The sequence below is a fragment of the Cedecea davisae DSM 4568 genome, assembly GCF_000412335.2.
Lineage (GTDB): Bacteria > Pseudomonadota > Gammaproteobacteria > Enterobacterales > Enterobacteriaceae > Cedecea > Cedecea davisae.
Map to the genome: position 1 here is coordinate 2,069,704 of NZ_KE161030.1, position 114,666 is coordinate 2,184,369.

Below are 114,666 nucleotides of genomic sequence, written 5' to 3' on the forward strand. Positions count from 1 at the left end.
GCCTATGTTTCCGGCCACGCTTTCAAATGGCGTTATCTGGCGCAGCAGATCCAGCGTTGCCTCTAATTGACTCATAGCCGGATCCTCGGGTTCAGCACCACGTACAGTAAATCAATCACTAAATTCATCATCACAAATACCAGCGCGGCGAGCAGGACAATAGCCTGTACCAGCGGGAAATCGCGGTTCTGGATGGCTTGCACCGCCAGGCGGCCAATACCCGGCCAGGCGAAGATAATTTCGGTGACCAGCGCGCCGCCGAGCAGCGAGGCAAAATACATGCCCTGCACGGTCACCACCGGGATAAGCGCATTGCGTAAGCCATGGCGGATAAGAATGCGCCATGAACTCAGGCCCTTGGCCTGCGCGGTGCGGATATAATCCTGGGCCAGAACGTCTATCAGGCTGGCGCGCACCAGGCGGGCGATGGCGCTCATATAGTAGGCCCCAAGGCTAATGGCGGGCATTATCAAGTGGCTGAAGCTGCCGTAGCCGCTGGAGGGCAGCCAGCGCAGATGCAGGCTGAAATAGAGGATCATCAGCAGGCCGAGCCAGAAGACCGGTACCGCCTGGCCGCTGAAGGCCAACAGGCGGGCAAGTAAGTCCCAAAAGCTGTTGCGCCATACCGCGCTTATTACCCCAAGCAGCAGGCCGATAAGCGTGCTCCAGGCAAGGGCGGAAACGGCAAGCAGCAATGTGGCGGGAACGCGCTGGGCAATAAGGTCGGTAACCGGTTGTTCATAGCGCAGAGACAGGCCGAGGTCGCCGTGTAGCAGGCTATTCAGATAATGGCCGTACTGCCAAAGCAGCGGGCGGTCGAAGCCCATAGCATGGCGGAAGGTTTCAATTTCTTCATTTGACGAACCCGGAGGCATCATTACCGCGGCTGGGTCGCCCGTCAGGTGCAGGCTGTAAAAAATCAGCAGCGACACGCCAAACATCACCAGCACGGCCTGAGCGAAGCGAGAAAGAATATAGCGCAGCATCAGTCGAGCCTCGTGTGGGTTTTACGCAGCAGGCTGTCGCCGAGCAAATTGCAGCCGACAACCAGTGCGGCAATAATCAGCCCCGGCCACAGCACCAGCCATTCGGCCAGCAGCATATACGAACGGCCTTCGCCAATCAGGTTGCCGAGCGTTGGCGTGGGCGGCTGAATCCCCATGCCGAGGAAGCCGATTGAGGCCTCCAGCACGATGAGGCGCGGGATATCCAGCGTCAGCAGCACTATCAGCGGCGTGGCCAGGTTAGGCAGGATATGGCGCAGCAGGATGCGCGGCGTGGAGAAGCCCATCGCCCTGACCGCCTCAATGTATTCAAGTTCGCGGATCTCGAGGGTTTTAGCGCGGGCCACGCGGGCATAAATCGCCCAACTGGTGACGCCCATAATCAGAATGATGTTTTCCAGCGAGGTGCCAAATAACGCCATCACCAGCAGGATGAGCAGAATAAACGGCACCGCCAGCTGAATATCCATCAGGCGCATGATGACGGCATCAAGCCAGCCGCCAACGTAGCCCGCCAGCATGCCAAGCAGAGTGCCAATAACGGCGGCAATAGCCGCCGCCAGTAACACTACCGTCAGGGAAAGGCGGGTACCCGCCAATATTCTTGACAGCAAATCGCGCCCGAGTTGATCGGTGCCAAGCCAGTGCATACCGCTTGCCGTTTCGCTACCCGGCGGCAGGAAAATATCCGCCAGGTTATTGGTGAGCGGGTCGGGCAGCGGTAGCCACGGGGCCACCAGCGCCAGCAAAATCACTATGCCTAACAATAAGCCCCCCAGCGCCCCGTCGCCCGAAATCAGGCGGCGAGGGCGGCGGGCAAGGGCGCGTTGGGGGAAAATCATTTCAGCCTCAGGTCGTACAGCGGAATACGCGCATCGGCACGCCCGGTAAAGGTGAGATTATCGCTGTTGGCATACAGCGAATCTTCGCGATACAGCGGGATAAGCGGCTGCTCTTTGGCGACGACTTTCTGGATATCTTGCAGAATAAGCTCGCGTTTTTTTGCATCAACCGTGGAGCGGCTGGCGTTCAGCAGTTTATCCAGTTCCGGGTTGCTCACCGTGGAGTACGGTTCGCCGGAGTGCAGAATGGGATACAGCGCGGCGTCGGCGTCCAGGGTCTGGGTTGAACCCCAGGCCAGCATGTACATTTCCGCCTGCTTACCGGAAGCCACCTGCTGGGTGTAAACCGACCATTCAGGCACCTCAAGCTGCGCCTTCACGCCGATAGCGGCCAGGTCCTGAACGATGGCCTGAGCCACTTCTGCGCTGGCAATATAGCGACGTGGCGCCTGGAATTTCAACGTAAACCCATTCGGATAACCGGCTTCTTTCAGCAGCTCTTTAGCCTTAGCTACGTCCTGCTGCGTGGCCGGAACATTGAGATAGCCGAAATCTTTAGCGCCCGCCATGGTGCCGGTCGGAGTGCCAAAACCGTGCAAGAGCTGGCTGGTGTAAGCCTGGCGGTTTAATGCCAGCGAAAGCGCCTGGCGTACGCGTGCATCACTTAAAGGTTTCTCACTATTCTTGAGGCCGAGGTAAATGGTTAACCCACCACCTTTTACCTGCTCAAGATGAACACCTGGTTTGTTTTTTAGGGCAGAAACAAGGTCCGCAGGGACACTATCAACCAGCTGAACTTCCCCGGTTAGCAAGGAAGTAATGCGAGCGGTCGCTTCAGGAATAGGCCGCCATGTCACCCGATCAATTACTGGTTTCCCGCGCCAGTAATGTGGGTTAGACTGCATAACTACACGCTCATCTGGTATAAATTCTGTTAATGTATATGCGCCACTACCAATAGGTTTGCGTGCAAACTCTGCGGCACCGACTTTACTTACATAGGCCGGTGGCACGATATAGGTTGGATAGCGGCTCATACGAGTGGGTAGAAGAGGATCCGGGCCGTCGGTATGGATACGAACCTGGTATTCGCCGGTGACCTCTACGGATTTGATGGTGCGAATATAGGAGATGGTCGGCGCATGGTTGGCCGGATCAAGAATACGATCGATTGAAAATTTTACCGCAGCTGCGTTGACCGGCTCACCGTTAGTAAAACTGACGCCAGGACGCAAATCGAACTGCCAGGTTGTGTCATCCAGAGCTTTCCAGGATGTCGCAAGTCCTGGCTGGAGTTGCATGTTTTTATCACGCAGCACCAGAGTGTCGAAAATATTATCCACCAGAGTGGCGGCCTCTTTCAGGAAGCCGGGATCCATTGCGGTGGCGGAAGCAGGTTGAGCAATGACTAATTCACTGGCGTAGCTGAAGGGGGTTACCAGACTTATTAATACAGCCAGAGCTGCAAGTTTACGACCGGATGCTTTCATTTTTGGTCTATCCCTATACGTTACCGTCTAAATTATTGATGAGTATCGAATGTTTTTTCAGGCTTAATCGCATGGCAGTATAAATTAAGTAGCAAGAGTACATGATATATCCTATATACTCCATGGACGACAAGCCAGTTATTAAACTGCAAATACAAAGTAGTTATTTTGCTATAGGAAATAAACATGCTTGACTTAGAAAAAGCGCAAAGAATGAGTTTAACCATGCAGGTTGAAGCAAGGTTAAAGGGTGCATTAATCGTGGGAACGCTAAAACCCGGAGCCAGATTAGTCACCAAAGAGATTGCGGAGCAGCTTGGAACCAGCATTACGCCGGTGCGTGAGGCTCTGCTTCGACTTGTCTCTTCGGGGGCGCTGGATGCGACCCCGGCTCAGGCTTTTTTGGTCCCTGAAATTTCGCTTGGCCGTTATCATGAAATAACCGTCATCCGGAAGAACCTGGAAGGAATGGCGGTAGAACAGGCTGCACGGCATATGGATCAAAGCAAACTTGCCCGCTTACAGCAGCTGTGCGATGCATTTCTTCAGGCAAAACAGGAAAGCGTTGAAGCCGCCCTACAGGCAAACAGAGAGTTCCGTTTCCAGCTCTTTGACTATGCGGATATGCCGACTCTGACCGTCTTAATTGAACAGTTGTGGGTGCGTATTGGCCCTTGTTTCAATTATCTCTACCCGCAGTCGGAAGTAATGAGCCAGGGTCATCATAATTATGATGACTTGCTCGAGGCTTTAGCTGAGAAAGATGAAGCCCGCAGCGTGAAGGCAATTCATAAAGCAATTGATGATGGCGCGGATATTTTACGTCGCCAGTATTTTGGCTAAATAACACACAGCGTTATTTTATTCAGGCCCGATAAATAAATGGCCTTTTGTTGCACTGAATTTTTCCAGCTAACGCAAACAAAAGGCCATTTCTTATATTACTGGCAATATTTATTGCCAGTATTTAACTTCAGCTCAGCGCCTGCGCCAGGTCGGCCTGCAAATCATCGGCATCTTCAATACCCACAGATAAACGAATCAGCTGCGGCACGATACCATTGGCTAAACGTTGCTCAAGAGGAATGGACGCGTGCGTCATGGTGAAAGGCTGGCTGACCAGGCTTTCCACGCCGCCGAGGCTTTCGGCCAGGGTAAACCACTTAAGTTTCTTAATCACCTCTGCCGCACGCTGCTCGCCGCCGTGAACCACAATAGAGATCATGCCGCCAGGCTGGGACATTTGCCGGCGCGCCAGGCTGTGCTGCGGGTGGCTTTCCAGCCACGGAAAATAAACTTTTTCCACCGCCGGGTGCGCTTCCAGCCATTTAGCCAGCTGTAGGGCATTGGTGCTATGGCGTTCCATGCGCAGCGCCAGGGTACGTATACCGCGCAGAGTAAGGAAGCTGCTGAACGGATCAAGCACGCCGCCAACCGCATTCTGCAAATAGCCCAGCTGCTGAGCGAGATCCTCGTTATTCCCCACTACCGCCAGCCCGGCAACAACGTCAGAATGACCGTTCAGGTATTTGGTTGCCGAATGCACCACGATATCAAACCCGCTTTCCAGCGGGCGCTGCAATGCAGGAGAGGCAAAAGTATTATCGGCCACGCTAATCAGGCGGTGGCGTTTGGCAATATCCGCAATGGCCGCGAGATCGGCCAGCTTAAGCAGCGGGTTGGTCGGGGTTTCGACCCAGATCATGCGAGTTTCCGGGCGAATGGCCGCCTCTAACGCTTCGAGATCGTCCGGTTTTACCCAGCTAACCTGGAGAGAAGCGCTGCGCTTGCGCACGTTTTCAATCAGTCGCCATGTTCCGCCATAAACGTCATCAACGGCGATAATGTGGCTGCCGCTGTCCAGAATTTCGAGCACAGTGGAGATAGCCGCCAGGCCGGAAGCAAAGGCATACCCCTGTTTGCCGCCTTCCAGCTCGGCAATCGCGGTTTCCAGCGCCTGGCGCGTTGGGTTGCCGCTGCGTGAATATTCAAAGCCGGTGTGCTGGCCGGGGGCGGGCTGCTCGAAGGTGGATGTGGCGTAGATCGGTGGCATTACCGCGCCGTGTGCATCCTCAAAAGTTCCGCTGTGTACGCTTTGGGTGGCAAACTTAGTCATCATATTTCCTTTGTATTCATGCCAGGTTTTGCTGGCTGAGCCATTGATCGTTAAACATTTTCGACAGGTATTTATTGCCGCTGTCGCAGGCGAAAGTGACCACGCGCTTCGGTGAGGTTTGCGCCTGACAGTAACGAAGGGCGGCGGCGAGCAGGGTGCCGGTCGAAGAGCCAGCCAGTACCCCTTCGTGAGTCAGAAGGTTGCGTGCGGTGGCAAAGGCTTCGCGGTCGCTGATGCGGTAGGCATGCCGCACGCTCTTAAAGTCCGCCAGTTCGGGAACAAAATCTTCGCCTATGCCCTCAACCAGCCAGCTTCCCACTTCGCCGTAGCTACCGTGTTCAACTACGTCGGCAAGGATCGAACCGCACGGATCGGCGAGGACAAACTCGGTATCTGGCGAATGCTGGTGGAAAAATTGCTGTAGCCCGCCAAGCGTACCGCCGGAGCCAACGCCTACCACAATGGCGTCGATTTTTCCTTCGGCCTGCTGCCAAAGTTCAGGTCCCGTACCCCGGGCATGTGCCAGCGGGTTTGCCGGGTTGGAAAACTGGTCGATGTAGAAGCTACCGGGAATATCAGCCGCCAGCCTGAGGGCGTAGTCCTGGTAGTAGTCCGGGTGGCCTTTGGTGACGTCGGAGCGGGTCAGGCGTACATCAACGCCCAGCGCCTGAAGATGGAAAATCTTCTCCTGGCTCATTTTGTCTGGCACCACCAGAATCAGCGGGTAGCCTTTTTGCGTGGCGATCAGCGCCAGGCCCAGCCCTGTATTACCGGCTGTTGCTTCGATTATTGTGCCGCCTGGCCGCAATTTGCCGCTGCGTTCAGCCTGCTCAATCATCGATAGCGCAACGCGGTCTTTAATTGAGCCGCCGGGATTTTGGTTTTCCAGCTTCAGCAGCAGCTCGCAGCAGCCGGTATCAAGGTGGTTCAGCCGCAGCAGCGGAGTGTGGCCTATCAGGTCAAGTACAGAGTCGGCAATCATGGTTCTCTCGCAACATGAAAAGTGTTCATGTATGGAATGATAGGGCGGCCAATTGCCCCATCTAAAGAACATAAACCCGATGTTTAGAACTGAAAGTAATATAATCTGCTGGTTTGGCGGTAGGGAGGGAAAGCCGTTTGGATGTCCAGAATGGGGGATGGCTAAAAGATACGTTTTTTGCAGGATCCGGCTCGTTTTATAGACAAAAAAGCCAGCCTGTTATGCGCGGGCTGGCTTAGTATTTGCGAAATTGTACTAACGGGAAAGCATCGGAATAACTAGTTGCTGCGGCGGTCCCGGATCCACTCCTGAACCTCTACAACGAACTCATCCGGCGCTTTGCGATACATGCGGCGGGCAAGATCCAAAACGGTGTGCTGGGCCAGCGCTTCTTCCATACGCTGCTGGGCAATGTTCATGACGGCGCGCACGCCGCAAATACCTTCGCAGGCCCATTTGGGCGCAGGTTCGTCGAAAATGGCGAGCCGCTGGCGAATTTCTTTGCAGTCGAAAATGCTCTTTTCACCGTCGATGGCTTCGACAATATCCAGCACGCTAATCTGGTCCGCAGGCCGGGCGAGGCTAAAACCTCCGCCTTTACCTTCGCTGCTGACTACCAGGCCACCTTTAGAAAGCCGGGTAAAAATTTTGCCAAGATAGTCGTACGGCACGCCCTGCAGCTCGGCAATTTCACGCACGCTCATTTCGCGGCCTTCGCCTTTGCTGTCCACCATGCATATCAGACTGTGAATGCCGTACTCCACGCCCGAACTGTAAAACGCCATGCTGCCTCCGACTGATTTAATCCAGGTAATGTAGGGATTTTACGCCCGGGATGCAATCCGCAGGCGTGAAGTGTCGGTATATAAAATTAACTACGAAAGATCTTGTCGTAGTTAACTGCGACAAGTATAGTCGCAGTCGTTGGCCATCGAGGGCCTTTATTGGAGTAGAGCAATGCAACAGAAGATCCTGATTCTTGGCGCCGGTTTTGCCGGTATGTGGGCGGCCCTGAGCGCAGCGCGCCTGGCGGCAATGCACCAGCGTGAAGATATTGAGATTACCGTGCTTGCACCCCAGCCGGAGCTGCGGGTTCGCCCACGTTTTTATGAAACCCAGGTTGCCTCGCTGGTTGCTCCGTTGCAGCCGCTGTTTGACGTGACCGGCGTGACGTTCGTTAAAGGAGAAGCCCAGCGTATAGACAGCGAAAATCATTGTGTGTGGTACCGTGATGAGCAGGGGAATAGCACTCCGCGCCAGTACGACCGCCTGGTACTGGCTACCGGCAGCAACCTCAAACGCGACCTGATTAGCGGGGCGGCGGAACACGCTTTCGATCTCGATCAACTGGAGAGCGCGCTGCGCCTTGAGCAACATATTTCCGCTCTGGCACAGCGGCCGGACAGCGAAGCGCGTAATACGGTTGTCGTTTGCGGCGGCGGTTTCACCGGCATTGAAATGGCAACTGAACTGCCGGCCAGGCTGCACAGCATCCTTGGAGCCGATGCCGCAGTCCGCGTCATTGTGGTCGAGCGGGGCGATAAGATTGGCGGCCGCTACAGCAGCGAATTGCGTGAAGTTATCGCCACCGCCAGCGAGGAGTTGGGCGTAGAATGGCGTCTTAGCGCTGAAGTGCGTGAAGTGGATGCCGAAGGTCTTGTCCTCGCCGACGGGGAGCGAATTCAGTCGAGCACGGTTATTTTAACCGCTGGCGTACAGGCAAGCCCGCTGACGGAGCAGATTAAAGCCCCGCGCGATAAGCAAGGGCGGCTGCATGTAGACGAATTTCTTAAAGTCGAAGGGCAGCCGGGAATCTTTGCAACCGGCGATGTAGCCAGGGCGGCAACCGATGATAAAGGTAACCTGGCGCTGATGACCTGCCAGCACGCAATAATGCTTGGCCGCTTCGTCGGTTACAACGTGGCGGCAGACTTGCTCAACGTTGCGCCTCTGCCTTATCGCCAGATTAATTACGTCACCTGTCTCGATCTTGGCAACTGGGGAGCGGTGTTCACCGAAGGCTGGGAGCAGGAAGTGAAGCACGTCCGCGAAGAGGCCAAGAAAATTAAGCTCTCAATCACCCAAGAGCTGATTTACCCTCCGGTAGCCGACAGAAAAATTGCGTTTGAAACGGCTGACCCGTTGGCACCTTTCGTTTAAGCGACAGCGCTGGGGTAGCCTGCAAAATCGGGCTGCCCTAAATTAAACGCTAATCCTGAGAGAAAGGGTGGTCAGATGGGCGGTTATCGTCCGTTTGCCGGGGTTTTGGGGTGCTAGTATCAGTAAATAACTTCTTACTATTACTAAAAAAACCTCATGGAAAATAACTTTCTAAAACAGATTCAGCAGTTCCTGATGGATTTTGAAAGCGCGCCCCTGAACCCTGATTTACCTCGTTACCTGGCTGATTATCTTTTCTCGCATCAGCAATTACTGGATGATGCCGAAACAACGCTGACGCTAATAAATACCCTAGGCGACTGGCTGGACGGAATAGAATTGCAGCCGAACCAGCTTTACCTCGCACTATACCTGTACTGGATTAGCGCAATGACCCGTAACGGTATCGAGGTCTTTTATTTTGGCGATTTGAATCATCTGCAATTCCTGGGCGCTCGTTTCAGCACGCCGGTGATTAATAATCTTTACTTCCTCAGTGCGGCAGAGACCAACAGGCAGGAAATTGACGATTTTTACGCGAAGATTGCCGGTAGCGTAGCGCCATTTGTCATTTACGATCCCCAGGGGCTCAAGCTGGCCCTGGCCGTTGAACACTCCCAGGCTATTGCCTGTCTCTCCTTTTTTGACCTGTTGATTGATAATTTTATTCCGGCAAGCCCCGATGCCGGGAGCCTCACGCATTTGCTGGCGAAACCCTATTGTGATTTGGCTAATCCGCAGGTAAAAACGGCGATTATCGGTAATTCTTATAGCTTCTATGGCTTCCCTGAAACGCTCCTTGAGCACAGCGTTAATATCTCTACCCACAGCCTTGGCCTTAAGCAGGCGCAGCAGCTGACCCGCCATATTCTTGACCGCTTTCCCCATATTGAGAATTTTGTGTACTGCCTCGGCTTTTTTGACCTCTACTGCGATTTATTAAAAAGCAAAGATGACTTCAATCAGCAGATAATCCATGTCTGGAGCCAGCTGAACAGCCATTATCAGATAAAGGAAGTCAGCGAGTCGGCAATGGACGGCTGCCTGGTATTCAGCCGCCTGGCGATGCCGTCTCCCGCTCAGGGAGTGAAAATAGACGGGTTAGAGGATTTAAGCGCGCGCGACCAGGTGTGCGACAACTCCCGGGCGATATTTGCCAGCACCGATTATCTGCCTGTTGAGCAGCAACAGCAGGCTGCTCAGCAGCGGGGTGTTTCACATTCGAAATCGATTCGCCATCATTTAACGCTGAATGAGAATGAGCTCCGGGTAACAGCATTGGCGACTGAGCTGAAGCAGCGCGGAAAGCAGGTAGTCTGGCTGACGCCGCCTTTCCCTCCGGCCTACGTGGAGCATCTTGATGAGGAGATGAAGTCCACCCATCGGCGCTGCTTTGCCGGGCTGGAGAGTGCGGGTTCGCGTTTTATCGATCTTTCAGAAAACCAGGCGTTCCGGCCCGAGGATTTCCGGGACGGCGATCATCTGAACTTTACCGGTGCCAGCAGGATGGCGGCAGAGTTGCGCAGATTAAGAGTGGTTATCTGATAAACAAATAAGGAAGGGGAAGCCCCTTCCTTAGTCTTTCCGGTTTCAGGTTCCGGCGGTCAGGCAGGCTGGCTCGCCCGCTTCAACATCTGATAAAGCTCGTCTTTAAGCCTCAGTTTTTCTTTCTTCATTTGCACGACTTCATCGTTATATCCCGTCCCTTGCGGACCCTCCCTGCGCATAATTTCGCTATCGAGACGGTTGTGCTTGTCAAACAGGCTGAGAAAGCGGGGGTTTTCGGATTTCAGGTGGGAAATCAATTCACGGTACTCAGGAAACATGTCAGGCCTCCCTGGTCGGATGGTAGGTGAATGGAATGAAACTGGCAGATGCCAGAGTTCAGTGTAGAAGCAGAAGGCCCGCAAAGGAAAGGTTAAAAAAGCATCGAATTGTCAATTTGCGATCCAGGTTGTTCCAGCGTGTAATGACATGCATTCTCATTCATCAGCGAAAAATAATGCCGTAAAAAGCTAAAGACGGGGTCATTTTTGTGCTCTAAGATATGTCTATGATATATCTTAACCCTCAAGAGAATAACCTATGACGATACAAAATAGCGGCAAAAAAGTGCCTGTTAGGGTGCGAAATGAACTCAAATTCCGTGAGTTGACGGTAAAAAGCAAAGACTTTATCGCTAATACCTTCTTCCGTATTGTGTTCAGCGGCCCGCAGCTGGCCGACTTTTCCTCCCGGGGCTTTGATGACCATATCAAAGTGTTTTTCCCGGCGGTGGACAGCGCTTTTACTCCACCTCAAATCACCGACGAAGGTATCGTCTGGGGCGACGGGCCGCGTCCACAATCCCGCGACTATACGCCGCTGGACTTTGATGCGGTACGCCAGGAGCTGACGATAGATTTCTATCTGCATGAAGACGGTGTTGCCAGCAACTGGGCTAGGGACGCGAAGCCGGGCGACAAGCTCACTATTGGCGGGCCGCGCGGTTCGCTGGTTATCCCAACCGATTATCGCTGGCAGTTGTACATCTGCGACGAAAGTGGGCTTCCGGCGGTGCGCCGCCGACTGCAATCCCTCCCGGCTGACGCGCGGCCGCTGGTGCTGGTCAACTGCCACAAAGCAGAAAGCCTCAGCTATCTTGAAGCGTTCACCTCCGCACAGGTACAGGCTCTAAAGCATGATGAAATCGTTGAGCTACTGAAAGAGCTTGAGATCCCCGCTGAAGATTATTTCATCTGGATAGTGGGCGAAGGCCAGCAGGCTAAACAGCTGGGCGACTATCTGCTGGACGTTCGCGGCCTGGATGTAGACCTGGTGCGCACCGTCGCTTACTGGCACGGTAAATAAGGAGCGGGCTATGCGAATTCATCATTTAATGCAGCAAAAATGCGAACGTCATGAACGCCACGGGGGAAGGGGCGGCCACGGCCGTCATGAGCAAAGCAACCCGGAAGGTCGCGCCCGTCATCGCCGTGAGCGCCTGTTTGACGCCAACGATATTCGTCTGCTGATCCTGCATTTACTTTCCGGTGGCCCGGCGCACGGCTATGAGCTAATCAAATCCATTGAAGGACTGGCAAAGGGAGAATATGTTCCCAGCCCCGGCATCATCTACCCGAACCTGACGCTGATGGAAGAGATGGGGCTGATTGTTGCCGGCGAAGGGCAAAGTGGCAAAAAAGCATTTGTGTTAACAGATGAAGGGAAAACGTCTCTGGCAGAGCAGTCTCAGGAGCTTGAGGCGGTCACGGGGCGGCTGGCCTCGCTGGGCGTGCTTGGCGATAACCGCCGTCTGCCCGAAGTGCAGCGCGCCATTCATAACTTTAAAATGGCGCTGAATACAAAGTTGGGAAGTGCAGGCTTGTCGCAGGAAACGCTGTACAAGATAGTCGATACCCTTGACCAGGCGGCGAAAGATATAGAACGCAGTTGAGTCCAAAAGCCATTAACTGAAAGTAATACCGGTGCTGATATGCGATAAGCTATTTTTACATGGGAAAAGGCTTAATCATGCCGGTATCTGCATCGCAGCACAGAGTTTCGACCGGAGCTTACCAGAAAAAACTTCACGATAATTTCAGGGTAAATTCCACACTAAAGACTCAGGGCACAAACCCGGACCGCACCGGCATTCCGGATGAAATACGCAATGTAGGAAGCAGCATCAACAGAGTAGTCAATTCCTGCGAAGAGCTGAGCAGACCATCATACCAGGGTACAGCGTCGCGGCAGGGCATAGCCGCACCGCTGTTGTTGCTGTTGAGTCAGGTAAGGCTTGATGCTATCCCGTTTTCAGCTGACCCACTAAGATTTCCGGCAGCAAATGCATCGCCGGTGCCGCTGGCTGAAACAAAATCAACCATGGCAGCAGATATCTTCCGGAATTTGAAAAGCGATGGCTATATTGTTACAGGCGATCGGAAGCAGAGCGAATTAATTTCCAGCCTGGTAAAGTATTGGGTCTCTGACGGGCAACTGACCGCAGATGAAAGCGGAGATGCTGAACTGTGGCTTAGGTCGGAAGCCGCCGGCATGCCGATGGTTGTTGCCCGCCTTGATAATGATAGTTCGGGCACTACCCGCACGAGACGGGCTCTGGTCGAAGAGTCTGACCCTGGAACTGGAGAACATATAAAAGAACACTGCGCATTTGAAGAAGACATACTTAATGCAAGGGGGGAGAACCAGGGAAAGCTGCTTTTATTCGAGGCCCAAAGGGCCGAAAATCCGTTTCGCATGATATATGATGATACTGATGGAGGCCCCTCTCCGGAAGCCCGTGGCGCTGCAAATGGCCTTAACATAGTTGCCGGCATTCTTACGCTGGGAATTATGCCCTTATTCGGGGGACTTATAGCAAACGCCAAACGACGGGAATATTATCAGAACAAAGGGGATGAAATTTGTGCAGAACGATTCAGAAGATTATTTATTGCGGAAGTGGCAACATCTCTTGATGTGGACGGGCTGACATATACGCAGCGGGGAGGTACCGGAAAAGTGAAACCATCAGAACTTTTCCATGCTTTGCCGGAACAAGAGAGGGCCGCTTTTTATACCCGTAACCCACGCTCCGATATCAGAAAGGAAATTCTGCTGGAGCTGAAACAGGGAAATGGAGCAATAAATGATAATGGACGCAAGGTTTATCTCAAACCAACTGATAAAACAAATGAATTCACCACATATCACCCTGATGCGGTAAACACGGAATTACTCGAGAGACGAGTTATTGTTGATGAAAGTAATATGTCATGGCGTTATGCGGATAGTTTTGACTCATCGGCTCTCAATGTCGAAATAAGTGAGGGAAAACAACAGGTAAGACTCCATGGTGAAAACTATGAACTTCATCAGGATGCTGTCGGCAAATATGAAATCGTTGTAAATAAAAAATCAGGGGTGAAAGAATTTATTCCGGTTTATATGGAACCATTATCACGGACATGGCACCTCAGCACGCACAATGAACACTCTGTATTCAGCAACAAACAAATTAACACCATTACAGAAATAAAAGTAAAAAAAGAAAAGGGATTCTATTATACCCGCAGAGAAAACAATAATCAGAGCTACTACGGGAAAGGTAATATATATGTACAGGAACAAATAGGTGACTACAATCGCTATCCCTGGGGGCGTTATGTTGAAATGAACGGGGAACTGGTTCCAGTTAAAGAAATGATAACACCGGGACATGGTTCCCATTATGAAGTGTACGACCGGTCGTTTCCTGAGAAAAAAGGCCATCGGATTGAGTGGGATGGTGAACGCTGGTTATTTGAGCGAAAAACATCTGCTCATGTATCTGAAGATTTAGAGAAAATAATTGATCCCGAAATTGTTGTTGCGAAAGCGGACGTGGGAAAAATTTCGGCCCCTGACCATCAGGGGTTAAGATATGATGCTGATGAAAATAGATATATTAAAATTGATAATAACTTTGTTAATGTTTATAAATATGAGCAGTTATATTGCATCAGAAAAAATAATGGTGATAATTTATTTATTGATTTTAAAAGCGATGAGTTCTTTTTGCATGGGAATAAGGTTACAGATAGATTTGATGCCAGAAAGCTAGCGAATATAGATATATCCGCACTTGGCGTTCACTCTGTTCCAAATCATAAGAATATTTACATTACAGATAATGGTAGTCTTTATATAAAGCTGAATGGTGAACATTATCCAGTCGAATTTATGGGTAAGGATAGACGGGTGGTTCTTATTGGATCACCAAATGAAATTCGCTTTTCCTGCATATATGGGGATGAGGATGGTAGTGTAAAAAATATCGATGAATACCTTGATCAGTCCATTTTGACATATAATGGAGATGCCGGGTTGTATATTGGCACCGATATGGCAACAGAAAAATCACAGATTATGAAATATGATAAAAACAAAAACAACCTGGTTAAAACTCATGCTATTTCGATCCGTGATATAAACAAACAACTAAATAAAATAGAGTTCAAAAACTTTGATCTGTACATTCCTAAAAAAACGTCCCGCGATGTATATCTTGCAGCACATGCTGCACAGGATATTAATCTTGCCAGTCAAATACCTGATAACCTCGAATTAAAATTCTATACAGAGAAAGGGAGGCCTCTTCATGGCTATGTTGATGACTTGCAAGATTTAGTGAATGGAAAATTTAATGCGGTAGAAACAAAAAAAGGAGGTGAATACATTGAGGCTTACGCTATAATTTTTGATCATGATTCACAAATTAATTACGCCAGGTTAGCAGTTGAATCAAATAAAAGTATAATAAAGGTTAAAGATCATGGTGAGGTGACATTGAAAAATTTACTCCGCGATATATCTTCCCTGTCTGATGAAGATAAAACGCTTCATCTGTATATGTGCCGATCTTTTTAAAGCTTCCGCTGACGCTTCTTTTAATGCCAGCGTTAAGCTACTAACCGCATAGATGACGTGTCAAAGTCCCTCGGCAGGTGAACGTGATTTCTCAAAACGAATGTCCGACTCGCCAGATATTGAGACGGGCATCCATCATAAAATCCTGTTCTATATCGCCCCTCCGGGTTTAGCCGAAGGGGAGATGATTACTGGAAGCTATAGCTCAGGTTAACGCCCACGCCATAATTACGGCCCGGAGCCGGTTCAAAATAGCGGCCGTTTCCTTCGTTTACAATCACCGAACCAACATAATCCCGATCAAACAGATTATCTACCCGGCCCCAGACGTCCAGCAGCCAGTTTTGCTTCACATGTAATTTGTAGCCGGTATTCAGCGAGGTGGTAGTATAAGTTGGCGCTTTTGCATCGTTCTGGTCGTCGGCCTGAATATCGCTCATATAGCGCACATCTGCTCCGGCGTACCAGCCTTCTTCCGGGGCGTATTCCAGAGAGGCATAGCCCATATTGCGTGCGATGCCCGGCATGCGATTGCCGTTACAGTCACTCGCCCCGCAGGCGTTACTGCGGTACGTCGCATCAAGGTAAGTCCACGCCATCTTCATGCGCCAGTCATAGCCAAACTGTTGGTCAAGCGACAGCTCAAGCCCGCGCCTGCGAGTTTCTCCGGCATTTTTGTAGGTTGTGCGACCGCCGCTGCTTTGATCGACAACGATCTCGTTATCGGTATCGGTCTGGAACAGGGCCGCGGTGAAGAGGCCGTTGCCTATGCGATTTTTACTGCCAACTTCAAAGGTGTTACTGGTGGATGGTTTGAGGCCAAAGTTAAGTCCGGATTCGCCGTTATCGCGGTAGGAGAGTTCATTGATTGTCGGCGTTTCAAAGCCGCGCCCCGCTGAGGTGTAAACATTCCACCCGTCGTTTATCGCGTATTTGAGCGAGGCCGCAGGCAGCCATTTATGGTAGCTGGCGTCGCCGCTGTCATCCCCGTTTTTACCGACGATGTAATGGTCGTTTGAGTCGAAATAGACCGAGCTATAGCGCACGCCCGCATCGAGGCTAAGTTTGTCGGTTAACTGCCATGCGGTTTGCAGATACGGATCGAGGTTCCACATCAGGTTGCGCTCATTGCGGCGCAGATTACCCTTTTCACCGAATACCGGTGCGCCGTTTTCAACCACAAAATTCTCGTAGCCTTTGCGCTTTTCGGTCATCGTTTCATAGTCCAGACCGGTGGTGAAGGTCACCGGAACCACGCCCAGATCGCCGGTGTGCGTCCAGCGCGTATCAATCCCCTGATAGTGCCTCGCGAGCTGAATAACACCGCCGGGGTGGGTCGGGTTTTTCTGCGGAGCCAGCGGGATTGACTGATATTGCGTGGTTTCCCGCACGCCCGCGTACATCATCACGCTTAAATCATCGTGCTCGCTGAGCTGGCGCTCGTAGCGAAGGCCGCCCTGAGTCTGTTTGGTGGTTTTGCGGGTGTTGTACTGATCTGCTCGCGGAGCCTGGCGCGGGTTATCCCGCCATTCCTGCTCCGTCAGGCCGCCCGGGTCATTGGCATCGATATCCACGCTGTTAAACATCAGAGTCAGCTTGCTGGCGTCATCCAGGCGAACGCCTAATTTCGCATTGCCGAGATTTTTCTGGGCGCTGCTGTGGTCGCGATAGCCGTGGGTGGTGAACCTGGAAGCTGAAATCGCGTAGTCCACGTCTCCTGCGTGGGTGCCGTCGCCGGTGGAGCCAGTCGCCTTCACGCTGTTGCGCCAGCTGCCGAAACTGCCGTAATAGCTGCTGGCTTCCAGGGTTGGCGGCTGGGTTCCGGTTTGGGTTTTAACGTTTACCACGCCGCCGGAAGCGTTGCCGTAAAGCGCAGAGAATGGCCCGCGCAGCACTTCAACGCTTTCCACGCTGTTCAGGTCAATATTCGAAGTTTGCCCCTGTCCGTCGGGCATGGTTGCGGGAATACCATCAACATACATGCGCACTCCGCGCACGCCGTACATCGAGCGCGAGCCAAAGCCGCGAACCGAGAGCTGCAAGTCCTGGGCATAGTTCTGGCGATTTTGTATCTGTAGCCCCGGCACGCTGCTAAGGCTTTCGGAAAGATTTATCCGCGGAGCAGCCAGGCGCATATCGTCGCCATTTACCACGCTAACCGCCGCTGGCGTATCCAGTTCTGAGACGGTAGCCGGTTTTGCCGTAACCAGCAGGGTGGTTTCGTCGCTTTTAGCCGTTTCGGCGGCGTGGGCAAAGCAGGGCGTAAGAGCCGGGATTAAAAGAAGTGGGAACGCGGTTTTCATTCTGTGAGGCTTGTTTTTCAGAGCTATTTTCATCAGGAAGTGTTTTGCGGCTGGCGCCAGTTATTCTGGACAGGAAGGGTATATGTTAGTGGTTGTGTGTAAATTTTGAAAATTATTAGCGCACGTAACGTTAACTATTGGTTGCGAGTGATGAAAAAGAGGGCAAAATTTTTTTTAAAATTGCTGCATCCGGCGGGAGTACCTCAAACGTATATCCAGTTGTGAGCAACTTTTGCTCCTACAACTGAGGAATTCAAAATGAACAAATACTTTGCTTCTGCCGTGTGTGCTTCCGCTTTTTTCAGCACTATCAGCATTGCCGCGATGAATAATGACTCAGTCATGGTCGGCGGTGCGGCTATGTATCCCTCAAAAAATATCGTTGAAAACGCCGTGAACTCCAAAGACCACACCACGCTGGTTGCGGCAGTTAAGGCGGCGGGCCTGGTGGATACTCTGGAGAGCAAAGGGCCGTTTACCGTATTTGCACCTACCGATGCGGCGTTTGCCAAACTCCCGGCTGGAACAGTGAGTAATCTCGTAAAACCTGAAAATAAAGCCACGCTGACTTCTATCCTTACCTATCACGTCGTTGCCGGAAGGTACGACATGAAAGCGCTGGAGAAAAAAATTCAGCAGGGCGGCGGGCACGCGGAACTGAAAACCGTTAACGGCCAGCCGCTGTGGATTATGAGCAACGGCCCGCACAATATTCAGCTTAAAGACGGCAAAGGAAACATTGCCAATATCAGCACTTATGACGTTAATCAGAAAAATGGCGTAATCGACGTTATTGATACCGTACTGATGCCGAAGTGAGTGTCTATACTCGATTCAGGCTTGTTGCCCGGTCGGGAACTCTATGGATAAAACTCTGGTAGAACAGCAGGTAAAATTGATGCAGGCGGTCGCGGAAGGCGACCGTCGCGCATTTGAGCAACTTTATCGTCAGACTTCGTCCCATCTTTTTGCCGTGGCGCTGCGTACCGTTCAGCGCCGCTCCTGGGCAGAAGAGTGCCTGCATGACGCATTCCTTACGGTATGGAACCGGGCTTCAGGTTACGACCCTGCGTTAAGCTCTCCGGTCACCTGGCTTACCCATATCGTGCGTAACCGCTGTATTGACTGGTTGCGCAGCGGGCAGTCTCGCGCGGCAAATCAGGAAGATGAATTGAGCGATCAAACGCCGGATGTTGAAGAGCAGCAGGATAACGGCTGGTGCGACGAACAGCAGGCCAGCCGACTGCGCGGCTGCCTCGACGGGCTTAGCAGTGAGCAACGGCAAAGCGTGGTGCTGGCCTATTATCAGGGCATGTCCCACGGCGATATCGCCGACTGGCTTCAACAGCCGCTCGGCACGGTTAAAAGCTGGATCCGCAGGGCGCTGGATCATCTGAAGGATTGTGTCGGCCTATGAACAGCAGCCAAAAAAGAGATAATGCCCTTGCCGCCGAATATGCCCTCGGCACGCTGCGCGGCAATGCGCGTTTACGGTTTGAAAAGCGCCTTCGGCTTGAGCCGGAGCTTGCCGCCGTGACGGGCCGCTGGCAGACGCTGCTGGGCGGGCTGGACAGCCATCTTGCCCCACAGCAGCCGCCCGAAAGCGTGTGGAAGAAAATTCAGCTTAGCCTGCCGCCGGAGCGCAGCAATGAGCGTTTACGCTTGAGCTGGAACTATCTCGGCTGGGCACTGGCCGCCGGTATTGCGGCCGTGGCACTGGTGCCTTATTTCAGCAGCAAAGCGCCGGAACTGGCTCCGCTGGTGGTGCTTAACGGCGCGCACCAGCAGGGGCAGTGGCTGGTTAGTGCAGACAGCGAACGTAAAACCCTCAGCCTGACGCCGCTCCAGACGGCGGCGATTTCCGCCAACAATAGTCTACAGCTGTGGGCTATTCCGGTGGGGGCGAAGCCGGTTTCTCTGGGTCTGCTGGATAGCAGAGCACAGAGTAAAGTGAGCAACGGAGGCGTGACGTTGTCACGCGGGGTGGCTATCGCCATTAGCCTTGAGCCGCAGGGTGGTTCGCCAACGGGTCAGCCAACCGGGCCGGTGGTGTATAGCGGAGTGCTGTAGCGATTAATCCTCTCCCGGCGGGGAGAGGATTGGGGTGAGGCGGGTTATTCGTGGTGATCGTGAACTTGCTCAGCCACTTCATGCACGCGCTTACGCGCCCCGAACCAGCCCAGAGTCAGCAGCACACCCAGCACCGGAATAGACGCGATTGTGTAGGTGCCGTTCGGGTAGTCGAGCGCCATCAGCACCAGGACGCCAAGCAGGAACAGCAGCGTCAGCCATGAGGTAAACGGTGCGCCCGGCAGCTTGAAGCTTACTTCTTCCGCTTTCCCTTCTTTAATCGCTTTGCGCAGGCGAATCTGGCACAGCACGATAAACGCCCAGGAAGTGATAATGCCGAGCGAAGCGACGTTCAGCACAATCTCGAACACCTGAGAAGGAACCAGATAGTTGAGGAATACGCCAATAACGTAGACGCCGCTGGTTACCAGAATACCGGCATACGGCACCTGGTTCTTGCTCATCTTCGACATAAATTGCGGAGCGGAGCCGCCCATCGACATAGAGCGTAGAATACGCCCGGTGCAGTACAGCCCCGAGTTCAGGCTGGAAAGCGCCGCCGTCAGCACCACGATGTTCATCACGTCGCCGATGTACGGCACGCCAAGCTTCGAGAAGAAGGTAACAAACGGGCTTTGGCCTGCCTGGTAGGCATTCCACGGCAGCAACAGCACCAGCAGCACCACCGAGCCCACGTAGAACAGGCCGATACGCCAGATAACGCTGTTAATTGCCTTGGGCACCATGGTTTTCGGGTCTTTACATTCCCCGGCGGCGGTGCCTACCAGCTCGATGGAGGCAAAAGCGAATACCACGCCCTGTACCAGTACCAGAGCAGGCAACAGCCCGTGCGGGAACAGCCCGCCGTTGTCGGTTATCAGGTGGAAACCGGTAGTGTTGCCGTCGATAGGTTTGCCGGTGCCGAGGAAGATGGTGCCGACAATCAGGAAGGCGACAATCGCCAGCACTTTGATTAGCGCAAACCAGAACTCCATTTCGGCGAACCACTTCACGCCAATCATGTTCATGGCGGCGACCACGGCCAGCGCACCCAGGGCGAATATCCACTGTGGGACATCGCCAAACGCGCCCCAGTAGTGCATGTAGAGCGCAACGGCGGTGATATCCACGATGCCGGTCATCGCCCAGTTGACGAAGTACATCCAGCCGCAAACGTAGGCCGCTTTTTCGCCGAGAAATTCACGGGTATAAGAGACGAAGCTGCCGCTCGACGGGCGGTGAATAACCAGCTCGCCCAGCGCACGCAAAATGAAGAAAGAGAAGATACCGCAAACTAAATAGATCAACGCCAGCGCGGGGCCGGCTGCCTGCAGGCGGGCGCCGGCGCCGAGGAACAGGCCGGTGCCGATAGCGCCGCCGATGGCAATCATCTGTACGTGGCGGTTGCCCATCGCCTGGTGATAGCCTGAGTCCTGTGAATTTAACCAACGCCTTTTGGCGGCGCGGTGTTCCGCTTCAGTCTTTGTTTTCATTGAGATTCCTGTCTGCCTTTGAGTTAAAAAGCGCCGTCCTTTTCCGCCCGTTAATTCTGGCTGCGGAGGCCGTGAAAAAGAGGGCGAGGAATCCTGGCAGAAAATTGAATGAGAAGCAAAATTACAAACTTGCCATTTTACTGATGATATTCAGTAGCTGTGACGCGGGTAACATTCTCAGACTTGAGGCGTTATCCAGCCTGTGCTGAATGGGGGATGTAGCGGCAGTCGTTTTGCATTCTTACTGCCGCTTCGCGATTAGTTATAGAGGATTGTGGGATCAGTAAGGCAGCAGGCTGGCATTATCTGACGGTTTTACTTCTTTCAGCACGACTTTGTTGATGCCGTTTGCTCCGGCTGGCACTATCCTGGTGACTTTGAAGTTTGCCAGCGGAGAATAAATTTTTTCTTCTTCGGTCACGCTATTACCGAATGAAAGTCCGTTACCCACAAAGATCCCTCTCGAGCTGTTGCCCTCAACCTCAAACATGACTTTTACCGCATCTTTGCTGTCGTTGGCGAATTCTTTGGCCACGTTGGCGCTTTTAGAAGTGGAGAAAAACTGGCCCAGCTTATAGGTCTGGCCGTTGGTGAGGGCATTAAAACCGGCCTGCGTCATTCCCTGCCCACGGTGTGTTTTAATGGTTTCACCGCCCGGTGTATACCACGCTTTAGCGCCAGCTTTGACCAGCGAACTGAGGTTAGTCGAACAGGCATTAATGGTATTTTTTATATCTTTATTCCCGCCGGAGAAAATATCATCGCCTTTGCTTCTTTGGTACTCGGCGATAACTTTGCTGCCGCTCAGGCTGCCCGGTGTTTTTGACTGCCCGGACTGGTAGCGCGCCTCGGTATTTAACGCTTTGCAGCCTGCATCACTTTGATAAATAAGTGAGAATTCCTGCCTGGTTTTTTTACTGGCTACATCGTTGCTGGTTTTAACTATTGTGGTGGAGGTTGTTTTCTGAGTGGTGACTACAGGGGTTTGAATTTGCCTGGTGAGCTCTTTCTTCTTATTCATATTATCATTTAATTCTGATTCCTTTTTTTCCAGTGTTGTGTGGTTGGTCGATATTTCTTTTTTCACCAATGAGATTGCATCTGAAGCTGAAACCTCACTCCCCCTGGCACCCAGTTTTGTTGCCGCAGCCTGGCGCTCTTCCTGATAGCGGCCTCCGTTAAACATGTTTTTAATGAAATTATCACCTTCACCGGGTTTGAAGTTACTGCCCTTCAGACGAACGCTGCTGTCGTCTCCATGTTTATCAGCGATAGAATTTAGCCTGTTTAATGATTTCCCCCCTCTTTCTATTGAAATGGTTAATTGCTCGATTGAATTTCCGACCTTTTTTATGTTAGCGGTCAAATTCAGTACTTCATCCCGCATTTCAGCCTTTGTGGGTTGAATGGACTGGGTTGCAACAGTGGTTGCTCTATTATTATTGACACTCATATTCATAGGTGTGTTCTCTTTAAAGGTAAAAGGCAAAAAAAATTACTCAACGATATATTCTTTCCGATAATGCGTTAGTTAATGCTGGAAAGCTTTCAAGAAACGCTTCTGAAAGGGCGAGAAAGGAGCGGAGGCATAACGAAGGTGAGTCTTAAAAAAACGCACGCAGCTCTTTACCTGTTTACCCCAAATCTTGCTAACTCGTGCCTGAAGACGAAAAACTTGTTTGTTTACCCGGGCGGGTGGTTTACAGTCGCCACCAGGCTTAATGCTTGTAAGGCCTTATTACACATAGAAAAAACAAGTTCTTTTTACATGGGAAGGATAGAGCATGCGAGCATCAGATTATCTCCGATTGTTGTTTCTTGCCGCGGTCTGGGGCGCCAGTTTTCTCTTTATGAAAATAGCCGCGCCGGAATTTGGCGCTATTAATACGGCGTTTTTAAGGGTCTTTTTCGGATTTTTTGGGCTGGCCGTTATTCTCTTTATTCTGAAATCATCCTTTAACTTTGACGGCAAGTTTCGCTCCGCGCTTGTGCTGGGAGCAATAAACTCCGGGCTGCCATTTTTTATGTATTGCCTTGCTGCACAACTGTTACCCGCAGGGTATTCGGCAATCTTAAATGCAACGACTCCGTTAATGGGCGCGATCGTCGGCTTCTCCTTCTTTGGCGAGAAGCTTAGCGCCAGAAAATGGGTCGGCGTGGTGCTGGGGCTGGCGGGGATAATGGTCATCACCTCAGTCGGCGATGCTCATTCAACTAACGAGAAAATCTTTGGCATCATTGCCTGCCTGGTGGCGACTACCTGCTACGGCGTTGCCGGGTTCTTAACCCGCCGCTGGATCTCTGATAAAGGCGGGCTTGATCCTAAAATTGTCGCTTTTGGCAGCCAGGTTGGCGCGACGCTGTTCCTGCTTCCATTCTTTGCCTGGAGCGTAAGCACAGGCCCAACCATAAACTGGATGCAGGGTAACGTGTGGCTAAGCGTGCTTGGGCTCGGTATTATTTGTACCGCCGTTGCCTATATTTTTTATTTCCGCTTAATTGCTGATATTGGGCCACTGCGCAGCCTGACGGTGACTTTTTTAATCCCTCCTTTTGGCGTCTTATGGGGATACCTGATTCTAAACGAGACCATCAGCGAAGGGTTTATCATCGGCGCGCTGATTGTCTGTGTTTCAGTCTGGCTGGTTATCAGCCCGGAAAAGAAAAGGGTAGCCGTAAACGGTTAGCCGTTGCGGCAGAGCACCCTCTAATGGCGTTATAATCGGAGCGTGCTGGCAGCCGGTTTCTGGCACGCATTCAAGGAGAAACGATGAAACGTGAAGCCCTCTTTGCCGCCGTATTTGAAAAATACCAGGTTGAGCCTGACTATCCGTGGGATAAATTTAAGGATTACGCTGTGTTGCGTCACCGCTACAAAAGAAAGTGGTTTGGCGTGGTGCTGAGCATATCTGGAGCGAAACTCGGACTAGAGAGCGATGAGATAGTAGATATCGTTAACGTTAAGGTGATGCCGTCGGCGGTGGGCTCGTTAAGAATGCAGCCGGGCATATTGCCCGGCTATCATATGAATAAAGAACACTGGATAACGGTGCTGCTGGATAAGGTGCCCGATGAAGATATCCTCGGGCTGCTTGATGAAAGCTTTAGCCTGACCCGCTAATTGCGTTTCCAGCTTACCGCATAACAGTAACGCGAGCCGGAAAGCAGAAACTCCGGCGAGACGCTGGGGCTCCAGGAATCGTCGCCCCCGACGCCCATATGGAAGCCGTCGATATTCAGCCAGCAGCCTGCCTCCTCTTTAAGCAGATGGCGGTGAGTAGCTTCGCGCAGCTGCCGCTGGCTGTAACGGCTTATACCGAACTGAAAATCACCGCTAAGCCGGTTCTCACCATACTCAAGTAACGTTGTGCCGCAGCGAAGGCCGCTTTCACCCGGAAAGACGTATGGCGTATACATGGCCGCAAGCGGCTGCGTCCAGCGGTCGTAGTGCGCAGAGCTTTGGCGGTCGGGGTAGTTTTCGTGCGGGCCAAGCCCCTGCCAGCTAACCTCCGGTTCAATCTCTGCCAGCTGGCAGCTCAGGCCAATTCGCGCCGGAGCCGGAATGCCGCAGGCAACCTCAACGTCCACGCTAATATGCAGTTCGCCCTCGCAGTCTATACGGTAGCTTTTTCGGCTAATAAACAGCTTGCAGCCGTTGCCCCGGAAAGCATGTTCGCTACGAATCAGGACTTCCTTGCCCAACGAGAAGGCTTCAAAGCCGAGCAGTTCAGTCGTAAGGCTATACATACCGGCCGCCTTCCAGCGCTCTACCCAGGCATTCGGATCGATATGCGCGGCTTCGCTGATGCCGATATCGTTATCCAACGGGGCACGAGTGAAGTTATCCTCAAGCGGCGTAAGAAGAGCGGGACGCTGATGGCTAAGCCACTGGCAAAGCAGGCCGCTTGTGCGCTCAAAGCGCCAGTGTTGCTCGCCGTGAAATACCTCCGCGTAGCGCTCATCCATTTGCAGGACGGGTGCAATACCCGGTTTGCCGCTCTGCGGGGCGACCAGCGTTGACGGCAACTGCCATTGATCTTTAGCGCAAATATGACCGGCATCGCTCCAGGCCGTAGCGGCCACCTGCCGCACTTCGATATTGAGCCAAAGCTGCCCGCTGAGGCTAACTTCCGGCAGGCTTAACTCAATAATCCGGGTTTCCTGCGGTGGCAAGTCGAGCGAGTATTCTCCGCTTGCTAACGTTTCCCCCTCGCACTTCAGCGCCCAGAAAAGATGTTCGTTATCGCAGTGGCGGAACAAGTATTCGCTGGTCACTTCCAGCCGGTTGCCGGGCAAAAGCTGGAACTGGAAGAACTGCTGCGCCTGTTTTGCTTCGTACAATGCGGGATGAGGCGTACGGTCAGCAAACACCAGGCCGTTCATACAGAACTGACGATCGTTTGGCTTGTCGCCAAAGTCACCGCCGTAGGCCGCCCACGGCATGCCGTTTTCATCGTAACGTGTGAGCGACTGGTCTACCCAGTCCCAGACAAAGCCGCCCTGCAGGCGAGGGTGCTGGCGGAAGGCGTCCCAGTACTTGCTGAAGCCACCGAGGCTGTTGCCCATGGCGTGGGCGTATTCGCACAAAATCAGCGGACGATTCTCTTCCGGCAGGCCAATCCACTTTTTAATCGACCACTTCGGCACCTGCGGGAAGGGCTGGTCCATATCAACTCGGGCATACATAGGGCAAACAATATCGGTTGCCGCACTGTTTGCGCCGCCGCCTTCGTACTGCACCGGGCGGGTTGGATCGTTAGATTTAATCCAGCCGTAGAGCGCATCATGATTGCTGCCGTGGCCAGACTCATTGCCCAGCGACCAGATAATTATCGACGGGTGGTTACGGTCTCGTTGCACCATGCGGGTGACGCGCTCGGCCATCGCCGGTAGCCAGCGTGCGTCGTCGCTCAGGCGGTTCATCGGCACCATGCCGTGGGTTTCAATGTTCGCTTCATCCACCACATAAAGCCCGTAGTAATCGCACAGGCGATACCAAAGTGGATGGTTAGGATAGTGGGAGCAGCGCACGGCGTTAAAGTTATGCTGCTTCATCAGCAGAATATCCCGGCGCATGGTTTCGACGTCCATCACCTGGCCGTTTTCCGGGTGATGCTCGTGGCGGTTGGTGCCGCGCAAAAGCAGCGGCTTGCCGTTAAGCTTTAATAATCCGCCGCTGATTTCAACTTTACGGAAGCCAACATCGCAGGCTTCGGCTTCAATGACATCATTCCCGCGTTTGAGCAGCACTACGGCGCGATAGAGGTTCGGTACCTCTGCGCTCCAGAGCAGCGGGCTTTGAACGGGCAGACGCAGGCAGGTACGGTCATTATAACTGCCGCGTTCGTCAATGGTTTCGCTACCGATGGCCTGCTGATGAACGGCAATCAGTTGGTCTGCATACCAGAGCTGAACGGCAATTTCGAAGCCTGAAACCTCAGGCCCCTCAATCATTACCAACGCTTCTAATTCGGCACGGGTAAAGTCTTCATTTAAATGGGTCACCAGTCGGATATCGCTGATTCGGACATCCGGCTTATGCAATAGCGAAACGTCGCGGAAGATCCCGCTCATGCGCCACATATCCTGGTCTTCCAGATACGTGCCGTCGCTCCAGCGCAGCACCATAACCGCAATGCGGTTTTGGCCGGATTTTAACGCAGCGCTAAGGTCGAATTCTGAGGGAAGGCGGCTGTCCTGGGCGTAACCTATCCATATGCCGTTGCACCACAGATGAAAAGCCGAATTCACTCCGTCAAACACGATGCGCGTTTGGCCGCTGCTTAACCACGCCTGTTCGATATCAAACATGAGCGAGTAACAACCGGTGGGATTCTCTTCCGGCACAAAAGGAGGGGTAACCGGGATTGGATAGGTAATGTTGGTATAAATCGGCGCATCGTAGCCCAGCATTTGCCAGTTAGAGGGCACGGGAATCTCTTTCGCATCCCCCAGGTTTTGCGTTAACCAACTTTCCGGCACCGACTCAGGGCGAGGAAAATAGCTAAACTGCCAGATGCCATTAAGCTTTTTAAGCGACGGTGACGGTGCATCGTTGCGCGCGGCTTCTGCACCTCGCCAGCTGGAAAAGGGGGGATGCGCTGCCAGCTGATTGAGCTGCGTAACCGCCGGAGATTCCCAGTCTCGCCGGGCAAGAATAGCGCTTAGTGATAGTGTTCTGTGACTCATTTCGCCGGGCCTCTTTTTTTACTGTCTACACAGTTCAGGGCAATATGTTGCTGAAAGCCGATGAAGTAAATAGGTGACCGGGTTCGGAAGAAAACAAATTTGCAAAATGTATATCCCGTCTTGTTCTGGATGAAAACCAGGCAAAGCGCCGCGAGCACAGAAGCCAGGCAGGCAATAAAATTCAGGGGGAATTAGTCGTTAAAGTTACAAATAGAGTTAATTTAATATCGTTAGATCAGCAGCTAACCCATTTTCACTGCCAATAAATGCTGATATCACTTTAATAATCACCCATAAAAATGATCGTTTTATGCAAATTTAATTTTGCCCATATGCTTAGCTTGGCGGGCACCAAAGGATATAAAAAAATTTTAATATCTATGTCAGGAGTGGATTTGTTAATGGTTAAATTATCAGGCTGCGCTCAATCATCCCGCACTATGGTGAATGTTGAGGCAGTGCATCAAAAAGAGAAGTTAAGTAATAAAGAAACGAGGAGCGTTTCGCCAGTGGGTGAAAATCTGCTAAAAGCCGCAAATACAAATGATTGTAGCTTTATTATGGCGAAGCCATTTAGGGATGAGGCCTTTGTTGAAGGGCAGGTCGCCCGCAAAGCCTGTTCGTTCACGCTTATTGCAAAACCCGATGGAAAGGGGTGAGAAAAACGGAATGTAGCCATAAATTGACTGGAATTGGCTGCAAAATAGAGAGTTAACGCTAGATTAAGGCAGGTTTGTGTAGTGATACAAACCTGTCATTACGATTTATGGACTAAAACTCTCCCATGTCATAGAGTTTCTTGACTGCGCCCGGGATGGGTTTATTGAAAGTTACATCTGGATTGAATTTTATTTTACGCAGCGGCTTAGTATACTGGTGCTGATTTTTAGCACAGGTATCTTTTTCATCAAAAATTATTTTTTCATTACTATTGCAAACGTCAGTAATATGAAGTGGAACTTTGTTTTTTGGGGAGTTTTGTTGTGATGCATTTAATGCCACGGCCCTTAGTCCAGGGCTCACAGATTTCGTAGCTGAGGTGTCTGTAGTATTCACGATGATTTCCTTTAAAAATTCAACTGTGGGGTGGAGTAGTGCAACACACCCCGGTCATGCTAATTATTAAAAAACGCTCATAACTGTTTTCGACGATGGTAAAGGCGGTGTGCTATTGCGAAAAAATTTCTGGTACCAGAGCACTAACGATCATCTCCTCTGCAGGAGGCGCATTTATAGTGATGCCATTATTTACAGCATGGTATCAGCAAAATGGCATTAGATCTCGACCACTACTTCAGGCGTATTCACTATCGTGGGCCACGCGCCGCTTCCCTCGAAACTTTACGAGCCCTTCATCTGGCACATACCTGTGCTATTCCTTTTGAGAATCTGGACGTCCTGCTCGGCAGGACTATTCAAGTTGACGAAGATAGCGTGTTTGAAAAACTGGTTATTGCTGGTCGCGGCGGCTGGTGTTTTGAACAAAACGGACTGTTTCGCAACGTGCTCGCTGAACTGGGTTTCGAGGTGGAGAATTTGTCAGGCCGCGTACTGCTGGCAAACCCGCCACAGATGCCCGCCCGTAGCCATCGCCTGACCAAAGTCACGCTCGATGGCGAAGCGTGGATTGCCGACGTTGGTTTCGGAGGCAAAACTTTGCCCGCGCCGGTACGGCTGGTTGAAGGCGAGCTTCAGGCCACCACTCACGGCGTTTACAGCCTGGAAAGAGTGGAAAATGACTGGCTGCTTAAATTCCACGGCGACGACAAAATTATTAACCTTTATCGCTTCAATCTCGAACCGCAATATCTCTCTGATTATGAAATGGGCAATCATTATGTGGCGACCTGGCCGCAGTCGCATTTCCGCCACTGCCTGACTCTGAGCCTCTACCTGCCAAACGGAGAGAAAAATACGCTCTATAGCGCTGGGGAAAATGCTCCCGCGTTTGAAAGCGCAGAGCAGCTTTACCATCATCTTCAAAGCGATTTCAATCTGAGGCTGGATCATCCGCGCCACGGTATTCAGCTTGAGGAGTTCTCAACAATGCTGGAGCGAATTGGCGTTATTCCTCACGCCTGACCGATGAACCGCCGCATTTGTGCCAAACGGGGCGCGGAGATCGCCAACGATCCCTGTGACCTCGTTTAAAATGCGGCATAAAATTGTGGTTTAATTTTTTAGGGCAGTGAAATTATCTGGTTTCGCGCGAGAGGGTGGCGCTGCGGCAGCGATAATATGATGAATATTCAAAAATTGACGATACTTTGAAAATTTCCTTTATCAATTTGAGCTTTTTTCTTTTAGCATAACGGCGGTTCTAACTCAGCGTGGCACACCGGTTAACAAACAAACGTTATGAAAAACATCTTTCTGGCAATCGTTCTCTCTCTTATGGTTATTGGCGCATTTGCGCACGATCCGCAGCCTGGTTCCGGGCTTGACGCTATTGCGGCGGTTCAGGGCAGGTAACGGCTTCGCCACCCGCCCGGGAAAAGCTTAACCAGCCCAGCGGGAGGCGCGGATAATACTGCAGAAGTTCAGCGGGGCAAACGCTGGCTCCTTATCCTTTATAACATCGGCCTTCACGTTACCAAACGTGGTGGCTGGTTTGTGTTTTATCCCGTCGTAGAACGCCTGAATAATCTCTTCTTTAAACGCCGCCGGGCGAGGGTGCTGGTTCACAATCTGTTCGCGCTGTCGGTCGCTGAATTTCTCATAATCAATCCCAAGCACATCCATTTCGACCCCTGCGGTGACCAGAGCGATTTCCGGCGCCATAAATTCTGGGATCCCCGGCGTGGTATGCAGCGCAATTGCCGCCCACACTTTGTCGATATCTTCCTGTTTTACGCCGTACTGGCGTAAAAAGTCCCGGGCGGCAAAAGCGCCGTCTACTTCAAAGCGCTTATCGCAGCTACAGTGCTCGTGGGTCAACCCCATGTCGTGAAACATACAGCCGATGTAGAGCAGTTCATGGTCAACGTTAAGCTCGCGGCGCTTCCCCGCAAGCGCGGCCCAGTAGTAAACGCGGCTGGAGTGGTGAAACAGCAGCTCTGATTCGGTATCACGCACCAGCTGCGTGGCATCGCGAGCCATTTTGCTGTCCGGAATGGCAACGCCATCAATATTCAAGCTCATCTCTTTCTCCTCATGTTGGTGTTGAGGTAGCATAGGCCGCATTCAAAATGTCTCAAATAATCGTATGGCGACGATTATAGACATATGGCGTAAGAAGCGACGTGGAGACGGCAATGGCCCATAACGTACTGATTCTGGCAGTCCCCGGCGTTCAGCTGCTCGACGTTTCCGGCCCGCTGGATGTGTTTGCCGAAGCAAACCGTATCCTGCGGCGCGAGGTTTATCTCCCGGGAGTGGTGGGCCTGGATGAAACCATCATTGTGGCCTCCTCCGGGGTAAGATTGCTGGCGGACTGCCTATTGGCCGATGTGGAAGCGGGGCGAGAAGCCACGTTTTTACTGGCCGGTGCGCCGGACGCGGGGGAGCGTTTTCTTAGCGAAAAACAGAGCGCTGATATTCTCCGTCTCTGCAAGCGTAGCCGTCGTTTTGGCTCGGTATGTACCGGCGCGCTGCTGCTGGCGCAAACCGGTTTGCTGAGCGGAAAGAAGGTCACTACTCATTGGTCAACGGCTTCGCTGCTGGCGGCGCGTTACCCGGAAACTGACGTTACCGCCGATGCTTTATACGTTATGGACGGGCCACTGCGCACCGCGGCAGGCGTGACATCAGGCCTGGATCTGGCGCTGCGGCTGGTGGAAGAAGATTTGGGGCGTGAAGTTGCCCAGGACGTGGCGGCAAATTTGGTCATGTTCTTCAAGCGCCCGGTGAACCAAAATCACTTTATTCGCGAGCAGAAAACTTCCCTGAGCGGGCGCAGCGCTTTACAGGATCTTCAGCGCTGGACGCTGGCTAATCTTGCGAATGTTGCCACGGTGCAGCAGATGGCCGCGCATATACATCTCAGCGTGCGCCACCTGACGCGCCTGTTTCATCAGGAGATGCAGATGACGCCGGGTGAGTGGCTGGAAGCGGAGAAGGTGGCAAAGGCCAGGCAATTACTGGAGGCGGGCGAGTTGCCGGTCAAAGCAATCCCAGCCGCCAGCGGTTTTTCAGGAGTGGATACGCTGCGGCGGGCATTTGTTCGCCGCATGGGGATAACGCCCGCCGCATATAAGAAACTTTATTAATCGCGTTCCTGCTCGAACAGAAACGCGCCTGGATTATACGTTCGGGAAAGTAATGTTGCTTCCCGGCGCTTCACGATGCAGGTGAATAAAGTTCAGGTGGCGCTCGTACTGGTCGAGAATGTCGATGATCACCTGTTCTTTGCTGTAGTCCATCAAATCGTTGCCCTGGCTACCTTCCAGCAGGAAGGTTTCCAGCCGGTAATAGGTCGATTTACCGCTGCGTGCGCGGTAGGTAAAGCCCGGCACCGAATATTTCTGCGGCCAGATCTGGTAAACAAAGTTTTGCTCATCGCCCATATGGACCCGCAGTTCAAGATGCCCCAGCTTCTCATCCGGCAGCGGCGGCTCTATAGAAAGCTCGGCCTTCGCGCCGCGCAGTTCCAGTTCGTGAGAAACCTCTTCCATTGCCGGATAGCAGACGGTATCCATCATCTTCTGCGTATAGCGCGTGCCCGGGTAGTTCATCAGGCGTGACAGACGCTTCTTCCAGCCGAGTCGATCCTGAGCCGTCATCATATAAGGTGCGGTATCGCGGCTGGCGCTGACGCGGCGGTAGTCCTCAATCTTCAGTGATTTATACAGCCCGGCCATCACGAAGAAGATAACAAAGCTAAACGGCAGCCCCATAATCACCGTCATGTTTTGCAGCGCGGAAATACCGTTGGTCATCAGCATGCCCATGGTCAGCAGGCCAATGGCAATGGACCAGAAAATGCGCAGCCAGTTTGGCGCATCGCTGTTTATATCCTTCAGCTTCGAAGTAAAGTTTCCCAGCACCAGCGCGCCGGAGTCCGCCGAGGTCACGTAGAACAGCAGGCCGGTGATGGTGGCAACCGAGGCGCTGAAGGTAAAGCCGGGATACTGAGCCAGCAGGCTATAGAAACCGCGTTCCGGGTGGGCCATCGCTTCCTGAGCAAAGGTGCCGTCGCCGTGGATTATTTCGTACAGGGCGCTGTTGCCGAATACCGAAAGCCACAGCAGGGTGAAGGTGAACGGAATAATCAGCGTTCCGAGTACAAATTCGCGGATGGTACGCCCGCGTGAAATACGCGCCAGGAACAGGCCAACAAACGGCGACCAGGCCACCCACCAGGCCCAGAAGAAAAGGGTCCAGTTGTTCATCCACTCCACCGGGCGGTCGAAGGCAAAGCTATTCAGCGTCATGCCCATGAATCGATTGACGTAATCCCCGACGTTGAGCACCAGAGCGTTAAGCAGAAACTCGGTATTGCCCATAAACAGCACGAACAGGATCAGGCCAAGCGCCAGCGCCACGTTTAACTCGGAGAGGATTCGAATGCCTTTATCTACGCCAGACGTCACTGAAATGGTGGCGATAATCACCGAAAGCACGATTAATGCAGCCTTTGCGCCCATGCTGTCCGGGATATCAAACAGCACATTCAGCCCATAGTTAAGCTGCACTACGCCGATGCCGAGCGTGGTCGCTATGCCGAAGATGGTGCCGATAACGGCGGCGATATCCACGGTGTGACCAATTGGGCCGTTAATCTTCTTGCCGAAAATGGGATATAGCGCCGAGCGAATCGTCAGCGGCAGGTTATAGCGGTAGCTGAAGTAGCCAAGCGCGATGCCCATCAGAGCATACATCGACCAGCCGGTGAGGCCGTAGTGGAACAGCGTCCAGACCATCGCCTGGCGGGCGGCCTCAATGGTTTGCCCCTGGCCTTCCGGGGGCTGCATATATTGCGTCACCGGCTCGGCAACCGAGAAGAACATCAGGTCGATGCCGATCCCGGCGGCAAACAACATTGCGGCCCAGCTAAGCACGCTGAATTCTGGCTTAGATTGCTCGGGGCCAAGCTTGATGGAACCGAAGCGTGAACAGGCAATAAATACCACAAATACAATATAAAGCGTGGCGGCCAGCAGGTAATACCAGCCGAAGCGGGAGGAGACCCAGTTCAGGGTGTGGCCAATCAGGTTTGCGGAGAGATCGCTGTAAAAAATGGTCATCAGGGAAAATAACAAAATCAGCCCGGCGGAAGTGTAGAACACCACCGGGTTGATTTTGTCTTTTTCGCTTTCGGCAATAACGGGCTTCGTCATCGATTACCTCTGGTTAAGTAACGGTGACTACTCTAATGAGCAGTTAAGTTTTTCTTGTGGATTCATGCGAGGTGGATTTTTAACAAATCCATAATGAATGTTGGGTCTCTAAAAGGCCTTTATTATTATCCCATTGAAATAAATCAAATTAAATCCTCTTTTTTCTTGTCGTTGATGCGAATGATTCGCTGTTTTCCTACCGTAACGTAACAATTAATACACATTTTATATTGAACGTTCAATCAATAAAAGTTTAAATAGATAACCATAATTGATGGATGGAGCGGAGCCATGCCGAAAAAAGGTATGCAACCGATACGGCGGCGTCAGCTGATTGACGCCACTCTGAATGCAATAAATGAAGTGGGAATGCACGACGCGACGGTTGCCCAGATTGCCAGGCGCGCCGGAGTATCCACCGGCATCATCAGCCACTATTTTCAGGATAAGAACGGCCTGCTGGAAGCCACCATGCGCGACGTGACCAGGCAACTACGAGACGCGGTGGTCGGCAGGTTAAAGGCTCTGCCCGGTGCACCAGCGGCAAGGCGGTTGTGTGCGATTGTTGACGGTAACTTTGATGAGACCCAGACGCACAGCGCGGCGATGAAGGCGTGGCTGGCTTTTTGGGCCAGCAGCATGCACCAGCCGATGCTCTACCGGCTACAGCAGGTCAGCAGCCGCCGTCTGCTATCCACCTTAACCGCAGAGTTCCGTCGCGAACTGCCTCAGCAAGAAGCGAGGCTTGCCGGTTACGGGCTGGCGGCGTTGATAGACGGCCTGTGGCTGCGGGCTGCACTAAGCGGCAAGCCGTTCGATCGTAAAGCGGCGAGCGTGCTGACAACGCAATTTATCGACCAGCATCTTGCTACGGTCAAAATGTAATTTAGTGAGGAGAAAACATGTCCCGATTCGGTGAACAACAGCTCTATATCGACGGTGGTTACGTTGCCGCTTTAAGCGGTGAGACTTTCGAAACCATCAACCCGGCGAATGGTGAAGTGTTGGCGGTCGTGCAGGCCGCCGGTCGGGAAGATGTTGATCGTGCCGTTGCCTCGGCTAAAAAAGGGCAAAAAGAGTGGGCGGCAAAAACGCCGATGGAACGTTCCCGCGTGCTGCGCCGCGCGGTGGAAATCTTGCGCGAACGCAATGACGAACTCGCGGAACTGGAAACGCTGGACACGGGCAAAGCGTTTAGCGAAACCGCCAGCGTGGACATAGTAACTGGCGCGGACGTGCTGGAGTATTACGCGGGGCTAACCACCACGCTCGAAGGGCAGCAGATCCCGCTGCGAGACAGTTCGTTTGTCTACACCCGCCGCGAACCGCTGGGCGTGGTTGCAGGGATTGGCGCGTGGAACTACCCGATTCAGATTGCCCTGTGGAAGTCCGCTCCGGCCCTGGCCGCGGGTAATGCGATGATTTTTAAACCGAGCGAAGTGACTCCGCTTACCGCGCTGAAGCTGGCGGAAATCTACACCGAGGCGGGCCTGCCGGATGGCGTATTCAACGTGTTGCCGGGTGTTGGCGCTCAAACGGGGCAATTGCTGACCGAGCACCCGGGGATTGCCAAAGTGTCGTTCACCGGCGGCGTAGCCAGCGGCAAAAAAGTGATGGCCAACGCGGCGGGCTCCACGCTGAAGCAGGTCACCATGGAGCTTGGCGGTAAATCTCCGCTGGTTATTTTCGACGATGCCGACCTCAACATGGCGGCGGATATCGCGATGATGGCCAACTTCTACAGTTCCGGCCAGGTCTGTACCAATGGAACCAGAGTTTTTGTTCCTGCCGCGCTTAAAGCCGAGTTTGAACAGAAAATTATCCAGCGTGTAGGCCGTATCCGCGCTGGAGACCTGATGGATCCCCAGACCAATTTTGGCCCGCTGGTCAGCTTCCCACACCGTGAAAACGTGCTGCGCTACATCGAGTCTGGCCGTGAAGAGGGCGCTACGCTGCTGTGCGGCGGCGACAGGCTGCGTGGTGAAGGGTTCGATAACGGAGCCTGGGTCGCGCCTACCGTGTTTACCGACTGCCGTGACGAGATGAAAATCGTGCGCGAAGAGATCTTCGGCCCGGTCATGGCAATTCTTAGCTACGAGTCGGAAGACGAAGTTATCCGCCGTGCCAATGATACAGATTACGGCCTGGCGGCGGGCGTGGTGACTAACGACCTGACTCGTGCTCACCGCGTTATTCATCAGCTTGAAGCGGGTATTTGCTGGATCAACACCTGGGGTGAGTCTGCCGCAGAAATGCCGGTTGGGGGCTATAAGCACTCCGGTATCGGTCGCGAAAATGGCCTGATGACCCTGCAAAGCTATACGCAAGTTAAGTCAATCCAACTGGAGATGGGCTCTTATCAATCTGTCTTTTAACCCCACCTGAGGAGGATGAATGGAATTTGATTACATCATTATTGGAGCCGGTTCCGCAGGTAATGTTTTAGCTGCACGTTTAACCGAAGATCCGCAGACGACAGTTCTGCTGCTGGAGGCCGGTGGCCCGGACTACCGCTTTGATTTTCGTACCCAAATGCCGGCGGCGCTGGCCTTCCCGCTTCAGGGGAAGCGTTATAACTGGGCCTATGAAACCGAGCCTGAACCCTTTATGAACAACCGCCGCATGGAGTGCGGGCGTGGTAAAGGTTTGGGAGGCTCCTCGCTGATTAACGGCATGTGCTACATCCGCGGTAATGCGATGGATCTCGACAACTGGGCAACATTGCCAGGTCTTGAAAACTGGAGCTATCTTGACTGTCTGCCGTATTACCGCAAGGCGGAAACCCGCGATATCGGGCCGAACGATTACCACGGCGGTGAAGGCCCCGTTTCGGTTACCACACCAAAGCAGGGAAATAACCCGCTGTTCCACGCTATGATAGAGGCGGGCGTTGAGGCTGGTTATCCGCGAACCGATGACCTGAACGGCTATCAGCAGGAAGGTTTCGGCCCTATGGACCGCACGGTAACGCCGAAGGGCCGCCGCGCCAGTACCGCGCGTGGTTATCTTGACGTAGCGAAAAAGCGCGACAATTTGACTATCGTGACCCACGCGACGACCGACCGTATTCTGTTTGACGGTCTGCGTGCGGTTGGCGTTGAATATCTGGCCGGTGAGAGCACTATCCACTCGGTTGCAAAAGCGCGTAAAGAGGTATTGTTGAGCGCGGGCGCTATTGCGTCCCCACAAATTTTGCAGCGTTCCGGCGTGGGTAATGCCGAATTGCTGGCAAGTATGGAGATCCCGGTGGTTCACGATCTACCCGGCGTGGGGGAGAACCTTCAGGATCACCTGGAAATGTATTTGCAGTATGAATGTAAAGAGCCCGTATCGTTATACCCGGCGCTGCAATGGTATAACCAGCCGCAGATAGGTGCGGAATGGCTGTTTAAAGGCACCGGTGTGGGGGCCAGTAATCAGTTCGAAGCTGGCGGATTTATTCGCAGCCGCGAAGAGTTTAGCTGGCCGAATATTCAGTATCATTTCCTGCCGGTGGCGATTAACTACAACGGTTCCAATGCGGTGAAAGAGCACGGTTTTCAGTGTCACGTTGGTTCTATGCGTTCGCCAAGCCGCGGGCGCGTACAGCTTAAATCCAGAGATCCGCACCAGCATCCGAGCATTCTGTTTAATTATATGGCTCACGAGCAGGACTGGCAGGAATTCCGGGACGCGATTCGCATCACGCGTGAAATTATGGCCCAGCCCGCGCTGGATAAATATCGTGGCCGCGAAATCAGCCCTGGTCTGGATTGCCAGAGCGACGAGCAGTTGGACGAGTTTGTGCGTAACCATGCCGAAACCGCTTTCCACCCGTGCGGCAGTTGCAAAATGGGCCACGACGACATGGCGGTAGTTGACGAAGAAGGGCGCGTACACGGCTTGCAGGGGCTGAGGGTGGTGGATGCTTCCATCATGCCGCAAATTATTACCGGCAACCTGAATGCGACAACCATTATGATTGGCGAGAAAATTGCCGATGTCATACGCGGCAAAGCCCCGCTCCCGCGCAGCAGCGCCAGCTACTATAAAGCAGAAGGTGCACCGGTAAGAAACGAACCGGCCCGCAAAATTCAGTAACCATTAAAGGCCAGCTTTGCTGGCCTTTCTTCTCTGTGCCGCTTGCTTCACTCGTTCAATAAGCAGTAAAACTACTGTTCAACAACAAGATGGAGAGTCACCGTGCCGCATATCGAAATCAAATGTTTTCCCCGTGAGCTGAGCGAAGAGCAGAAGCAGGCCATTGCCAGCGAAATGTGTGATGTGCTGAAAAAGCATTTTGGCTCCAAGGACGAGTCGCTGTCCGTGGCGCTAAAAATGATTGAGCAGGCGCGCTGGAAAGAGGAGGTCTGGGACACGCAGCTTGCCCCTGAAATGGATTCTCTATTGAAAAAACCGGGTTATAGCCTGTAGTTTTTATCGTGACTGGCCCCTGCAACGGGGGCTTATATCTATATTATTCATAGTAAAACATCGTTTTATGCAAGAAAACCAGCCCCTAACCTTTAACATTCATCCCGGTTCGTTATCTCGTATTACACACGCAATGTGAATTGCTAAGATTAAATGGGGATTGAAATGAATAATATATCTCTTGGTATAAAAGCTTATTTATTCAGGAATGTTACATCAGCTGTTATGCTGGCGGAGAACAGAAGATCGCCCGGAAATATTCGTTTTGCAGAAAAGCTGCTCTGTGCAAGACAATCTTCATCTCGATTCAATAGAGATAAAATCATTGAGTTTATGGGAAGGAAGGTAAGTAAAGGTGAAAAATATGATGTACTTTACAAGGTTATTTTGGATTTAAAGAAAATCCAGATTCCAGAAAAAAACATCCCTGGCGATCGTGATATTTTGAAGACACGACTAACAGAATTACAGCAACAGTTGCTACCCAGTGCCCGTCGCAATTTTGGTCGATATTTCCTGGCAAGCCCGGCGCAAAGCGATAAGGTGCCGGATGAATGCAGGATTAACCGTTTTGAAGACATCGGGGCAGATGTTTTTACTCGTGTTGGCAATAATCTCAATGCAAACAGAGTCGTGGTTAATGAAAATAATCTCGCCATTGCCAGTCAATACCCATTAAAACATCAAATTGAAAACCATTTAAAGATGCTGGTTGATAACCGCACGCCTGTGATGGCTGTTCTGGCATCACGTCAGGAAATCGATGATAGCAGCAATCAAATGCCGGACTATTTCACCACGTCGAATAGATATCCTTGCGGGGTAAATACGCAATCCACATTAATGAAGACAGAATTATTAGGCGATGGCGTCGAAGCAAATGTTTATCGCCTGGATATCCACGGTTATGATAAGAGCATCTCAACCCATGTTTTGCATGTGCACAATTGGCCAGATAAAACGGCTTTAAGTTCGAGGTTAACTAAAAAGCTCGCCCGGACAATTAATAAATGGACCGATAATGGGGTTGCAAAACTTAAAGAACAAGGCAGTCTCGCGGCTAACGACCCGGATAAAATGTTACCGGTTGTGCATTGTCGGGCCGGAGTAGGCCGCACCGGGCAGATTATTGCCGCAATGGCGATGGATAAACAGGATAAACAAATTAGTCTTGAGAAAATCGTCACCGATATGCGCAACACCCGCAGTGGTTTTATGGTCCAGAAAGATCGGCAACTTGACGTTTTGGTTGAGATTGCTGAACAACAGGGGCGACCTCTTATTGAAAACAAAGGTGCTTAAACATGCCGATAGATAAAATAGCTGCCGGTGTCGTTCCCGGTATGCAAAAGGGTCCAGGCGTTCCGGATGACAAACAGAGCACCGGAGAGACAAAATCCTCACTGAGCCAGTTAAAACATGCCGGGCAGGCTGGCCCGGAAATGAAGTTTAACCCGCCAGTACCGGTCAAAATTGACTATAACGCATACCGTTCCGTCAAAAGTTACAATCCCAGAGTTCGTTTTCTGGTTATGCACTACACGGCGCAGAATTTCGCTGACTCAGTAACCTCGCTAACCGGGAATAGCGTAAGTGCCCATTATCTGATACCCGATCCTACGGACAAAACCTATCTTGCCGCAGGTTTCAACGATATGCGCATCTTTAACCTTGTTGATGAAAAAGAACGGGCCTGGCATGCGGGCGTCAGCAACTGGGCCGGACGGAGCAATATTAATGACACCTCGATAGGTATTGAAATTGTTAATCTTGCCTCGGATGATGGCCATGGTAATCTGAATTTCCCTCCCTTTAATGAACAGCAAATAGAAGCTGTCAGGCAACTCAGCCTGAATATCCTCCAGCGCTACCCGGATATTTCACCGAATAATATTGTCGGGCATTCAGATATTGCCCCCGGCCGTAAAAGTGATCCCGGCGCGGCATTCCCCTGGCAACAACTTAGTGAGGCAGGCGTAGGGGCATGGTATCAGCAAGATATTAAAGATAGTTATCTTCGCCAGTTTACCGCTCAAATGCCGGCGGAGAGTGAAGTAATAGAAAAACTTGCCGCCTACGGTTATGACGTATCCGGTGCCGGTACAGATGAAGGGAAAAAGTTATTGTTTCAGGCCTTCCAGCTCCATTTCCGCCAGAGTGATTACGCTGGCGAAATAGATCCTGAAACGGCGGCAATAATTTATGCGCTGGTGGATAAATACACTGGCCGATAATAATGCGTCATGATAGAAAAGGAGCGACACATGCCTTATTCAGCCTTGCTGCCGGGAACGACAACGGGACAAGCGGCAGTTTGTCAGCAACAAAATGATATAGCTCAGAGCGGTAGTACCTCACAAGTTAAAAGAACATCTGACGAACACATGTCTGAGGCTGGCCTGAACTGTTCTTTCACTCCTAAAATCAATAGATTGAGCAACGTGCCGGAAGAGTTTAAGGGTACGGCTCCACGCTCTCCTTCGCCGATGAAACAAGCGATAATACATAAGCAGTCTTTTGCCGATGAGCATGGGGTTGATAACAAACCTTGCACAGGAAAAAGAAAATCTGTGACAGGCGAACCTGATGTTACGGCAGTGACTTCTAAAAAAGCTCATTTTGAGCCCGCTCATCCCAAACAAGAATCAACACTCAATTTTGGGGATCTTATCGGTAGCGGTGAAATAGGATATGTTTATATAGATGCCGACGATGAAGAGTATTTAATCAAACGTTATCATAATGAAACTATGGATGATGTGCCAGAAATAGCAAGGCATGAAACGGCTATGTTTAAACTCTATTACGGTGAGGACTCGGCATCACTGCTGATAGATGAGCATGGAGATCATTACATAAGGATGCTCCGTGTGCCGGGGAAAGCGTTGGATTCTTTGCCTACTGGCTCTTTACCGTATGATGCAGAGCAAAGGTTTTTTGATATGATCAACAGGCTTGATAGCCTTGGAATAACGCATGACGATCTTCATCTCGAAAATATTTTGTGGGATGACGCTTCACAATCTTTTTTCCCCATTGATATAAACAATGGCAAGCATTACTTTTTTGATGCCAGCGCCGAAAGTAAAGCACAGTTTAATGCTATGAGTGAGGATGATTTCAATAAGATCCTGGAAGAAATAAAAAACCACAAAACCTCTATTGCAGATGTTATCACCTGATAATAGAGGCGGAATAAACGTGCCTGGAGAAGGCTTTAATCTCATTCATATCTTGCGATGTTAAAGCCTTCTTCTTCACCCGGAGCAACAAAATAACGGGTAATCAAATCAAACTGCGCGTCCGTGGCGGCAAAATCATGGGTTCCGCTGGCGTTGCGGGCGCGCAGCCTTTCGCGACAAATCTCATCCGGGACATCAAGGAAATGCAGCCGGTTGTCTGCGCCGGAAGAGTCAACAAGCGTTTTCATCCACTGGCGTGTAGCCAGCGTGTTGGCCGGGAAATCCAGCACTACCGATAATCCATTTTTCAGCAACGAAACAAGATGGGGCCCCAGCGCCTGCTTAAGCTTGCCCGAATAGTTCACATAGTCGTCAACCGTCTGCATTTGCTCGCCATACAGTGCCGCAAGCCAGCTATCTTCGCTTATTACAACGGTATTCGGCAAAACCGCAAGCTGCGCGCAGAGCGTGGATTTGCCTGCGGCAATTTTGCCGCACAGCAAATGAAGAGTCGGTTTTGATGGGGTCATTTGTGCCTCATGGGATGTTATGCCTGACCTTACTTTCTACCGGTCGGAAAAAAGAAGCAACTATCAAAAATGGCAGACGAATTTTTGATTATTTTAGCCGCTGCCTTAAGGCTTTTTATTAATAGATTTTGATAAAACAAAAACGCTATTTCCAATTTTTCCTTGTTCAGAACAATAACCCTAAAGGAGTAATTAACGCATAATCGAAGCCAATCTGATCTCGATCAACTGCCTGTCACTTTTGGGCGCTTAGTATCGCACGCTTTCGAAATATAATCATTTATATAACGGTAGGTGCGTAATGAAGTTTCTATTCAAGTCGGCAGTGGCATTGCCGCTTTTCACGTCTCTGGTTAGCCCGGGCGCAGGTGCTGCGGATAAAAAAGCGGAAACATCCGGCAAGCAAGAAGATCAGATTCTGGTAACCGCTACACCCGCTGCCGCGGAAGATAATGCGGCTGGCGCTGGTTTTAAAACGGCGGATATTGACGTCGGGCCTTTGGGAAATAAAGCCTGGATAGATACGCCTTATTCGTCAACCACCGTGACTCAACAGATGATTGAGAATCAGCAGGCAAAAAGCGTCAGTGAATTATTAAAATATTCTCCGAGTACGCAAATGCAGGCGCGTGGTGGCATGGATGTTGGCCGCCCGCAAAGCCGCGGTATGCAGGGTAATGTTGTTTCCAATAGCCGACTTGATGGTCTGAATATTGTCTCCACGACGGCTTTCCCGGTGGAAATGCTGGAGCGTCTGGATGTGCTAAATAGCCTGACCGGAGCGTTGTATGGCCCGGCGAGTCCTGCTGGGCAATTTAACTTTATCGCTAAGCGGCCAACGGAAGAAACGCTGAATAACGTAACGCTGGGCTACCAGAGCCGCAGCGCTTTTAGCGGGCATGCGGATTTGGGCGGCCACTTCGATGACGAGCACCGTTTTGGCTACCGCGTAAACCTGCTGAACGAGGAGGGCGAAGGCAACATCGACGACAGCACGTTACGCCGCAAGCTGCTCTCCGTCGCCTTTGACTGGAATATCCGGCCCGGCACCCAGCTCCAACTGGACGCCAGCCACTATGAGATGGTGCAAAAAGGGAATCCGGGCGGCTTTAGCTACGGCCCGAACGTCAAACTCCCTTCGGCACCGGATCCGAAAAACAAAAATCTGGCGCTTAGCACCGCAGGGAACGATCTCACCACCGATACCGTCAGTACGCGCCTGATTCATTACCTCAATGATGACTGGTCGGTAACTGCCGGAGTAGGCTGGCAGCAGGCCGATCGTGCCATGCGCTCGGTTTCCAGCACCATTCTGAATGACAAAGGCGATATCTCCCGCTCGTTGAGTGATTCCAGCGCGGCAGGCCGCTTCCGTGTTTTGAGCAATACGCTGACGCTTAACGGCCATGCCGATACCGGCTCAATTGAGCACGATCTGGCGCTCTCCACCACCGGCTATATCTGGTCTTTATACAGCGGGAAAGGCGCCAACACGCGTTATAACCTTGGCAGCTCTAACATGTATGACCCCACGCCGATGGCAGAGCCTTCCGACGGGCGTATCAATAAACACGGCGCGCGCTACAAATCCGGCGAAAATAGCCAGCAGAGCGTGACTCTGGGCGATACGGTGACTTTTAACCCGCAGTGGTCTGCCATGTTCTACCTCAGCCAGAGCTGGATACAGACGCAAAGTTTTAATAAACAGGGGCAAAAAACCGGGCAGAACGATCAGAACGGGTTAAGCCCGAACGTGGCTCTGATGTACAAAATTACTCCCGAGCTGATGGCCTACGTCAGCTATGCCGACTCGCTGGAGCAGGGCGGAACCGCCCCAACAGGGATGGGGGTTAAAAACGAAGGGCAAACGCTGGATCCATATCGCAGCCAGCAGTATGAAATTGGCTTAAAGGCGGATGTCGGCGGGATGAATCTCGGCGCGGCGTTATTTAGCCTGAAACGGCCGTTCGCCTATGTGGATGCTGCTGATATGGTTTATAAAAACCAGGGCGAGCAGATGAATAATGGCCTTGAACTGACGGCTACCGGCAAAGTCTGGCAGGGGCTTAATATCTATAGCGGCGTAACTTTCCTTAATCCGAAATTAAAAGATACCGTTTCGCAAAGCACCAGCGACAAACGAGTTGTCGGTGTCGCGAAAGTGCAGGCCAACCTGCTGGCAGAATACAGCCTGCCTTCACTCCCGCAATGGGTCTACAGCGCCAACGTTCATTACACCGGTAAACGTGCTGCGAATGATACTAACACCGCCTGGGCGGGGAGCTATACCACGCTTGACCTCGGCACACGCTACTCCACAACGTTCCAAAAAGTCCCCACCACCTTGCGCGTGGCAGTGAACAACGTGACCAATGAGCATTATTGGGCCTCGATCTTCCCGTCAGGCACCGACGGTGACGGCGGTTCCCCAAGCGCATTCCTCGGCAACGGGCGAGAAGTTCGAGCCTCTGTTACTTTCAATTTCTGACGGGTGACAAAATGAAACTTGAGCGCATTTTCCTCGCATTAGCGATGGGAGTTTGTGCGTTATCTACGGGCAGCGTGAGAGCTGCTCTTCCTCACGGCGAGCTGAGAATTGCTTCGCCGTGGCCGGCACAAAACACCATTATTACCATGTTGGGATACGGCGACAGCATTGTCGGCACGTCGAAGATTGCTCAGCAAATCCCGCTGTTCAGTCAGAGCCTGCCGCGAATTAAAAACGTGCCAATAGTCAGTATGAATAGCGGGCGAGAACTCGACCCGGAGCAGCTTATTGCCCTGAGGGCGCAGCTGGTATTTATCCCGGAAGGCACCCAAATACCCCGGCAGGAAACGCTGGAGCAGGCTGGCGTACGCGTGCTGGCTTTTGAGGCTAATTCCATGCAGGCATTAACGCGTAGGGTGCAGCAAACGGCGGACGTTTTGGGTGAGGATGCGCAGGTAAAAGCCAGCCTGTATCAGCGCTATTTCGACCGCAATGTGGCCCTGGTCAAAACGCGCCTTCAGAACGTTCCCGATGATAAACGCTTGACGGTGTATCACAGCATGGGTGGCCCGCTGACCACGACAGGGCGGCCGTCGCTCAATCAGGACTGGATGGATCTGGCCGGGGCCAAAAACGTGGCTGAAAACTGGTTTGATGGCAGGAAAAATCGCCCGGGCGAAGTCTCAATGGAGCAACTGGTTGCGGCCAATCCCGCAGTTATAGTGGCGATGAACAAGCGAGATGCGGACGAGATCCTCTCTTCCCCGCAGTGGGCAAGTGTTGATGCGGTGCTTCATCATCGCGTCTATGTGAATCCCAAAGGGATGTTCTGGTGGTGCCGGGAAACGAGTGAAGAGGCGCTACAGTTTTTGTGGCTGGCAAAAAAACTTTACCCGGAACAATTCAGCGATGTGGATATGCAAAAAGAGACCAGAGATTTTTACCGCAGCTTCTTTGGCCTGACGCTTAGCGGCGAGCAAATCGCGGCCATTCTTAACCCGAAAATGTAGCGGCCCGAACCCGGGCCGCCGGAGGATTATTTCAGCTTTGTCCAGTAGGTTCCGGTTTCTTTCACCGTCATAAACTCGCGATTCATCTCATCGAGAGTTTGCTGCGGATCCATATCTTCGAACAGCTGCGGATGGAAGGTTTTGGCGAAGAACTCCACATCCAGCAGGTGCCACGGTGAGAGATAAAAATTGTGCCACAGCGCCCATGCATTGCCGTTCTCAATCGCGCTCAGGCCGGAAATAATCTTCTGCTGCCCAACGACCTGAGTAAAACTTTGCTGCGCCTGAGCCGCCGTCACTTCGGAGCCAAGCTGTAGCCTGCCGTCCTGCTGCGGTCCGGCGCTACCGGTGGCAATATAAATATCAGGGTTCACGGCGAGCAAAGCTTCAGGGGCGATTTTGCCGTAGACGCCGGGGAAGCGGCTTGCCGCAATATTGTCGCCTCCGGCAAAGGCCAGCAGGTCGGCCAGATTGCCGCGCCCGACGGTAGTACAGCAGTCGCTTTTATCGCCAAGGTGCAGCTGGAGCATCACCGTTGGCTTTACCGGTTTGGCATCGACTAAACGTTTGGCAATTTTATCCATATGCCGCTGATAGAAGGCGATAAACTTCTCCGCTTTCACTTCGTCATTCAGCGCCTCGCCAAGAATACGCAGGCTCGGAACTGTGTTATTTAACTGATCGACGCGGAAATCCACATAAATGACCGGAATATGCGCCTGAGTCAGCTGGGCGAGGAAGCTGTCGTGGTTGCTCTCCTTTTTGGCATAAATCGGGAGGATGACCAGATCCGGGCGCAGGGCGATAACTTTCTCAACGCTTATCTGCGAGAAGTTATTATTGCCAATGATCGGAATATCTTTAATTTGCGGGAACGCCGCGCTATAGCGGTTCCACGTCTGCGGGTCGAGGCGCTTTAAATCCGCAGGCCAGCCGACGATGCGTTTAGCCGGGTTGCCGTCCTCAACCAGCGCCAGGGTATAGATCATGCGGCTTTCGCCGACCACCAGGCGCTGCGGATTGTCCGGCACGTCGACTTTACGCTGGAGAATATCGGTTATGGTTTTGGCCTGAGCGCCGGCACTGAGTGCCAGCAGGGCCGCAAGTAATAGCGACTTTTTCATCTCAGAAATCCACGCTTGCGGACAGGTATACGGTGCGAGGTTCGCCTTCAATCACGCGCAGGTTACCGGCGCTTGATTCGTAATATTCCCGGTCAAACAGGTTTTTTACGTTCAGTTTCAGCTCGGTGTTTTTGCCAATAAGCTTGCTGTCCCACGCGATAAACGCATCGGCCACGGTATAGGAAGGCATGGTGAAGCTGTTTTCCGGATCGCCCGCACGGCTTCCCACGTAACGTCCGCCGCCGCCCAGACGCAGTTCACCCGGCAACCAGGAGAAGCGCAGGGTGTGGCTGAGGTAAAGGCCGCCCATAGTCGTTGGGGCATTTACCAGGCGATTGCCGACGTTGATTGGGTTAACGTTATCTTCGACGATCTCGGTTTTGTCGTAGCTGTAGTTGGCCGTCAGGTTCCAGTCCTGTGCAATTTCACCGTTCAGCTCAAGTTCTGCGCCGGTGGAGCGGGCTTTTGGAATGTTACGAGTGACGCCGTTAATAAACACCGACATATCTTTCTCGTCGATGCGATAAAGCGCCAGGCTGCTGCTCAGATGCGGCATCATCTGCCACTTCGCGCCAACTTCCCAGGTGGTGCCTTTCTCGGTTGAGGCCACGTTGCCGTTATCATCGGTCTGCGTCGAAGGGGTGAACGACTTGCTGTAGCTACCGTAAAGCGACACATCAGGTATGACTTTGTACACCAGGCCCAGCTGAGGCAGGAAGGCATTGCCTCTGTCCTCGAGGGTAGTTTGAGGTTTTACCCAACCCGAACTTGAGGTTTGAGTGTAGCGCTGGAGGCGGCCGCCGAGCACCGCAATCCACTGCTCGGTCAGGTGGATGCTGTCTTTGGCAAACAGCGAGCGGCTATAGAGATTGGTGCGCAAGTTGCTGTTGGAGTCATTATATGTGCTGCTGCCAACGATCGGCGCTTCCCCGTAAACCGGGCTGTTCATATTGAAGGTTTTCGACACCTTGCCGCGGTACGAATACTTCTTGTAGGTTTCGTTCTGCTCGTAGTCCGCGCCGAGGGTGATGTCATGCGTCATACCCAGCAGTTCCGGGCTGCCGCTGATGTCCCAGGAAGCGTAATCGGTCTGGTGGTTAAAGCCCCGGTTGGCGTCGGCCCGGCGGGAAACAATCCCGGATTTAGGATCGACCGCGGTGGCGCGAACTTCGTTGCTGTCGTAGCGGCGCTGCATCCATGCGTAGTTGAGGTTGGTTTCCCATGTGTCGTCCAGCTTGTACGAATAGTTGGTTGTCAGGCGTTTGTTCTTGCCCCAGGCGTGGTTCGCGTAATCGTCGATGCGGCGGTTGTAGGGAATATCGAGCGGTTTGCCGTTGATGAATGCGGTACCGCGGTCATACGGAATATCGAACTTGTACTCCACGTAGCTGATATTGAACGAGGCTTTGTCCCCGTACCAGCTCAGGGAAGGGGCGATCAGCGTGTGCTCGTCGCTGCCGAAGTTGCGCCAGTAATCTTCGTGCTGGCGCTCCGCCACCAGGCGGAAGGCAAAACCATTGCCGAGCGGCCCGGTAACGTCAACCATACCGGAGCCCCCGCCGTTGCTGCTGCTGGTGCCGCTGACGTGGGTGTTCCAGCTGTACTGCGGTTTCTTGCTGACCAGGTTGATAACGCCGCCTGGGTTAAGAATGCCGTACAGCAGAGAGGCTGAGCCTTTCAGGACTTCAACGTGGTCGATGCTGGAGTCCATCGCCAGCCCCTGGTTGCTGCGCACGCCGTCGATAAACACGGAGCCGTCGCTATTGGAACCAAAGCCGCGTTTTACAAAGCCGTCTTCTATACCGCCCAGCGTGTTGCTCTGGGTTACGCCGCTGACAAACTTCATGGCGTCATTTACCGAAGTGACATCGTAGTCATCAATAACCTGAGGCGTAACCACGCTGACGGACTGCGGAATTTCGCTGCGCGGCGTTTTGCTGCGCGAGGCGATGGACGATTCATCCTGGGTGTAGCTTGCCGGGGAACCGTCCGGGTTGGCGTTTGCCACCACCGTTAGCGTGTCTTCCTTCGGCTTGTCGGCGGCACTGGCCTGCCCGCCGATGACGAATGTTGCAAGAATGAGTAATTTTGAATTTAACAGCGCCTGGCGAACGAAAGTAGAAGCAAATGGAATGCGAGTCATGATGTTTATTGTCGATGCTGAAGCAATTTTATAATGGGAATTGAGATGATAATGACAATAATTAGCATTTACAATATTAACTCTGCTTACATAAGCACTGGTTTTAAATACAAAATCCTGATGATTGGGAGGGAGATGATGCGAAGGATTCAGGCAACCGCGAGGAGAGTGCCTCGCGGTCTGAGAAGCAGAATTAGCCGACTTCCGGCAGCAGGCCGACGGTAATCAGGAACTGAATAACGATAACCGCAATACCGCAGGCAAAGACCAGGGCCAGTAAAGGCTTGCCGCCCACCACGCGCCATTTTGCATCCGCGTGCTGTATACGGCTCTGCCACACCAGCATGGACGGCACCAGCAGGGCAAGCACTGCCAGCGCCACGCCAGCATAGCCGAGCGCCATCACAAAGCCCTGTGGGTAGAACAAGGCGAACACCAGCGGTGGCAGGAAGGTCATCAGACCGGTTTGCAGGCGGCCTGAAGCTTTGCGGTTGCGGGCAAATAAATCCCCAAGGTAGTCAAACAGCCCCAGAGAAACCCCGAGGAAAGAGGTTGCCAGCGCGAAATCGGCAAACAGATGAACCGCCAGCTCAACATGCGGCGTAGCCACAACCTGGCGTACAACCTGCAGGAAACCATTAAGACCCGAGTGTTCGGCCATCAGCCCGGTAAATGTGGCGGAATCAATCGCGCCAAGGGTAGCAAGCTGCCAGAAAATATAGGCCACCAGCGGAATGGCGCTGCCGACGATAAAGACCCAGCGCAGTTTGCGAATGTTGCCATTCATATAGCTGACAATGCTCGGCACGCTGCCGTGGAAGCCGAACGAAGTGAAAATCACCGGAATGGCGGAAAGCGCCAGTCCCTTTTCAATCGGCAGGGTTAACAGGTTGGTGTGGTGAATATGCGGCATCATCAGCGTCAGCATCACGACCAGCAGGACAATTTTTGCAGTAAAGAGCACGCGGTTGAACATATCCACCATGTGCGTGCCGATACAGACAATAGCCCCGGCAACCACGGTAAACAGCAGCACGCCTGAAGTTGCTGAAATGGAGGTTGAAAGCCACTGGCTGAGGCTGGCGGCCAGCAGTTCACCTGCGCCGCTGATGTAGGCGGCGGTCAGGGCGTACATCAGGAACAGCATGCTAAATCCGGTGAGCCACTGCCCCGGGCGGCCAAGATAACGCCGGGCGAGGGTGCCCAGGCCGGTGTCGGCGGAGACGTGCTGGTAGACTTCAACCAGCAGCAGCGCGGTGTAACACATCACCCCCCAGAGGCCGGCGAGCATCAGCAGGGTGACGCCGAAGCCCACCCCGGCGGAAGCCAGCGGCATCGCCAGCATTCCTGCGCCAATTGTGGTTCCCGCCACGATAAAAACACTGCCAAGAGTCCTGTTCTTCACGCTTCCCTCTGAATTTACGAATAGTTGTATGCAATTATGCCGCGCAGGGTAAGGGAAAAGTACGAGGGCGTCAAATGAGGGTTACGGATGGTGTTCAGTTATGTTTACATTTTTGAATCAATAAAAAGTGACGCTGTCACGTAATAAAATTAAACCATTGAATACTTGCCAGATGAGGGCGCATTAAGGCTTTATTAATATAAATAGTAATAATAACTAATCTCTTTCTCATGGAGAGCATCAATGAAAGCAAGTTTTGTTATGACAGGGTTACTGCTGGCTTCGGCGGGCTGCGGCGCAACGACTTATCCCATCACCGTTACCGATATGGATAACCAGCGCATCACTATCCAAAAAGAACCACAGCACATTATTTTACAGGATGGCCGAGATATTCTTTCGCTGGCGCTGCTGGACAGGGAAGACCCGTTCAAACGCGTGGTGGCGTGGAATAATCTGCCGAAAAAACAGGACACTCAGACCTGGAATGTGCTGAAGGGTAAATGGCCGGAAGCAAGCAAAATTATCGATATGGGCTTTAGCGATCAGGGAGAAGTGAACCTTGAAAGCGTGCTGGCGCAGCAGCCGGACATGATGATTGCGCAATTGCGGGCTAAACCTGCGCTCGAGCAGACCGGTGTAATCAAATCGCTGAAAAAACTCAATATCCCTGTAGTATTCGTTGATTACGAGCTGCACCCTGTGGAAAACACCGCTAACAGCGTGACGCTGTTAGGCACGGTGCTTAACCAGGAAAAACGCGCCAAAGAGTATGCCGACTTTTATCAGCAGCATCTGACTACTATCCAGAAGGTCGCTGCCGGGGTGAAAAACAAGCCAACGGTCTTTATTGAACCGATTGCCGGGAACAGCGAAAATTGCTGCTTCACCCACGGACATAACGGCTGGGGAGCGCTGGTTGAGGCCGTCGGCGGCAAAAACATCGGTTCCACGCTGCTGCCTGGCAGCGCCGGTTTTGTGCCTATGGAGCAGATTATTGCCATGAAACCAGACGTTTATATTATGTCCGGCTCTAAGCGTCCTAACCCGAGCGTATTGCCGTTTGGTTATGGCAGCAACGAACAGGAAGTGAGCGCAGCACTTAATAAACTGCTGGCACGGCCGACTTTCCAGAGCATCGAGCCGGTGAAAGAAGGGAAGGTTTACGGTGTTTATCACCACTTCTATAACCATCCGTACAATATTATCGGTATGGAAATCCTCGCCAAAGATCTTTATCCGCAGCAGTTAAAAGATCTCGACCCGACCGCGGATTATCACCAAATCATTACCCGCTTCACCCAGTTGCCGGATGCCCCGATATTGCTGAGCTACTCGCTAAGCAAAAATTAATATACGCTACGCTGTAATTAACCCCAGCACTCGATGAGCAGGGGTTAATTAAACAACCTATAAATATAATGTTTAATATATTAATATAAATTCCATGATAATTATTTTTTTAATTCAAAACATCTGCTACCTTTACTTCTGAATGATTTTAAGTGTTTATTTAAATATCATATTTAATATATTGAAAATATGACTTTTAAATTAAATGCATTCATCACAAACAATAAGCGAGGATGATATCATGGAAAATAAAATTAAAATATACAAAGTGTTAAATGAAAACCCATCAATTTATGTGGAACTCAATGAGTTCTCCTTCCCAGTTGATTTAGATTTATACCTGGACAATATATTGGTTGATTCCATCTATAATAAGAATACATATCATATATTTAATGTAACCCAGCCTGGGGTGTACCGGGTAGCTGTAAAATCCCATGATTCATTAAAATTAAATTCTAATAATTTGAATTTTTCTAAAGCAGGCTTTCAGTACGGCGTTCCACTTAAATCATCAAAAGCTTTAGGGGTAATGGATTTTAGTGTTAATGAACCTGAGATTGATAATATTAATGATTTTTATGTCGAAATAAAAATTCATAAGGACAGAGTAAAGGAAACAGAAAGCATATTAAATAAAAGGCTGGAGTTAAATACTTTCCAAAAGAAAGTGTTAAATTTAAATTTATTCCAGAAGGATCATTCAATACATAACTATGAATACTACACAACATCTAATATTTTAAGCAAAGAGGATGCAAAAAATATTCGCCAAAAAATTAACGATATCGAGGGGGTGATTTATTGCTCAATTGTTCCAGTAACAGATAATTTACCGCCTCCTGAATTGAATATTATAGAAAAATCAAAAAATAACTTGAACAATGTTGCTGATACACCTGATTTCTCTGAGTTACAAGGTTATCTTGATGAGCTACATGGCATGAATATTCGTAATGCCTGGTCACATGGTTATTCAGGTGCAATGGTGGCCATTAGACATCTCGATTTTGGGGTTTATAAAAATCATGAAGATTTTCAGGAGGGTAATATCACGGTTGTGAGCAGCCGTGATGAAACAAATGACTGTGATCATGGAACTGCATCAACAGGTTGTATAGCAGCAGGTAATAACGGCTTTGGTGTTACAGGAATAGCGCACTCATCATCATTTTATTTCTATGATACCGGAGACATAGATAAAATATTAGAGCAGGCACATCCCGGTGATATTGTAAGCCTGGATATTCAGTGGACAGTAAATAATATTCTTGTACCAGCAATAGCAATAAAAAGTTGGTGGGATACAATTTACAACCTCACTGAAAAAGGGGCTATCGTCATAATGGCCGCCGGTAATTCGGGGGTTGATTTGAGTAATACATCTATTTGCCCTGACTACGGTGACTCAGGCGCGATGCTTGTAGGAGCTTGCAATTCATCGACCGGGCGTAAACTTTCATTTTCAAATTATGGACACTACTCATCACTTATCAACTCCTGGGGACAAAATGTCACTACAACAGGTTATGGCACATCGCAAAATTTACCAGGTCATAATCGAGACTACACGAATAATTATTGGGGAACATCGAGCGCAACACCTTTATGTTCAGGTGCATTAGCTTTGTTGCAGTGTTATGCAAAAATGCATGGACTTGTTCTCACAGCAGAAAGTATGAAACAGTTGTTAAATGAATCTGATTACACCGAAGGTGTTGATGACCTTATTGGAAAAAGACCAAATGTAGAACAGCTGTTTACTTGTATTGAAAACATGTTTATCTAACCTGTAAATGAGTGAAGTCCACCCTCCTTATCATTAAATTACATCAATCACAATTTTTTGATTTTATTTTTGGCGGTGAAATAAAAATTAATTTGGATATAGAATTATGATATTTAATGTATCAATCAATAACATTACAGGTAAGCAGTAGCAATACACAATGGACTAGCACGTTAATATTAAAGGGCATGCTTTACCATATGCCCTTTAATTTTTATATCTGATGCCGATTAAATCGAAGTACGGCGATAGTCGCGGTATTCCGGCAGCCAGAAGTTATCGTCAATTGCCTGCTTCAGCGCTTCGGCAGAGGTGACAACCGCCACGCCTTGCTGCTGGGCAATTTTCGCTACCGCAAAGGCGATATCGCGAGATACTTTCTGAATATCTTTCAGCTCAGGCAGCACCATACCTTCACCGTTTTGCAGCAGAGGAGAGTGCTGCGCCAGCGATTCGCTCGCCGCCATCAGCATCTCATCGGTAATGCGTGACGCGCCTGAAGCAATCACCCCGAGGCCGATGCCTGGAAAGATGTAGGCGTTGTTACACTGGGCGATTGGGAAGGTTTTATCCTTCCAGACAACCGGTGCAAACGGGCTGCCGGTTGCAACCAGCGCGTTGCCGTCGGTCCAGGTAATGATGTCCTGTGGCGTGGCTTCCACGCGTGAAGTTGGGTTAGACAGCGGCATCACGATAGGGCGCGGGCAGTGCTTGTGCATTTCACGGATAATTTCTTCGGTGAACAGGCCGGTCTGGCCGGAAACGCCAATCAGAATATTCGGCTTAGCATTGCGCACGACATCCATCAGCGAAATTGCTTCGCTCTCGAGATCCCAGTCAGCCAGGTGCTCACGGTTTTGCACCAGTTTGGTCTGGAACGACAGCAGGTTAGGCATGTTGTCTGTCAGCAGGCCAAAACGGTCAACCATAAATACATTGCTGCGGGCGGCTTCTTCGCTCAGGCCTTCACGCTGCATCTGGGCGATGATTTGCTCGGCAATACCGCAACCTGCGGACCCTGCGCCAAGGAACACGATTTTCTGCTGATTAAGCTGGCTGCCAGCCGCGCGGCTGGCGGCGATCAGCGTGCCAACGGTAACAGCAGCGGTGCCCTGAATATCATCGTTAAACGAGCAGATCTCATCCCGGTAACGAGTCAGCAGCGGCATGGCGTTTTTCTGCGCGAAATCTTCGAACTGCAACAGCACATCCGGCCAGCGGTGGCGCACGGCCTGAATAAACTCATCAACGAACTCGTAATATTCGTCGCCGGTAATACGCGGATGGCGAGAACCCATATACAGAGGGTCGTTGAGCAACTGCTGGTTGTTAGTGCCGACGTCCAGCACGACCGGCAGGGTGTAAGCCGGGCTAATGCCGCCGCACGCGGTGTAGAGCGACAGCTTGCCGATAGGAATACCCATCCCGCCGATGCCCTGGTCGCCCAGGCCAAGAATACGTTCGCCGTCGGTCACCACGATGACTTTAATGTTGTGGTTCGGCACGTTCTGCAGAATATCGTCCATATGGTGACGATTTTCATAATTGATAAACACGCCGCGGGAGCGACGGTAAATTTCGGAGAAACGCTCACACGCCGCGCCAACGGTCGGGGTGTAAATCACCGGCATCATCTCTTCGAGATGGTTCTCTACCAGGCGATAGAACAGCGTTTCGTTAGTGTCCTGGATATTACGCAGGTAGATGTGCTTATCAATTTCGGTCTTGAAGCCCTGGTACTGTATCCAGGCGCGTTCGGCCTGCTCTTCAATGGTTTCAACAACGGCAGGCAGCAGCCCGAGCAGGTTGAAGTTACGGCGCTCTTCAATGTTAAAAGCGCTGCCTTTGTTGAGTAGGGGGAATTCGAGTAAAACGGGTCCGGCGTAAGGGATATAAAGCGAGCGATGTTTTTTTGGTTTGATGTCCATGTGCATACTCTTTTTTTCGACGTAATGTCTTGCCGTAAGGCTCATTCGGTGAGTTGTCGCGCGATATTATGGCACAGCGGTACCGCATCTGACACAGCCTGTCCAAGAACTTTGGTTACACAAGTCCCCAAATCATCAGGAATTTTGTTTCTGAGCGTAATCAGAGTGTGATTAAATAGCTAAACCAGTTTAGCAATATTTAGCTTACAAATGGAGGAACCATGAGCGCACATGTTTGGGTGCTGGGCGATGCGGTTGTTGACCTGCTGCCGGACGGCAACGGAAGATTATTACAATGCCCCGGTGGCGCACCGGCTAACGTAGCGGTGGGTATTGCTCGCCTCGGCGGCAGCAGCGGATTTATTGGCCGCGTGGGCGACGATCCCTTCGGTCGTTTTATGAGGAAAACGCTGGCGAGTGAGAAGGTCGATACAACGTTTATGCATGCCGATGCACAACATCGCACCTCAACCGTGGTTGTCAGTCTCGATGAGCAAGGCGAGCGTAGCTTCACCTTTATGGTCCGCCCGAGCGCCGATCTTTTCCTCGAACCTGCCGATTTGCCGCCGTTTAAACGCGGCCAGTGGCTGCACACCTGCTCTATAGCCCTGAGCGCGGAGCCGAGCAGGGCCACCACCTTTGGCGCAATGGAACAGATAAAAAAGGCCGCGGGCACAGTCAGCTTCGACCCCAATATTCGCCCCGATCTTTGGCACGATAGCGCCGAGCTACAGGCGTGCCTCACCCGCGCGCTGCTGCTGGCAGACGTTGTTAAGCTGTCCGTAGAGGAACTGGTGTTCATCAGCGGGCAGGCTGACCTGCGGGCGGGCATTGAAAAGCTGGCGAGCCGCTACAACACGGAACTGCTGCTGGTCACCTTGGGTAAAGAGGGCGTAATGGCCAGTTATCGGGGAGAGGTTCATCACTTCGCCGCCCGGCCGGTGGTTTGCGTGGATACCACCGGGGCGGGCGACGCATTCGTGGGCGGGTTGCTGAACGCGCTGGCTGCCAGGGGAATGCCGGAAAACACCGGGCAGCTTGCGCAGACCATTGAGCTTGCCCAGCTATGCGGCGCGCTGGCGACCACAGCCAAAGGCGCAATGACGGCGCTTCCTCACCGCGAAGAGGTTGAGAAACTGCTGTAAATATATTCTGTTTGTCGTGTTTGTCACATTTACTAAATCGGTTTAGCAAAATTCATTGATCCGCCTCTTTATGCCTGGTTAAGATTTTTTAACTAAACCGGTTTAGCAAAATTACAAATGGCACCAGCCTCTCAGGGAAACGACAAACATGTACCAGAAAAGCAAACTGGCGGTGATGATAGCGCTGCTTATTGGAACGGCCTCCGCCCAGGCTACTACGGACTTAAACACCATTGAATCCCGTCTTGCCGCGCTGGAACAGCGTTTGCAGGATGCGGAAAGCAGGGCACAGGCGGCAGAGAGCCGCGCTGCGGTAGCGGAGAAAAAGGCGCAGCAGCTTGCAGCCCGGCAGCAGCAAACCCAGGCTTCCACAGAGGAGGTTGCTCAGCGCACCGCAAAGCTTGAAAGCAAGGCCGATAAGGCGAGCGGCTTTGAGTTTCATGGCTATGCGCGTTCCGGGCTGCTGATGAACGACTCTGCCTCCAGTAGTAAAAGCGGGCCTTATTTGACTCCGGCAGGAGAAACCGGCGGCGCAATTGGCCGCCTGGGTAATGAGGCCGATACTTACGTCGAGCTGAATCTTGAGCATCATCAAACGCTGGATAATGGCGCAACCACGCGCTTTAAGGCGATGCTGGCGGACGGGCAAAAAACCTATAACGACTGGTCGGCGGACTCGAGCGATCTCAATATTCGCCAGGCCTTTGCGGAGTTGGGAAACCTGCCGGGGCTGGACGGGCCGCTGAAGGGCAGCACCTGGTGGGCGGGTAAACGCTTCGACCGCGATAATTTCGATATCCACTGGCTGGACTCCGACGTGGTGTTTCTTGCCGGGACCGGCGGCGGTGTGTATGACGTGAAGTGGAACGATAGCCTGCGTAGTAACTTTGCTGTGTATGGCCGCAACTTTGGCCGTCTCGAAGATACGGGCAATACCGTTCAAAACTACATGCTAACCATGAATCACTTTGCCGGACCGTTCCAGCTGATGGTCACCGGGTTGCGGGCTAAAGATAACGACGACCGCAAAGACGCCAGCGGCGAACTTATTCAGAAAGAGGCGGCTAATAACGGTGTGCACACTTTGCTTGGCCTGCATAACGAAAGCTTCTACGGGCTGCGTGACGGGACGGCTAAAACCGCGCTGCTTTACGGGCATGGACTTGGGGCCGAAGTTAAAGGCATTGGCTCAGACGGCGCGCTATTGTCTGAGGCAAATACCTGGCGGTTTGCAAGCTTTGGCGTAACGCCAATCGGTAACGGGTGGCATATCGCTCCGGCGCTGCTGGCGCAAAGCAGTAAAGACCGCTACGTGAAAGGCGACAGCTATCAGTGGGCAACCCTGAATGCCCGCCTGATAAAAGAAGTGACCCAGAACTTTGCCCTGGCTTTCGAAGGCAGCTATCAGTATATGGACTTAAAGCCCGAGGGCTATAAGGAGCGCAATGCGGTTAACGGCAGCTTCTACAAGCTGACCTTCGCACCGACCCTGAAAGCAGGCAGCATCGGGGATTTCTTCAGCCGCCCTGAGCTGCGCCTGTTTGCCACCTGGATGGACTGGAGCAGCAAGCTGGACAACTACGCCAGCAACGACGCCTTCGGCAGCAGCGGCTTTAACGCCGGTGGGGAATGGAACTTTGGCGTGCAGATGGAAACCTGGTTTTAACCCATCTACCTCCCGCTGCGGCGGGAGAGTCGATTAATAACAATAAAGTTTTAGAGGTTACTATGGATTTCAAGAAAATTGCCCACGAGCTTTTACCGCTTTTGGGAGGCAAGGAGAATATCGGCAGCGCGGCCCACTGTGCCACTCGTCTGCGCCTGGTTCTGGTGGATGATTCACTGGCCGACCAGCAGGCAATAGGAAAAGTAGAAGGGGTAAAAGGCTGCTTCCGCAATGCCGGCCAGATGCAGATTATCTTTGGTACCGGGGTAGTGAATAAGGTGTATGCAGCCTTTATCGAAACTGCCGGTATTGCCGAATCCAGCAAATCCGAAGCGGCTAATCTTGCGGCTAAGAAACTGAACCCGTTCCAGCGCATAGCGCGCCTGTTATCGAATATCTTTGTGCCTATCATTCCGGCCATTGTTGCCTCCGGTTTGCTGATGGGGCTGCTGGGGATGGTTAAAACCTACGGCTGGGCCAACCCGGAAAATGCGCTGTATATCATGCTGGATATGTGCAGCTCGGCGGCATTTATTATCTTACCGATCCTGATCGGTTTTACCGCCGCGAGGGAATTTGGCGGCAACCCGTATCTCGGGGCGACCCTGGGCGGCATTCTTACCCATCCCGCGTTAACCAACGCCTGGGGCGTGGCTGCAGGGTTCCACACCATGAACTTCTTCGGGCTGGAAGTGGCGATGATTGGCTACCAGGGCACGGTGTTCCCGGTACTGCTGGCGGTGTGGTTTATGAGTATTGTTGAAAAACAGCTGCGCCGCGTGATTCCGGACGCGCTGGATCTTATTCTGACGCCTTTCCTCACCGTTATTATTTCCGGCTTTATCGCACTATTGATTATTGGTCCGGCCGGGCGAGCGCTTGGCGACGGAATTTCTCTGGTGCTCAGCACTCTGATTGCTCACGCGGGCTGGCTGGCAGGGTTACTGTTCGGCGGGCTTTACTCGGTTATCGTGATAACCGGCATCCACCATAGCTTCCACGCTATCGAAGCGGGTCTGCTGGGGAATCCATCTATTGGCGTAAACTTCCTGCTGCCTATCTGGGCGATGGCCAACGTAGCGCAGGGCGGTGCCTGCCTGGCGGTTTGGTTTAAAACCAAAGACGTAAAAATTAAGGCTATTACGCTGCCTTCCGCGTTTTCGGCGATGCTGGGAATAACCGAAGCCGCTATCTTTGGCATCAACCTGCGCTTTGTTAAACCGTTTATTGCTGCGCTTATCGGCGGTGCGGCGGGCGGAGCCTGGGTCGTTTCGGTTCACGTTTATATGACGGCGGTTGGCTTAACCGCGCTGCCCGGTATGGCAATTGTTCAGGCAAGCTCTCTGCTTAACTACATCATCGGGATGGCTATCGCCTTTGGCGTGGCGTTTATCATTTCACTCTTGCTGAAGTACAACACGGACTCTGAATAATGACGCAATCCTCCAGCATGCCTGCCATTTTGCAGGCCGTAATGAAAGGGCAACCGCGTGCGCTGCGGGACGAGCACTATCCGCGCTGGCACCACGCGCCGGTAACCGGGCTAATGAATGACCCGAACGGATTTGTGTGGTTTTCCGGGCGCTGGCATCTGTTTTACCAGTGGAACCCGCTGGCCCCCGATCATAAATACAAATGCTGGGGGCACTGGAGCTCGGCTGATTTACTGCACTGGCGGCACGAGCCTTTGGCGCTGATGCCGGGTCAAGATTACGACCGCAACGGCTGCTATTCCGGCAGCGCCGTTGATAATCAGGGCAGGCTTACGCTCTGCTATACCGGCAACGTGAAGTTCGATGGCGGCGGACGCACCGCCTGGCAGTGCCTGGCCGTTGAAAATGAGCGCGGTGAGTTTGATAAAATTGGCCCGGTGCTGGCGCTGCCCGAAGGTTATACCGGCCACGTTCGCGACCCAAAAGTGTGGCAGCATAACGGGCGCTGGTACATGGTGCTTGGCGCGCAGGACCAGGACAAACGAGGAAAAGTTTTACTCTTCTCATCATCCGACCTGCACGCCTGGGAGTCTGAAGGGGAAATCGCCGGGAACGGCGTTAACGGCCTCGATGACACGGGTTACATGTGGGAATGCCCGGACCTGTTTGAGCTTGGCGGCAGGCATGTGTTGATCTGTTGTCCTCAGGGCATTACCCGCGAGCGGGAGCGCTTCCTTAATGTTTACCCTGCGGCTTGTTTAATCGGCGACTTTGATTATGCAACCGCGAGCTTCCGGCACGGGGAGCTAAACGAATTAGATGCCGGCTTTGAATTCTATGCGCCACAAACGGCGCAGGCCCCGGGCGGCCGCCGCCTGCTGGTTGGTTGGATGGGCGTGCCGGATGGGGAGGAGATGTTGCAGCCAACGCTGGCCAACGGCTGGATCCATCAGATGACCTGCCTGAGAGAACTTACGCTGCAAAATGGTAAGTTGTACCAGCGGCCCATCGCCGAGCTGGCGGCTCTACGTGAAGAAGAGCAGTTTTGGCAAGGTATTGCAGGCGAAGCGCCATCCCTCGATGCGCTACGGCTGGAGCTGCTGGTAGACATATGCGGGAGCCTGGATCTGGATTTTGGCGGGGCTTTAAAGCTGAGCATCAACGAGCAGGGGGTGACGCTGCAACGATGCAGCCTCGCTTCCGGCGAGTGGCTTTCTCGCTACTGGAAAGGAACCGTCTCATCTCTACAAATTCTTTGTGACAGCTCCAGCGTCGAAATTTTTATCAATCAGGGTGAAGGCGTGATGAGTAACCGCTATTTTCCGCAGCATCCATCACGGGTCTGTTTCAGCGGTGCGTCTGAAGTCACGTTGCGCTACTGGTCGCTGCGTTCTGCCATGGTAGAATAGCGGTTTGGATTAACTGCCACGGTTGCGCTGTGAAAAAAAACAAACGCGTCACGATTAAAGATATTGCCGAACTGGCGGGCGTCTCAAAGGCTACCGCCAGCCTGGTATTAAATGGGCGAGGCAAGGAGCTGCGGGTGGCTCAGGCAACCCGTGAACGCGTCATGACTATTGCGCAGCAACAACATTACCAGCCGAGCATTCACGCGCGTTCCTTGCGCGACGACCGTAGCCACACCATCGGCCTGGTGGTTCCTGAGATAACCAACTACGGTTTCGCCGTTTTCTCCCACGAGCTTGAAATGCTGTGCCGCGAGGCAGGCGTGCAGCTGCTTATCTCCTGTACTGATGAAAACCCAGGTCAGGAAAACATGGTGGTCAGTAATATGATTGCCCGCCAGGTTGACGGCCTGATTGTGGCTTCCAGTATGCTGACGGCGGCGGACTACCATAAGCTGAGCGAGCAACTGCCGGTTGTGCTGTTTGACCGCCACATGAACGACAGCGCGCTGCCGCTGGTTATCACCGACTCAATCCAGCCAACAGCCGACCTGATTGAGCCAATCGCCAGAGCGCATAGCGATGAAATCTATTTTCTTGGCGGGCAGCCGCGCCTCTCGCCAACCCGTGACCGCCTTGAGGGATTCACTCAGGGGCTGGCCCGCGCGGGCGTAACGCTACGCCCGGAATGGATAATTCACGGCAACTATCATCCCAGCTCGGGTTATGAACAATTTGCGGCGCTTTGCGCGCAGCTTGGCAGGCCGCCAAAAGCGTTATTCACCGCGGCATGTGGCCTGCTTGAAGGGGTGCTGCGCTATATGAGTCAGCATAATTTGCTGGACAGCGACATCCATCTGGCAAGCTTCGACGACCATTACCTGTATGACTCTCTCTCGGTTCGCATCGATACTATTCAGCAGGATAATCGCCAGCTCGCTTTCCACTGCTATGACCTGATTAGCCAGCTTATCGAGGGGGCATCGCCGCAGCCCCTCCAGCGTTATCTGCCAGCTAAGCTGCTTCGTCGGCGCAAATAGCTACCGTTTTGAGTCGGGAAACCGCAGGCCAAAAGTAGTGACACCGTCACGGCTTTCAACCCAGCAGCGCCCCTGATGCAGCAGCATGATCGAATTCACGATAGACAGCCCGAGGCCGCTGGAGTGCGCAGAGTCGTTACGGGACGGGTCGGCGCGGTAAAAGCGGTCGAAGATGCGTTCCTGGTGTGATGGGGTGATAGTTTCCCCGTGGTTGGTGACAAGAATTTCCATTCCCTCTGCCGTGGATGTGGCGCTAATTTCAATCTGGCTTTCCGGGCTGGCGTAGCGCACCGCGTTGGAAAGCAGGTTGGCCAGCGCTCTGCGCAGCAGCAGGGCATCGGCGTACACCAGCCCGTTGCCGCGGGTCTGAATCGTCACTTCCCGGTCGGCGGCGAGATCTTCAAAGTATTCGCAAATGCGGCCAATTTCGTCGCTTACGTCGATATTACCACGCTCAATTTCCTGGTCGGGCTGTTCCGCCTGAGCCAGAAACAGCATGTTGTCGATCATCCGCGACATGCGCTGCAACTCTTCAAAATTTGAGCCGAGCAGCCGCCGGTAATAGTCATTATCACGCGCGGCTCCCAGGCCAACTTCTGTTTGCCCCAGCAGAGTGGTTATCGGCGTTCGGAGATCGTGAGCCATATCGGCGCTGACCTGTTTTAACTGCTGGAATCCACGCTCGAGCCGCGCAAGCATGGCGTTAAACTGGTCGATAAGCGTATCCAGTTCGGGCGGGAGATCGTCTTTGTTCAGGCGTGAGGAGAGCGTTCCGGTCCCGATCTGCGCCGTTCGCTCGGCAAGCCTGCGCAGCGGCGAAACGCCGCGCCGTGCAAAAATCACCGCCAGCACCACGGAGATCGCCGCCATCATCGAGGCAAAGAGAATAATTTTATTGCGATACTCTTCGAGAATATGGGTGCGGTCGGCCAGCACTCTGGCTGACAGGATCTCCAGCGGCGGCAGATTATTGGCCGACGGGCTAACGGCCGCCATATAAACCATCGGCGTGCCGTCCTGGGTATTGGCATGATGCACCGCCTCAAGCGTCAGCCGCTGGTTAGCGGGTACGGGAGTCACGGACGGGATATCTCGCTGCATCGGGTTCACTTCTAATAACGTCGCACCGCCAACGTAGCGAACCACCAGCAGCGACTCGGTATTCCCGAGCATATTGGCAAACAGGTGCGGCTTTTCACGGATCAGTTGCTGAGCATCAAGGTCGCGCAGCAGCGTACTAATCTGGTCAACGCGGGAAACCAGCGCCGCATCGTCACGAATCGATAGCTGCTGGCGAAGCGCGTAATACAGCGCGCCGCCCATCACGGTGAAGGCAACAAAAGAGAAAGCCGCCAGCAGCACCGCAAGGTGAAAAGTGAGAGAAGCACGCCTCATGATTCTGTCTCACAACGGTAGCCCACGCCGTGAACCGTGTGGATCAGTCGCAGGGGGAAAGGATCGTCCACTTTTTGCCGCAGCCTGCGTACCGCGACGTCAACCACGTTAGTGTCGCTATCGAAGTTCATATCCCAGACTCGGGAGGCCAGGAACGTGCGGGACAGCACCTGGCCCGGATGCTGTAAGAAACAGACCAGCAGCTTAAATTCTTTATTAGTCAAGGTGATGCGTTTGCCCGCGCGTTCGCAGCGAAACTTAGCCACATCTACCGTTAAATCGGCAAGTGACAACACCTCCTCAGACTCGGCGGCCGGTAAACCGCGGCGCAGAATAATGCGAATTCTTGCCAGCAGTTCGGCAAATGAAAAGGGTTTAACCAGATACTCGTCGGCCCCCAGACCCAGCCCGCGAAGGCGGTCTTCCAGCGTGCCTCGTGCGCTGAGGAACAGCACCGGCGTCTGGCTATGTGCTCGCAGGCGCTCCATCACCGTCCAGCCGTTCATTTCCGGCAGCATCACGTCGAGCAAAATAAGATCGTAGGCCGATTCGCGCGCCAGGTGCAGGCCATCGATCCCGTTAGCGGCCCAGTCCGCGGTATAGCCCGCTTCATTAAGCCCGCTAACCAGATAGGCTGCGGTTTTAGCTTCGTCTTCAATAATGAGGATTTTCAAGCGGCGGCAATCCCGTAATAAGGAGAGAAAAGGGCGTGGAGACCGCCCCAATCCCGAGATTATAACTTAGTAGCCCGGTACGTGTGCGGCTTTCATAATCAGGCTGGCGACTGCTTCCGGCTGGGAAATCAGCGACACATGGCTGGACTTCAGCTCGATGGTTTGGGCATGCATGCGCTTAGCCATAAAACGTTCCAGATCCGGGTTAATAGTGCGGTCTTCGGTGGACACCGCGTACCAGGTTGGTTTGTCATGCCAGGCCGCAATGGTGGTTTTTGCCATGGTGACTGCCTTGCCCATCGGCTGCTGTACCGCGTAATAAGCCTCAGCTTCTTTCTCCGGCAGGTCGCCAGCGAAATCGTGAATAAAGGCTGATTCAGACAACGCGCCATAGCCGTCGTCATTCCACTTCAGGCCCGCCGAAGCTGGAGCCGCTGGGTATTTTTTAGTGAGTGCCGGGTAATCTTCCCCTGCCTCAGGGGCGCGGGCGGCAATATAAACCAGGCCTTTCACTTCCGGCTCGTCGCCTGCCTGGCTGATGACCATGCCGCCGTAAGAATGGGCAACCAGAATGACCGGGCCATTTTGCTGCGCGAGGGCGCGTTTTACCGCCGCTACGTCGTTATCCAGGGAGGTGGTTGGGTTCTGCACCGCCGTGACGTGCAGCCCTTTGGCCTGCAACAGCGGGATGACCTTGCCCCAGCTTGAGCCGTCGGCAAACAGGCCGTGTACCAGAACGATGTTTTTCACTTCCTGGGATGTTGCCGTGTCGGCATGTGCGGCGGTGGCGCTAAGAGCGGCCAGGACAAGGGAAGCGATGGTAGAGAGATGACGCAGTTTCATGTTCAATCCTCGGGGTTCAACAAAGGGGTTCATGAGCCAATGTAGCCGCCGAAGGCCAACAAACTGCTGACGTGGAAATGACAAAAAAATGACAAGCCAGGCGCGTTAAAACCGTGCCTGGCCGGGTACTAAGATTTAATTTTTGTAGTGCAGTTTATATAATGACGTAGTGATAAACAGACGTTCGCGCTCGGCGACAGAGATATTTGCCTTATAAAAAGGGTTGCCAATGTTCTCAAATAATTTGCCAGAGCGTTTCTCATAAACCTTCACATCTTTTAATGCGGCTTTTATATCACCTCTCGCGGTGTTTTTAATTAATTTCCTGGCGCTTGACTCTGTTTTTTCATACATCCTTTCAACTTTGATGCCCTTTGCATTTGCATCATTCTTAACGCTTTTCAGAGCTAACATCATATTTTTTGCAGAGGCTGATATTTTTGATTCAGTCTCAGACAAAACTTTGGGTACAGGGGCGGAACGAAAAATGCCGATGATATCCATATCGCAAATCCTCAATGAAGAAAACAGTGGCGTATATAACATCTGATTGCCGGGTAGCGATTTAACAAAACGCTGATTATTTAAACCTTTACGATGTCTGTTTACCTTCCCGGCTAATAACTACAGCCAGCAGTCCGGCCAGCGCGAAAGCGGCGGCCACGTAAGGAATAGGGCGGATGCCGGTAAGGTTTATCATCAATCCGCCAAGCAGCGAACCGAGGCCAATAGCGGCGTTAAACACCGACACGTTGACTGATGTTGCCGCATCCGCGCCGCCTTCCAGGCGTGATGCCTCTTTAAACACCAGGGTTTGCAGCAGCACCGGCAGGGCGCCATATGCCGCTCCCCAGAACGCGATAGTAATAAAAATTGCCGTATGGCTGGCAGCGGCCATATTCAGGCAGGCAAGACTTGCCGCGAACAACAGCGCAACGATGCCAAGGCTTGTTCGAGGCGAGCGGGCGGCAAAGGGGCCAATGGCAAAATTAGTTATCACGCCGGCGGCACCGTAGACCAGCAGCAACATGCTGATTTGCCCTCCGCTTTGCCCGGCCATCTGCTCAAGAAAGGGCGCGATATAGGTGTAGGCGAGAAAATTAGCGGTGACGACTAGCGCGGTAATACCAAAAACGGCCAGTAAAGCGCGGCTTTTAAATACCGCTAACATCGCCCCACGTTTTGCTGATTTTGCGATACGTACCGCAGGAACTGACCAGACAATAAGGGTAAACACCACCAGGCAGAGGAAGCAGAGCGCGGCAAACACCGCTCGCCAGTCGTAGAGCTCGCCCAGCATTGTGCCTGCCGGTACGCCAAGCACCGTAGCCAGAGAAACGCCCCCAAACACTACCGAAGTAGCTTTAACCGCATTGCGCGATGCAACCAAATGGACCGCGGTGACAACGGCGGTAGACCAGAAGACGCCGATGGCCGCCGCTATCAGAATGCGGCCAATAAACACCACGAAGTAATCTACGGCCAGATAGGTTATCAAGTTACCGGCAAAGCAGGCGGCCAGCAGCCCGGCCATCAGCGCCTTGCGGTTAATGTGCCCGAGAAGGCCGGTGAGCGGGGCGGCGGTTAACGCCACCATAAAGGCGAAAATTGTTACCAGATAACCGGCAACGCTAAGCGAAACGTTAAGCCCGGCGGCCATGCCGGGCAGTACGCCGACCGGCATCAGCTCGGTACTGACAAATGTGAAACAGCCGAGGCTAAGCGCCAGCACCGCAGCGATACTGCGTGAGCGGGAGATTTTCTCCGCATGATGATGTGTACCTGAATGGGTATGGGAAGTACCTGATTGCATAAAAGCATCCTGAAAATGTGAACGGGTCGAGATGACGAGAGAATTTTGCGGTGCCGACGTTCAGAATGCGATAGCATGAAAGACATAAGACTTATGATTGAGGCGCATCAATGAGGGTATTAAGTTCCCAACTGCTGGAAGGCGTGGATGTCATGGCGGCGGTCGTTGATACGCTGAGTTTTGGTGCAGCTGCCGAAGTGCTGGATATGTCCCAATCCGGCGTCAGCAGGGCGATTGCACGGCTTGAGGCCAGGTTGGGCATCCGGGTTTTTGAGCGCACTACGCGCTCCGTTCGCCTGACCGATGAAGGTCGGGAATTTTACCAGCAGGTGATGCCGCTTCTGGCCGAGCTTGCCGAAGTGACCGGCGGCGCAGCGGGCGATGCGCAAAAAATTCGTGGCCGCCTGCGCGTTAACGTCGATCCGCTGTTTGCAAGCCAGATCCTTGGGCCGAGGCTGGGCGCGTTTATGGATGCTCACCCAGAGCTGGAGATTGAGCTACGCAGCCGTGATGAGCTGGGTGACCTGATTTCTGAGGGTTTCGACCTGGCGCTTCGCTTCGGCCACCCGCAGTCTTCTTCGCTGATAGCCAGAAAACTGTTCGAAACGCGTGTTATCGCTATGGCATCGCCTGATTATTTGCGCCGTTATGGCACACCGCAAGAGCCGCAGGAGCTGGAAACAAACGCGCACCGCTGCATTCTGTTCCGGGAACCGACAACCGGAAAACCTTTCCGCTGGGAGTTTCATCGCAAAAGGGAAAAACTGATGATCCAGCCCCAGGGGCGGCTCACGGTGAACGATGCCGAAACCGTGTTAAGCACCTGCCTTGCGGGGCTTGGCGTGGCGCAAATTTTTGAACTGGGGAGCGAGGAGTACATCGCTTCCGGGCGGCTGAAGCCGCTGTTCCCGCTTTGGTCAGATCACCGCTTCCCCCTGTATGCATACTACCCTTCACGTCACCACGTTCCCGCCAAAACCCGCGCTTTGCTGGACTTTGTTAGCGGGCTGGTGTCTTGATCAACTCTCCGCGACCCACAGCAGGGGAACAACCGGCAGGGCGAAGATAATCATGAAAATAGTCACTTCTTCACCCCATCCGTATCCCGCTTTAATTACGCCAAAGAGCATATTGACGGCGGCGATAGCGTACCACAGCACGGCGAAGCCTCCGGCGATAATTACCGGGGCGGGTGGGTAGACGGGCGTAAACAATCTGATAAGCAAATAGCAGGCGGCGGAGAGTAAAAAGCCGCTAAGTAAAAAAGTGAGTGTGCGCATAAAGAGTCCGCTTGATGCGGCCCCGGCGTCTTAAACAGTGGGGCCGCGATTATGGTTTAAACAGAAGCTGGCCGATGTGTTACCAGCAGATCCCCCAGACCTATGCGCTGTAAAAACTCTTTGCGAATGCGGTCCGCCACCGCATTGACTACCGCGGCACCGTCATCGGAAGGGTCAACGTGTACCCGGAACGGGCGCTTTCCGTAAGGCGCATTGACAATATCAACCATCGCGGCGGCAACATCTGCTACGTCAGCATCTTCCGGCTCGCAGGCGGCAAGCCCCTTCAAGGCTTCATCTTCCAGTCCGGCGGTTGGGCCGTGCCGGGTATACTCCAGTTCGCGCTCGCTATCAGCAGGTTTGCCGGAATGCAGGAAGTGATTGGTGCCTTTAGTAAACGCGCCGGGAACCAGAATCGAGCTTTCAATTCCCCAGCGGCTCAGCTCTGCGGCGTAGCTGACCGCCACGGCGTCCATAGCTGCTTTTGCGGCAAAGTAGGGCGCCAGATAAGGCGGGGTGCCGCCTCTGGTGCTGCTACTTCCCACCCACAGCAGCAGGCCGTTGCCCTGTTTACGCAGCTGAGGCAGCGCGGCCCGGTTTACCCGCTGAGTACCAAGCACGTTGATGTCATACAGCTGGCTAAACTGTTCCGGCAGGAAAGCTTCGGCCGGGCCGAAGGACATATGCCCGGCATTATGAATCACAACGTCCAGCCTGCCTTGTTCGGCAATAATATGCGCCACGGCTTCGTCCGCTGATACCTGAGAAAGTACGTCCAGCTCAACGGCTCGCAGATCAACACAGTGCCGTTCGGCATATTCATTCAGGCTCTCAACTTGTGGAGCGTTACGCCCGGCAGTGTCGCGCATGCTGGCGTAGACGATATGCCCGGCATGGGCCAGCGCACGGGCAGACAGTGCCCCAAAGCCGCTTGAGGCTCCGGTTATCAAAATGATCTGTTGCATGGTTTTCTCCTGTTCAATTCAGGCTCAGGCAAAGCCGCCGTTTACGCGGATCACCTGGGAGTTAACCCAGCTGCCGTCCGGGCCTGCAAGCGTGGCGACCACGCTTGCAATTTCAGCAGGCTCGCCGATGCGCCCGAGCGGGGCCAGGCTGGCAATCGCCTGGATCTGTTCCGGCGTTTTACCGTTTAAGAACAGTTCAGTGCCGGTTGGCCCCGGAGCGACGGCGTTGACGGTGATATTGCGGCCACGCAGTTCGTTGGCCAGAACATGTACCAGGCCTTCAACGCCGGCTTTTGAGGCGATATAAGGGCCGTAAGCAGGGAAGGATTTAGCAATCACGCTGGTAGAAAGAGCGATTATGCGGCCGCCATCGGCAAGGGATTCTGCGGCATTAGCCAGCACCATAAATGCGCCGCGCAGGTTGGTATTTATCACCTTGTCAAAATCGGCCAGACCCGCCGGGGTAATTTTTACCATCGGCATCACGCCCGCGCTGTGAACCACTACGTCCAGGCGGCTATTAACAGCTTTCGCCTCGGCAAACAGGCGGGAAACGTCGGCTTCAGAAGAGACATCGGCCTGAATGGCTATCGCCTCGCCGCCATGAGACTGGATTGACTGCACCGTTTCGTCGGCGCTGGCCTTGTTGCCCGCATAGTTGACGATAACGGTAAAACCGTCGTGCGCCAGTCGTTCAGCAATAGCACGGCCAATACCGCGTGATGCGCCGGTGACCAGGGCTGTTTTGTTTGTTGTTGTCATCATGCTCTCCAGATAGGGTTCAAGATTCACCCGGGATGGGTGCGTGGGAGCCATTGTTAATGTTTTTGATTACGGGATAAATGGTGCTAATTTGATATGATAATTCCAATTTAGTTAATAATAGCGCATGGATAAATTCGACACCCTGCAACTGTTCACCCGCATTGTGGAGCTGGGCAGCTTCAGCCAGGCCGCCGATCAGCTTGGTATTCCAAGAGCGACGGCAAGCAATGCGATAAAAGAGCTGGAAAATGGACTCGGCTGCCGCCTGCTGGAAAGGACTACGCGCCATGTTCGTCCCTCGCAGGACGGCAAAGCCTATTATCAGCGCTGCGTATATATCCTTGCTGAACTCAACGATGCGGAGGCGGCGCTGCGCCCGGTTGTGGCTAAACCACGCGGTATTCTGCGGGTTGACTTACAAGGTACGCATGCATCACAAATAGTCCTGCCGAAGCTGGATGAATTTCATCGCCGCTACCCGGATATCGAGCTGATTATCAGCAGCGGCGACAGGCTGGTTGATCTGGTGCGGGAGGGGATAGACTGCGTGGTGCGGGCCGGTAAATTGCAGGACTCCTCTCTGGTGGCGCGCCACCTCGCCGATCTCCCGCAGATAATCTGCGCCAGCCCGGATTATCTTGCCGCTTTCGGCTCTCCTGTTCACCCGGACGAGCTGGAATCCCACCAGTGCGTTAACTTTTTTTCGACCACCGGCGGAATCAATTATCCCATCGAGCTGATAGTAAATAACCAGAAACGCGCCTACTCGCCAAAAGGCTGGGTGACGGTCAACGAAGCGGAAAATTACGTTATCTGCGCCTTGCGCGGCTGCGGGCTGGTGCAACTACCTCGCTACCACGTAGATCAGGCGTTAAGCGAGGGAAGCCTGGTGGAAGTGCTGGGCGACTGGCAAAGCCCGAAAATCACCGTTTCGGCTCTATATACCCAAAATCGCCAACTTTCTCCGCGCGTACGCGTATTCATCGACTGGTTGAAGGAGATTTATAGAGCGCGTTTTCCAGCTGAGGGCTAAAACGGTAGCCCCACATGTTCCTTAACCATAAATTACTCTTTGCCCTCCGCGCTATTCTCCGCAGAAGGCAGCTGTTTCGCATACAGATAAACCGAAGCCCGGGACACGCCGAGGTGCTGGGCAACGGTTTCCATTGATTTGCGGATCTCCAGTAATCCTTCTTTTTTAAGCACCTGCAACAGCTCAATTCTTTCAGGCGTTTTCAGCGCTCTTGGCGTGCTTGCCAGGCGCGCGGCGTAGCTGTCGATGCGCTGTCTGATGGCTTCCGCTCCGGCAGGCTCCATATGCTCTTCTACCGGGCTGCTGCCGGTTTCGGTAAAGCGGGCCAGGGCGCTTTGCATGCCCCGGAACAGCGTCATGTCCACATTCAGGCAAAGCGCGGCGACGTAGTTCCCGGCCTCATCTTTTAACCCGATGGAGGTGCTTTTTACCGGGCGTCCGTCCGCAAACTGGTTGGCATAGTTGGCGATAACGTTTGGAAACTCGGGTGAGGCGATGCGCGCCAGCCCCATCTCCGTGGCGGCATCGCCCACTTTGCGGCCAGAAATATTGTTGTGTATGGAGAGAATAGAGTGCTCAGGATTGCCAAGATCGTGAACCACAACCTCACAAAACGGCGCGAAAGTCTCGCTTACGCCCTGGGCGATGGCATCGAGCTGGCTGAGCAGGGGGCTGGTTTGGGATTTTGGCACTTTTCTCTCCTTGGGGTTAAAGCTGGCTCGCCTGGGTGAGGAATTCACCGTAGCGGCCAATATCGACGTTGCCGCCGCTGATGATAATGCCGATTTTCTTTCCGCGCAGTTCATCTTTAAGCCCACGTGCGGCGGCAAAGCCGAGGCAGCCGGTTGGCTCAACCACCATTTTCATACGTTCGGCAAAGAATTTCATCGACTGAACGAGTTCCGCGTCGCTGGCGGTGAAAATGTCGTCCACGTTCTGGCGGATAAGCTCAAAAGTATAATTGCCCAGAAACGTGGTTTGTGCGCCGTCGGCAATGGTTTTCGGGGTGTCGATGCGCACGATTTTCCCGGAGCGGAACGACTGCTGGGCGTCATTGCCCGCTTCAGGCTCCACGCCGTAGACTTTGCAATTCTGTGACAGATGGCGCGCCGCCAGCGCACAGCCGGAGATAAGACCGCCGCCTCCGAGGCAGACAAATAGCGCGTCCAGGTCGCCAACTTCTTCAAACAATTCTTTAGCGGCAGTGCCCTGGCCCGCGATAACGTGCGGGTGGTCGTATGGCGGAATCAGCGTCATGCCGTGTTTTTGCGCAAGATCGTCGCCAATCTGCTGCCGATCTTCGGTATAGCGGTTATACAGAATGACTTTTCCGCCATACTCCTTCGTCGCGGCGATTTTCGCCGCCGGGGCATCTTCCGGCATCACGATAGTAGCAGGAATACCGAGCAGCCTTGCCGAGAGCGCAATGGCCTGCGCGTGGTTGCCGGACGAAAAAGCCACCACGCCAGCGGCTTTTTGCTCCGGCGTAAATTGGGCGAGGGCGTTCATGGCCCCACGGAATTTAAACGCGCCCATGCGCTGATAGTTTTCACATTTGAAAAACACCTCTGCGCCGAACTCTTCATTCACGGTTCGGGAAGTCATTACAGGAGTGCGGTTTGCATGGCCTTCAATGCGCCCGGCCGCTGCCACTACGTCCGCATAAACAGGAAGAACTAATTTCATCATGCCACCTTCAAAAGATTGATTTATTCACCGAGCGCGACTGCTTCAACCTCAATAGCCGCCCCATAATGTAGCTGCGCAACGCCCGCCACCGCGCGGGAAGGGCGATGCTCGCCAATCCATTGCGCATAGATTTGGTTAAACAACGGCCAAAGGCTGATGTCCGTGATATAGACGCGAACCGAAACCAGATGCCGTTTTGTCACTCCGGCGCAGGCCAGACAAGCTTCTATATTTTGCAGCACCAGCGCGGCTTGTTGCTTAAATGGAGCATCGCACTGCGGCTCACCTTCAGCCGACACCGGCAGTTGCCCGGAAATAAAGACAAAGCCCCCGGCTGCCGTGGTATGAGAATAATGCCCCACGGGCGCGGGAGAATTTTCGATATTGCGCAAAGTGATATCGGGAGCCATGGTTGTCTCTCAGCTTTTTACCAGAATTGTACTGTTAATCTATATCTGGACTTATTGTTTAGGCAAGGGGTTTAAGCGTGAAACAAGGCTCCGGTCGGAAAAAGTGGGTCAGCGCAAAACAAGGAGCAATTTCTCCAGCCATTCAGAAAATACGCGAACTTTGTGCGAGATATGGCGGTGCGGATAGAGCAGGGATAGCCTGCGCGGCGGAGCCGGGTTGCCGGGCAAAACCTCGACGAGGCTGCCGTTTTCGATATGGGGCTTTAAGTAGAAATGCATTCCTTGTACCAGCCCCAGCCCGGCGACAGCAGCGGCGATATAGGCTTCGGAGTTATCCAGCACCAGCTTACCGGGGAGATAAATTTCTTCCGGCCCGTCCGCTGTTTGAAATGTCCACGGCATAACCTGTCGACTGCTGCTGTTGATCCAGTTCACGGCCCGATGATCCCGTAAATCACTAAGTGTTTCGGGTGCACCGTGCGCTTCAAGATAAGCCGGGCTGGCGCAGGTTGCCATTTTAATACTGCCGAGATTTCGGGCAACATAATCTCCGTCCTCCAGCTCGCCCATCCGCAATACGCAATCCAGCCCGTCGTGCAACATATCCTTTCTGCGGTCAGAGCCGCTAAGGATAATTTCAATCTCAGGATGAGCCCGGTAAAACTCGGGTAAATGAGGCACCACCCAAAGGGCGGCAAAGGCCACCGGCATATCCACCCTCAGCTGCCCGCGCAGGGGGCGATTGGGCGCAAAAGACCCGATCAAATCATCTGCCTGCGACAGCAATGGTTTGCTATTGCGGTAAAACTCTTCCCCTTCGGGCGTCAGGTTTATTCGTCGCGTTGTGCGCTGCATCAGGCGCACGCCGCAGTGTTGCTCCAGCTGCTGCAGGGCTTTGGTCACGGCCGGACGGTGAATTTGAAGGTTTTCAGAGGCCTGAGAGAAGCTGCCTGATTCAACTATCTCTATAAAAATCCTGATGGATTCAAATAAGTTTATTTGCATAAGCGCTTCTTTTTTAGAGGAAGTTGAGTGGTACATATACGCCAATTATTAATTATTTAATAACAGTGATGAATAACTTTAGCTATTTTTCCAAACAATAGCGGTCATTACACTTCCTCCATTCCCGGCTCACAGCGGCCGGAGGCTAATACTTCGGAGGAAATACGTGATGAAAAAACCAACTGTCAGCGAAATTCTTGGTATCGAAAAAACCGTTATTCAGGGCCCGCTTTCCTGGTTAACTGATGCCCGACTGGTGGCGGCGGTGAGCAACGCCGGTGGTCTCGGCGTGCTGGGGCCAAACGCGGGATTAACGGCTGAAACCGCGGCCTCCACGCCGGAAGAAACGGCCGAAAAACTGCGCGAAGAAATTCGCAAAACCCAAAAGCTAACCGAGAAGCCTTTCGGCGTTAACCTTATCCCAATGCCTGAAAATGACATCTGGACAGCGCCCATTGTTAACGTCATAAAAGAAGAGGGCGTCCACGCCGTGGTTTATACCGGCTATGGAGACGGTTCTCTGAAACCAGAGCTGTTTAATGAGCTCAAAGACGCCGGAATTAAGATCATCTATCGGGATATCAACCCAACCCCGGAAAATACCCGGCGCGCGGAAGCCGCAGGCGCGGACATCATTGTTGCAACGGGTTTTGATGAAGGTGGCACCTTACCGGCCACTGCTTTGGGAACTTTTTCCATCGTGCCGCTGATTGCAGACGCCGCAACAAATATCCCGGTGCTGGCGGCCGGCGGTATTACCGATAGCCGAACAGCCCTGGCCGCCCACGCGCTTGGCGCACAAGGCGTATTTGCTGGTTCGGTTTTTATCAGCACGGTTGAAAGCCGCGTACCGCTTTCAGTGAAAGAGAAAATCATCGCCGCCAACGGCCTGGATATGCAGCTGTTTCGCACCGTGCCGGATTACTACCGCTCGTTGCCCGGCAAGCTGGCCGATAAGCTGGTGACGATGGATAAAGACGGGGCCAGCAAAGAGGAGATTGCTAAGCAGATGGGCGGGTTGCGCGGCTTGCGTATTGGGATGCTGGAAGGCAACACGGATGAGGGCTATATCGCCCTTGGCACCGGAATCGGCAGTATCAGAGAAATCAAAAGTGTTCAGGACGTCGTTAATGGGCTGAACGTTCGATAAAACTAAGGCCGATGGTTTCCCACCGGCCTTTACTACGCAGGCGTCACCAGACTTATTTGCCGGACCAGGCGCGCAGCGCGTTTTCACGAGCTTGAGCCTGCTGTTCGGTGTTCAGCTTGAAGTAGTTTGGTGCCAGAGCGCCTTCCCAGTCGCCGTACATCGGGTTCGGCAGCACGATAAACTGGGTGCCAAACTTGTTGCGGTTGTCGCTGGCGAACTGCTGACGCTGGCTTTGATCTTTATGGTAAGTCGCCTTGCCGAAGTCGTTCAGGTTGTCGCCGATATACATGACTACGTTGTAGCCTTCGGCTTTAATCGCGTCAAAACGAGCCTGTTTATTGGAGCTGTCGGTTTTCAGGCGCACGGTTTTGTCGCTCACGCCGGTAAAGCCGAGCGCTTTCATATTGGCAACGGTGGCGTCGAAGTCTTTGCTGTCGCGGTTCGACACGTAGAACATGGTGCCGCCGTGGCTGTTAACGTAGTTAGCAAAATCCACCGCGCCCGGCACGGCCAGCGCCTGGTGAGCCTGAACCCACTGGGACCAGGTTTTATCATCGAAGGCCTTATTATTTTTGGCCTGCCAGGCACTGTAGGCGCTGTTATCCATCATGGTTTCGTCGAGGTCGACGATAACCGCACGTTTAGCACCGCCCTGTTTGGCATACAGATCCCACGAAGCGCGGGCGCTGTTAAACGACTGGTAAGCCAGCGCGCGGTACTCGCCGGACTGCTGGAACCAGTCAACCGCCATCACCGTCTGGCTGGCCAGTTTTTGGTCCGCCGCCTGCTGTTGATTAGCACAGCCTGTGAGGCTTACCAGCACCAGCGCTATTGCGCCACATAACAAACTTTTCTTCATCTTATGTCCTTACCCTTGCCATTTATCATTAATTTCAACCGGTCTCAAAATGAGCCGGAACTCAACAATCCCTAAATTTTTACTCTACAAATCACCAGGCATCGTTAATAGGTGTTCTACCAAATATTAAAGCTACGTTATCAATAGCTTTTTAATGGATCCCCCCTGGATACTCAATATGACAAAAATATTTCGACGTACTTTTTTCCCTGATGACTGACGTCAGTAATCCGCTGTTGGTTCAGTCATTGCTCATTCGGCGGTGGCAGGAAGTTCAAAGATTGCTGGCCATAGCTAAAATCTTTTGCATTTCACCCAGCGCCGGTGAGGCATAACCCTTGCGCCAGACCAGCTGGGTGAGGGCGTCATCGACGAACTGAAGCTGGCTTTCCTGCGGAAGCGTTAGCGTAGCAGCAACGCTTTCCGGCAGCAGGCATCTGTAACCGCCGGAAGCCACGCAGGCGATCATCGAGTGATAGGAGCCAACCTCCTGGACTTCAACGGTTTTATCGCCTTCGCTCAGGCTGTTTAGCAGCGCTTCACCTCTGGCGCGGTATGAGCAGCCTTTAGGGAATGCGGCGAAACGGATTTTTGCTTCACCGCCTGCCGTCATCTGATGCGGTGTGAGCAATACCAGGCGCTCGGTAAAAACGTTAACGCACTCAATATCCGTTGGACATGTCGGTTCCCCGCTGGCGTTTGGCGGTAAGCTTACCAGGGCGCAGTCCAGCGTAGCGTTACGAACTCCTGCCAGTAGTTGCCCGGTCGGCATCGTTTTTAGCGTCAGGGCGACGTCGGGGTAGTGCCGATGAAACTGCTGGAGTATCGGCATCAGGCGGCTCGCGGCGGTAGCTTCCATCGCGCCTACATTCAGGGTTCCGGCAGGTTTAGCCGGATGTAATGCCTGCCTGGCTTCTTCCGCGAGACTCAATATTTTTTGTGCGTAGGAGAGAAAGCTTGCCCCCTCCGCTGAGAGCGTCATTTTTTTGCTGTCCCTGACAAACAGCGTCACCCCAAGCTCCTCTTCAAGCTGGCGAATGCGGGTAGTGATATTCGATTGCACGCGCCCCAGTCTTTTCGCCGCCTTTGTTACGCTCTGCTCTTCGGCTACGGTTTGAAAAATCTGCAATGTGGTGTGGTTCATACTTTTAATTCTCAATATGAAAATGATCTTGATATTAACATCTCACAATAAGATGTTTAGTCATCAATTTTTTTCCCAGGAACCGCCATGACCCGCAGCGTTACGCAAGAACTCGCTATCGACTTCCCCATCATCCAGGCTCCTATGGCCGGAGTTTCAACCCCCGAACTTGCGGCAGCGGTAAGCAATGCGGGAGGGCTTGGATCGCTTGGCGCAGGAGCCAGTAGCGTGGCTCAGGCGAGGGCGGCAATCATAAAAACCCGTGAACTGACTTCCCGGCCATTCAACGTCAATCTGTTTTGCCACGCTGCGGCAACACGAGACGAGGCGTTAGAAAAGGAATGGATTGAGCTGATTCGCCCGCTTTTTACCTCGTTTGGCGGCATGCCGCCTGTAAAATTGGCGGAAATCTATCAGAGCTTTATCGGGCATGACGACATGCTTGAGATGCTGCTTGATACCGCGCCAGCGGTGGTTAGTTTTCATTTTGGCCTGCCGGAAAGCCACGTTATTCAGGCTTTACGCGCTAAAAAAATCGTGACAATGGCAAGCGCAACCAACCTCGAAGAAGCATTACTGATTGTGGCAAGCGGCGTCGATATTGTTATTGCCCAGGGCTATGAGGCAGGCGGTCATCGCGGCATGTTTGACGAAACGGCCCTTGATGCCAGGTTAAGCACCTTCGCGCTGGTACAGTTACTTAAGAGTCGGCTCTCGGTGCCGATTATTGCAGCGGGTGGAATTATGGACGGTTCAGGCATTCGGGCCATGATGGCTATAGGCGCGGACGGCGTGCAGATGGGAACCGCTTTCCTGCTTTGCCCGGAGTCCGCCGCCGATGATGGCTACCGCAGCGTAATAAAGTCCAGCCGCGAGCATCAAACCTTTATGACCCGCGCCATTTCAGGCCGTGCGGCCAGGAGCCTCGATAACGATTTTTGCCGCCATGGCCGCACCTTTTCCCCGCACTCGATACCTGCTTATCCCGTTGCCTACGATCTGGGAAAGGCACTGACAAACGCTGCGAAAGCAGCAGGTCATCAGGGCTACGGCGCTCACTGGGCAGGACAAGGAATTAACTTAATCAGGGAAATGCCGGCAAGGGAGTTGGTTCACCTCCTGGCATGTGAAGCGGGGCTGTAGAAAAAAGTCCCCGGCATTTGGTGTGAAAATCATCAAATATTAAGGGAGTAAATCTGATGATTTCAGCGAGGTTAGTACACTTCCCCCCCCGGTATTCCGGCCCTTCCACTGAAATACCTGCTGTACATTCCGCGTTGTCGCCTCTGGGATCTGTAGATTTTTCTCCTGTGGGTGGGGCAACCCCACCCGAACCTCTTCCCGGTATCACTCCATGCGGGATCATGTCCGCGATGGCAAACAACGTCCTTCAGCGGGTACTCGAACACCTGTTTATTGAAGCCAGTCCGCTGCCGCAGCTTCGCATCTTTAAGGCGTGCTACGAAGAACTTATTGAAATATGGAAGGGTAATTACACCCTGCAACGCAGGCTGGAAGAGCTGGAGATGCTACTGGACAGGCTGGATAAGCTGCTGGTGAGCGCTAACGGCGTAACACCCGAGGAAACCCGCGGATTGAGAGCCTGGCTTGAGGCGGCAAGGCCGTGGCTAAAAAGCGTGAGCCAACGGTGGATGGCGCTTGAACAGATTCAAAATCAGCCCTCGCTGCCAGGTAAGGCTCTGGAACTGATGTCAGCAATACAAAAGCTGCTGGCGGACCCGCTGCTGCATCAGGATTATTTTGGCGGCATCGTCCAATCGGTCGATGTGCTGCGGCAGATATTAAGCCAAGTAGTGCTGTGGCAAAAATTGCCTCCGGGGGCAAATCTGGCGGATTATCTGGATATTGTGATGGGCAACCCGCAGCTGGTACAGCAGCTTGACGCTTCATTATTGCAGTTGGGTCAGGCGCTGAGGCAAACGCTAGCCGCTGAGCCTTATCCCGCAGCAGAGTCTCTTAGCCAACGTCTGGGCTGGCTAAGCAAAATCCTGGCCCGACCCGGGATGGATGAACTCCTGCGCCCGCAGCTGGTATCGTTATTAGGCGGTTCAGTCCAGGCCGATTCGTTGCTCGCCGTATTCAAGTTTGGCTCCTTGTTGGGCGGTTTTCCGGCAAAGAGCGGCTCAGGCGAGCAGGCAATATGGCTGTTCAACATCATTAATCAGGAGAGACCAGCGTTGCCGTGGCTACGGCAGTTCCAGCGCGCTCTCGATATCGATTCGCAAATGCTAACTCTGCTGAACCGCCTGCTCACGCTTAACTCCACCCCGGAGAACTGGGCGTTATTGATGCGAGATGTTGCCAGGGCTGCCGCTCCCGGAATTGGCCTCTGGGCTGTGGGCCGCTGGCTGCCGACTCATGCCGCTCAGGCGCTGGAAACCTTCTATCGCGAAACCTCCGCCGATGAAAGCTGGACCAGCCTGCTCCAGCGGATGACATCTGGTTTCATGACGGTAGCGAAACCGTACCTGATAGAACAGCTCATGGGCGACCCACTTGCCGCCGCCACCGTGCAATATGCGGAGGCGTTACAAAACCACCTTAACTGGGAGCAGACGCTGCAATGGTTTGTGACTCAGGCTCAAGAGCAGGCCCCCGCGCTTCACTTTGCTTACGCCCAATATCTGAACGCCCGATTGGCCTGCCAGATTTTTCAGGCTTTCAATAGCCAATACCCGGAAGAGACTGAGGATCGCCTGCGGCTGCTGGCGCGCCAGCTTAAAGATTGCCAGCTGGTGCGTTATTACCCGCAGCTGGAGAAACTGGTCGATATGCTTCCTCTGCTACCGGCGCTGAGAGAAGTCGGCAAAACATTGGGCGAAAGGCCTCCCGCCGGGAGCTGGATTGAGTGGGGCAACCAATGGCTAAACTCGCTCGCCAGCAGCGACAATAACAGCGTGCGCGAGGCGCGTGAAAGGCTATCCCACCAGGTGGAGGCATGGCTGGCGGACGCCGTAGTTTCAGCCTGTGATTCTCTGGTACAGCAGCCATGGGGGCCTTTGCCCGGAGCCGAGGCCGCAAGTATTGCTCCGCCACGCAATTACGATCCGCAGCTGGACAGCGGGTGGGGGCAAGTAGCGGCCTGCGTTAGCCTGGAAGCCCTGGGCCTCGCTGCCGTCGGTTATGCTTTATGGAATGCCAGGCAAGATGAAATTTCTGCCTCAGACTTTGGGGCGCTATGGCAGCAGAAAACGCCGCTGCTGCTCGGCGTCGCCGCTATGTCCGTGGGCGGTGTTTTGCTTTATCGCCGGATAGCGACTCACCGGACCAGCGTTGATGATCTGCGGAGGATACACCAGCTAATCTCTGAACTTGAGGTGGACAGTCTTGAGTTTGTTTTTGATTCGCCGCAGTTTGTCAGCAATCCTGCCGTGGAGTCCATTCATGTCGCTTCCCGAGAAAGAAGAAGCGCGGAGGATGAAAGCGAGACCGAAGAAGAGGGGCTGGCGTTTCAGATTGAAGAAGTACTGCATAACGAGGATATGGGCAGGGCGATTCGCACCGAGTATCAGCGTATTTTCACAAGAGCAAAACGGGAAAGTGAGGTTCTGGAGGTTCCACCAGGCAAAGCGCGAGAAATCCGGCAATTACTTAAAACGATGGAGCTGTTTGACACTTTCGTTGATAACGCGAAAAGTGCTCCAGGCATGAGCGTGTATAGCGGCCTCAATAGCAAAGTTCAGGCCGGACTATTGGCGCTTGCTGACGGGCAGGTTAACGAATTCAGTAAATCGATTATCGACCGTTATCGCCGTAGTTTTAGGCTAGCGGCCGATGAGACGGTAAATATTGTAGCGACAATTAACGGTGAACACACCATCTCCGATCTGGCATTTCAAAATCTCAGCGAGCATGTTTTAGAACAGGTTGCACAGTTGTACCAGCCTATCCTGAACCCGGGGTCTTATATTGAAGACTACATCCGAACGGGGATCAGAAATTATGAACAACGCAGCGGGACGGTGATAAATTTATTGCCGGACAGCTACATTTGGGTGACTTATTATCCCAAAATTCACCCTAATATGAATGCAAATGGTCATGCGGGGCCGGTGCCCGTCAAACGATTCTTCACCTTGACAGAAATTGTCACAGGTCATTATTTGTACGAAAGCAGCCAGATGAGAGACCCCGTCAGGCGTGAATATGAAATAACGGGAATGGATCACCAGTCGCTGGTGGATCACCTGACCGCAGAAAATCTGCAATCACGAATGGAAGAGGAGCTTCAGGCCTATCGGAATAACCCCGCTAATGTAGTCAGTATGAAGTCCTTTTATAATGAAATGATCACTCTGCGCTGCCTTGATTACCTCAGTCGCCCTCATCAGGTACCGATCTACTGGCGGGAGGTGAAAGCTTTCCTTGAAGGTAAAATAAATGCCAGGACGGTGTTATTCCGGGGCACGGTGTTAAATGGCGTGTTTTTAATTCCCGCAGGGCCGAGTGGCGGCGTCCTGTTTTGCGTGGATGAAAATATCTTTTTTCATTTCGGCAGTTATCCGCATAAATACTGGGAAACAGTAACGAAAGTTGAAATGCTGACGGCATTTCCACAAAACGCCAGATTCAAAGAGTGGGTGTGGAGTAAAATTCCTGCCTGGCATGCCATGGAACATGAAAATGACGATCGTGCGTTTCGGTACTTGGCCAATAACTTAATGACGCCGGGTATCTATTCAGGGCCTAAATTCATCAATAAAGTAATCGATCGCCCATTTACCTTTGCCGACTGCAGTAGCAGGGATGTCCTGGTCAGCAAACTGTTCGACGGCCTGATGACCAGGATTGAGTCGGACATCGATACCTTAGTTTTCAGCCATTCTGAGCATATTACCGCCCAAATACTGGAAGCAGCTAAAAGGGTTTTTGGCATCAGTTCCATGGCACTATCGACATTTATACCCGGTACCGGCTCGGTGCTGGCACGTTTTAGCCTGTTTATGACCTCTCTGACGCTGAATGCTCTCTACGTAGGCACCAGCGCATTACAGTCCCATCTATCCGAACGGCCTGACCAGGCTCAATCCTTCCGGACCGATGCCACTCTCGCGGGCGTGATGGCAAGTATAGACCTGGTAACCGGCGCTTTGCCGCTGCTTCGGCAAAGCGCTAAAAGAACGTTTATGATAAAGAACGTTAATCAGTCCATCCAGTTCTACCGCAGCGCAAGAGCCACCTCACGCCGGGTTTTGCCCGTCGTGCTGAGCGAGATGAACTGGAATCGACTGCCCGACGGCCGCAAGGTAAAGCAGTTAGTCACTACGCTTCAGGATGGGGAACGTGCACGGAGACTGGCACAGCTGACGAGCCGGAAAGTCGTGGAGCAGTCAATACGCAACAATCTGATGCTGGACTACGAAGGATTACAAAAAAAACGGCTGGCCTGGGGAACATATGCCGTCGAGCAGGCCAGTGCTCAAAGGAGGCTGAACTCCGATTATACTCGCCTGGTCAATACAAATACTCATGTTCATCGGCTGCTGGACAACCCACCGATCATTCCCCGGCAAAAGTGGTTGGGCAAGCCTGTTGACGTGGCAACTGACTGGATAGCATCTAAAAGCCGCTCGGCCAAAACGTTGGCACAGAGCGCCGAATTGAAAAACAGAATTAAAACCGCGCTGATAAGCCACCATTCTGCGGATTTGCTGGATATCAGCACCATCGAAAGCCTTCATAAAGCCGTTTACCAGCCGGTTGATGGCCATACTTTCAGAGCTTTTCGCTCCAGCAGCGACCCCATATTTATGGGGTCGGATATTGCGCGCTCCGGATTCTTAAAAATGTTAAACCGGCTCGAAACCAGAAGCTTCACCGGTGAGATGAATCTTGCCGATGCGCTTTATACAACTATTGTGCGCTATCACCCGTTTGGCGACGGAAACGGCAGAACCGCCCGCGCCATGTATGCGTTGGCCAGGTTGCAAAAAGGGGAAAGCCCTTTTATAGCTTTGAGTAAGATGGGGGAGGATATGCTTAACCCGCCGGGAGCGCTGTCCTGACCGCTGAATAAAATTTTTTATTTTTTTCAGCAATATTTCCGTTGCCCAATCGTCTACCTCATCACAAGTGATAATCAGCTACTGTAATGAGGTAACAACGATGAGAGATTTTGATATGCACCGGGACCATCATCACCGCCGTCGCGGATTCTGCCACACGCGTATGGGTAAACCGCTTCTGCTTTGCGCCGCGCTGGTTGTTGTGCTCGGTCTGGTCGTCATGACGCTTTGGAATGCACTACTGCCGGAGCTGCTGGGCGTTAAAACCATCGGCTTCTGGCAGTCTTTAGGCCTGCTTGCGCTGTGCCGCATTCTGTTTGGTGGCCTCGGTTTTCGCCCCGGCATGTGGGGGAAAGCACACCGCCGAATGCACGAGCGTTGGATGCAGATGACGCCGGAGCAGCGCGAAGAATTTATGCAGCATCGCCGCGAGCGTTTTGGCTTCGGGCAGCGTGACCGCTGCGGCTGGCATACTCGCCGCGATGAGGCTGCCGGGGAGCACCCGCAGAAGCCAGCGGACGAGAACGCTCCGAAAAAACCGGATGCTGAGTGAAACCCATGAAAGCCGCAACGGCTGGAGACTCGCTGCTTGCCTCCGCGCTTAACGGTTGTCGGACGCGGCTTAAAGCCTTTATTCGCGGTCGCACCGCGGTACGGGAAGATGCCGACGATATCCTTCAGGAAATAAGCTATCAACTCATGAGGGTGGACCAGCCGGTGGAGAATGTCGCTGCCTGGCTGTTCCGCGCCGCCCGCAACGAAATGACTGACCGGGCGCGTAAAAAGCGAGAACTGCCGCTAACCGCTTATTTTGGCGGCGGCGACGAAGGCGATGATTATCCCGAAGACGAACTGGCCGAAACGCTCTTTGGCGTGCCGCAAACGCCGGAGGATGAATATCTCAAACAACTTCTGTGGGAAGAGCTAAACGCCGCGCTGTCTGAATTACCCGCAGCGCAGCGCGAGGTGTTCGAAAAAACGGAATTGCAGGGCTACAGCTTTAAAGAGCTGGCGGAAGAAACCGGGGATAGCGTCCAGGCTCTGCTTTCCCGCAAGCACAAAACCGTTCTCTATCTGCGCATGCGGCTGCGCGACCTCTACGACGAACTTGCTGGCGACTAGGCCAGCAGCCAGGCACGCTCAGGGAAGGGCGGCCTGGCTTTTTTGTTTATTTATTCTCCCCAGCGGCTTCTGATGTAATTCACCGCCTGCTGCGTCTGAGGCTGGTTAAGATAGTTCTCTCTGAACAGGATGGTGCCGTTAATTTGGGGCACGGACTCGTTTAAATCGAGCTGCTTTTTCAACTCCGGCACGCCGCCGTTCACCGCCCAGTCTGGTTCATTCTTCGAAGGCTCACCTACCTTGTACAGCGCCACGCCGATATACAGCCGGGTATGCGTAGGCTTCACTACATTTGCCCACCAGTTTGCCAGCACATCGTAACGGGCGGCGCTGCGGGAGAACGGCCAGTAGATTTGCGGCGCAATGTAGTCCAGCAGCCCCATCTGCACCCAGCGGCGGGTATCGGCGAAGGACTCATCATAAGCCGCCGCGCCGCGAGTCTCGGAGCCAGCCGGATCGTGGGAAATATTGCGCCAGACGCCGGCGGGGCTTACGCCAAATTCAACGCCGGATTTTAGCTGTTTGATGGTGCGGGAAACCTGTTCGATAAGCAGCTGGGTGTTGTGCCGCCGCCAGTCTGCTTTTGACGCATAGCCCGCGCCATATGTGCGGAAAGTCTGATTATCGTTAAGCGCCGATCCTGGTGATTCGGTATAGAAATAGTCATCAAACTGCACGCCATCGACCGCGTAATGCGAAACCACTTCAGAGACGATGCTGGTTATCCAGTCTCTGGCTTCTGGAATGCCGGGATCGAGCACGTACCGGTCGCCGGAAGTGCGTATCCAGTCACGATGCAATACAAACACGCTGGCGGGCTGCATCGACAGCGTGCGGTTAAGCGCTGATACCGTCCCCGATGTGGTATTGGTCGATACGCGGTACGGATTCAGCCAGGCGTGGACTTTCATCCCGCGTTTGTGGGCCTCATCCAGCATGAACTGGAGCGGATCGTAACCAGGATCTTCGCCAATCTTGCCGGTCAGCATATCTGACCAGGGCAAAATTTTTGACGGCCAAAGCGCGGTTCCATCGGGCTTTATCTGGAAGAAAACGGTATTGATCCCAAGCGTTCTCAGCTTATCCAGCTTGTCCGTTAGCGCTTGCTGCTGCTGGCTGATACGGGCGGTGTTACTAAGGTTAACCGAAGCCACCGGCGGCCAGTCCAGGCGCGAAACAGTTGCCAGCCACACCCCGCGCATTGGCTGGTTATTTTGTTGGGTGTTGGGCTTTGGCTGCACGCCGGGAAGCGGCGTCACCAGAGAAACCGGCGGTTTAGAAGCACAGCTGGCAAGCAGCAAAGCCGTAGCGACAACTATGCCTAACTTTTTAACCTGAGCCACGGGGAGGAAGCGCTGAGTACGGGCGATAATATGCTCCAGATTTTAGCCAGCCATTGAACAACAGGCATTCTCTTACGATTCAACGTTAAGTCAAATCACAAAAAACAAAACACATTTCGTATTTTATCTTATCACGGTTGTGCATCGTGGGTTTACTGACAGCTTTGACGCCGGGTTGCTACTATCGATTTAGCGTAATCCGAAGCAAGGTTCCCCCAAAATGAAAGCCAGAACGCTGTACGACAAACTCATCGACACCCACGTTATCCGCCCGCTGGACGACCAGGGCAACGTACTGCTCTACATCGACCGCTCGATTCTCAACGAGTATACCAGCCCGCAGGCATTTAGCGGCCTGCGCGACGCCAACCGCAAAGTATGGAAACCAAACAGCATCCTGCTTAACGTCGACCACGTTAACCCGACACGTCCGGATCGTACTCCCGAAATGACCGACCCAGGCGGCGAATTACAGGTGCGTTATTTTGAGTCCAACAGCCGCGATTTTGGCCTGGAGCTGTTTGACGTCATGGACGCCCGCCAGGGGATTGAGCACGTAGTGGCCCACGAGCAGGGCATTGTTCTGCCGGGCATGGTGATTGCGGCTGGTGACAGCCACACCACAACCTATGGCGCATTCGGCGCTTTTGGCTTCGGGATCGGCACTTCCGAAATTGAGCATATGCTGGCAACGCAAACCCTGGCGTATAAAAAGCTCAAAACTATGCGCGTGACCGTGAACGGTGAACTGCCGTTTGCCGCCACGGCTAAAGACATCGTGATGCTGCTTATCGCAGATATTGGTGCAGACGGCGCGACGGGTTACGCGATTGAATTTTGCGGCAGCGCCATAGATGCCCTGAGCGTGGAAGGGCGTATGACCATCTGCAATATGGCGGTTGAGGCGGGCGCTCGCGGAGCTTTTATGGCCCCGGATGAGAAAGTTTATGCCTATATCAAACCGGCCCCACGCGTGCCGAAAGGCGAGATGTGGGAGCAGGCGCTACTCTACTGGCGCACCCTGCACAGCGACGCCGGTGCTGTGTTCGATAAAGAAGTGGCTCTGGACTGCGCAAGGCTTGCGCCGAGAGTAACCTGGGGAACCAGCCCGGATCAGGGGGGCAGCATCACTGATTTAGTGCCCGATCCGGTTGCTGAGGCTAATCCGGCCAAACGCCGCGACATTGAAAATGCATTGACCTATATGGGCCTTGCGCCCGGAACACCGCTGAGTGAAATTGCGATTTCCCACGCGTTTATCGGCTCCTGTACGAATGGCCGTATAGAAGATTTGAGAGCCGTAGCTCAGGTACTGAGCGGCAGAAAAATCGCGCCTGGCGTAAGAGGCATTATCGTGCCGGGTTCAACCCAGGTGCGGACGCGTGCGGAGCGGGAAGGTCTGGCAAAAATCTTTATTGATGCCGGTTTTGAATGGCGCCAGTCGGGCTGTTCGATGTGCCTTGCCATGAACGAGGACGTTTTGCAGCCTGGAGATCGCTGCGCCTCGAGCACTAACCGTAATTTTGCCGGTCGCCAGGGGGCAGGAGCAAGAACCCATCTTATGAGTCCCGCTATGGTCGCCGCGGCGGCGGTGGCCGGTCATCTGGTGGACGTTCGTCAATTTTTAGAGAAGGGGAAATAGCCAATGGAACCCTTTAACAGCGTTACCGGGATTGCCGCCCCGATGATGGCGGCCAACATAGACACCGATGTCATCATGCCTAAGCAGTTTCTCAAAGGTATTGACCGTAGCGGCCTGGATAAAGGCGTGTTTTTCGATCGGCGCTTTTTAGCCGACGGCAAATTAAACCCGGCATTTATTCTTAACCGCCCGGAATGGCGCGGCGCTACGTTCCTTATCGTCGGGCCAAATTTTGGCTGTGGCTCCAGCCGTGAACATGCGGTCTGGGGGCTGCGCCAGCTCGGTATTCGGGCGCTTATCGGCACCAGTTTTGCCGGGATTTTTAACGATAACTGCCAGCGTAACGGCGTGCTGACCCTGACGTTACCGGCAGAAGATATCGCCAGGCTGGCGCAGGCAGCGGGCAACCCTGCCAACAACAGTATTACCGTTGACCTCGCACAACAGAAGATTGCCATGGCGGGAGAATATCTCTCATTTGCGGTTGATGAGTTGAAAAAACACATGCTGCTTGAAGGCCACGACGCTATTAGCTATACCCTGCAGTACCAGCAAGACATTCGCGAGTTTGAGCAGCACTATTTTGCCACTCACCCGTGGCTGGTGGCCTAGGACGATAATTCAATGATGAAAGAGACCTCTGGCTTTATTAGCGGGAAGGGCGAATCCCCGTTTATTCCCGGCTTTCAACTGCTTGACGTTGCGCTGGATAACGGCGTAACGCTACGAGCGGCGGTAGGCGGCAAAGGCGAACCGCTGGTAATGCTGCACGGCCACCCGCAAAACCATGTCACCTGGCGCAACATCGCCCCGGTGCTGGCGCAGCATTTTACCGTGATAATGCCCGATATTCGTGGCTACGGGGACAGCAGCAAACCCGAGGGCGACGCGCAGCACCGGGTGTATTCAAAACGGGAGATGGCAAAAGACATCGTTTTGTTGATGCAGCGCCTGGGCTTTGAAGAAGGCTTTTCCTTCATAGGCCACGACCGTGGCGCGAGGGTTGGCCATCGCCTGGCGCTGGATAATCCTCAGCAGGTTAAGCGCAGCATCTTTATCGATATCGCGCCAACCGCAACCATGTATGCGTTGACCGACAAAACGTTCGCAACGCGCTATTTCTGGTGGTTTTTCCTGATCCAGCCCGCGCCGATGCCGGAAAAAATGATCTCCGCCGATCCTGAATTCTTCCTTCGCAAGCACATCGACGGGCAGCTCAAAACGCCGGGTGCGACATCGCCGGAAATCTTTGCAGAATACCTGCGCTGCTACCAGCAGCCTGAAATGCTGCATGCGGTTTGCGAGGATTATCGCGCTTCGGCAACCATAGATCTTGAGGATGACGAGCAGGATAAGCACCGACGCATAACCAGCCCGCTGCTGGTGCTGTGGGGAGAGAAAGGCACCGTTGGCCAGCTTTATGATGTAACATCAACCTGGAAAGAAAAGGCGATGGATGTGCGCGGCAAAGCGATGCCGTGCGGGCACAGTCCGCAGGAAGAGTGCCCGGAAGAGTTACTTGCCGCCATCATGCCTTTTCTCACATGACCCGAGCTGAGCAATGGCATAACTATGAGCCCCAACGAAACGCCGCGCGCACCGCTGCCGCTGATTGAAGACCTGAACGTATTCGTTACCGTGGTACGCAAAGAGAGCTTTGCCAACGCCGCCGCCGAACTGGGGCTTTCGCCTTCCTACGTCAGTAAACGTATTGCGCTGCTGGAGAAAAGCCTGGGCATGCGGCTCTTTCACCGCAGCGCCCGCGCAATTCACCTCACGGCGGACGGCCATAAAGCGCTGACCGGCGCACTTTCGGTTCTGGAAAGCATGGGGGATTTTGTTTCCGGACTTGCCGCCTGGCGCGATACGCTAGAAGGGAATATTCAAATTAGCTGTTCGTTTGGCTTCGGCTCAACCTACATGCCCGAAGTGCTTTCGGCGCTGGCCGAACGTTACCCCGCCTTAAACATCAAGCTGACTCTGACCGACCGGGTGGTTGACCTGATGGAAGAGGGCGTGGATATCGAGATCCGCGTTGGGGACGATATCAAAGATTTCTATATTACCCGCCAGCTTGCTCCAAACCGTCGTGTGCTTTGCGCCGCGCCCGCTTACCTCAAGCGACACGGCACGCCGCAGAGTCTCGACGACCTTAAACAGCACAAGTGCCTGGTCATTCAGGAACGTAGCTCGCAATTTGGTGCCTGGCCGCTAACCAACGGTGACAACAGCGTGCTGGCCCACGTCAGCAGCCAGCTTTCCTCTAATAACGGAAGCGTGGTGCTGAGCTGGGCGCTAAAAGGCCACGGCATTATTTTACGTTCGCTATGGGAAGTGCAGCGGCATCTGGCGAGCGGTGAACTGGTGCAGATCCTGCCGGAGTGGTACCAGAGCGCCAATATCTGGGCGGTTTATTCCAACCGCACCAGCGGTTCGGCAAAGCTCAAGGCCAGTATTGATTTTCTGACTGAATACTTCCGGCAGTTTCCGCCCGTTGGTGAGGCTTAAACCAGTATCACGCCGGAATACTCCGCGCAGGCGTCTAAAAAGCGCTGTTGTAAAGCCGGCTCGTAGGCCTCTTTCGCCACTTTTCCCGGTTTTTGATGGTAATAATACCCGCCCGTTGGCTCCGATGATAAAGAAGGGTCGGATGCCAGCCAGACCTGAGTTAGCGGCCCCTGCGCGAGGTCATCCGTGGCCGCCGGGCCACCCATTTTGGTTGCCACCCAGCCCGGCTCAACGCAGTTAGACATCACTTCAGGCCAGCGTTTCGCCACGGCAAATGCCAGCAGGGCGACATGCAGTTTTGAATCGCAATAAGCCTGCCCGCCGCTCCAGCGTCGTTTTTCCCATGCCAGGTCTGCCAGCGAGTTGTCGCCGCTCAGATGCAGCCCGGAGCTAAGGTAAACCAGGCGTTTTGGGCGATTTATCAGGGCGGTCAGGATATAGGGCGCAAGCGAGTTAACGGCGAAAACCTGAGGAAGACCGTCAACGGTGCCGATGCGTTCTCTTTCCTGATAGCCGACGGCGGCATTGTGAATAATGGCATCGAAACGGCCATATTCATTGACGCGCTCCGCCAGCGATTTAGTTTCAGCTATGCTCGAAAGATCGGCGGTAAAAATCGCTTCGGCTTCAGGCACCTGGGCTATAGCATGTGCCGCACGTGATTCATTCCGTGCATGCAATACAACCTGATGCCCGCTCGCGATGAGTAGTTTCGCCGCCATCTGTCCAAGTCCGTCTGAAGATCCGGTAATAAAAATGCGTGCCATTTCTTGTGCCTCCTGGCGCTGAGTGGAGCAGGGTTTATCGTGACCTGCCGTGTTATGACTGAATCAGCATACCCTTTATTCGCCCGAACCGGGCAGTTTGCGACGCGCTATCTGCTAAACTGCTGGCTGCCTGCTGTTAATTTTTTTTATCAATGGATGGTGATGGTCTTGGCTTATAGAAACCTGCGTCGGGCGCTTTTGCTGCCGGGGATAATTCTGCTCACGGGCTGCGCACGCTCCGACGCGCTGTGGGGCGTGGTGGACAAAGTCTGTATGAGCAATTATCAACATACGAGTAATCCGGCACCCTGCCAGCAAATCTATATGCCAGAAGGGAAAGAGCGCGGCTTCAGCGTTATCCAGAACCCGCGTTATCCTTATCACTTCATTCTGGTGCCTACGGTTGCGCTATCGGGTATTGAAAGCCCGCTGCTTTTAGAAGATGGGCGCACGGACTACTTCGGTTATGCCTGGCTGATGCGCAATCTTTTAGCTTATGAATATCATCGTCCGGTTGACGACGACATGCTCGGGATGGCGCTTAACTCAGCCTATGGCCGCAGCCAGAATCAGCTTCATATTCACCTTACCTGCCTGCGGGAAGACGTGCGGCGGCAGCTTCTTGCTGAACGCCCCTATATTCAGGAAAGCTGGCGACCGCTGCCGGATAAATTATTACGACATACCTATTATGCCCGCCGAGTGGTACAGCCCACCGCGATGGGGATTTACCCGGTTAATTCCCTGGCCAGTCATTTCAATTTATCGCCTCAGGCGTTGGCAGAATGGGGCGTGGCGGTTGTCTCAACCACATTCTCCGGTCAGCCTGGTTTTATTCTACTGGCCACCAGGAGAGGCTCGGACAGCGGGAACCGCGCGTCGGTAGAATCTTTGCTGGATAAAGAATGTGCTATTTTGCCTGGGCGCAGCTAGCACGGTTGCTTTCATATTTTTTCATGCATAGGTTATGTCTTTTTCTTATTTGCCAGCATCAGCACGGTTTGAAAAACTCTCGCAGCCGCACCCGACTGGTGGGTAATTTCAATTTTGCTGTTTTTACTGGTTTAAGGAAGACATTGTTTATGCGTACGGCGATAAAACATACTGTGAAAGTTTCTCTATTAGCCGTTTCTCTGGCAGGCGCGATGCTGCTTTCCGGCTGCGGCCCAAAACAAGACGATAACCACATTAAAGTGGGCATCAGCGCGGGTATCGATCAGCCGCTGTGGGATACGGTTAAAAAAGTCGCTAAAGACAAATACAATCTTGATGTTGAGGTGGTCACCTTCACCGATTACGTTCTGCCAAACTCCGCGCTGAGCAGCGGCGACATCGACGCCAACTCCTTCCAGCACGGTCCGTATCTGGAAAAACAGATAGCCGAGCGTGGCTACAAGCTGGCGGTTGTAGGCAATACCTTTGTTTACCCGATTGCCGGTTATTCCCGCAAAATAAAATCAGTGGCCGAGCTGAAAGAGGGGGCTCAGGTAGCTGTGCCAAATGACCCAACCAATCTTGGCCGCTCACTGCTGCTGTTACAGGCTCAGGGACTTATCAAACTTAAAGAAGGCGTTGGCCTGCTGCCCACCTCGCTGGATATTGTGGAAAACCCAAAACATCTGAAAATTGTGGAAGTGGAAGCGGCTCAGCTAACCCGTGCCATTGATGACGACAAGATAGACCTTGCCATCATCAACACTAACTATTCGAGCCAGGTTGGCCTGACCCCGGCGAAAAACGGCCTGTTCGTTGAGGATAAAAGCTCGCCTTACGTGAACATTATTGTCGCCCGGGAAGACAATAAAGACAGCGAGAAGGTGAAGAACCTGGTGAAAGCCTACCAGACCGATGAAGTGGCCGCCGCGGCCGACGCAATTTATAAAGGCGATGCGGTAAAAGGCTGGTAACACTTTGCGGCAGGTCAACGCTAGTTATAACGTTATAGTAGCGTTGGCCTTACCGCCGGTATTTACCTGTCAGTGTTTGGAAGGGATATTAATAATCAGGTGTTTTATATTCATTAACCACTAAATAAAGCCTGGTAATGACCGGTGATAACTTCATTCAGGCTTTTAGCTCCCGCACGGTGCAGGGCAATCATTTTATAGCGGCTCACCGCGGAATAGCTGATACCCATTCTCAGGGCCACTTCTCCTGGGCTTTGACCATCCAGCAGGGCACAGACTACTTCACGCTCCATTTTTCTTGGGTGTCTCTGAAATTCTCTGGCTGAAAGAGATGAGTTACTTTGAGGGGCGCTAACGATCTTCTGAACCAGTTTTGTTAATACCGCCAGTGGGCGTGATTTATCTATTACGGTCATGCTTCCCGCCTTCGAGTTGACCTTTCGCTCCCCGCCAGAATAGCTGGTGGTCAATAAAATTGTTTTGCCCGGATAATCATTGAGGGCGCTAAACAACGTCGACATATCCGGGCAAAGGCTATCCGACTCTATAATCAGGAGGTCTGCTTGCGGCCTTACCAGAATGTCTTCCAGCTCGTCCAGATCGGCGCGGGCATCGGAGAATTGCCAGTCACGGTGTGCGTCGCACAAAGCTTTGATACCTAGCAACGTATACACGCAGCGGGCTACAACGACTATCTTCTTTGCATCGTTTTGCTGTTTAGAAAAAGCCAATGTTGATTCGCTACGCATTATTCCCCTGCCCGTTAATGCTTTATTAAAAAGACAAATTTATATTCTTAGCAATACTCTGACTCTATGGCCGCCAGTCTTGTTTTGCTATGGGGAAATATAATGTCGAAGGCAGAAACTTAAAATAGGACAGGGCATCTTTGATCTGTAGGCTCAGGACTACAGGATTTTTATGAATCAATTGAAAGTATGAACAGGCTCTTTGAGCCTGTTATTTGGGTGCATTTATTTACCGAAAAGATGAGTGCCAACAGAAAGACATCCGCTGAGCAGAAACAGGGATGACAGTACAAACAAAATTGTTAACCGCTTCATTGAATAATCCCGGCGTTTAGAAAAGCGACACGCAGCCGCTCAGCATAGAAATTGAACATAAAACCACCAGGTGACACACGATTTTCTGATACATATAGTTTTCCCATTTAACGTCGATATGAGGTTTAGCTTGCCCGGTGTTTGTCAAAGATCTGTCAATGTGGTGTGGGGAGATAATCAAGTTTAAAGAGGGATAACTACAAATTTTAGTAGTTATCTGATTGATGTATTGACCGCGAGCATTTCCGAAGTAACATTTCGACACTTTTATGTTTAACCAGAGCCAATAGCTCTGGCTCTGGATGTACCTTGATTCAATAGAAATCTGGGTGAGATTACTATGGACAAAAAAGCGAACGACTCGTTATTTCCTTCAGATTCAGGCCGAAAACAAAACGATAATAACGATGAAGTAAAACGAGATCGTATTCGTACCGCCACTGCGCTGGCGGGAGATGAGGTTGTAAAGCGTTTTGGGAGTGCGAGCGCTGAGTACCTTAAAGGATACCGCGGCGTTGATAATGAAACGGGACAACAGTTTGCTAAAGGTCTGGCGGACGTTGCGAAGCATAAGGTTAATCCCGCGCACGCTAAGCAAAATATTAAGCAACAGGCAGGATTTTCTGCCGAGATAGCAACCACAAGCAGAGATAACGCTGAAGCCATTATTAACGGCGATAGCGCTCGCACCGTCCGCAGTGACGATTTGCCTCAGTATGGCCGCAATCACAACGTAGTCGACCGCGTAAAAATTCAGGATGGCGTAGTTATTGAAGGCTCTCAGAGCCAGATGAAATTTGTTGGTAACCGGGACGATCTTTTTAAAAATATCGCCGGAGAAGAGGGGAAATTCAGCCGCTATCGCGGGGTTAAACTGGAATTACCATCAGAACAATATGAGGGGGCTGCTGCACATTGTCGTGCGAAAGCATCCTCATTGCGCACTCAGGCAGACAGGGTTGAAGCCGAAGGTAAGCAGGATGTAGCCGATCGATTTCGCCGTGAAGCCGATAATTATGAGCAACTGGCTTATAATGTTAGTGACAGCGGCCTGACAACGGAGCAAGCGATCTATTATCGCGAGCATCCTAAGATTGCAACGGCGATGGATATCGCACGTACCAGCCACCGCGCCGGCATAGAAGGGGCAAAGAATGGGGCAATGGTAGGGGCCGCTATTTCATTATTCGCGAATATTTTCAGTGTTGCCCAGCAGGAAAAGGCGCTGGGTGAAGCAATTGAAGATATCGCGATCGATACGGCGAAAGCTGCCGCTCTGGGCTACGGTACAGCATTTGCCGGTTCCGCAATCAAAGCAGGTCTACAACAATCCGGGGGCCAGGGGTTAAGGGCCATAGCCGGAACATCCGCTCCTACATTGGTAGTCAATATCTGCCTGTCTCTGGGGGTATCGATCAAGCGCTATATCAACGATGAAATTGATGGTGCTGAACTGCTTGAAGAAATCGGAGAGAAGGGCGCAGGTATGCTCTCCAGCGGCATGATGGCTGCCCTTGGACAGATAGCCATTCCGATCCCTGTAGCTGGCGGGATAATTGGCGGCATGATCGGTTACACACTCTCATCTATGTTTTATCAAAGTGCCCTTGAGGCTACGCGAGCAGCGGCATTATCACGCGAACGTCTGGCCTATATTCGTGGAATAGAGAGTGAAGCTCGGGCGCAGATTGCCCGACAGCAGACACTAATCGACGAATTTACCGAAAGAGAAATCCCTCAATTACAAAAAGACACTCAGCACCTATTTAGAACGATGGCCAGTAACACCAATAGCGTTGATGATTTTGCATTTGCAATAAATGACTTTGCTACTTTGCTGGGCACTAATATGCAATTCCAGACTATCTCTGAATTTGAAGATTTTATGGACTCCGATAAACCATTAATGCTGTAAAAGGAATACGATCTCGATGTTTATCAACATGCTACCCGAAGAGAAAAAAGTCCTGCTGGTAGAGCTGGCCAGGCTGCTGGCGTTATCCGATAACCCGCTACTGTGGGATGGGAAAGCAAAAGATGAGCTAACGTCGGACTCCAATCTGAATAACCTATCCATACAGAAAAACGCGCTGGAAACCGAATTGCTGGAAGAGATGGCGCAATATGCTCCTGCACGTTCTTATCCGCTGCCAGGTATCCTTGAAGTGGAATGGGATAAGGACACTGAAAAGCGGTTGATCGAAAAGCTTAAGGGATTCCCACTCTCTAAAATTGATGAGCCTGAAAGCCGTATCCAGGCTGCAACATCGGTGTTAAAAGCGATGCTGGAGGGCAAGAAAACGGAAGACCTGGCGACGCCAAAAATCGTTCTTTTCCAGCTTTTCCTGGTGGCGCTGCGCGATGGTCAAATTTCCAACATTGAGTGGATGCTGCTGAAAGAAATTCAACTTTATTACAAGTTACCCGATTTTATTTTTAAAGATTTACTGGATCGTGCCGAATCACTGAATAGTGAAATGAGTAAAACACTTGCTCTCATTCTTGAATAACGGAGTTATTAAATGCCTATTCCTATTATTGTTGGCGCTATAGCTGCCGCCGCCGGGATTTACGGTATCGCTAAAGGCGTTAGCGGTGCGAAAGATCACAGTGATGCAAAAGATCTCAATGAAAGTGCACAAAATATGGTGGACAGCACCAGCGCTGAAATTGATTTAAGCCGTAAAGCGACCAATGACATCATTGAAGATTATGGTCAGCGTAAACTTCGCGCATTTAATGGCGTCATTAATGAATTTATCGTCACTTTTAGTAGCCTCAAAAACGTTGAATTGACCAGTAGCGCAGAGCTGGACAAACTTAATGCCGGTGATTTTACGACCACGACTTTAGCCGGGCTGAGGCAAGATTACCAAATGCTTAAGGATGCAGGGCTTGGGCTTGGTGCTGGGATGGGAAGCGGTGCGGCTCTGGCATTTGGAGCCTATAACGGCACAATGTTACTGGCCACTGCAAGCACAGGTACCGCAATCTCTTCGCTGTCAGGCGTCGCGGCAACTAATGCTACACTTGCATGGTTGGGCGGCGGTTCCCTGGCCACCGGCGGTTTTGGAATGGCTGGCGGCATGATGGTGTTGGGCGGCATTATCGCCGGGCCGGCGCTGGCAATTTTCGGCCATATCCTGGGGAGTAAAGGTGAGGAGGCGCTGAACAATGCCCGAACCAATATGGAGCAGGCTCAAACAATTCGAGCTGAGGGACTGCTGATGGTTAGTAAACTTCAGGCTATCGAAAAGGTCACGGCGCTGGCAAACAACGTATTTTCTCACACCAGCGGTCGCCTGCGTGGAACCGTGCATGAAATGAAAGAAGCTCTGGAAAGCTACGGTGAAGACTTCAAAGCTTTCCCGCAGGAGAGTAAAGACGCTGTGTTCAAGTCCGTTAAGTATGCGCAATTGCTGAAAGCGATGATCGATACGCCTATTCTTGACGAGGACGGTAACCTGGTGCTCTCAACCGAACGTCGCATCATTGATATTGCTGCCGTGGCCGAGGGCAATAAAGACGAACTCGACGAAGTTATCGCGTAGTCTATAAGTTCAGGCTCGCTGAAAAGGCGAGCCTGATTGCGAGACCTGCCTATGCACTGCAACGACAACTTTTCTTCCTTTCCCTGTGTCCAGTGCGGGCTTTGCTGCCAGCGGGTAAATTTTGCAGAGGAAACCCGCGCTCTTGATCGGGGAGACGGCACTTGCCGATACTATAATGCGGCCAGCAGGGGTTGCAGTATTTACAACGAACGCCCGGACATATGCCGTGTGGACCTGCAATACAAACTTAATTATGTCCACCTTTATACATGGGACGAATTTGTGGCGCTAAACCTGACGGTATGCAGGCAGCTCATTGCTGAAGATGAGTCGAGACAGAAGGGTAGCGCAGTCAGCCCTGTATTTTCCTCAACTTAGCAATCCGGCACCCACGTTGACCGATAACCCCAGAATAGCCAGGTTAAAGAGAAATGAGATAACCGATTGCAGCAGCGTAATCTTTCTCATCTCAGTAGTGCCCGTTGCCACATCCGCAGTTTGCGACGCAACGGCGATAGTAAAGGCGAAATAGAGAAAATCCCAGTAGCCGGGGTCGGCTGGTTTATCAGGAAAGATCATCGGCGTGACATCTTTGCTCCGGTGCAGGTAATGGTTGTGAGCGTAATGCATAGCAAATGAACTTGGCAGCAATGCCCAGGAGACAATCAGCGTAGTTGCCGTCAGCAATAAATGGAGTATACGCGGCGTTCCGGTAAGAGAGTGCAGCGAAGAAAGCTCGCTCAGAATAGCGACAATGCTGGCCATACAGGCCAGGATGACCATGCCCAAAACAAGCGCCGCGCTTTGGTCCTGTATTTTTGCGATGTGCTGGATGTCTTTCACGTCGGTACGCAGCATGCGAAACCAGATAAAAATCAGATACAGCCACGCCAGAACATTCCAGCCGATCAACATGCGTTGCAGGGTGCCGGTCTGAGCCGGAAGCGCGAAATAACAGATAACGCCTGCAAGAATTGAAATCAGCAGCCGCAGCCTGGCGAACAGGTGTGTCCTTAGCGAAAGTCCCATGAGGATAAGTTTTCTACGAGTAATGGATAACTTTAACTGTAGACGATGCAGCGACTTAGGGCCTGACCGCTGTATGTTGAAGACCGAGCCAATGAGCCAGAACGTGTTGGTTTCATCAGAGGGAAGGCTGGATATGAAGCTGGGTTAACCTGAGTGCGCACTAATAAATGCAATTTAACATAATATACATTATGCGCACCGAAGTGAGATAAGGAGGAATCTGGCGTTCTGTGGGCCTCGTTGGCCTGGTTCTGTTGAGTGCTACAGGCTCTTTCTTTGGCCGTGAATTATGCTCTTTCGTCTTATCGAACCGACCTGACATGAGCCGCGGCTTGGGTGCAGCGGCTCAAAATTATTAACTGCCCGATGGCTCATCCGTTACCGAACTGGTACGAATACGCTGACCGATTATTTGTAACGTGCGCAGTACCAGCATCACTCCCAGTAAAGTGTCCGGCTGGCGCAGTAACGAATAAACTGCGCGATAGCTGGGTTGCGGATCGCCTAGCTGTAACTCGGTATGAGCCATCTTTAGCGCGGTGCCACTTTCCCAACCCGCGGCAACCACGCCTTCGAAAACACCGGCTAATTTTTCTACCAGCGCGTTATCGGCAATATCCGCAATATCTGAAAGTAATGACAGCATATCAACCACGTTATCGAGCCGACCGCCAGAAAGTAATGGCTGTAATTTTTCAATCAATGCGGCAAAAGACTCAGATGCCTCTGTTGAAGCGTTCATCTTATTCTCCGGTTAGATTAGCCCGCGCACGGTAGCCCAGTACAACCCTCGATTAAAACCGTTGCGCAACATGCCGCCGATTTTGGTTGGCGACGTCGGTAACACATCGTGGCGATAATCGTAAACCAGCGGCATTCCGGCATTTAATCCCATCTGCGCCACCGCCTGAACTTTGCCATCATATTCGCTGACAGTATGCCCAAGGCGCAGCTCCGCCACGATATTGTCTGCAACCACCGGGGCCTGATTATGACAAGATCCGCCAGCTTTACTCACCGGCAGATCGACCGTGTCCCCGAGGACATAAACGCCAGGCTGGCCGTAAACCTGCAAAGTCTGTGGATCGGTTGGCAGCCACCCTTCCCCGTTATCTATATCGCTCAGGCCGGTATTTCGTACGGCTTCGACGGCCCGGATTGGCGGCGTCGCCATCAGAATGTCAAACGGCTGTTCTTCTCCTTCTTCCGAATAAGCGATATTTTTCTCCGCATCGACTCTGTTTAAAGTAAAACCTCGTTGGTGTTTTATATCTCTGGAAGAAAAAATGGATGGCAATATTTCACCGGTTGGGCGCTGTAAGAAAAGACAATTACGCAATAGCTGAGAAACCGTTGGATAGGTATAAACAATTTCAACGTTTTTACGTACACCCCGCCTGCGGAGATAATCATCAAGCATCAGCGTTGTTTCTATTGGGGCAATACCGCACTGATGAGGTACGTTCGGCGTTTGAGGGAAAGAGACGGTGATAAATATTCGTCCTTTTTCAATTGTCGCCAGCTTTTGCGCCAGTTGACGTGCGGGCCGGTATTGATAAAAATGATCGCCAGCCTGGGCCAGCCCCTCGATTTTATCAGGCCACGGAACGCAACCCGTAGCAAAGACCAGAAAATCATAAGAGTAATGCTTCCCGCTTGTGGTATGCACACAACGCTGCGTAAGGTCAAAATAGTCAGCACGATCAACAACAAACCTTACTTCTGGCCTCAGCAGGCTTTGCTGTGAGCGCGTTAACTCCTGTTTGAAAAAGCTATTAAAAGCCACATACATAAATGCAGGCTTGTAATAGTGAACAGGAGAGTCTGAAATCATCAATAGCTCAATTTTATTATTGATGATTTCTCTGTGAAGCTTTGCGGTCAGCAGGTTAGCTAAAATAGTCCCGCCGGTACCACCGCCTACAATAACAATACGTTGTTTCATATTCTTCTCTCTATTTAAGAGTCAATAAAACAGGCCTTTGGATATATTATATAATTCAGGAGTCCATGCTCATATACCTCATGTGATATCTTAGCCGTGGCGTAAATTTATGCCAGAGTAAATAAAACCTCGTTGGATTTATTCTGTGAAAATGTTGCATAAATTAATTTGCCGTTATCCAGATCACTATTATAAAAAATATCTACAGAGAAGACCGCCAGCAATGATGTTATTAGCCGGCCTTTTCTCCTCTTTACTTTGTGTTTAACCCGGCTAAAATACCCGCAGTCATTTTCTTCTTCAGAGGTATTCGTCCAATGCGCTATTGATGCCGCCGTCTTTCTGACGGCCGATTAAGTTGTCCCGATTTATCGGGTCAGTTTCCGGCATCTATGGAGTATTACCCATGACGAATTCTTATCTTGCGCTGGAAGGCGTGTCTTTTAATTTACCCGACGGTACGCCGCTGTTCTCGCAGCTAAACGAAACTTTCGACACACGCGCAACGGGCCTGGTTGGCCGCAATGGCGTGGGTAAAAGCGTGCTATCGCAGATCATGGCCGGGCAATTATCGCCGTCATCCGGGCGCTCCACTTGCCCGGGTTCTGCATATTATCATGCGCAGCAAATTCTCTACCCTGAGGGAGCCACGGTCGCCAGTCTTGCAGGCGTCCAGCCGATAATTGATGCCCTTTCCCGTATTGAGCAAGGCAGTACATCCGAGAAGGATTTCGATATTGTCGGCCAGCGTTGGGATATCCACCAGCAGCTACGCATGGAGCTGGAACGTTGCGGGCTTGGGCATCTTGATTCATCCACGCCCGCAGTTCAGTTAAGCGGAGGCGAGGCTATGCGGGCTTCACTTGCCGGGGCCTGGCTATCTTCAGCGGATTTTCTGATCCTCGATGAACCAAGCAATCATCTTGACCACGCGTCTCGCCTGTCGCTTATTTCCCAACTCACACGTTGGCGCGGCGGGCTGCTGGTAGTGAGCCACGATCGTGAACTACTGGAGTCAATGGAGAGGATTGTTGAGCTGACGCCTTCTGGTTTAAACAGCTATGGCGGTAATTATTCGTTTTATGCACGGCAGAAAAAACAGGAAACGCAGAGCGCATTTTTGCTTCTGGATCAACGTAAACAGGAGCGTCAGCGTGAAATAAAGACGCTTCGTGAGCAAAGAGAACGCCTTGAAAAAAGGCAATCCCGCGGTAACCGCCGGGGGCGTGAGGCAAATCAGGCCAATATTTTGCTTGGCGGGCAAAAACAGCGCAGTGAAAACTCGGCAGGTAAATTAAACCAGCAACATCAGGCTACGCAGGCGTTACTAGACGAGCGGGTGCGCGAAGCCGCAGCCGTCATTGATGAAGATGTGGTTATTGCGTTGCATTCGCTCCCGGTAAATGCGCCTTCCCGCCGCCGCGTTGCCGAGTTGGATGGAGTACAACTTCCCTTCGTCCGCCCTTTTGCCCCGCCATTAACTCTTATGCTGACCAGCGGCCAGCGCATAGGAATTGTCGGGCGTAACGGAGGCGGGAAATCTACGCTGCTAAAAGTTATGGCCGGTCAAACTCAGCCATTGAGTGGAAATTGTTGGATAACGGCTAATTACGCGTGGCTCGATCAACACCTCGTAACCCTTGACCCACAGCGTACCGTCCTGGAGCAAATGCTCGAGGCCAACCGCACTGCCGGAGAAGGTAACCTACGAACGCGGCTGGCACAGCTAGGGCTGGATGCAGACAAAATTCAGGTAGCCAGCGGCTTATTAAGCGGCGGCGAACGGTTGAAGGCGGCTCTGGCCTGCGTGCTGTATGCCGACCCTGCTCCTGAACTGTTGCTGCTTGATGAACCCAGCAACCACCTTGATTTAGCATCCCTTCACGCGCTTGAGAGCATGCTTTCAGGTTACCAGGGGGCCTTTATGGTGGTTTCGCATGACGAGGTATTTCTTAACAACCTCAACCTCACCGGACGTTTATTGCTTGAAGAATCCCGCTGGCAACTTCAGGCGCAGTAGACTGTGATAGTTCAGGAAATATTTAATACAACTGGCCCCCACGCCGATAAAGGTTAAAACAGGCCTGGGGGTTAATTTAGTGGCCATTTCAGGAAAAAATAAGCACTAGCGAGCTATTAACTTCAAGTAAAAATATAAGGAAATTAAGCATTTAAGCTTGAAGATAAGAAGCTCATTTAGTATTGTTTTATGGTTTTCTTTATATTTCATTCACAAAGAAAATATATTGTATTTATATAATCACACAGCTTTAAATAGAGGAAAAAGGATATGCCAAAATCAGACTGGGATTACGTTAACAAAAGTCAGGATTATGAATTAAACGATCTATTGAGCAAGTATGGTTACAGAGAAACAGCGGCGAACAGAACGCTGCTAAAAAATAATCTGCCTGCTAATACAAAGCATAGCGAAGTAAAAGACTTAATTCATAACATTCCAGGGTTGGAGAAGAAATAACTCATTAACCCTTCAGGAATAAAACTCAAAGGCCACTTTGGAGAAACACATTATCTTTAGCGGCCTTTTTAGCCCTGTCTAATGGCTCTCTCGCCAGTCCATATACGCATTACAACGGTTCTCAATCATCAACAGGTTTCTATTATCACCTATACTATATAGCGGTGAGTAACACGTTAAGGTGAAGCAAAATGCCTAATCCACTTGATGCCTGTATGTTTGTCCTGCTTGTAGTGGGAGCCTTACATGAGCTGGGTTTGTTCCCCTATTAAGATGTGCCCCACTACCTCGCAAACGCCTGCACGGCTCCGGATTATCAGATAGCGCCTGACTGCCTCTCCTGACTGGTAATCCGCCCCGTCTTTACCCACAAAGATAGCCCCGTTGAATTTACCAGAGGCTGGTGTCTTAATGCCTGTTACGATTCCACCATAAGCACAGGAATGCCATGAATCCAGAGCTTGAGACCTTTGCAGGCAGTTTGCTTCTCGATGGAAAGACGCTTGTCGCCTCTTACGACCTCGGTCAGTCACCGCTCCCTGCAGATACCGCTATGCAGCTAAAGCCGCTGCACGAGCCTGTAGTTTATAACTATGCTCTACGGCCATTTTCTGTTGATTACCGCACTATCCGGCGTCTCTGCATTATTAACGGCATGGGCGTGACGCTTGGAGATTCGATTATAGGCATCAGCGCCCTTCAGGCGATAAAAGCGATCAATCCTGAAATTCACCTTACCCTGCTTCGCCCGCATACCTGCCCGACCTATATTGAGCAAATTTACCAGCTTGCAGATGCAGTAGTTGATGACCTGCGCTACTTGCCGGTAAATCTTCAAAGCATGTTGGCGCAAAAAGATGTGTTGATTGATATGGGGAACCAGCTGTTCCGGGATGATTTCGGCACAATGGAGATGCACGATTTCTTCCTGCGGCACCTCGGGATCGAACCTGCGACGGTAGAGACCAGTATCAGGACTAATCATTGGCTGCGTGAATCTATTCCGGAGCAACCCTCCCCGCTAAATACGCCTTACGTTTTACTCAGCCATAATGCGAGCACGCCTCTACGCAGTATTCCGCAAAGCGTGCTCGTGGATCTCGTGGAGCATATTTACCGACAGCATAAGGTAACGGTGGCCGGATTTACGGCGGTAGACCACCCGTCTTTTATTGACCTCTCCGCCCGCTCGCAATCCACCCTCGATTTTATCGCCATTATCCGGCATGCCAGCGCGCTCTATACCTGCGACTCTTCCGCACTGCATGTTGCCGCAGCGTTTGCAGTGCCAACGGTTTGTTACTTCAACGCCATCAAATCATCACTCCGGGCCGTCTATTATCCGCTATGCAAGAGCATCGATTTAGGAACGGAGCGCACCGCGCTATTGCACCAAAGCAATGAGAGCCAACTGCTGGAAGAAATCGAACACAACTACCGGCGCTACCTCGGGGCCGTTCTCAGCAAACATCATATATGATATAATTTTGACCACTTTCACTGGTTAAAAAAACTGTAAACAGAACATATCATTATGAAACACCTGCTGCTGGCCCTCTTTATGCTTGTTCCCCTGAAGCTCTCTTTTGCCTCGGTAACGGCCAGCATCCAGGTCAGCATGACCATAATGTCAGACCGGCTACCCCCGAAGATAACCAGGATAAAGCTTTCTGAAGACCGGGTGATGATAATCAATGAGTGGTAGTTTTTGTGCGACAGGAAAATTAGCGACTTTGTGCTGAGGTTGGAGGAATGGCAATATCCTGTCTACCAAAGCGTTAACGCTCAACCCATTATCTGCTGGTAGATGTTTCCCCATATTTATTGCGCTTATGCTGGTATAGCAACTCATCGGCTTTGAGCAACGCGGTTTCCAGAGTATCACCCTGCACTAACTGGTAGCTTCCGTAGGAAAATGCCACCATTTTTTCTTCATCAATCCCGGCCAGATACGCCTGAATGCGGTTTATCACTTCATGCGATTTCGCCAGACTGTAATCAATTAAAATAAGGCTAAACTCGTCGCCACCGAGCCGAATACCGTAATCGCTTTTACGAATCGACTGCGCCAGCGCTCTGCCGAGATACTGGATAGCCCTGTCCCCCATGTGGTGGCCAAGGGTGTCGTTAATTTTTTTCAGGCCGTCGCTATCGACGGAAATCACCGTTACGGCAATGTTTGCCTGTAGCAGAGCCTGAATTTTCTGTTCAAGCGCGGGCGTCAGTACCTTGCGGTTATAGAGACCGGTCATCGCATCGGTCATATTGTCCCGGGACAAGGAACGATGCTTGTCCAGCTGCTTTCTGGCATAGCGGCACAACAGCCAGGTGCCTACAGCGTAAATCACTATCAGCCAGAAGATGTTGATCAGGAAATAGAGCGCATCCAGTTTTATGTGTAGCGTGTAATAGCCGGTTATTTTTTCCTGGCGCGTAATCGGCGTGAATGACTTCAACACCGGGTGGTGGAAGCTGATTTTATCGCCGGTTGCATTATCGGTCACATACAGCGACAGGAAACGCCACAGCAAAGGTCTCTCTGCTGTATAAAATGAGGTCGCAAGATCGTCAATATTGATATCAGTAAGCACCAGCCCTTTAATGGCGTCGTGCTGGAAAACAGGAGTGATCATGCTAATGATATTTTTCCGGGTATAGCCATCATGATAGATGTGGGAAACAATATTTTCCCCAAGGCGTAAATCATGTAACGCCGCAGCATCGATGTTGATGGTTTCCCCGCTACGGTCGATATCTATCTCCCCGTTTTCGCTGGTCAGCCAGTTGCTAAAAGTATAGTGATTGCTGTCAACTAACTTATTGATGTAAATATAATTATTTTTAATATCGATGTAGTATCTGACATTATTGAACAGATAGCCGCTGTAGTTCGAGAAACTGTATTTTGATGCCGTATCCGAACTGTTCCCCTGAACCAGATGCAGGGCAAGTACGTCGTTTTTCCAGCTATCGCAGGCGGGGTTCCTCGTTTGCAAAGTGCCACTTAATGCCCTGAAACGCTGACTGGATAGATTTACCCCGTAAACGCCATTCAGTGATTCCGCATACTGGCATACATTATCCAGATTATTTCCTGCCGCGTTGATACCCGCCGGAGCAGTTGAGAATACACGTGACATCCGAAAGGCAATGTTCTGGTTAATATATTCTTCATGAAACAGCGCTGACTTACCGTTCTCGGCAATATACCCCATGTAGCCTTCCAGACTACGATACTCCCGGAGTGCAAAACCGGCGAAGATTGCAGTCGTTAAAATAAAAATAACAATAACTGCGTTGATATATTTAGTCGGCGACAAAATGATGTATTCCCTCAGAAAATTCTGCCTTTCAGGATGAGAGGGAGTATAGCATATAGCGCTGCTCCGGCTTACCTCCCAGTTTTGCAGTAAAAGCATTCCAGGAAAGCTCCGATCCCGAGGAGGCGTGCAGTTTGAGCCTGAGTGCTGCACAGTGGCTGAAGGGCGAGCCGGGGGATAACAGCCCTACGGAATAGCCAGCACTTTAACGGCCCGACCAGGGTAACCCTGGATCTTTAGCCAGATGCAAAACACAGGTAATATTCATGGGGGTGTATTCGCTCATGCATCTTATTTTTTTGAAATATATTTTTCATTATATATCCTGAATATATTTCATATACACGCATATTAATTTCATATAATGAAATACCTGTTGATAGCAGGCCAATTATAGATAAAATGCGATTTCAGCATTCTCTACATGGCTAAATATTTAAACCTCCTATTGTCACGCTTTATTCACAATCAATTTCAATGAAATACTCAGAATATATTTAAACCATTCACTGTGGACAGGTAAATGATAAATACAGATCAAAGTAAATCAGTTCTTCGCGCGCTTGGCGCACTTGAAAGTTACGCCTGGCAGATTGACACCACCAGCCCCAAACATTTTACGGTGACCGCAGAAGTTAGCGGCAGGACCATACCCGCCGACTGGCAGGTCGCGCTTAAAAAGGTTCAGCTAAGGCACCCGCTGGTGAATGCACGCGTGGACGGCGGCAGCGATGGCCGCCTGTATTTTTTGCACGATCAATCCGTGGAGATCCCGCTGCGCATCGCGCGGATAGATAAAATCTTATCTATTGAACACGAAATTAAAAGAGAGTTCTCGGCCCCTTTTGGAACGGGAGATGTGGCTCTGCTTAAAGCCGCGTTGCTTTATGGCGAAGAGCGCTGCGTGATAATTATTACCGCACATCACGCCATCGCAGATGGCATGTCTCTGGCTCATTTTATCCATGACATTCTGCAAACATTAGCCGGCGAATCCCTGCCGCATTTGGCCTTGCTACCTTCCATTGAAGAGATCTGCTCTACCAATAACCAGGCCGCTGGAGCAATTAATTCGCCCGCTTTTACAAATGAACCGGTGCCTTACGCGGAGCGAAGTTTAGATAAGCTCCAGGTTGTCCGCCAGCGGCTTTCCCCTGAACTTTCTGCCTCTTTACGGGAACAATCCAAACGGGAGAACACGACGGTTCATGGAGCCCTAACCGCCGCTTTTGTTATAGCTTTATCTCAATCCCCTGCCCGGACAAGTCGCCCGGTTCGTATCTGCACGCCCATTAACGCCAGGAAATATTCTTCTCTGGATTACGGCCTCAGTTTTTTAGCCTTGTTTCCAACCTATGGCTATCACGACGGTGAAGCAGAAAATTTTTGGGAGATTGCTCGCTCGGTGACCGCCGACTTAGAAGCCTACAGAATTCAGCCGGGAATGGCTGCCCTGATAGGTCTGGTTGAGCCGTTTATGAACAATCACGGACTCAATAAGATGATTCATTTTGACAGTAGGATCTGTGCGCCGGACATTTTAATCTCAAATCTTGGAGTGCTTAATTTCTCACGAAATATTGGGGAATTAACATTGGAATCACTGTGGGGGCCTAATGTGCTAATCGGTACCGAGGGTGAGCAAACCATTGGTGTTGCCACGATAAACGGCAACATCCATCTGATCCATACTTCGTATCAATCAGCACCTCATCTGTTGGAAGGGGCAAAAAAAATACTGACCGCGGTAACAGGCAGGTTATAAATCTGCGCCGCCGGTCAGGCTGCAAGCTCCCGGCAAACGCTCAATACCAGCTGCCGCAGCCAGCGATGGGCGAGATCCGCTTCCGAACGCGGGTGCCACATCTGCGAAACGGTGATTTGCTGCGTAGCACCCGGAAGCGCAAAAGCATAAAGCTGGCCTGCGGGCTGGCTAACCACAAACGATGCAGGCACAAGGGCTATCAAGTCTGAGGCCTGCGCCACTCGCAATGAAGCGGGAAAACTTGGCACAACGGCGGCGATATTACGCTTCAGGCCCAGCTCGGCCAGCGCATCGTCCACGGGGCCGTGAGGAATACCTCCCCTGCGGGAAGTGACTACATGCCCCCAGGCAATATACTGCTCGGGAGTGATATTTTGCGACTGTGCGAGAGGATGCCCGGCGCGCACCACGGCTACAAAGCTATCGCGGAACAGCGCCTGAAGCCGAATTTCCGGCCCCATCTCACCCAGCACCCCAATCTCAAGGTCAACCAGCCCCTCACGCAAATGCCGCGAACCTTTTTCGGGTTTGGGCATAAAGCACAGCCGCACGCCCGAAGCCTCACGCGCCGCAGCGGCAATCAGCGCCGGGCCAAAGGCCTCAACAAAACCGTCGTTGGCCCGAAGAGTAAAAACGCTATCCAGCGTCGTCAGGTCCAGTTCTGTTCTTGAAGGGCTTAACAAGCTACGAGCCTCAAGCGCCGCGTTTCTTGCCCGCTCGCGAATGGCTTCCGCATAGGGCGTCAGCACCATATTTCGCCCGGCTCTCACCAGCAACGGATCGCCGGTGGCCGTACGCAGGCGGCTTAACGTCCTGCTCATGGCAGAGGCGCTTAAACCCAGCCTGCGTGCTGCCCCGGCCACGCTTCCTTCAGCAAGAAAGGTATCCAACGCCAACAGCAAATTCAGATCTGGCTCGTTCATTATGACTCCTGTAAAAAGACATGGCGTCTCATGCAGCTATTAATTGCAACTGGTGCGTCTTCCGCCTTGTATCAAGTATCACTATATTCTCAGCACTGACAACCGAATGCGCTGCTTTGCGGCAAGGAACGATGATGGAATTACTTTCAACCCGGCCCGGAGATGAGGGTTTACCGGGGCGTCCGCGCCTGCTGGCGATGATTGCCGTGATGACGACGGTAACAATGGCGGTATTTGACGGCTCAATGGTCAATATCGCGCTCCCGGAAATCTCAAGGGCGCTGAGCGTCTCCGCCAGCGATGCCGTTTGGGTGGCAAATGGCTACCTGCTTGCCGCCGCGATGACGCTTGCCATCTTCGCGGCGTTGGCTACCCGCATTGGATTCCGGCAGATATTCGTATTTGGCCTGAGCCTGTTTACCCTGGCTTCCGCTGGCTGCGCACTCTCCTCATCTCTTGATATGCTGGTCTTTATGCGAGTATTGCAGGGGATCGGCGGCGCGGCGGTTCTGAGTATTTCGCCCGCTATTTTACGGTCTATCTTCCCCAACAGGTTGCTGGGACGGATCCTCGGGCTGAACGCCTTTCTTATTGCCACCAGTACGGCCGTTGCGCCTCTTTTGGGCGGCACGCTGCTTTCGACGCTGGGCTGGGAATGGCTGTTTGCAATCAATCTTCCACTGGGAATGGTGGCGTTACTGCTGAGCCTGCGTGCATTACCGTGCAACCCGGCCCGGAACAGCAAACGGTTTGACTATGCCGGCGGCGTGTTCTCCGCTCTTTTATTGGGGGCGCTGATTATGGCTGCGGACAGTTTCACCAAAGCTAGCGGCCTGGTTTCGCATTGTGTTACAGCGCCACGGCTTTGGTGGCCATCGTCGCCTTTATCCGGCGTGAGCGCCGCGCTTCTCAGCCTCTGTTACCGCTGGAGATCTTCGCCTCTTCAAGGTTTTCACTCGCGGCGCTGACTTCACTCGCTTCGTTCGTTGGCCAGGGTATCACCTTTGTCGCTTTGCCCTTCTTGTTCCAGAACGTTTACGGCTATAGCGCCTTTGGTTCCGCGCTGCTCTTTACCCCGTGGCCGGTTGGTATCATGCTGGCAGCTCCTTATGCCGGGCGCCTCGCCGACCGCCATCCGCCGGCCATTATTGCCACGCTAGGCCTGAGCGTTTTTACCCTCGGGTTACTGCTATTAGCTCTACTTCCTGATCACGCATCGGCCTGGGATATCGGCCTGCGCAGCCTGGTGTGTGGTATTGGCTTTGGTATTTTCCAGAGCCCGAATAACAGAGAGATGATGGCCAATGCTTCGCGTGAACACAGCGGTTATGCCTCCGGCGTGCTGGCTATTATGCGTACCTTCGGGCAGTGTCTTGGGGCGGCGGTTGTCGGCATTATTCTGGCCCTCTATGGCAACCAGCTCACGCAAGAGCCACAGGCGGTCCGCCTCAGCCTCTGGATTGCGGCCTGCGCGACTCTGCTGGCCATCGCCTTTAGCGGTCTGCGAACCTTCCGGACGTTAAAAGAGAATATTTAGCCTGATGTTTCAGGAACACTCTCTTCAAGCCGGTAGGCCGGAATAGCTCTTGTCGTGCCGGTCAGGCTGTCGAAAACTTCTCTTTCCACCGTGGAAATGGGCATACCGGACTGCCTCAGCACCGACACATCGGCGGCAATACGCTGCTGCCCCAGCCAGAAAAGACCGTCGAGGGCGGTAACCTCCAGCCCGGACTCCAGCGCCAGCTTCAAACGCCCGCGAGGATTTTTTACCTGTAGGGCAACCTGCTGGTAGGCCGCTGCGGTTGCGCCTCCCGCCTCAGTCCTGCGGATACGGTTTGAGAACCGATAGCGAAATGTATCCGGCACGGCGCTCAGATCGGCTTTAATACTGTAAACCTGCCCGCGTTTATTGCCGTTCACCAGCACACTCTTCTGGCTAAGCTGGAGTTCGTCTCGTAATTTATCAATAAGCTGCGGCGCCCGCAGGAGCAGCAGGCGAAAAGGCAGTTCGAAACTGGTGACGTAATCCACATTGAGTAATGCAAGGCGCAGGCGCTGCTCGCTATCCGTAGGATCTTTTTGATACTCGTCTCTGACCTCAGCCCACTGGCGGGCGAGCCGCGGCGTCTCTTCAATCTCGATAAAACTGTATTTTTCAATCTGGTAGTCGATGCGATTGCTCATAACGATGTCCTTCCCATCATTGCCCGGTGCTACAGCTCGCAAATCATCTCAAAACAGCGCAAAGCGCCGCCAGCATTTCAGGCGGATAATCGGATCGCCCCGCTCCTGATGCCTGGTTACGTAATTGAAAGTAAGAGTGATTACTTAGCATAAAAAGGAATGTTACCCTGCGCCTGAAGATAACATTTAATCAAGGACCGCCCGATGAAAAAAAACGCTGCCCTCGCCGTTTCGCTAAGCCTGCTGGTGACGTCCTCCGCTTTTGCCGCCGAAGGCAAACAGCCAGCGCCCATTGAGGCTCTGGAAAAACAAGGGTTTGAGATAAAAGGCGAGTTCAAAGCGCCCGGTGACTTAAAGGGTTATGCGATGCAGTACCAGGGCCAGGGCACCACCGTCTACCTCACGCCGGACGGGCAGCACGCAATTATGGGCAACCTGGTGGATTCGGCAGGCAAAAACCTGAGCGACGAGCAGGTTGAAAAGTTTGTCTATGCTCCCATGGCGAAGGCAATGTGGCAGAACCTGGAAAAACATCGCTGGATAGCGGCCGGCGACGCAAAAGCACCGCAGATTGTTTATGTCTTTGCCGACCCTTATTGCCCATACTGCACTCAGTTCTGGGAGCAGGCTCAGCCGTGGCTCAAGTCTGGAAAGGTACAGCTCCGAGTGCTGCTGGTCGGCATGCTGCGCCCTGACAGCGGCCAGAAAGCTGCCGCTATTATGATGGCAAAAGATCCGTCTAAAACCCTGGCCGATTACGAGAACAGTAAAGGCAAAATTGCGCTGCAAAAACCGGAAAAAATCACGCCTGAAGTTGGTGAGGCGATAAAAGCCAACCTTACGTTGATGGACGACCTGGGAGGAAACGCCACCCCGTCGATTTATTACCTCAACGCGGAAGGCCGCTTGCAGCAGCACCAGGGCATGCCGGATGCAGAAACGATGAAAACCATTATGGGCGAGAAATAACCGCTAGAGCACCAGCAGCGGCTTACTCTGGCGGCCAGGCTTGCGGAACAGCGCCAGTGCCTGCCGCCACTCTTCCAGCGGGTAACGTTCCGTGCCGGGAAGGTTACAGTGCTCCAGCTGTTGCCACATGGTGACAAACCAGCTCTGCCAAACTTCCACTGGCGTAACCGCCAGCACGTCCCGCAGATGAAAACGTTGAGCAATAACGTTTTTCCCTCGTGGGGAAAATGCTTTGCCGCTTAGCAAACCGTAAGAGACCATGGCCGCTGAGGGATTCAGATTCTCAAGCATCAGAGTAGCCAACTCGCCGCCTACCGCATCGTATACCACGTCTACCCGCTCCGCTGCTTCTGCAATGGCCGCGCCGTTTTTAATACTCAACGGGATTACGCCGTGGCCGAGTAATTCAGGAACATGCTGCTCAGATCGATAGACGCCGTATATTTCGTCTGCGCCCTGCGCTTTTGCCCATTGAATAAGCAAGCTGGCGCAGGCCGATCCTGCCGCGGTTACCAGCACTTTTTTACCGGCGACCGGCCAGCGAGTTAGCATTAGCCAGGCAGCCAGCGGATTAATATAGCCGCGCGCCGCCAGTTCACTGGATATTGTGTCCGGAACAGGCACGGCCCACCGTGGAGAGCAGTCAACCCAGCGCTGCCAGGTCCCGTCTCCGCGCAGCGGCAGAATTCGTTTCCCCAGCCATTCAGGCTCATGCGCCTGCTCAACTATGCCAACGCCCTCATAGCCCGCAACTCGCGGAGGAAAAACCCGATGGCTATAGGCACCGGTAATCGGAATCAGGTCGGAAGGGTTTATTGGCGCATAGAGCATTCTCACCCGCAGCGTGCCGGGGCAAAGGGGTGGAAGCCGTGTTTTTTCGAGGGTCAGAACCTGTTCCGGCTCACCAAACTGGCGAAACCAGAGTGCCGAGTTATCCATACAAAGTGCCTGCAACAACCGTAATGCGGGCACTATAACATGCTGTATCGTTATGGGAGAAAGGTGACGGCGTCACCCCATTCCGCCTACAAATGGCGATAATAGAAAGTCGTGGAGCACGGGCTGCCGTCTGGCATAAGGGCATAAAACGGCAGATCGCCCACCCTCTGCCAGCCCATATTTTGATAAAAGGTTTCGGCATCGCTGCCCGTTGCGGTGTCCAGCACCAGAACAGACTTGCCCTGAGTGGTGGCAACGGCCTCGAGATAGGCCATCAGACGCTGGGCGACACCCCTGCGGCGCGCACTACTGTGGACCAGCAGTTTAGCCACATCAGCGCGATGAGGCTGATTCTCCGGCTGGCTGGTGATCAACTGCACTGTGCCGATGATTTTCCCCTCCCCATCTTCCGCGACGATTACCGTTCTTTCGCCGCGTTCCACGCTTTGCCCGACATTGAGCCAGAAGGCGGTCGCTTTATCGCGAGCCAGCGGATGCATAAAACTGACCGAGGCGCCCCCCTCTACACAATCAATCAGCACGTCGGTCAACGCTTTGTTAGCGCTTTCAAACTCTGTCGCCTTAAGCGAACGAATACGATACTCCGGCACGGCTGCTCCTGCTTATTGAGATGATTTATTTTTATGTTGATTGCGCCGGGCAAAGCAATGAGCGTTATTTGCATCAAACTTAACCGCCCGGACAAATAAAACGGCGCATATTAAGAAGCCAGATTAACCGCAAATTCACTCTCCAGCTATTCAAGAAACATATGGGTAAGTTCGTCGGCGGCAGGCCCCTCACCCGACGAAGAAGAGACTATCTCCCTCGATTGATCCCGCAACAGGGCTTACCAGCCCAGCCCCGGAGCCCGGGCTTAAAAATTGGCTGTATAAGAAATGAGTATCTCCACCCCGATCGCTGACAAAGAGAAAATAAATATGAATATTTCCGATTGCAAAGGTCCGTCCCGGCAAGGAATAAATATTGCCTCCTCGCATCAACCCGACGCGGCGGAAAATGTAGATTCCGAAGACGAAATATATTTTGACGCGCTTGACCATTTCCCCCAAACCCTAACATCTGCATCTGAAGAGTTGGGTAACAGTGAAAACGCCCCCCCTGTTTCCCCCGTTAATGCGCTCTTCGGGCATATGGTGGATAAAATTCTCTACAGTATTTCTCTAAGGCTCCTCTCGCGGCTGGGCGGCCTGGAGGAGTTACATACCGAGTTGCGCGCCCTGGCGCAAAGTCATGATGTATTAACCACTCACCTGAGGATGCTCTGCGAACTCCTTTCCCGCTACCACCAACATGTTCCTGAGCACTACCAACCCCTGCTGAATAATCTCAATGAACTGGTTCGCGCAGGGTTGAGTATTTATCAGCTTTCTGCAACCAGGCTGCCCACGCTTTTCAGTGAAATAAAACAATTTGCCAACCAGGCTGAATATCTATTGTCCCTGAGGGTTGTGAAAGAGCAATTACCGGCCGCGTTGCTCAATCAATTATGCCGTTTGCCAATGCAGATGCGAAAGACGGCCGATATTCTGCTGCAGGCGCAATTAATGCCGCAGGACTCATCCCTGGAGGATTGGTTGCTGGTTATCCAGCAGCATGGCGTATTGCCTGAGCCCTTACAGCAAATGCTGGCCAGCTATACGCAACTCTGGGTGCGCCTGCGCGCACTGCACGACAACAATATTGCCGTGGCCCGCCGTTATCCTTTACCGGCTGAGGACAACTGGCCGGAGCGCATTAACTGGATATTGAGGATTTTGAAAGATCCGCAAACCGCACGCCAAATCGCGGCAAATGTACCCTCCGGCTTAGTCGACGCGGTCAAGTTGAGTGAACCCCTGCTGCGCATGGTCGGCGAGTTTCCTGCAGAAGGAACGCTGGCTCAACAGCTGGAATGGGCCAGGCAGCATGCCGCACTTCCCTCCAGAGAACTGAAACAGTTGCTTACACAGCAACCTCTGGCCGAATTTATCAACACTCTGCACCAGCAGGCTGGCAACAGAATCAGCAGCCCCATCATTTTTAATGTTCTACTCATTCTCGCCAGCCCTGACCTCTCCTTACTGGAAAAATCCAATAATATTATCGCGCTATGCCTGAGAGACTGTAGATTCCGCGGGGGAATTGCCTATGCCATGCGTGGCGCAGCAAGAACATTTTCCGGTGGTGCATTGGCCCTCAGCACATGGGACTGGTACCAGCAACTTCCGGCGGGTCTCACCTGGCAACAAATGATAGAACGATTTGTTAGCGAGCTAAACCAGCAGGTTAGCACTACCCCTCAACTGCTCAGAGAACTACTGCCAGATTACGTTTTACAAAGCGCATCCACACTCTCGGCGCTAATTGATCTACCCGTCGGCTCTTCCTGGCAGGATACTGTGCGTTGGGCTATCGCAAAACTGGGCCTCTCTCAGGCCCATAACTGGATTTGCCAGCGCTACATCGAGCTATGTTTAATCCGGGGTGTCTGTGAGTCATTGCAGCATGGTGATGCCGTACAGCGTGAAGCCTTACTGCGCGATCTGGCCATCAGCCTGAAAGATTACTTTGAATTAGAGCCAAATTCGGAACTGGCGGGCTTAGTAGATCTATTGCCTTACCTGCCTCTACTCTCGAGCCTGCATGAAACCATAAAACACATACCGGCTACCAACAGCTGGTTGACGTGGACGACCCACCTGTTGAGGGCGATAGAACAACATCCTCACCCTGCGCTGGCAGCTTTGCGCAGCCAGATGGAAACGCAGATAGCCCAATATCTC

The 114,666-nt window shown here is 52.5% G+C and carries 97 protein-coding genes and 2 pseudogenes (2 of these 99 cut by a window edge); 54 read left to right on the top strand and 45 right to left on the bottom strand.

The features are described 5' to 3' along the window. The 4 genes in view from HMPREF0201_RS09595 to HMPREF0201_RS09610 are tightly spaced (each overlapping or abutting the next) and all read right to left on the bottom strand, a layout consistent with a single transcriptional unit that may run on beyond the window. On the bottom strand, positions 1-75 hold the start of the coding sequence (locus tag HMPREF0201_RS09595) for a M20/M25/M40 family metallo-hydrolase (RefSeq protein WP_016536405.1). It extends 1,254 nt beyond the left edge of the window; only the first 75 of its 1,329 coding nucleotides appear in the window; its start codon is at positions 73-75; its stop codon lies beyond the left edge, outside the window. Continuing rightward, positions 72-986 carry an ABC transporter permease gene (locus tag HMPREF0201_RS09600; protein WP_016536406.1) on the bottom strand — a complete coding sequence of 305 codons (915 nt, stop codon included), beginning with the start codon at positions 984-986 and terminating at the stop codon, positions 72-74. The genes HMPREF0201_RS09595 and HMPREF0201_RS09600 overlap by 4 nt, the downstream gene beginning before the upstream one ends. Beyond that, entirely contained in the window at positions 986-1,846 is an 861-nt protein-coding gene (locus HMPREF0201_RS09605) for an ABC transporter permease (protein ID WP_016536407.1), read from the bottom strand. Before HMPREF0201_RS09605 ends, HMPREF0201_RS09600 begins: the two co-directional genes overlap by 1 nt. Continuing rightward, positions 1,843-3,336, bottom strand: a complete 1,494-nt coding sequence (locus HMPREF0201_RS09610) for an ABC transporter substrate-binding protein (RefSeq protein ID WP_016536408.1) — start codon at positions 3,334-3,336, stop codon at positions 1,843-1,845. The genes HMPREF0201_RS09605 and HMPREF0201_RS09610 overlap by 4 nt, the downstream gene beginning before the upstream one ends. 186 nt (positions 3,337-3,522) lie before the next feature. Between HMPREF0201_RS09610 and HMPREF0201_RS09615 the strand changes: the two genes are divergently transcribed. Then, positions 3,523-4,179, top strand: a complete 657-nt coding sequence (locus tag HMPREF0201_RS09615; protein ID WP_016536409.1) for a GntR family transcriptional regulator — start codon at positions 3,523-3,525, stop codon at positions 4,177-4,179. A gap of 130 nt (positions 4,180-4,309) precedes the next feature. On the opposite strand, the gene HMPREF0201_RS09620 is transcribed toward HMPREF0201_RS09615, so the two are convergent. The 3 genes and pseudogenes from HMPREF0201_RS09620 to HMPREF0201_RS09630 all read right to left on the bottom strand — a co-directional run bounded on the left by HMPREF0201_RS09620 (position 4,310) and on the right by HMPREF0201_RS09630 (position 7,219). Continuing rightward, entirely contained in the window at positions 4,310-5,452 is a 1,143-nt protein-coding gene (locus HMPREF0201_RS09620; RefSeq protein ID WP_039898223.1) for a trans-sulfuration enzyme family protein, read from the bottom strand. Between the two features lie 22 nt (positions 5,453-5,474). Continuing rightward, positions 5,475-6,434 (bottom strand): annotated as a pseudogene (locus HMPREF0201_RS09625) (PLP-dependent cysteine synthase family protein); the annotation flags it as partial. 278 nt (positions 6,435-6,712) lie between these two features. Beyond that, positions 6,713-7,219, bottom strand: a complete 507-nt coding sequence (locus HMPREF0201_RS09630; RefSeq protein WP_016536413.1) for an RrF2 family transcriptional regulator — start codon at positions 7,217-7,219, stop codon at positions 6,713-6,715. Between the two features lie 172 nt (positions 7,220-7,391). Here HMPREF0201_RS09630 and HMPREF0201_RS09635 point away from each other — a divergent pair, with 172 nt between their 5' ends. Both HMPREF0201_RS09635 and HMPREF0201_RS09640 read left to right on the top strand, forming a co-directional pair. Beyond that, positions 7,392-8,594 (top strand): NAD(P)/FAD-dependent oxidoreductase, encoded by a 1,203-nt coding sequence (locus HMPREF0201_RS09635; protein WP_016536415.1) that lies wholly within the window; start codon positions 7,392-7,394, stop codon positions 8,592-8,594. A 156-nt stretch (positions 8,595-8,750) separates the two neighbouring features. Beyond that, the gene (locus HMPREF0201_RS09640; RefSeq protein WP_016536416.1) at positions 8,751-10,139 is read left to right on the top strand and encodes an SGNH/GDSL hydrolase family protein; all 1,389 of its coding nucleotides are present in this window, start codon (positions 8,751-8,753) and stop codon (positions 10,137-10,139) included. Between the two features lie 59 nt (positions 10,140-10,198). Here HMPREF0201_RS09640 and HMPREF0201_RS09645 read toward each other — a convergent pair whose 3' ends face one another. After that, on the bottom strand, positions 10,199-10,420 hold the full coding sequence (locus HMPREF0201_RS09645; RefSeq protein WP_016536417.1) for an HP1242/YdcH family protein: 222 nt from the start codon (positions 10,418-10,420) through the stop codon (positions 10,199-10,201). Between the two features lie 259 nt (positions 10,421-10,679). On the opposite strand from HMPREF0201_RS09645, the gene HMPREF0201_RS09650 reads away from it, so the two are divergent. The 3 genes from HMPREF0201_RS09650 to HMPREF0201_RS09660 are packed head-to-tail and all read left to right on the top strand — an operon-like array spanning position 10,680 to position 14,984. Next, positions 10,680-11,444, top strand: coding sequence for a siderophore-interacting protein (locus HMPREF0201_RS09650; RefSeq protein ID WP_016536418.1), 765 nt, complete (start codon positions 10,680-10,682; stop codon positions 11,442-11,444). A 10-nt stretch (positions 11,445-11,454) separates the two neighbouring features. Further along, a complete protein-coding gene (locus HMPREF0201_RS09655) occupies positions 11,455-12,030 on the top strand; it encodes a PadR family transcriptional regulator (RefSeq protein ID WP_115586248.1) in 576 nt (191 codons plus the stop codon). A gap of 59 nt (positions 12,031-12,089) precedes the next feature. Next, positions 12,090-14,984, top strand: coding sequence for a putative adhesin (locus HMPREF0201_RS09660; protein ID WP_016536420.1), 2,895 nt, complete (start codon positions 12,090-12,092; stop codon positions 14,982-14,984). A 188-nt stretch (positions 14,985-15,172) separates the two neighbouring features. Here HMPREF0201_RS09660 and pqqU read toward each other — a convergent pair whose 3' ends face one another. After that, positions 15,173-17,287, bottom strand: coding sequence for a TonB-dependent receptor PqqU (pqqU, locus tag HMPREF0201_RS09665; protein WP_039899292.1), 2,115 nt, complete (start codon positions 17,285-17,287; stop codon positions 15,173-15,175). Between the two features lie 258 nt (positions 17,288-17,545). On the opposite strand from pqqU, the gene HMPREF0201_RS09670 reads away from it, so the two are divergent. The 3 genes from HMPREF0201_RS09670 to HMPREF0201_RS09680 are packed head-to-tail and all read left to right on the top strand — an operon-like array spanning position 17,546 to position 19,357. Next, on the top strand, positions 17,546-18,106 hold the full coding sequence (locus tag HMPREF0201_RS09670; RefSeq protein WP_016536423.1) for a fasciclin domain-containing protein: 561 nt from the start codon (positions 17,546-17,548) through the stop codon (positions 18,104-18,106). A 43-nt stretch (positions 18,107-18,149) separates the two neighbouring features. Then, complete coding sequence (locus HMPREF0201_RS09675; protein WP_016536424.1) at positions 18,150-18,704, top strand: RNA polymerase sigma factor; 555 nt, start codon at positions 18,150-18,152, stop codon at positions 18,702-18,704. Further along, positions 18,701-19,357 (top strand): anti-sigma factor, encoded by a 657-nt coding sequence (locus HMPREF0201_RS09680; RefSeq protein WP_016536425.1) that lies wholly within the window; start codon positions 18,701-18,703, stop codon positions 19,355-19,357. The genes HMPREF0201_RS09675 and HMPREF0201_RS09680 overlap by 4 nt, the downstream gene beginning before the upstream one ends. Positions 19,358-19,401: 44 nt before the next feature. Here HMPREF0201_RS09680 and ansP read toward each other — a convergent pair whose 3' ends face one another. Both ansP and HMPREF0201_RS09695 read right to left on the bottom strand, forming a co-directional pair. Then, on the bottom strand, positions 19,402-20,850 hold the full coding sequence (gene ansP / locus HMPREF0201_RS09685) for an L-asparagine permease (protein ID WP_016536426.1): 1,449 nt from the start codon (positions 20,848-20,850) through the stop codon (positions 19,402-19,404). A gap of 280 nt (positions 20,851-21,130) precedes the next feature. Further along, a complete protein-coding gene (locus HMPREF0201_RS09695; RefSeq protein ID WP_016536428.1) occupies positions 21,131-22,309 on the bottom strand; it encodes an ADP-ribosyltransferase family protein in 1,179 nt (392 codons plus the stop codon). 325 nt (positions 22,310-22,634) lie between these two features. On the opposite strand from HMPREF0201_RS09695, the gene HMPREF0201_RS09700 reads away from it, so the two are divergent. Both HMPREF0201_RS09700 and HMPREF0201_RS09705 read left to right on the top strand, forming a co-directional pair. Further along, on the top strand, positions 22,635-23,537 hold the full coding sequence (locus tag HMPREF0201_RS09700) for a DMT family transporter (protein ID WP_016536429.1): 903 nt from the start codon (positions 22,635-22,637) through the stop codon (positions 23,535-23,537). 83 nt (positions 23,538-23,620) lie between these two features. Next, complete coding sequence (locus tag HMPREF0201_RS09705) at positions 23,621-23,971, top strand: MmcQ/YjbR family DNA-binding protein (RefSeq protein WP_016536430.1); 351 nt, start codon at positions 23,621-23,623, stop codon at positions 23,969-23,971. Here the strand turns inward: HMPREF0201_RS09705 and HMPREF0201_RS09710 are convergent. Next, the gene (locus HMPREF0201_RS09710) at positions 23,968-27,039 is read right to left on the bottom strand and encodes a beta-galactosidase (RefSeq protein WP_016536431.1); all 3,072 of its coding nucleotides are present in this window, start codon (positions 27,037-27,039) and stop codon (positions 23,968-23,970) included. The genes HMPREF0201_RS09705 and HMPREF0201_RS09710 overlap by 4 nt on opposite strands. A 401-nt stretch (positions 27,040-27,440) precedes the next feature. On the opposite strand from HMPREF0201_RS09710, the gene HMPREF0201_RS09715 reads away from it, so the two are divergent. Further along, a complete protein-coding gene (locus HMPREF0201_RS09715; protein WP_039898225.1) occupies positions 27,441-27,698 on the top strand; it encodes a hypothetical protein in 258 nt (85 codons plus the stop codon). Positions 27,699-27,810: 112 nt separating this feature from the next. Here HMPREF0201_RS09715 and HMPREF0201_RS09720 read toward each other — a convergent pair whose 3' ends face one another. Further along, positions 27,811-28,095, bottom strand: coding sequence for a hypothetical protein (locus HMPREF0201_RS09720; protein WP_039898226.1), 285 nt, complete (start codon positions 28,093-28,095; stop codon positions 27,811-27,813). Between the two features lie 213 nt (positions 28,096-28,308). Here HMPREF0201_RS09720 and HMPREF0201_RS09725 point away from each other — a divergent pair, with 213 nt between their 5' ends. Then, the gene (locus HMPREF0201_RS09725; RefSeq protein WP_016536435.1) at positions 28,309-29,121 is read left to right on the top strand and encodes an arylamine N-acetyltransferase family protein; all 813 of its coding nucleotides are present in this window, start codon (positions 28,309-28,311) and stop codon (positions 29,119-29,121) included. A gap of 417 nt (positions 29,122-29,538) precedes the next feature. On the opposite strand, the gene HMPREF0201_RS09730 is transcribed toward HMPREF0201_RS09725, so the two are convergent. After that, positions 29,539-30,180, bottom strand: a complete 642-nt coding sequence (locus HMPREF0201_RS09730) for an HD domain-containing protein (RefSeq protein ID WP_039898227.1) — start codon at positions 30,178-30,180, stop codon at positions 29,539-29,541. A 113-nt stretch (positions 30,181-30,293) separates the two neighbouring features. On the opposite strand from HMPREF0201_RS09730, the gene HMPREF0201_RS09735 reads away from it, so the two are divergent. After that, entirely contained in the window at positions 30,294-31,247 is a 954-nt protein-coding gene (locus HMPREF0201_RS09735; RefSeq protein WP_016536437.1) for a GlxA family transcriptional regulator, read from the top strand. A gap of 33 nt (positions 31,248-31,280) precedes the next feature. Here the strand turns inward: HMPREF0201_RS09735 and HMPREF0201_RS09740 are convergent, their stop codons facing one another. Then, positions 31,281-33,317, bottom strand: a complete 2,037-nt coding sequence (locus HMPREF0201_RS09740; protein WP_016536438.1) for a choline transporter — start codon at positions 33,315-33,317, stop codon at positions 31,281-31,283. Positions 33,318-33,608: 291 nt separating this feature from the next. Between HMPREF0201_RS09740 and betI the strand changes: the two genes are divergently transcribed. From betI to HMPREF0201_RS09775, 7 genes are all read left to right on the top strand, one after another. Beyond that, positions 33,609-34,202, top strand: a complete 594-nt coding sequence (gene betI / locus HMPREF0201_RS09745; protein WP_016536439.1) for a transcriptional regulator BetI — start codon at positions 33,609-33,611, stop codon at positions 34,200-34,202. A 17-nt stretch (positions 34,203-34,219) separates the two neighbouring features. Further along, on the top strand, positions 34,220-35,692 hold the full coding sequence (gene betB / locus HMPREF0201_RS09750) for a betaine-aldehyde dehydrogenase (protein WP_016536440.1): 1,473 nt from the start codon (positions 34,220-34,222) through the stop codon (positions 35,690-35,692). Between the two features lie 19 nt (positions 35,693-35,711). After that, positions 35,712-37,397, top strand: coding sequence for a choline dehydrogenase (gene betA, locus HMPREF0201_RS09755; RefSeq protein ID WP_016536441.1), 1,686 nt, complete (start codon positions 35,712-35,714; stop codon positions 37,395-37,397). Between the two features lie 102 nt (positions 37,398-37,499). After that, positions 37,500-37,730, top strand: coding sequence for a tautomerase PptA (gene pptA / locus HMPREF0201_RS09760; RefSeq protein WP_016536442.1), 231 nt, complete (start codon positions 37,500-37,502; stop codon positions 37,728-37,730). Positions 37,731-37,895: 165 nt separating this feature from the next. Beyond that, positions 37,896-39,032, top strand: coding sequence for a protein-tyrosine phosphatase family protein (locus HMPREF0201_RS22900; protein ID WP_160160631.1), 1,137 nt, complete (start codon positions 37,896-37,898; stop codon positions 39,030-39,032). A gap of 140 nt (positions 39,033-39,172) precedes the next feature. Next, positions 39,173-39,964, top strand: a complete 792-nt coding sequence (locus tag HMPREF0201_RS09770; protein WP_039899298.1) for an N-acetylmuramoyl-L-alanine amidase — start codon at positions 39,173-39,175, stop codon at positions 39,962-39,964. A 30-nt stretch (positions 39,965-39,994) separates the two neighbouring features. Continuing rightward, complete coding sequence (locus tag HMPREF0201_RS09775) at positions 39,995-40,912, top strand: OspG family effector kinase (protein ID WP_039898229.1); 918 nt, start codon at positions 39,995-39,997, stop codon at positions 40,910-40,912. A 41-nt stretch (positions 40,913-40,953) separates the two neighbouring features. Here HMPREF0201_RS09775 and HMPREF0201_RS09780 read toward each other — a convergent pair whose 3' ends face one another. Next, entirely contained in the window at positions 40,954-41,442 is a 489-nt protein-coding gene (locus HMPREF0201_RS09780) for a P-loop nucleotide/nucleoside kinase family protein (protein WP_016536446.1), read from the bottom strand. Between the two features lie 301 nt (positions 41,443-41,743). Here HMPREF0201_RS09780 and HMPREF0201_RS09785 point away from each other — a divergent pair, with 301 nt between their 5' ends. Next, complete coding sequence (locus HMPREF0201_RS09785; RefSeq protein WP_016536448.1) at positions 41,744-43,930, top strand: TonB-dependent receptor; 2,187 nt, start codon at positions 41,744-41,746, stop codon at positions 43,928-43,930. An 11-nt stretch (positions 43,931-43,941) separates the two neighbouring features. Beyond that, entirely contained in the window at positions 43,942-44,940 is a 999-nt protein-coding gene (locus HMPREF0201_RS09790) for an ABC transporter substrate-binding protein (protein WP_016536449.1), read from the top strand. Between the two features lie 26 nt (positions 44,941-44,966). Here HMPREF0201_RS09790 and HMPREF0201_RS09795 read toward each other — a convergent pair whose 3' ends face one another. The 3 genes from HMPREF0201_RS09795 to tyrP form a co-directional block, all read right to left on the bottom strand. Continuing rightward, entirely contained in the window at positions 44,967-46,064 is a 1,098-nt protein-coding gene (locus tag HMPREF0201_RS09795; protein WP_016536450.1) for an ABC transporter substrate-binding protein, read from the bottom strand. 1 nt (position 46,065) lies between these two features. Next, a complete protein-coding gene (locus HMPREF0201_RS09800) occupies positions 46,066-48,207 on the bottom strand; it encodes a TonB-dependent siderophore receptor (protein ID WP_016536451.1) in 2,142 nt (713 codons plus the stop codon). Positions 48,208-48,400: 193 nt separating this feature from the next. After that, positions 48,401-49,612 carry a tyrosine transporter TyrP gene (tyrP, locus tag HMPREF0201_RS09805; protein ID WP_016536452.1) on the bottom strand — a complete coding sequence of 404 codons (1,212 nt, stop codon included), beginning with the start codon at positions 49,610-49,612 and terminating at the stop codon, positions 48,401-48,403. Between the two features lie 243 nt (positions 49,613-49,855). Between tyrP and HMPREF0201_RS09810 the strand changes: the two genes are divergently transcribed. Then, positions 49,856-50,965, top strand: coding sequence for an ABC transporter substrate-binding protein (locus tag HMPREF0201_RS09810; protein ID WP_016536453.1), 1,110 nt, complete (start codon positions 49,856-49,858; stop codon positions 50,963-50,965). A gap of 241 nt (positions 50,966-51,206) precedes the next feature. Next, on the top strand, positions 51,207-52,754 hold the full coding sequence (locus tag HMPREF0201_RS09815) for a S8 family serine peptidase (RefSeq protein ID WP_055696361.1): 1,548 nt from the start codon (positions 51,207-51,209) through the stop codon (positions 52,752-52,754). Positions 52,755-52,984: 230 nt separating this feature from the next. Here HMPREF0201_RS09815 and HMPREF0201_RS09820 read toward each other — a convergent pair whose 3' ends face one another. Then, positions 52,985-54,682, bottom strand: coding sequence for an NAD-dependent malic enzyme (locus HMPREF0201_RS09820; protein WP_039898231.1), 1,698 nt, complete (start codon positions 54,680-54,682; stop codon positions 52,985-52,987). A 221-nt stretch (positions 54,683-54,903) separates the two neighbouring features. Here HMPREF0201_RS09820 and HMPREF0201_RS09825 point away from each other — a divergent pair, with 221 nt between their 5' ends. From HMPREF0201_RS09825 to HMPREF0201_RS09845, 5 genes are all read left to right on the top strand, one after another. Then, positions 54,904-55,827: an aminoimidazole riboside kinase gene (locus HMPREF0201_RS09825; RefSeq protein ID WP_016536456.1), complete on the top strand. Its 924-nt coding sequence runs from the start codon at positions 54,904-54,906 to the stop codon at positions 55,825-55,827. Positions 55,828-55,975: 148 nt separating this feature from the next. Further along, positions 55,976-57,493 carry a carbohydrate porin gene (locus tag HMPREF0201_RS09830; protein WP_016536457.1) on the top strand — a complete coding sequence of 506 codons (1,518 nt, stop codon included), beginning with the start codon at positions 55,976-55,978 and terminating at the stop codon, positions 57,491-57,493. Between the two features lie 62 nt (positions 57,494-57,555). Beyond that, entirely contained in the window at positions 57,556-58,926 is a 1,371-nt protein-coding gene (locus HMPREF0201_RS09835) for a sucrose-specific PTS transporter subunit IIBC (RefSeq protein WP_039898232.1), read from the top strand. After that, on the top strand, positions 58,926-60,335 hold the full coding sequence (locus HMPREF0201_RS09840; RefSeq protein WP_016536459.1) for a sucrose-6-phosphate hydrolase: 1,410 nt from the start codon (positions 58,926-58,928) through the stop codon (positions 60,333-60,335). Before HMPREF0201_RS09835 ends, HMPREF0201_RS09840 begins: the two co-directional genes overlap by 1 nt. Before the next feature lie 29 nt (positions 60,336-60,364). Further along, entirely contained in the window at positions 60,365-61,372 is a 1,008-nt protein-coding gene (locus HMPREF0201_RS09845) for a LacI family DNA-binding transcriptional regulator (RefSeq protein WP_016536460.1), read from the top strand. Here HMPREF0201_RS09845 and HMPREF0201_RS09850 read toward each other — a convergent pair whose 3' ends face one another. The 5 genes from HMPREF0201_RS09850 to HMPREF0201_RS09870 all read right to left on the bottom strand — a co-directional run bounded on the left by HMPREF0201_RS09850 (position 61,373) and on the right by HMPREF0201_RS09870 (position 66,097). After that, positions 61,373-62,767 (bottom strand): heavy metal sensor histidine kinase, encoded by a 1,395-nt coding sequence (locus HMPREF0201_RS09850; RefSeq protein ID WP_016536461.1) that lies wholly within the window; start codon positions 62,765-62,767, stop codon positions 61,373-61,375. Beyond that, the gene (locus HMPREF0201_RS09855; RefSeq protein WP_016536462.1) at positions 62,764-63,441 is read right to left on the bottom strand and encodes a heavy metal response regulator transcription factor; all 678 of its coding nucleotides are present in this window, start codon (positions 63,439-63,441) and stop codon (positions 62,764-62,766) included. Before HMPREF0201_RS09855 ends, HMPREF0201_RS09850 begins: the two co-directional genes overlap by 4 nt. Before the next feature lie 66 nt (positions 63,442-63,507). Continuing rightward, the gene (locus tag HMPREF0201_RS09860; protein ID WP_039898234.1) at positions 63,508-64,284 is read right to left on the bottom strand and encodes an alpha/beta hydrolase; all 777 of its coding nucleotides are present in this window, start codon (positions 64,282-64,284) and stop codon (positions 63,508-63,510) included. 135 nt (positions 64,285-64,419) lie between these two features. Beyond that, on the bottom strand, positions 64,420-64,788 hold the full coding sequence (locus tag HMPREF0201_RS09865) for a hypothetical protein (protein ID WP_016536464.1): 369 nt from the start codon (positions 64,786-64,788) through the stop codon (positions 64,420-64,422). Between the two features lie 88 nt (positions 64,789-64,876). Then, the gene (locus HMPREF0201_RS09870; protein WP_071704090.1) at positions 64,877-66,097 is read right to left on the bottom strand and encodes an MFS transporter; all 1,221 of its coding nucleotides are present in this window, start codon (positions 66,095-66,097) and stop codon (positions 64,877-64,879) included. A 110-nt stretch (positions 66,098-66,207) separates the two neighbouring features. On the opposite strand from HMPREF0201_RS09870, the gene HMPREF0201_RS09875 reads away from it, so the two are divergent. After that, positions 66,208-67,116, top strand: a complete 909-nt coding sequence (locus HMPREF0201_RS09875; protein WP_016536466.1) for a LysR family transcriptional regulator — start codon at positions 66,208-66,210, stop codon at positions 67,114-67,116. Here the strand turns inward: HMPREF0201_RS09875 and HMPREF0201_RS09880 are convergent, their stop codons facing one another. From HMPREF0201_RS09880 to HMPREF0201_RS09890, 3 genes are read right to left on the bottom strand one after another with little or no spacing between them, the layout of a single operon-like run. After that, positions 67,117-67,377, bottom strand: coding sequence for a hypothetical protein (locus HMPREF0201_RS09880; protein ID WP_016536467.1), 261 nt, complete (start codon positions 67,375-67,377; stop codon positions 67,117-67,119). It abuts the gene before it with no gap. A gap of 56 nt (positions 67,378-67,433) precedes the next feature. Further along, positions 67,434-68,342 carry an SDR family NAD(P)-dependent oxidoreductase gene (locus HMPREF0201_RS09885; protein ID WP_016536468.1) on the bottom strand — a complete coding sequence of 303 codons (909 nt, stop codon included), beginning with the start codon at positions 68,340-68,342 and terminating at the stop codon, positions 67,434-67,436. Between the two features lie 24 nt (positions 68,343-68,366). After that, positions 68,367-69,104, bottom strand: a complete 738-nt coding sequence (locus HMPREF0201_RS09890; protein WP_039898236.1) for an SDR family oxidoreductase — start codon at positions 69,102-69,104, stop codon at positions 68,367-68,369. Positions 69,105-69,231: 127 nt separating this feature from the next. On the opposite strand from HMPREF0201_RS09890, the gene HMPREF0201_RS09895 reads away from it, so the two are divergent. Further along, positions 69,232-70,140, top strand: a complete 909-nt coding sequence (locus HMPREF0201_RS09895) for a LysR family transcriptional regulator (RefSeq protein WP_016536470.1) — start codon at positions 69,232-69,234, stop codon at positions 70,138-70,140. 32 nt (positions 70,141-70,172) lie between these two features. On the opposite strand, the gene HMPREF0201_RS09900 is transcribed toward HMPREF0201_RS09895, so the two are convergent. The 4 genes from HMPREF0201_RS09900 to HMPREF0201_RS09915 form a co-directional block, all read right to left on the bottom strand. Then, complete coding sequence (locus HMPREF0201_RS09900; protein ID WP_016536471.1) at positions 70,173-70,832, bottom strand: helix-turn-helix transcriptional regulator; 660 nt, start codon at positions 70,830-70,832, stop codon at positions 70,173-70,175. A 16-nt stretch (positions 70,833-70,848) separates the two neighbouring features. After that, positions 70,849-71,829: a threo-3-hydroxy-L-aspartate ammonia-lyase gene (locus HMPREF0201_RS09905; RefSeq protein ID WP_016536472.1), complete on the bottom strand. Its 981-nt coding sequence runs from the start codon at positions 71,827-71,829 to the stop codon at positions 70,849-70,851. Between the two features lie 20 nt (positions 71,830-71,849). Next, positions 71,850-72,239: a RidA family protein gene (locus tag HMPREF0201_RS09910; RefSeq protein ID WP_016536473.1), complete on the bottom strand. Its 390-nt coding sequence runs from the start codon at positions 72,237-72,239 to the stop codon at positions 71,850-71,852. Positions 72,240-72,347: 108 nt separating this feature from the next. After that, positions 72,348-73,244 (bottom strand): LysR family transcriptional regulator, encoded by an 897-nt coding sequence (locus HMPREF0201_RS09915; RefSeq protein ID WP_039898238.1) that lies wholly within the window; start codon positions 73,242-73,244, stop codon positions 72,348-72,350. Between the two features lie 169 nt (positions 73,245-73,413). On the opposite strand from HMPREF0201_RS09915, the gene HMPREF0201_RS09920 reads away from it, so the two are divergent. Next, the gene (locus HMPREF0201_RS09920; RefSeq protein WP_016536475.1) at positions 73,414-74,394 is read left to right on the top strand and encodes an NAD(P)H-dependent flavin oxidoreductase; all 981 of its coding nucleotides are present in this window, start codon (positions 73,414-73,416) and stop codon (positions 74,392-74,394) included. A gap of 52 nt (positions 74,395-74,446) precedes the next feature. Here HMPREF0201_RS09920 and HMPREF0201_RS09925 read toward each other — a convergent pair whose 3' ends face one another. Both HMPREF0201_RS09925 and HMPREF0201_RS09930 read right to left on the bottom strand, forming a co-directional pair. Beyond that, positions 74,447-75,253: a 5'-nucleotidase, lipoprotein e(P4) family gene (locus HMPREF0201_RS09925; protein ID WP_016536476.1), complete on the bottom strand. Its 807-nt coding sequence runs from the start codon at positions 75,251-75,253 to the stop codon at positions 74,447-74,449. A gap of 274 nt (positions 75,254-75,527) precedes the next feature. Then, positions 75,528-76,397 (bottom strand): LysR family transcriptional regulator, encoded by an 870-nt coding sequence (locus HMPREF0201_RS09930; protein ID WP_016536477.1) that lies wholly within the window; start codon positions 76,395-76,397, stop codon positions 75,528-75,530. A gap of 87 nt (positions 76,398-76,484) precedes the next feature. Between HMPREF0201_RS09930 and HMPREF0201_RS09935 the strand changes: the two genes are divergently transcribed. The 4 genes from HMPREF0201_RS09935 to HMPREF0201_RS09950 all read left to right on the top strand — a co-directional run bounded on the left by HMPREF0201_RS09935 (position 76,485) and on the right by HMPREF0201_RS09950 (position 83,545). Further along, positions 76,485-77,540, top strand: coding sequence for an NAD(P)H-dependent flavin oxidoreductase (locus tag HMPREF0201_RS09935; RefSeq protein ID WP_016536478.1), 1,056 nt, complete (start codon positions 76,485-76,487; stop codon positions 77,538-77,540). A gap of 230 nt (positions 77,541-77,770) precedes the next feature. Beyond that, entirely contained in the window at positions 77,771-82,423 is a 4,653-nt protein-coding gene (locus tag HMPREF0201_RS09940; RefSeq protein ID WP_039898240.1) for a Fic family protein, read from the top strand. A gap of 100 nt (positions 82,424-82,523) precedes the next feature. Beyond that, positions 82,524-82,976: a hypothetical protein gene (locus HMPREF0201_RS09945; RefSeq protein WP_039898241.1), complete on the top strand. Its 453-nt coding sequence runs from the start codon at positions 82,524-82,526 to the stop codon at positions 82,974-82,976. Positions 82,977-82,981: 5 nt separating this feature from the next. After that, entirely contained in the window at positions 82,982-83,545 is a 564-nt protein-coding gene (locus HMPREF0201_RS09950; protein WP_016536481.1) for an RNA polymerase sigma factor, read from the top strand. Between the two features lie 50 nt (positions 83,546-83,595). Here the strand turns inward: HMPREF0201_RS09950 and HMPREF0201_RS09955 are convergent, their stop codons facing one another. Continuing rightward, on the bottom strand, positions 83,596-84,888 hold the full coding sequence (locus tag HMPREF0201_RS09955; protein ID WP_016536482.1) for a glycoside hydrolase family 10-like protein: 1,293 nt from the start codon (positions 84,886-84,888) through the stop codon (positions 83,596-83,598). A 220-nt stretch (positions 84,889-85,108) separates the two neighbouring features. Between HMPREF0201_RS09955 and leuC the strand changes: the two genes are divergently transcribed. The 4 genes from leuC to HMPREF0201_RS09975 are packed head-to-tail and all read left to right on the top strand — an operon-like array spanning position 85,109 to position 89,038. Beyond that, complete coding sequence (gene leuC / locus HMPREF0201_RS09960; protein ID WP_016536483.1) at positions 85,109-86,530, top strand: 3-isopropylmalate dehydratase large subunit; 1,422 nt, start codon at positions 85,109-85,111, stop codon at positions 86,528-86,530. Positions 86,531-86,533: 3 nt separating this feature from the next. Next, on the top strand, positions 86,534-87,142 hold the full coding sequence (gene leuD / locus HMPREF0201_RS09965; RefSeq protein WP_016536484.1) for a 3-isopropylmalate dehydratase small subunit: 609 nt from the start codon (positions 86,534-86,536) through the stop codon (positions 87,140-87,142). Positions 87,143-87,154: 12 nt separating this feature from the next. After that, on the top strand, positions 87,155-88,078 hold the full coding sequence (locus tag HMPREF0201_RS09970) for an alpha/beta fold hydrolase (protein ID WP_016536485.1): 924 nt from the start codon (positions 87,155-87,157) through the stop codon (positions 88,076-88,078). 24 nt (positions 88,079-88,102) lie between these two features. Further along, on the top strand, positions 88,103-89,038 hold the full coding sequence (locus HMPREF0201_RS09975; protein WP_016536486.1) for a LysR family transcriptional regulator: 936 nt from the start codon (positions 88,103-88,105) through the stop codon (positions 89,036-89,038). On the opposite strand, the gene HMPREF0201_RS09980 is transcribed toward HMPREF0201_RS09975, so the two are convergent. Next, positions 89,035-89,805, bottom strand: a complete 771-nt coding sequence (locus HMPREF0201_RS09980; RefSeq protein WP_016536487.1) for an SDR family NAD(P)-dependent oxidoreductase — start codon at positions 89,803-89,805, stop codon at positions 89,035-89,037. The two genes, HMPREF0201_RS09975 and HMPREF0201_RS09980, sit on opposite strands and share 4 nt — an antisense overlap. 162 nt (positions 89,806-89,967) lie before the next feature. On the opposite strand from HMPREF0201_RS09980, the gene HMPREF0201_RS09985 reads away from it, so the two are divergent. Both HMPREF0201_RS09985 and metQ read left to right on the top strand, forming a co-directional pair. Then, a complete protein-coding gene (locus HMPREF0201_RS09985; RefSeq protein WP_039899303.1) occupies positions 89,968-90,738 on the top strand; it encodes a CDP-diacylglycerol diphosphatase in 771 nt (256 codons plus the stop codon). A 149-nt stretch (positions 90,739-90,887) separates the two neighbouring features. Continuing rightward, entirely contained in the window at positions 90,888-91,712 is an 825-nt protein-coding gene (metQ, locus tag HMPREF0201_RS09990; RefSeq protein WP_016536489.1) for a methionine ABC transporter substrate-binding lipoprotein MetQ, read from the top strand. A 113-nt stretch (positions 91,713-91,825) separates the two neighbouring features. Here metQ and HMPREF0201_RS09995 read toward each other — a convergent pair whose 3' ends face one another. Next, positions 91,826-92,461: a helix-turn-helix transcriptional regulator gene (locus HMPREF0201_RS09995; RefSeq protein WP_016536491.1), complete on the bottom strand. Its 636-nt coding sequence runs from the start codon at positions 92,459-92,461 to the stop codon at positions 91,826-91,828. A 655-nt stretch (positions 92,462-93,116) separates the two neighbouring features. Here HMPREF0201_RS09995 and HMPREF0201_RS10000 point away from each other — a divergent pair. From HMPREF0201_RS10000 to HMPREF0201_RS22495, 4 genes are read left to right on the top strand one after another with little or no spacing between them, the layout of a single operon-like run. After that, positions 93,117-94,691 carry a hypothetical protein gene (locus HMPREF0201_RS10000; protein ID WP_016536493.1) on the top strand — a complete coding sequence of 525 codons (1,575 nt, stop codon included), beginning with the start codon at positions 93,117-93,119 and terminating at the stop codon, positions 94,689-94,691. 16 nt (positions 94,692-94,707) lie between these two features. Further along, positions 94,708-95,286: a hypothetical protein gene (locus HMPREF0201_RS10005; RefSeq protein WP_016536494.1), complete on the top strand. Its 579-nt coding sequence runs from the start codon at positions 94,708-94,710 to the stop codon at positions 95,284-95,286. Between the two features lie 12 nt (positions 95,287-95,298). Then, entirely contained in the window at positions 95,299-96,327 is a 1,029-nt protein-coding gene (locus HMPREF0201_RS10010; protein ID WP_016536495.1) for a hypothetical protein, read from the top strand. Positions 96,328-96,378: 51 nt separating this feature from the next. Beyond that, a complete protein-coding gene (locus tag HMPREF0201_RS22495) occupies positions 96,379-96,705 on the top strand; it encodes a YkgJ family cysteine cluster protein (protein WP_071704091.1) in 327 nt (108 codons plus the stop codon). On the opposite strand, the gene HMPREF0201_RS10015 is transcribed toward HMPREF0201_RS22495, so the two are convergent. The 3 genes from HMPREF0201_RS10015 to HMPREF0201_RS10025 form a co-directional block, all read right to left on the bottom strand. Next, positions 96,697-97,356 carry a DUF1345 domain-containing protein gene (locus HMPREF0201_RS10015; protein WP_016536496.1) on the bottom strand — a complete coding sequence of 220 codons (660 nt, stop codon included), beginning with the start codon at positions 97,354-97,356 and terminating at the stop codon, positions 96,697-96,699. The two genes, HMPREF0201_RS22495 and HMPREF0201_RS10015, sit on opposite strands and share 9 nt — an antisense overlap. Positions 97,357-97,711: 355 nt before the next feature. Then, entirely contained in the window at positions 97,712-98,098 is a 387-nt protein-coding gene (locus HMPREF0201_RS10020; RefSeq protein WP_016536497.1) for a hypothetical protein, read from the bottom strand. A 12-nt stretch (positions 98,099-98,110) separates the two neighbouring features. Next, positions 98,111-99,301: an NAD(P)/FAD-dependent oxidoreductase gene (locus HMPREF0201_RS10025; RefSeq protein WP_016536498.1), complete on the bottom strand. Its 1,191-nt coding sequence runs from the start codon at positions 99,299-99,301 to the stop codon at positions 98,111-98,113. A gap of 406 nt (positions 99,302-99,707) precedes the next feature. Here HMPREF0201_RS10025 and HMPREF0201_RS10030 point away from each other — a divergent pair, with 406 nt between their 5' ends. The 3 genes from HMPREF0201_RS10030 to HMPREF0201_RS10040 all read left to right on the top strand — a co-directional run bounded on the left by HMPREF0201_RS10030 (position 99,708) and on the right by HMPREF0201_RS10040 (position 103,260). After that, positions 99,708-101,321: an ABC-F family ATP-binding cassette domain-containing protein gene (locus tag HMPREF0201_RS10030; RefSeq protein ID WP_016536499.1), complete on the top strand. Its 1,614-nt coding sequence runs from the start codon at positions 99,708-99,710 to the stop codon at positions 101,319-101,321. A 270-nt stretch (positions 101,322-101,591) separates the two neighbouring features. Then, complete coding sequence (locus tag HMPREF0201_RS10035; RefSeq protein WP_016536500.1) at positions 101,592-101,780, top strand: hypothetical protein; 189 nt, start codon at positions 101,592-101,594, stop codon at positions 101,778-101,780. Between the two features lie 448 nt (positions 101,781-102,228). After that, positions 102,229-103,260 carry a glycosyltransferase family 9 protein gene (locus HMPREF0201_RS10040; RefSeq protein WP_016536501.1) on the top strand — a complete coding sequence of 344 codons (1,032 nt, stop codon included), beginning with the start codon at positions 102,229-102,231 and terminating at the stop codon, positions 103,258-103,260. A 313-nt stretch (positions 103,261-103,573) separates the two neighbouring features. Here HMPREF0201_RS10040 and dgcJ read toward each other — a convergent pair whose 3' ends face one another. Next, positions 103,574-105,199: a diguanylate cyclase DgcJ gene (dgcJ, locus tag HMPREF0201_RS10045; RefSeq protein WP_016536503.1), complete on the bottom strand. Its 1,626-nt coding sequence runs from the start codon at positions 105,197-105,199 to the stop codon at positions 103,574-103,576. Positions 105,200-105,623: 424 nt separating this feature from the next. On the opposite strand from dgcJ, the gene HMPREF0201_RS10050 reads away from it, so the two are divergent. Continuing rightward, on the top strand, positions 105,624-106,865 hold the full coding sequence (locus tag HMPREF0201_RS10050; RefSeq protein WP_016536504.1) for a condensation domain-containing protein: 1,242 nt from the start codon (positions 105,624-105,626) through the stop codon (positions 106,863-106,865). 14 nt (positions 106,866-106,879) lie between these two features. Here the strand turns inward: HMPREF0201_RS10050 and HMPREF0201_RS10055 are convergent, their stop codons facing one another. Beyond that, positions 106,880-107,788, bottom strand: a complete 909-nt coding sequence (locus tag HMPREF0201_RS10055; protein WP_016536505.1) for a LysR family transcriptional regulator — start codon at positions 107,786-107,788, stop codon at positions 106,880-106,882. Between the two features lie 134 nt (positions 107,789-107,922). Here HMPREF0201_RS10055 and HMPREF0201_RS10060 point away from each other — a divergent pair. Then, positions 107,923-109,325, top strand: a pseudogene (locus HMPREF0201_RS10060) (MFS transporter). On the opposite strand, the gene HMPREF0201_RS10065 reads toward HMPREF0201_RS10060, so the two are convergent. Next, positions 109,322-109,972 carry an ECs1377 family protein gene (locus HMPREF0201_RS10065; protein WP_016536508.1) on the bottom strand — a complete coding sequence of 217 codons (651 nt, stop codon included), beginning with the start codon at positions 109,970-109,972 and terminating at the stop codon, positions 109,322-109,324. The pseudogene HMPREF0201_RS10060 and the gene HMPREF0201_RS10065 overlap by 4 nt on opposite strands. 204 nt (positions 109,973-110,176) lie before the next feature. Here HMPREF0201_RS10065 and dsbG point away from each other — a divergent pair, with 204 nt between their 5' ends. Beyond that, positions 110,177-110,941, top strand: a complete 765-nt coding sequence (gene dsbG / locus HMPREF0201_RS10070) for a thiol:disulfide interchange protein DsbG (RefSeq protein ID WP_016536509.1) — start codon at positions 110,177-110,179, stop codon at positions 110,939-110,941. A gap of 3 nt (positions 110,942-110,944) precedes the next feature. Here the strand turns inward: dsbG and HMPREF0201_RS10075 are convergent, their stop codons facing one another. Beyond that, the gene (locus tag HMPREF0201_RS10075) at positions 110,945-111,880 is read right to left on the bottom strand and encodes a zinc-dependent alcohol dehydrogenase family protein (protein WP_016536510.1); all 936 of its coding nucleotides are present in this window, start codon (positions 111,878-111,880) and stop codon (positions 110,945-110,947) included. Between the two features lie 86 nt (positions 111,881-111,966). Continuing rightward, on the bottom strand, positions 111,967-112,491 hold the full coding sequence (locus HMPREF0201_RS10080) for a GNAT family N-acetyltransferase (protein WP_016536511.1): 525 nt from the start codon (positions 112,489-112,491) through the stop codon (positions 111,967-111,969). 330 nt (positions 112,492-112,821) lie between these two features. Here HMPREF0201_RS10080 and HMPREF0201_RS10085 point away from each other — a divergent pair, with 330 nt between their 5' ends. Then, a protein-coding gene (locus tag HMPREF0201_RS10085) for a cytotoxic necrotizing factor Rho-activating domain-containing protein (protein ID WP_244878506.1) crosses the window boundary here: on the top strand, positions 112,822-114,666 show its 5' end (the start). It continues 5,454 nt past the right edge of the window; only the first 1,845 of its 7,299 coding nucleotides appear in the window; the start codon lies at positions 112,822-112,824; its stop codon lies beyond the right edge, outside the window.

What these genes read in the sequence shown, in the direction of transcription:
- HMPREF0201_RS09600 (WP_016536406.1), bottom strand. Translation starts at nt 986, where the DNA reads ATGCTGCGCTATATTCTTTCTCGCTTCGCTCAGGCCGTGCTGGTGATG.
- HMPREF0201_RS09605 (WP_016536407.1), bottom strand. Translation starts at nt 1,846, where the DNA reads ATGATTTTCCCCCAACGCGCCCTTGCCCGCCGCCCTCGCCGCCTGATT.
- HMPREF0201_RS09610 (WP_016536408.1), bottom strand. Translation starts at nt 3,336, where the DNA reads ATGAAAGCATCCGGTCGTAAACTTGCAGCTCTGGCTGTATTAATAAGT.
- HMPREF0201_RS09615 (WP_016536409.1), top strand. Translation starts at nt 3,523, where the DNA reads ATGCTTGACTTAGAAAAAGCGCAAAGAATGAGTTTAACCATGCAGGTT.
- HMPREF0201_RS09620 (WP_039898223.1), bottom strand. Translation starts at nt 5,452, where the DNA reads ATGACTAAGTTTGCCACCCAAAGCGTACACAGCGGAACTTTTGAGGAT.
- HMPREF0201_RS09630 (WP_016536413.1), bottom strand. Translation starts at nt 7,219, where the DNA reads ATGGCGTTTTACAGTTCGGGCGTGGAGTACGGCATTCACAGTCTGATA.
- HMPREF0201_RS09635 (WP_016536415.1), top strand. Translation starts at nt 7,392, where the DNA reads ATGCAACAGAAGATCCTGATTCTTGGCGCCGGTTTTGCCGGTATGTGG.
- HMPREF0201_RS09640 (WP_016536416.1), top strand. Translation starts at nt 8,751, where the DNA reads ATGGAAAATAACTTTCTAAAACAGATTCAGCAGTTCCTGATGGATTTT.
- HMPREF0201_RS09645 (WP_016536417.1), bottom strand. Translation starts at nt 10,420, where the DNA reads ATGTTTCCTGAGTACCGTGAATTGATTTCCCACCTGAAATCCGAAAAC.
- HMPREF0201_RS09650 (WP_016536418.1), top strand. Translation starts at nt 10,680, where the DNA reads ATGACGATACAAAATAGCGGCAAAAAAGTGCCTGTTAGGGTGCGAAAT.
- HMPREF0201_RS09655 (WP_115586248.1), top strand. Translation starts at nt 11,455, where the DNA reads ATGCGAATTCATCATTTAATGCAGCAAAAATGCGAACGTCATGAACGC.
- HMPREF0201_RS09660 (WP_016536420.1), top strand. Translation starts at nt 12,090, where the DNA reads ATGGGAAAAGGCTTAATCATGCCGGTATCTGCATCGCAGCACAGAGTT.
- pqqU (WP_039899292.1), bottom strand. Translation starts at nt 17,287, where the DNA reads ATGAAAACCGCGTTCCCACTTCTTTTAATCCCGGCTCTTACGCCCTGC.
- HMPREF0201_RS09670 (WP_016536423.1), top strand. Translation starts at nt 17,546, where the DNA reads ATGAACAAATACTTTGCTTCTGCCGTGTGTGCTTCCGCTTTTTTCAGC.
- HMPREF0201_RS09675 (WP_016536424.1), top strand. Translation starts at nt 18,150, where the DNA reads ATGGATAAAACTCTGGTAGAACAGCAGGTAAAATTGATGCAGGCGGTC.
- HMPREF0201_RS09680 (WP_016536425.1), top strand. Translation starts at nt 18,701, where the DNA reads ATGAACAGCAGCCAAAAAAGAGATAATGCCCTTGCCGCCGAATATGCC.
- ansP (WP_016536426.1), bottom strand. Translation starts at nt 20,850, where the DNA reads ATGAAAACAAAGACTGAAGCGGAACACCGCGCCGCCAAAAGGCGTTGG.
- HMPREF0201_RS09695 (WP_016536428.1), bottom strand. Translation starts at nt 22,309, where the DNA reads ATGAATATGAGTGTCAATAATAATAGAGCAACCACTGTTGCAACCCAG.
- HMPREF0201_RS09700 (WP_016536429.1), top strand. Translation starts at nt 22,635, where the DNA reads ATGCGAGCATCAGATTATCTCCGATTGTTGTTTCTTGCCGCGGTCTGG.
- HMPREF0201_RS09705 (WP_016536430.1), top strand. Translation starts at nt 23,621, where the DNA reads ATGAAACGTGAAGCCCTCTTTGCCGCCGTATTTGAAAAATACCAGGTT.
- HMPREF0201_RS09710 (WP_016536431.1), bottom strand. Translation starts at nt 27,039, where the DNA reads ATGAGTCACAGAACACTATCACTAAGCGCTATTCTTGCCCGGCGAGAC.
- HMPREF0201_RS09715 (WP_039898225.1), top strand. Translation starts at nt 27,441, where the DNA reads ATGGTTAAATTATCAGGCTGCGCTCAATCATCCCGCACTATGGTGAAT.
- HMPREF0201_RS09725 (WP_016536435.1), top strand. Translation starts at nt 28,309, where the DNA reads ATGGCATTAGATCTCGACCACTACTTCAGGCGTATTCACTATCGTGGG.
- HMPREF0201_RS09730 (WP_039898227.1), bottom strand. Translation starts at nt 30,180, where the DNA reads ATGAGCTTGAATATTGATGGCGTTGCCATTCCGGACAGCAAAATGGCT.
- HMPREF0201_RS09735 (WP_016536437.1), top strand. Translation starts at nt 30,294, where the DNA reads ATGGCCCATAACGTACTGATTCTGGCAGTCCCCGGCGTTCAGCTGCTC.
- HMPREF0201_RS09740 (WP_016536438.1), bottom strand. Translation starts at nt 33,317, where the DNA reads ATGACGAAGCCCGTTATTGCCGAAAGCGAAAAAGACAAAATCAACCCG.
- betI (WP_016536439.1), top strand. Translation starts at nt 33,609, where the DNA reads ATGCCGAAAAAAGGTATGCAACCGATACGGCGGCGTCAGCTGATTGAC.
- betB (WP_016536440.1), top strand. Translation starts at nt 34,220, where the DNA reads ATGTCCCGATTCGGTGAACAACAGCTCTATATCGACGGTGGTTACGTT.
- betA (WP_016536441.1), top strand. Translation starts at nt 35,712, where the DNA reads ATGGAATTTGATTACATCATTATTGGAGCCGGTTCCGCAGGTAATGTT.
- HMPREF0201_RS22900 (WP_160160631.1), top strand. Translation starts at nt 37,896, where the DNA reads ATGAATAATATATCTCTTGGTATAAAAGCTTATTTATTCAGGAATGTT.
- HMPREF0201_RS09770 (WP_039899298.1), top strand. Translation starts at nt 39,173, where the DNA reads ATGAAGTTTAACCCGCCAGTACCGGTCAAAATTGACTATAACGCATAC.
- HMPREF0201_RS09775 (WP_039898229.1), top strand. Translation starts at nt 39,995, where the DNA reads ATGCCTTATTCAGCCTTGCTGCCGGGAACGACAACGGGACAAGCGGCA.
- HMPREF0201_RS09780 (WP_016536446.1), bottom strand. Translation starts at nt 41,442, where the DNA reads ATGACCCCATCAAAACCGACTCTTCATTTGCTGTGCGGCAAAATTGCC.
- HMPREF0201_RS09785 (WP_016536448.1), top strand. Translation starts at nt 41,744, where the DNA reads ATGAAGTTTCTATTCAAGTCGGCAGTGGCATTGCCGCTTTTCACGTCT.
- HMPREF0201_RS09790 (WP_016536449.1), top strand. Translation starts at nt 43,942, where the DNA reads ATGAAACTTGAGCGCATTTTCCTCGCATTAGCGATGGGAGTTTGTGCG.
- HMPREF0201_RS09795 (WP_016536450.1), bottom strand. Translation starts at nt 46,064, where the DNA reads ATGAAAAAGTCGCTATTACTTGCGGCCCTGCTGGCACTCAGTGCCGGC.
- HMPREF0201_RS09800 (WP_016536451.1), bottom strand. Translation starts at nt 48,207, where the DNA reads ATGACTCGCATTCCATTTGCTTCTACTTTCGTTCGCCAGGCGCTGTTA.
- HMPREF0201_RS09810 (WP_016536453.1), top strand. Translation starts at nt 49,856, where the DNA reads ATGAAAGCAAGTTTTGTTATGACAGGGTTACTGCTGGCTTCGGCGGGC.
- HMPREF0201_RS09815 (WP_055696361.1), top strand. Translation starts at nt 51,207, where the DNA reads ATGGAAAATAAAATTAAAATATACAAAGTGTTAAATGAAAACCCATCA.
- HMPREF0201_RS09820 (WP_039898231.1), bottom strand. Translation starts at nt 54,682, where the DNA reads ATGGACATCAAACCAAAAAAACATCGCTCGCTTTATATCCCTTACGCC.
- HMPREF0201_RS09825 (WP_016536456.1), top strand. Translation starts at nt 54,904, where the DNA reads ATGAGCGCACATGTTTGGGTGCTGGGCGATGCGGTTGTTGACCTGCTG.
- HMPREF0201_RS09830 (WP_016536457.1), top strand. Translation starts at nt 55,976, where the DNA reads ATGTACCAGAAAAGCAAACTGGCGGTGATGATAGCGCTGCTTATTGGA.
- HMPREF0201_RS09835 (WP_039898232.1), top strand. Translation starts at nt 57,556, where the DNA reads ATGGATTTCAAGAAAATTGCCCACGAGCTTTTACCGCTTTTGGGAGGC.
- HMPREF0201_RS09840 (WP_016536459.1), top strand. Translation starts at nt 58,926, where the DNA reads ATGACGCAATCCTCCAGCATGCCTGCCATTTTGCAGGCCGTAATGAAA.
- HMPREF0201_RS09850 (WP_016536461.1), bottom strand. Translation starts at nt 62,767, where the DNA reads ATGAGGCGTGCTTCTCTCACTTTTCACCTTGCGGTGCTGCTGGCGGCT.
- HMPREF0201_RS09860 (WP_039898234.1), bottom strand. Translation starts at nt 64,284, where the DNA reads ATGAAACTGCGTCATCTCTCTACCATCGCTTCCCTTGTCCTGGCCGCT.
- HMPREF0201_RS09865 (WP_016536464.1), bottom strand. Translation starts at nt 64,788, where the DNA reads ATGGATATCATCGGCATTTTTCGTTCCGCCCCTGTACCCAAAGTTTTG.
- HMPREF0201_RS09870 (WP_071704090.1), bottom strand. Translation starts at nt 66,097, where the DNA reads ATGCAATCAGGTACTTCCCATACCCATTCAGGTACACATCATCATGCG.
- HMPREF0201_RS09875 (WP_016536466.1), top strand. Translation starts at nt 66,208, where the DNA reads ATGAGGGTATTAAGTTCCCAACTGCTGGAAGGCGTGGATGTCATGGCG.
- HMPREF0201_RS09880 (WP_016536467.1), bottom strand. Translation starts at nt 67,377, where the DNA reads ATGCGCACACTCACTTTTTTACTTAGCGGCTTTTTACTCTCCGCCGCC.
- HMPREF0201_RS09885 (WP_016536468.1), bottom strand. Translation starts at nt 68,342, where the DNA reads ATGCAACAGATCATTTTGATAACCGGAGCCTCAAGCGGCTTTGGGGCA.
- HMPREF0201_RS09890 (WP_039898236.1), bottom strand. Translation starts at nt 69,104, where the DNA reads ATGACAACAACAAACAAAACAGCCCTGGTCACCGGCGCATCACGCGGT.
- HMPREF0201_RS09895 (WP_016536470.1), top strand. Translation starts at nt 69,232, where the DNA reads ATGGATAAATTCGACACCCTGCAACTGTTCACCCGCATTGTGGAGCTG.
- HMPREF0201_RS09905 (WP_016536472.1), bottom strand. Translation starts at nt 71,829, where the DNA reads ATGATGAAATTAGTTCTTCCTGTTTATGCGGACGTAGTGGCAGCGGCC.
- HMPREF0201_RS09910 (WP_016536473.1), bottom strand. Translation starts at nt 72,239, where the DNA reads ATGGCTCCCGATATCACTTTGCGCAATATCGAAAATTCTCCCGCGCCC.
- HMPREF0201_RS09915 (WP_039898238.1), bottom strand. Translation starts at nt 73,244, where the DNA reads ATGCAAATAAACTTATTTGAATCCATCAGGATTTTTATAGAGATAGTT.
- HMPREF0201_RS09920 (WP_016536475.1), top strand. Translation starts at nt 73,414, where the DNA reads ATGAAAAAACCAACTGTCAGCGAAATTCTTGGTATCGAAAAAACCGTT.
- HMPREF0201_RS09925 (WP_016536476.1), bottom strand. Translation starts at nt 75,253, where the DNA reads ATGAAGAAAAGTTTGTTATGTGGCGCAATAGCGCTGGTGCTGGTAAGC.
- HMPREF0201_RS09930 (WP_016536477.1), bottom strand. Translation starts at nt 76,397, where the DNA reads ATGAACCACACCACATTGCAGATTTTTCAAACCGTAGCCGAAGAGCAG.
- HMPREF0201_RS09935 (WP_016536478.1), top strand. Translation starts at nt 76,485, where the DNA reads ATGACCCGCAGCGTTACGCAAGAACTCGCTATCGACTTCCCCATCATC.
- HMPREF0201_RS09940 (WP_039898240.1), top strand. Translation starts at nt 77,771, where the DNA reads ATGGCAAACAACGTCCTTCAGCGGGTACTCGAACACCTGTTTATTGAA.
- HMPREF0201_RS09945 (WP_039898241.1), top strand. Translation starts at nt 82,524, where the DNA reads ATGAGAGATTTTGATATGCACCGGGACCATCATCACCGCCGTCGCGGA.
- HMPREF0201_RS09950 (WP_016536481.1), top strand. Translation starts at nt 82,982, where the DNA reads ATGAAAGCCGCAACGGCTGGAGACTCGCTGCTTGCCTCCGCGCTTAAC.
- leuC (WP_016536483.1), top strand. Translation starts at nt 85,109, where the DNA reads ATGAAAGCCAGAACGCTGTACGACAAACTCATCGACACCCACGTTATC.
- leuD (WP_016536484.1), top strand. Translation starts at nt 86,534, where the DNA reads ATGGAACCCTTTAACAGCGTTACCGGGATTGCCGCCCCGATGATGGCG.
- HMPREF0201_RS09970 (WP_016536485.1), top strand. Translation starts at nt 87,155, where the DNA reads ATGATGAAAGAGACCTCTGGCTTTATTAGCGGGAAGGGCGAATCCCCG.
- HMPREF0201_RS09975 (WP_016536486.1), top strand. Translation starts at nt 88,103, where the DNA reads ATGAGCCCCAACGAAACGCCGCGCGCACCGCTGCCGCTGATTGAAGAC.
- HMPREF0201_RS09980 (WP_016536487.1), bottom strand. Translation starts at nt 89,805, where the DNA reads ATGGCACGCATTTTTATTACCGGATCTTCAGACGGACTTGGACAGATG.
- HMPREF0201_RS09985 (WP_039899303.1), top strand. Translation starts at nt 89,968, where the DNA reads ATGGTCTTGGCTTATAGAAACCTGCGTCGGGCGCTTTTGCTGCCGGGG.
- metQ (WP_016536489.1), top strand. Translation starts at nt 90,888, where the DNA reads ATGCGTACGGCGATAAAACATACTGTGAAAGTTTCTCTATTAGCCGTT.
- HMPREF0201_RS09995 (WP_016536491.1), bottom strand. Translation starts at nt 92,461, where the DNA reads ATGCGTAGCGAATCAACATTGGCTTTTTCTAAACAGCAAAACGATGCA.
- HMPREF0201_RS10000 (WP_016536493.1), top strand. Translation starts at nt 93,117, where the DNA reads ATGGACAAAAAAGCGAACGACTCGTTATTTCCTTCAGATTCAGGCCGA.
- HMPREF0201_RS10005 (WP_016536494.1), top strand. Translation starts at nt 94,708, where the DNA reads ATGTTTATCAACATGCTACCCGAAGAGAAAAAAGTCCTGCTGGTAGAG.
- HMPREF0201_RS10010 (WP_016536495.1), top strand. Translation starts at nt 95,299, where the DNA reads ATGCCTATTCCTATTATTGTTGGCGCTATAGCTGCCGCCGCCGGGATT.
- HMPREF0201_RS22495 (WP_071704091.1), top strand. Translation starts at nt 96,379, where the DNA reads ATGCACTGCAACGACAACTTTTCTTCCTTTCCCTGTGTCCAGTGCGGG.
- HMPREF0201_RS10015 (WP_016536496.1), bottom strand. Translation starts at nt 97,356, where the DNA reads ATGGGACTTTCGCTAAGGACACACCTGTTCGCCAGGCTGCGGCTGCTG.
- HMPREF0201_RS10020 (WP_016536497.1), bottom strand. Translation starts at nt 98,098, where the DNA reads ATGAACGCTTCAACAGAGGCATCTGAGTCTTTTGCCGCATTGATTGAA.
- HMPREF0201_RS10025 (WP_016536498.1), bottom strand. Translation starts at nt 99,301, where the DNA reads ATGAAACAACGTATTGTTATTGTAGGCGGTGGTACCGGCGGGACTATT.
- HMPREF0201_RS10030 (WP_016536499.1), top strand. Translation starts at nt 99,708, where the DNA reads ATGACGAATTCTTATCTTGCGCTGGAAGGCGTGTCTTTTAATTTACCC.
- HMPREF0201_RS10035 (WP_016536500.1), top strand. Translation starts at nt 101,592, where the DNA reads ATGCCAAAATCAGACTGGGATTACGTTAACAAAAGTCAGGATTATGAA.
- HMPREF0201_RS10040 (WP_016536501.1), top strand. Translation starts at nt 102,229, where the DNA reads ATGAATCCAGAGCTTGAGACCTTTGCAGGCAGTTTGCTTCTCGATGGA.
- dgcJ (WP_016536503.1), bottom strand. Translation starts at nt 105,199, where the DNA reads ATGCTTTTACTGCAAAACTGGGAGGTAAGCCGGAGCAGCGCTATATGC.
- HMPREF0201_RS10050 (WP_016536504.1), top strand. Translation starts at nt 105,624, where the DNA reads ATGATAAATACAGATCAAAGTAAATCAGTTCTTCGCGCGCTTGGCGCA.
- HMPREF0201_RS10055 (WP_016536505.1), bottom strand. Translation starts at nt 107,788, where the DNA reads ATGAACGAGCCAGATCTGAATTTGCTGTTGGCGTTGGATACCTTTCTT.
- HMPREF0201_RS10065 (WP_016536508.1), bottom strand. Translation starts at nt 109,972, where the DNA reads ATGAGCAATCGCATCGACTACCAGATTGAAAAATACAGTTTTATCGAG.
- dsbG (WP_016536509.1), top strand. Translation starts at nt 110,177, where the DNA reads ATGAAAAAAAACGCTGCCCTCGCCGTTTCGCTAAGCCTGCTGGTGACG.
- HMPREF0201_RS10075 (WP_016536510.1), bottom strand. Translation starts at nt 111,880, where the DNA reads ATGGATAACTCGGCACTCTGGTTTCGCCAGTTTGGTGAGCCGGAACAG.